Origin of the sequence: Streptomyces sp. NPDC006624, assembly GCF_040611555.1 — a bacterium.
In the GTDB taxonomy this organism is placed as follows: Bacteria; Actinomycetota; Actinomycetes; order Streptomycetales; family Streptomycetaceae; genus Streptomyces.
The window spans coordinates 227,400-339,468 of sequence record NZ_JBEXOM010000007.1 but is presented as its reverse complement, the minus strand read 5'-3'; the positions used below and the strand labels follow the sequence as shown (position 1 = coordinate 339,468).

Annotated in this window: 100 protein-coding genes, 8 tRNA genes, 1 other RNA gene and 3 pseudogenes (1 of these 112 running past the window's edge); 62 read left to right on the top strand and 50 right to left on the bottom strand. The window is 71.9% G+C overall.

The annotated features are described in order from the left end of the window. The 3 genes from hrpA to ABZY20_RS16770 all read left to right on the top strand — a co-directional run. Positions 1 to 1,508: the 3' portion of an ATP-dependent RNA helicase HrpA gene (gene hrpA, locus ABZY20_RS16780; RefSeq protein WP_356442217.1), read on the top strand. Its footprint begins 2,437 nt before the window's first position; only the last 1,508 of its 3,945 coding nucleotides appear in the window; its start codon lies beyond the left edge, outside the window; the stop codon is at positions 1,506 to 1,508. A 93-nt stretch (positions 1,509 to 1,601) separates the two neighbouring features. After that, positions 1,602 to 1,676 (top strand) — tRNA-Asp (locus tag ABZY20_RS16775). Positions 1,677 to 1,883: 207 nt separating this feature from the next. Further along, the gene (locus ABZY20_RS16770) at positions 1,884 to 2,129 is read left to right on the top strand and encodes a DUF6274 family protein (RefSeq protein ID WP_356442216.1); all 246 of its coding nucleotides are present in this window, start codon (positions 1,884 to 1,886) and stop codon (positions 2,127 to 2,129) included. A 462-nt stretch (positions 2,130 to 2,591) separates the two neighbouring features. Here ABZY20_RS16770 and bldC read toward each other — a convergent pair whose 3' ends face one another. Both bldC and ABZY20_RS16760 read right to left on the bottom strand, forming a co-directional pair. Beyond that, positions 2,592 to 2,798, bottom strand: coding sequence for a developmental transcriptional regulator BldC (gene bldC, locus ABZY20_RS16765; RefSeq protein ID WP_003949541.1), 207 nt, complete (start codon positions 2,796 to 2,798; stop codon positions 2,592 to 2,594). A gap of 599 nt (positions 2,799 to 3,397) precedes the next feature. After that, positions 3,398 to 4,243: a hypothetical protein gene (locus ABZY20_RS16760; RefSeq protein WP_356442215.1), complete on the bottom strand. Its 846-nt coding sequence runs from the start codon at positions 4,241 to 4,243 to the stop codon at positions 3,398 to 3,400. Positions 4,244 to 4,465: 222 nt separating this feature from the next. Between ABZY20_RS16760 and ABZY20_RS16755 the strand changes: the two genes are divergently transcribed. After that, a complete protein-coding gene (locus ABZY20_RS16755) occupies positions 4,466 to 5,572 on the top strand; it encodes a Glu/Leu/Phe/Val dehydrogenase dimerization domain-containing protein (RefSeq protein WP_356442213.1) in 1,107 nt (368 codons plus the stop codon). Positions 5,573 to 5,878: 306 nt separating this feature from the next. Continuing rightward, positions 5,879 to 6,130 (top strand): DUF3073 domain-containing protein, encoded by a 252-nt coding sequence (locus tag ABZY20_RS16750; RefSeq protein ID WP_356442211.1) that lies wholly within the window; start codon positions 5,879 to 5,881, stop codon positions 6,128 to 6,130. Positions 6,131 to 6,212: 82 nt separating this feature from the next. Here ABZY20_RS16750 and purM read toward each other — a convergent pair whose 3' ends face one another. From purM to ABZY20_RS16730, 4 genes are all read right to left on the bottom strand, one after another. After that, the gene (purM, locus tag ABZY20_RS16745) at positions 6,213 to 7,292 is read right to left on the bottom strand and encodes a phosphoribosylformylglycinamidine cyclo-ligase (protein WP_356442210.1); all 1,080 of its coding nucleotides are present in this window, start codon (positions 7,290 to 7,292) and stop codon (positions 6,213 to 6,215) included. A 44-nt stretch (positions 7,293 to 7,336) separates the two neighbouring features. Next, positions 7,337 to 8,866 (bottom strand): amidophosphoribosyltransferase, encoded by a 1,530-nt coding sequence (gene purF / locus ABZY20_RS16740; protein ID WP_356442208.1) that lies wholly within the window; start codon positions 8,864 to 8,866, stop codon positions 7,337 to 7,339. Positions 8,867 to 8,929: 63 nt separating this feature from the next. Further along, positions 8,930 to 9,703 (bottom strand): META domain-containing protein, encoded by a 774-nt coding sequence (locus ABZY20_RS16735; RefSeq protein WP_356442206.1) that lies wholly within the window; start codon positions 9,701 to 9,703, stop codon positions 8,930 to 8,932. A 57-nt stretch (positions 9,704 to 9,760) separates the two neighbouring features. Then, entirely contained in the window at positions 9,761 to 10,558 is a 798-nt protein-coding gene (locus tag ABZY20_RS16730; RefSeq protein ID WP_356442204.1) for a sterol carrier family protein, read from the bottom strand. Positions 10,559 to 11,197: 639 nt separating this feature from the next. Here ABZY20_RS16730 and ABZY20_RS16725 point away from each other — a divergent pair. The 8 genes from ABZY20_RS16725 to ABZY20_RS16690 all read left to right on the top strand — a co-directional run bounded on the left by ABZY20_RS16725 (position 11,198) and on the right by ABZY20_RS16690 (position 19,128). After that, the gene (locus ABZY20_RS16725; RefSeq protein ID WP_356442202.1) at positions 11,198 to 11,389 is read left to right on the top strand and encodes a hypothetical protein; all 192 of its coding nucleotides are present in this window, start codon (positions 11,198 to 11,200) and stop codon (positions 11,387 to 11,389) included. A 28-nt stretch (positions 11,390 to 11,417) separates the two neighbouring features. Continuing rightward, a complete protein-coding gene (locus ABZY20_RS16720) occupies positions 11,418 to 11,609 on the top strand; it encodes a hypothetical protein (protein ID WP_356442200.1) in 192 nt (63 codons plus the stop codon). Between the two features lie 388 nt (positions 11,610 to 11,997). Beyond that, on the top strand, positions 11,998 to 13,668 hold the full coding sequence (locus ABZY20_RS16715) for an alpha/beta fold hydrolase (RefSeq protein WP_356442199.1): 1,671 nt from the start codon (positions 11,998 to 12,000) through the stop codon (positions 13,666 to 13,668). A 6-nt stretch (positions 13,669 to 13,674) separates the two neighbouring features. Then, positions 13,675 to 14,253, top strand: a complete 579-nt coding sequence (locus ABZY20_RS16710; RefSeq protein WP_356442198.1) for a hypothetical protein — start codon at positions 13,675 to 13,677, stop codon at positions 14,251 to 14,253. 60 nt (positions 14,254 to 14,313) lie between these two features. Further along, the gene (locus ABZY20_RS16705; RefSeq protein ID WP_356442197.1) at positions 14,314 to 15,069 is read left to right on the top strand and encodes a class I SAM-dependent methyltransferase; all 756 of its coding nucleotides are present in this window, start codon (positions 14,314 to 14,316) and stop codon (positions 15,067 to 15,069) included. After that, positions 15,066 to 16,802 (top strand): ABC transporter ATP-binding protein, encoded by a 1,737-nt coding sequence (locus ABZY20_RS16700; protein ID WP_356442196.1) that lies wholly within the window; start codon positions 15,066 to 15,068, stop codon positions 16,800 to 16,802. The genes ABZY20_RS16705 and ABZY20_RS16700 overlap by 4 nt, the downstream gene beginning before the upstream one ends. Further along, positions 16,799 to 18,286: an NAD(P)/FAD-dependent oxidoreductase gene (locus tag ABZY20_RS16695; RefSeq protein WP_356442195.1), complete on the top strand. Its 1,488-nt coding sequence runs from the start codon at positions 16,799 to 16,801 to the stop codon at positions 18,284 to 18,286. The genes ABZY20_RS16700 and ABZY20_RS16695 overlap by 4 nt, the downstream gene beginning before the upstream one ends. After that, complete coding sequence (locus ABZY20_RS16690) at positions 18,283 to 19,128, top strand: nuclear transport factor 2 family protein (RefSeq protein WP_356442194.1); 846 nt, start codon at positions 18,283 to 18,285, stop codon at positions 19,126 to 19,128. The genes ABZY20_RS16695 and ABZY20_RS16690 overlap by 4 nt, the downstream gene beginning before the upstream one ends. A gap of 250 nt (positions 19,129 to 19,378) precedes the next feature. On the opposite strand, the gene purL is transcribed toward ABZY20_RS16690, so the two are convergent. The 3 genes from purL to purS are packed head-to-tail and all read right to left on the bottom strand — an operon-like array spanning position 19,379 to position 22,574. Then, the gene (gene purL / locus ABZY20_RS16685; RefSeq protein WP_356442192.1) at positions 19,379 to 21,637 is read right to left on the bottom strand and encodes a phosphoribosylformylglycinamidine synthase subunit PurL; all 2,259 of its coding nucleotides are present in this window, start codon (positions 21,635 to 21,637) and stop codon (positions 19,379 to 19,381) included. Next, on the bottom strand, positions 21,634 to 22,314 hold the full coding sequence (purQ, locus tag ABZY20_RS16680; protein WP_356442190.1) for a phosphoribosylformylglycinamidine synthase subunit PurQ: 681 nt from the start codon (positions 22,312 to 22,314) through the stop codon (positions 21,634 to 21,636). The genes purL and purQ overlap by 4 nt, the downstream gene beginning before the upstream one ends. Next, positions 22,311 to 22,574 (bottom strand): phosphoribosylformylglycinamidine synthase subunit PurS, encoded by a 264-nt coding sequence (gene purS / locus ABZY20_RS16675; RefSeq protein WP_030251612.1) that lies wholly within the window; start codon positions 22,572 to 22,574, stop codon positions 22,311 to 22,313. Before purS ends, purQ begins: the two co-directional genes overlap by 4 nt. A 321-nt stretch (positions 22,575 to 22,895) precedes the next feature. Here purS and ABZY20_RS16670 point away from each other — a divergent pair, with 321 nt between their 5' ends. The 8 genes from ABZY20_RS16670 to ABZY20_RS16635 all read left to right on the top strand — a co-directional run bounded on the left by ABZY20_RS16670 (position 22,896) and on the right by ABZY20_RS16635 (position 27,571). Next, positions 22,896 to 23,213 (top strand): Lsr2 family protein, encoded by a 318-nt coding sequence (locus tag ABZY20_RS16670; protein WP_356442188.1) that lies wholly within the window; start codon positions 22,896 to 22,898, stop codon positions 23,211 to 23,213. Positions 23,214 to 23,347: 134 nt separating this feature from the next. After that, positions 23,348 to 23,419: transfer RNA gene (locus ABZY20_RS16665), tRNA-Gly, on the top strand. Positions 23,420 to 23,499: 80 nt separating this feature from the next. Beyond that, a tRNA-Gly gene (locus ABZY20_RS16660) sits at positions 23,500 to 23,572 on the top strand. 135 nt (positions 23,573 to 23,707) lie between these two features. Continuing rightward, positions 23,708 to 24,682 (top strand): ABC transporter ATP-binding protein, encoded by a 975-nt coding sequence (locus ABZY20_RS16655; protein WP_356442186.1) that lies wholly within the window; start codon positions 23,708 to 23,710, stop codon positions 24,680 to 24,682. Continuing rightward, on the top strand, positions 24,679 to 25,458 hold the full coding sequence (locus tag ABZY20_RS16650; protein ID WP_356442184.1) for an ABC transporter permease: 780 nt from the start codon (positions 24,679 to 24,681) through the stop codon (positions 25,456 to 25,458). The genes ABZY20_RS16655 and ABZY20_RS16650 overlap by 4 nt, the downstream gene beginning before the upstream one ends. 18 nt (positions 25,459 to 25,476) lie before the next feature. Next, positions 25,477 to 26,856, top strand: a complete 1,380-nt coding sequence (locus ABZY20_RS16645) for a sensor histidine kinase (RefSeq protein ID WP_356442182.1) — start codon at positions 25,477 to 25,479, stop codon at positions 26,854 to 26,856. Further along, on the top strand, positions 26,853 to 27,473 hold the full coding sequence (locus ABZY20_RS16640) for a response regulator transcription factor (protein ID WP_356442180.1): 621 nt from the start codon (positions 26,853 to 26,855) through the stop codon (positions 27,471 to 27,473). Before ABZY20_RS16645 ends, ABZY20_RS16640 begins: the two co-directional genes overlap by 4 nt. A gap of 22 nt (positions 27,474 to 27,495) precedes the next feature. Beyond that, positions 27,496 to 27,571: transfer RNA gene (locus tag ABZY20_RS16635), tRNA-Gly, on the top strand. A gap of 50 nt (positions 27,572 to 27,621) precedes the next feature. On the opposite strand, the gene ABZY20_RS16630 is transcribed toward ABZY20_RS16635, so the two are convergent. The 6 genes from ABZY20_RS16630 to ffs all read right to left on the bottom strand — a co-directional run bounded on the left by ABZY20_RS16630 (position 27,622) and on the right by ffs (position 36,925). After that, positions 27,622 to 28,521 carry a phosphoribosylaminoimidazolesuccinocarboxamide synthase gene (locus ABZY20_RS16630; protein WP_356442178.1) on the bottom strand — a complete coding sequence of 300 codons (900 nt, stop codon included), beginning with the start codon at positions 28,519 to 28,521 and terminating at the stop codon, positions 27,622 to 27,624. Positions 28,522 to 28,590: 69 nt separating this feature from the next. Then, entirely contained in the window at positions 28,591 to 30,066 is a 1,476-nt protein-coding gene (locus ABZY20_RS16625; RefSeq protein WP_356442176.1) for a N,N-dimethylformamidase beta subunit family domain-containing protein, read from the bottom strand. 349 nt (positions 30,067 to 30,415) lie between these two features. Then, positions 30,416 to 32,299, bottom strand: a complete 1,884-nt coding sequence (locus tag ABZY20_RS16620; protein ID WP_356442174.1) for a hypothetical protein — start codon at positions 32,297 to 32,299, stop codon at positions 30,416 to 30,418. Between the two features lie 423 nt (positions 32,300 to 32,722). Further along, positions 32,723 to 33,976, bottom strand: coding sequence for a phosphoribosylamine--glycine ligase (gene purD / locus ABZY20_RS16615; protein WP_356442172.1), 1,254 nt, complete (start codon positions 33,974 to 33,976; stop codon positions 32,723 to 32,725). Between the two features lie 221 nt (positions 33,977 to 34,197). Then, on the bottom strand, positions 34,198 to 36,723 hold the full coding sequence (locus tag ABZY20_RS16610) for a DNA polymerase III subunit gamma and tau (protein WP_356442171.1): 2,526 nt from the start codon (positions 36,721 to 36,723) through the stop codon (positions 34,198 to 34,200). Between the two features lie 105 nt (positions 36,724 to 36,828). Beyond that, an RNA gene (gene ffs / locus ABZY20_RS16605) (signal recognition particle sRNA small type) lies at positions 36,829 to 36,925 on the bottom strand. Between the two features lie 72 nt (positions 36,926 to 36,997). On the opposite strand from ffs, the gene ABZY20_RS16600 reads away from it, so the two are divergent. After that, positions 36,998 to 37,085 (top strand) — tRNA-Ser (locus tag ABZY20_RS16600). Positions 37,086 to 37,164: 79 nt separating this feature from the next. On the opposite strand, the pseudogene ABZY20_RS16595 reads toward ABZY20_RS16600, so the two are convergent. Then, positions 37,165 to 37,555, bottom strand: a pseudogene (locus tag ABZY20_RS16595) (tyrosine-type recombinase/integrase); the annotation flags it as partial. A 23-nt stretch (positions 37,556 to 37,578) separates the two neighbouring features. Beyond that, a complete protein-coding gene (locus ABZY20_RS16590) occupies positions 37,579 to 38,316 on the bottom strand; it encodes a site-specific integrase (RefSeq protein WP_356442170.1) in 738 nt (245 codons plus the stop codon). 57 nt (positions 38,317 to 38,373) lie between these two features. Here ABZY20_RS16590 and ABZY20_RS16585 point away from each other — a divergent pair, with 57 nt between their 5' ends. Then, the gene (locus ABZY20_RS16585; protein WP_356442168.1) at positions 38,374 to 38,511 is read left to right on the top strand and encodes a hypothetical protein; all 138 of its coding nucleotides are present in this window, start codon (positions 38,374 to 38,376) and stop codon (positions 38,509 to 38,511) included. A gap of 873 nt (positions 38,512 to 39,384) precedes the next feature. Here ABZY20_RS16585 and ABZY20_RS16580 read toward each other — a convergent pair. From ABZY20_RS16580 to ABZY20_RS16570, 3 genes are all read right to left on the bottom strand, one after another. Next, positions 39,385 to 39,765, bottom strand: coding sequence for a hypothetical protein (locus ABZY20_RS16580; RefSeq protein ID WP_356442167.1), 381 nt, complete (start codon positions 39,763 to 39,765; stop codon positions 39,385 to 39,387). A gap of 296 nt (positions 39,766 to 40,061) precedes the next feature. Continuing rightward, complete coding sequence (locus tag ABZY20_RS16575) at positions 40,062 to 40,196, bottom strand: hypothetical protein (protein WP_356442166.1); 135 nt, start codon at positions 40,194 to 40,196, stop codon at positions 40,062 to 40,064. Positions 40,197 to 40,351: 155 nt separating this feature from the next. Beyond that, positions 40,352 to 41,014 carry an SUMF1/EgtB/PvdO family nonheme iron enzyme gene (locus tag ABZY20_RS16570; protein WP_356442164.1) on the bottom strand — a complete coding sequence of 221 codons (663 nt, stop codon included), beginning with the start codon at positions 41,012 to 41,014 and terminating at the stop codon, positions 40,352 to 40,354. A gap of 345 nt (positions 41,015 to 41,359) precedes the next feature. On the opposite strand from ABZY20_RS16570, the gene ABZY20_RS16565 reads away from it, so the two are divergent. Beyond that, entirely contained in the window at positions 41,360 to 41,794 is a 435-nt protein-coding gene (locus ABZY20_RS16565) for a VOC family protein (protein WP_356442162.1), read from the top strand. Between the two features lie 36 nt (positions 41,795 to 41,830). Beyond that, positions 41,831 to 42,013: pseudogene (locus tag ABZY20_RS16560) on the top strand (mini-circle protein); the annotation flags it as partial. A gap of 50 nt (positions 42,014 to 42,063) precedes the next feature. Here ABZY20_RS16560 and ABZY20_RS16555 read toward each other — a convergent pair. After that, complete coding sequence (locus ABZY20_RS16555) at positions 42,064 to 42,483, bottom strand: arsenate reductase ArsC (protein WP_356442160.1); 420 nt, start codon at positions 42,481 to 42,483, stop codon at positions 42,064 to 42,066. Between the two features lie 110 nt (positions 42,484 to 42,593). Here ABZY20_RS16555 and ABZY20_RS16550 point away from each other — a divergent pair, with 110 nt between their 5' ends. From ABZY20_RS16550 to ABZY20_RS16540, 3 genes are all read left to right on the top strand, one after another. After that, entirely contained in the window at positions 42,594 to 42,902 is a 309-nt protein-coding gene (locus tag ABZY20_RS16550; protein WP_356442159.1) for a metalloregulator ArsR/SmtB family transcription factor, read from the top strand. Next, positions 42,899 to 44,014, top strand: coding sequence for an ACR3 family arsenite efflux transporter (arsB, locus tag ABZY20_RS16545; RefSeq protein ID WP_356442157.1), 1,116 nt, complete (start codon positions 42,899 to 42,901; stop codon positions 44,012 to 44,014). Before ABZY20_RS16550 ends, arsB begins: the two co-directional genes overlap by 4 nt. A gap of 184 nt (positions 44,015 to 44,198) precedes the next feature. Beyond that, positions 44,199 to 45,260, top strand: coding sequence for an ArsO family NAD(P)H-dependent flavin-containing monooxygenase (locus tag ABZY20_RS16540; RefSeq protein ID WP_356442155.1), 1,062 nt, complete (start codon positions 44,199 to 44,201; stop codon positions 45,258 to 45,260). Positions 45,261 to 45,461: 201 nt separating this feature from the next. Here ABZY20_RS16540 and ABZY20_RS16535 read toward each other — a convergent pair whose 3' ends face one another. Then, positions 45,462 to 45,842 carry a metalloregulator ArsR/SmtB family transcription factor gene (locus tag ABZY20_RS16535; protein ID WP_356442153.1) on the bottom strand — a complete coding sequence of 127 codons (381 nt, stop codon included), beginning with the start codon at positions 45,840 to 45,842 and terminating at the stop codon, positions 45,462 to 45,464. 133 nt (positions 45,843 to 45,975) lie between these two features. Here ABZY20_RS16535 and ABZY20_RS16530 point away from each other — a divergent pair, with 133 nt between their 5' ends. Continuing rightward, a complete protein-coding gene (locus ABZY20_RS16530; protein WP_356442151.1) occupies positions 45,976 to 47,310 on the top strand; it encodes an NAD(P)-binding domain-containing protein in 1,335 nt (444 codons plus the stop codon). A 34-nt stretch (positions 47,311 to 47,344) separates the two neighbouring features. Continuing rightward, positions 47,345 to 47,818 (top strand): ArsI/CadI family heavy metal resistance metalloenzyme, encoded by a 474-nt coding sequence (locus ABZY20_RS16525; RefSeq protein ID WP_356442149.1) that lies wholly within the window; start codon positions 47,345 to 47,347, stop codon positions 47,816 to 47,818. Positions 47,819 to 47,903: 85 nt separating this feature from the next. On the opposite strand, the gene ABZY20_RS16520 is transcribed toward ABZY20_RS16525, so the two are convergent. From ABZY20_RS16520 to ABZY20_RS16500, 5 genes are all read right to left on the bottom strand, one after another. After that, on the bottom strand, positions 47,904 to 49,526 hold the full coding sequence (locus tag ABZY20_RS16520; RefSeq protein WP_356442147.1) for an ABC transporter substrate-binding protein: 1,623 nt from the start codon (positions 49,524 to 49,526) through the stop codon (positions 47,904 to 47,906). A 5-nt stretch (positions 49,527 to 49,531) separates the two neighbouring features. Further along, positions 49,532 to 51,955, bottom strand: coding sequence for a hypothetical protein (locus ABZY20_RS16515; protein ID WP_356442146.1), 2,424 nt, complete (start codon positions 51,953 to 51,955; stop codon positions 49,532 to 49,534). 122 nt (positions 51,956 to 52,077) lie between these two features. After that, the gene (locus ABZY20_RS16510; RefSeq protein ID WP_356442144.1) at positions 52,078 to 52,545 is read right to left on the bottom strand and encodes an MSMEG_6728 family protein; all 468 of its coding nucleotides are present in this window, start codon (positions 52,543 to 52,545) and stop codon (positions 52,078 to 52,080) included. 34 nt (positions 52,546 to 52,579) lie between these two features. Beyond that, positions 52,580 to 53,032: a DUF4383 domain-containing protein gene (locus ABZY20_RS16505; protein WP_356442143.1), complete on the bottom strand. Its 453-nt coding sequence runs from the start codon at positions 53,030 to 53,032 to the stop codon at positions 52,580 to 52,582. 14 nt (positions 53,033 to 53,046) lie between these two features. Next, a complete protein-coding gene (locus tag ABZY20_RS16500; RefSeq protein ID WP_356442142.1) occupies positions 53,047 to 55,530 on the bottom strand; it encodes a SpoIIE family protein phosphatase in 2,484 nt (827 codons plus the stop codon). A 156-nt stretch (positions 55,531 to 55,686) separates the two neighbouring features. On the opposite strand from ABZY20_RS16500, the gene ABZY20_RS16495 reads away from it, so the two are divergent. Then, positions 55,687 to 56,658, top strand: coding sequence for a DUF72 domain-containing protein (locus ABZY20_RS16495; RefSeq protein WP_356442141.1), 972 nt, complete (start codon positions 55,687 to 55,689; stop codon positions 56,656 to 56,658). On the opposite strand, the gene ABZY20_RS16490 is transcribed toward ABZY20_RS16495, so the two are convergent. The 4 genes from ABZY20_RS16490 to ABZY20_RS16475 all read right to left on the bottom strand — a co-directional run bounded on the left by ABZY20_RS16490 (position 56,558) and on the right by ABZY20_RS16475 (position 61,924). Continuing rightward, positions 56,558 to 58,459, bottom strand: a complete 1,902-nt coding sequence (locus tag ABZY20_RS16490; RefSeq protein WP_356442266.1) for a copper resistance protein CopC — start codon at positions 58,457 to 58,459, stop codon at positions 56,558 to 56,560. The two genes, ABZY20_RS16495 and ABZY20_RS16490, sit on opposite strands and share 101 nt — an antisense overlap. Positions 58,460 to 58,603: 144 nt before the next feature. Beyond that, positions 58,604 to 59,101, bottom strand: a complete 498-nt coding sequence (locus ABZY20_RS16485) for a cupin domain-containing protein (protein ID WP_356442139.1) — start codon at positions 59,099 to 59,101, stop codon at positions 58,604 to 58,606. After that, a complete protein-coding gene (locus tag ABZY20_RS16480) occupies positions 59,098 to 59,706 on the bottom strand; it encodes a GNAT family N-acetyltransferase (protein WP_356442137.1) in 609 nt (202 codons plus the stop codon). The genes ABZY20_RS16485 and ABZY20_RS16480 overlap by 4 nt, the downstream gene beginning before the upstream one ends. Beyond that, the gene (locus tag ABZY20_RS16475; RefSeq protein WP_356442265.1) at positions 59,699 to 61,924 is read right to left on the bottom strand and encodes a penicillin acylase family protein; all 2,226 of its coding nucleotides are present in this window, start codon (positions 61,922 to 61,924) and stop codon (positions 59,699 to 59,701) included. Before ABZY20_RS16475 ends, ABZY20_RS16480 begins: the two co-directional genes overlap by 8 nt. Before the next feature lie 138 nt (positions 61,925 to 62,062). On the opposite strand from ABZY20_RS16475, the gene ABZY20_RS16470 reads away from it, so the two are divergent. The 5 genes from ABZY20_RS16470 (at position 62,063) to ABZY20_RS16450 (ending at position 65,459) form a co-directional block, all read left to right on the top strand. Further along, positions 62,063 to 62,656, top strand: a complete 594-nt coding sequence (locus tag ABZY20_RS16470; RefSeq protein ID WP_356442136.1) for an HhH-GPD-type base excision DNA repair protein — start codon at positions 62,063 to 62,065, stop codon at positions 62,654 to 62,656. Between the two features lie 872 nt (positions 62,657 to 63,528). Next, on the top strand, positions 63,529 to 63,867 hold the full coding sequence (locus tag ABZY20_RS16465; protein WP_356442134.1) for a hypothetical protein: 339 nt from the start codon (positions 63,529 to 63,531) through the stop codon (positions 63,865 to 63,867). Between the two features lie 54 nt (positions 63,868 to 63,921). Next, positions 63,922 to 64,056 (top strand): hypothetical protein, encoded by a 135-nt coding sequence (locus ABZY20_RS16460; RefSeq protein ID WP_356442132.1) that lies wholly within the window; start codon positions 63,922 to 63,924, stop codon positions 64,054 to 64,056. Between the two features lie 370 nt (positions 64,057 to 64,426). Further along, a complete protein-coding gene (locus tag ABZY20_RS16455; protein WP_004943146.1) occupies positions 64,427 to 64,723 on the top strand; it encodes a type II toxin-antitoxin system VapB family antitoxin in 297 nt (98 codons plus the stop codon). Between the two features lie 121 nt (positions 64,724 to 64,844). Then, positions 64,845 to 65,459: a LytR C-terminal domain-containing protein gene (locus ABZY20_RS16450; protein ID WP_356442263.1), complete on the top strand. Its 615-nt coding sequence runs from the start codon at positions 64,845 to 64,847 to the stop codon at positions 65,457 to 65,459. Between the two features lie 116 nt (positions 65,460 to 65,575). On the opposite strand, the gene upp is transcribed toward ABZY20_RS16450, so the two are convergent. After that, the gene (upp, locus tag ABZY20_RS16445) at positions 65,576 to 66,211 is read right to left on the bottom strand and encodes a uracil phosphoribosyltransferase (RefSeq protein WP_356442130.1); all 636 of its coding nucleotides are present in this window, start codon (positions 66,209 to 66,211) and stop codon (positions 65,576 to 65,578) included. Between the two features lie 132 nt (positions 66,212 to 66,343). Between upp and ABZY20_RS16440 the strand changes: the two genes are divergently transcribed. The 8 genes from ABZY20_RS16440 (at position 66,344) to ABZY20_RS16405 (ending at position 70,933) form a co-directional block, all read left to right on the top strand. After that, complete coding sequence (locus tag ABZY20_RS16440; protein WP_356442128.1) at positions 66,344 to 66,634, top strand: hypothetical protein; 291 nt, start codon at positions 66,344 to 66,346, stop codon at positions 66,632 to 66,634. Positions 66,635 to 66,911: 277 nt separating this feature from the next. Continuing rightward, positions 66,912 to 67,451 carry a hypothetical protein gene (locus ABZY20_RS16435; RefSeq protein WP_356442127.1) on the top strand — a complete coding sequence of 180 codons (540 nt, stop codon included), beginning with the start codon at positions 66,912 to 66,914 and terminating at the stop codon, positions 67,449 to 67,451. 56 nt (positions 67,452 to 67,507) lie between these two features. Continuing rightward, positions 67,508 to 67,939 carry a tRNA adenosine(34) deaminase TadA gene (tadA, locus tag ABZY20_RS16430; protein ID WP_356442125.1) on the top strand — a complete coding sequence of 144 codons (432 nt, stop codon included), beginning with the start codon at positions 67,508 to 67,510 and terminating at the stop codon, positions 67,937 to 67,939. Between the two features lie 44 nt (positions 67,940 to 67,983). Next, positions 67,984 to 68,068 (top strand) — tRNA-Ser (locus ABZY20_RS16425). Positions 68,069 to 68,216: 148 nt separating this feature from the next. Next, positions 68,217 to 68,411 (top strand): hypothetical protein, encoded by a 195-nt coding sequence (locus ABZY20_RS16420; protein ID WP_356442276.1) that lies wholly within the window; start codon positions 68,217 to 68,219, stop codon positions 68,409 to 68,411. Beyond that, positions 68,411 to 68,704, top strand: a complete 294-nt coding sequence (locus ABZY20_RS16415) for a Dabb family protein (protein ID WP_356442123.1) — start codon at positions 68,411 to 68,413, stop codon at positions 68,702 to 68,704. The genes ABZY20_RS16420 and ABZY20_RS16415 overlap by 1 nt, the downstream gene beginning before the upstream one ends. Positions 68,705 to 68,904: 200 nt before the next feature. Further along, entirely contained in the window at positions 68,905 to 69,762 is an 858-nt protein-coding gene (locus ABZY20_RS16410) for an RNA polymerase sigma factor SigF (protein WP_356442261.1), read from the top strand. 268 nt (positions 69,763 to 70,030) lie between these two features. Continuing rightward, on the top strand, positions 70,031 to 70,933 hold the full coding sequence (locus ABZY20_RS16405; RefSeq protein ID WP_356442122.1) for an RNA polymerase sigma factor SigF: 903 nt from the start codon (positions 70,031 to 70,033) through the stop codon (positions 70,931 to 70,933). 293 nt (positions 70,934 to 71,226) lie between these two features. Here the strand turns inward: ABZY20_RS16405 and ABZY20_RS16400 are convergent, their stop codons facing one another. After that, the gene (locus ABZY20_RS16400; protein ID WP_356442120.1) at positions 71,227 to 71,424 is read right to left on the bottom strand and encodes a hypothetical protein; all 198 of its coding nucleotides are present in this window, start codon (positions 71,422 to 71,424) and stop codon (positions 71,227 to 71,229) included. 214 nt (positions 71,425 to 71,638) lie between these two features. Between ABZY20_RS16400 and ABZY20_RS16395 the strand changes: the two genes are divergently transcribed. From ABZY20_RS16395 to ABZY20_RS16385, 3 genes are all read left to right on the top strand, one after another. Beyond that, positions 71,639 to 72,127, top strand: a complete 489-nt coding sequence (locus ABZY20_RS16395; RefSeq protein WP_356442118.1) for a MarR family transcriptional regulator — start codon at positions 71,639 to 71,641, stop codon at positions 72,125 to 72,127. A 13-nt stretch (positions 72,128 to 72,140) separates the two neighbouring features. Then, entirely contained in the window at positions 72,141 to 74,660 is a 2,520-nt protein-coding gene (locus ABZY20_RS16390; RefSeq protein ID WP_356442116.1) for an MFS transporter, read from the top strand. Positions 74,661 to 74,748: 88 nt separating this feature from the next. Continuing rightward, the gene (locus ABZY20_RS16385) at positions 74,749 to 75,570 is read left to right on the top strand and encodes a YceI family protein (RefSeq protein ID WP_356442114.1); all 822 of its coding nucleotides are present in this window, start codon (positions 74,749 to 74,751) and stop codon (positions 75,568 to 75,570) included. Here the strand turns inward: ABZY20_RS16385 and ABZY20_RS16380 are convergent. Both ABZY20_RS16380 and ABZY20_RS16375 read right to left on the bottom strand, forming a co-directional pair. After that, on the bottom strand, positions 75,553 to 76,254 hold the full coding sequence (locus ABZY20_RS16380; RefSeq protein ID WP_356442112.1) for a GAF and ANTAR domain-containing protein: 702 nt from the start codon (positions 76,252 to 76,254) through the stop codon (positions 75,553 to 75,555). The genes ABZY20_RS16385 and ABZY20_RS16380 overlap by 18 nt on opposite strands. 57 nt (positions 76,255 to 76,311) lie before the next feature. Continuing rightward, a complete protein-coding gene (locus tag ABZY20_RS16375) occupies positions 76,312 to 77,034 on the bottom strand; it encodes an ANTAR domain-containing protein (RefSeq protein ID WP_356442110.1) in 723 nt (240 codons plus the stop codon). Positions 77,035 to 77,241: 207 nt separating this feature from the next. On the opposite strand from ABZY20_RS16375, the gene ABZY20_RS16370 reads away from it, so the two are divergent. Together ABZY20_RS16370 and ABZY20_RS16365 are read left to right on the top strand one after the other, a co-directional pair. Then, positions 77,242 to 77,601: an STAS domain-containing protein gene (locus ABZY20_RS16370; RefSeq protein ID WP_356442108.1), complete on the top strand. Its 360-nt coding sequence runs from the start codon at positions 77,242 to 77,244 to the stop codon at positions 77,599 to 77,601. Between the two features lie 10 nt (positions 77,602 to 77,611). After that, positions 77,612 to 78,082 (top strand): PPOX class F420-dependent oxidoreductase, encoded by a 471-nt coding sequence (locus ABZY20_RS16365; protein WP_356442106.1) that lies wholly within the window; start codon positions 77,612 to 77,614, stop codon positions 78,080 to 78,082. 20 nt (positions 78,083 to 78,102) lie between these two features. Here the strand turns inward: ABZY20_RS16365 and ABZY20_RS16360 are convergent, their stop codons facing one another. The 8 genes from ABZY20_RS16360 to ABZY20_RS16325 form a co-directional block, all read right to left on the bottom strand. After that, positions 78,103 to 78,858: a TetR/AcrR family transcriptional regulator gene (locus ABZY20_RS16360; protein WP_356442104.1), complete on the bottom strand. Its 756-nt coding sequence runs from the start codon at positions 78,856 to 78,858 to the stop codon at positions 78,103 to 78,105. Between the two features lie 114 nt (positions 78,859 to 78,972). After that, a complete protein-coding gene (locus ABZY20_RS16355; protein WP_356442102.1) occupies positions 78,973 to 80,469 on the bottom strand; it encodes an MFS transporter in 1,497 nt (498 codons plus the stop codon). A gap of 96 nt (positions 80,470 to 80,565) precedes the next feature. Beyond that, positions 80,566 to 82,746 (bottom strand): glycosyltransferase family 39 protein, encoded by a 2,181-nt coding sequence (locus tag ABZY20_RS16350; protein WP_356442100.1) that lies wholly within the window; start codon positions 82,744 to 82,746, stop codon positions 80,566 to 80,568. Continuing rightward, positions 82,743 to 84,122, bottom strand: a complete 1,380-nt coding sequence (locus ABZY20_RS16345) for a bifunctional glycosyltransferase family 2/GtrA family protein (protein ID WP_356442098.1) — start codon at positions 84,120 to 84,122, stop codon at positions 82,743 to 82,745. The genes ABZY20_RS16350 and ABZY20_RS16345 overlap by 4 nt, the downstream gene beginning before the upstream one ends. A gap of 14 nt (positions 84,123 to 84,136) precedes the next feature. Further along, positions 84,137 to 85,771: a HAMP domain-containing sensor histidine kinase gene (locus ABZY20_RS16340; protein WP_356442096.1), complete on the bottom strand. Its 1,635-nt coding sequence runs from the start codon at positions 85,769 to 85,771 to the stop codon at positions 84,137 to 84,139. Next, complete coding sequence (locus ABZY20_RS16335; RefSeq protein WP_356442094.1) at positions 85,768 to 86,508, bottom strand: response regulator transcription factor; 741 nt, start codon at positions 86,506 to 86,508, stop codon at positions 85,768 to 85,770. The genes ABZY20_RS16340 and ABZY20_RS16335 overlap by 4 nt, the downstream gene beginning before the upstream one ends. Positions 86,509 to 86,725: 217 nt before the next feature. Next, positions 86,726 to 87,604, bottom strand: coding sequence for a DUF2797 domain-containing protein (locus tag ABZY20_RS16330; protein ID WP_356442093.1), 879 nt, complete (start codon positions 87,602 to 87,604; stop codon positions 86,726 to 86,728). 289 nt (positions 87,605 to 87,893) lie between these two features. Continuing rightward, complete coding sequence (locus ABZY20_RS16325; RefSeq protein ID WP_356442091.1) at positions 87,894 to 88,160, bottom strand: hypothetical protein; 267 nt, start codon at positions 88,158 to 88,160, stop codon at positions 87,894 to 87,896. 306 nt (positions 88,161 to 88,466) lie between these two features. On the opposite strand from ABZY20_RS16325, the gene ABZY20_RS16320 reads away from it, so the two are divergent. Beyond that, positions 88,467 to 89,549 (top strand): FUSC family protein, encoded by a 1,083-nt coding sequence (locus ABZY20_RS16320; RefSeq protein ID WP_356442090.1) that lies wholly within the window; start codon positions 88,467 to 88,469, stop codon positions 89,547 to 89,549. Between the two features lie 173 nt (positions 89,550 to 89,722). Here ABZY20_RS16320 and ABZY20_RS16315 read toward each other — a convergent pair whose 3' ends face one another. Continuing rightward, positions 89,723 to 90,049: a GYD domain-containing protein gene (locus tag ABZY20_RS16315; RefSeq protein ID WP_356442088.1), complete on the bottom strand. Its 327-nt coding sequence runs from the start codon at positions 90,047 to 90,049 to the stop codon at positions 89,723 to 89,725. A 378-nt stretch (positions 90,050 to 90,427) separates the two neighbouring features. Here ABZY20_RS16315 and ABZY20_RS16310 point away from each other — a divergent pair, with 378 nt between their 5' ends. From ABZY20_RS16310 to ABZY20_RS16295, 4 genes are all read left to right on the top strand, one after another. Further along, on the top strand, positions 90,428 to 90,682 hold the full coding sequence (locus ABZY20_RS16310; RefSeq protein ID WP_356442086.1) for a hypothetical protein: 255 nt from the start codon (positions 90,428 to 90,430) through the stop codon (positions 90,680 to 90,682). After that, positions 90,683 to 90,823, top strand: a complete 141-nt coding sequence (locus ABZY20_RS16305; RefSeq protein ID WP_356442084.1) for a hypothetical protein — start codon at positions 90,683 to 90,685, stop codon at positions 90,821 to 90,823. Between the two features lie 1,768 nt (positions 90,824 to 92,591). Continuing rightward, positions 92,592 to 95,777, top strand: a complete 3,186-nt coding sequence (locus tag ABZY20_RS16300) for a hypothetical protein (RefSeq protein WP_356442082.1) — start codon at positions 92,592 to 92,594, stop codon at positions 95,775 to 95,777. A 721-nt stretch (positions 95,778 to 96,498) separates the two neighbouring features. Continuing rightward, positions 96,499 to 97,032, top strand: coding sequence for an NUDIX hydrolase (locus tag ABZY20_RS16295; protein ID WP_356442081.1), 534 nt, complete (start codon positions 96,499 to 96,501; stop codon positions 97,030 to 97,032). On the opposite strand, the gene ABZY20_RS16290 is transcribed toward ABZY20_RS16295, so the two are convergent. Continuing rightward, positions 97,010 to 98,350, bottom strand: a complete 1,341-nt coding sequence (locus ABZY20_RS16290) for a hypothetical protein (protein WP_356442079.1) — start codon at positions 98,348 to 98,350, stop codon at positions 97,010 to 97,012. The two genes, ABZY20_RS16295 and ABZY20_RS16290, sit on opposite strands and share 23 nt — an antisense overlap. 124 nt (positions 98,351 to 98,474) lie before the next feature. Between ABZY20_RS16290 and ABZY20_RS16285 the strand changes: the two genes are divergently transcribed. The 5 genes and pseudogenes from ABZY20_RS16285 (at position 98,475) to ABZY20_RS16265 (ending at position 100,837) form a co-directional block, all read left to right on the top strand. After that, positions 98,475 to 98,705 (top strand): hypothetical protein, encoded by a 231-nt coding sequence (locus ABZY20_RS16285; protein ID WP_356442077.1) that lies wholly within the window; start codon positions 98,475 to 98,477, stop codon positions 98,703 to 98,705. A gap of 208 nt (positions 98,706 to 98,913) precedes the next feature. After that, a complete protein-coding gene (locus ABZY20_RS16280; protein ID WP_356442075.1) occupies positions 98,914 to 99,357 on the top strand; it encodes a hypothetical protein in 444 nt (147 codons plus the stop codon). Between the two features lie 71 nt (positions 99,358 to 99,428). Further along, on the top strand, positions 99,429 to 100,271 hold the full coding sequence (locus tag ABZY20_RS16275; protein WP_356442074.1) for a protein kinase: 843 nt from the start codon (positions 99,429 to 99,431) through the stop codon (positions 100,269 to 100,271). A 152-nt stretch (positions 100,272 to 100,423) separates the two neighbouring features. After that, a pseudogene (locus ABZY20_RS16270) lies at positions 100,424 to 100,693 on the top strand (tyrosine-type recombinase/integrase); the annotation flags it as partial. Positions 100,694 to 100,708: 15 nt separating this feature from the next. Further along, positions 100,709 to 100,837: a hypothetical protein gene (locus ABZY20_RS16265; protein ID WP_356442274.1), complete on the top strand. Its 129-nt coding sequence runs from the start codon at positions 100,709 to 100,711 to the stop codon at positions 100,835 to 100,837. A gap of 153 nt (positions 100,838 to 100,990) precedes the next feature. Here the strand turns inward: ABZY20_RS16265 and ABZY20_RS16260 are convergent. After that, positions 100,991 to 101,063 (bottom strand) — tRNA-Arg (locus ABZY20_RS16260). A gap of 186 nt (positions 101,064 to 101,249) precedes the next feature. Continuing rightward, a tRNA-Ser gene (locus ABZY20_RS16255) sits at positions 101,250 to 101,340 on the bottom strand. A 177-nt stretch (positions 101,341 to 101,517) separates the two neighbouring features. Here ABZY20_RS16255 and ABZY20_RS16250 point away from each other — a divergent pair. Both ABZY20_RS16250 and ABZY20_RS16245 read left to right on the top strand, forming a co-directional pair. Continuing rightward, positions 101,518 to 102,027 carry an SSI family serine proteinase inhibitor gene (locus tag ABZY20_RS16250; protein ID WP_356442073.1) on the top strand — a complete coding sequence of 170 codons (510 nt, stop codon included), beginning with the start codon at positions 101,518 to 101,520 and terminating at the stop codon, positions 102,025 to 102,027. Positions 102,028 to 102,329: 302 nt separating this feature from the next. Then, entirely contained in the window at positions 102,330 to 107,243 is a 4,914-nt protein-coding gene (locus tag ABZY20_RS16245; RefSeq protein ID WP_356442071.1) for a PAS domain-containing protein, read from the top strand. A gap of 237 nt (positions 107,244 to 107,480) precedes the next feature. Here ABZY20_RS16245 and ABZY20_RS16240 read toward each other — a convergent pair whose 3' ends face one another. After that, a complete protein-coding gene (locus ABZY20_RS16240) occupies positions 107,481 to 108,059 on the bottom strand; it encodes a TetR family transcriptional regulator (protein ID WP_356442070.1) in 579 nt (192 codons plus the stop codon). Between the two features lie 129 nt (positions 108,060 to 108,188). On the opposite strand from ABZY20_RS16240, the gene ABZY20_RS16235 reads away from it, so the two are divergent. After that, positions 108,189 to 109,388, top strand: a complete 1,200-nt coding sequence (locus ABZY20_RS16235; protein WP_356442068.1) for an MFS transporter — start codon at positions 108,189 to 108,191, stop codon at positions 109,386 to 109,388. 271 nt (positions 109,389 to 109,659) lie between these two features. On the opposite strand, the gene ABZY20_RS16230 is transcribed toward ABZY20_RS16235, so the two are convergent. Both ABZY20_RS16230 and ABZY20_RS16225 read right to left on the bottom strand, forming a co-directional pair. Then, entirely contained in the window at positions 109,660 to 111,339 is a 1,680-nt protein-coding gene (locus ABZY20_RS16230; RefSeq protein ID WP_356442066.1) for a long-chain fatty acid--CoA ligase, read from the bottom strand. A gap of 127 nt (positions 111,340 to 111,466) precedes the next feature. Further along, positions 111,467 to 112,027, bottom strand: coding sequence for a SigE family RNA polymerase sigma factor (locus tag ABZY20_RS16225; RefSeq protein WP_356442064.1), 561 nt, complete (start codon positions 112,025 to 112,027; stop codon positions 111,467 to 111,469). Between the last annotated feature and the right edge of the window lie 42 nt (positions 112,028 to 112,069).

The following is a 112,069-nucleotide window of genomic DNA, read 5'->3' as shown; positions in this document are numbered from 1 at the left end:
TGTCCGGCGCCCACTTCGACTCCTGGTGGAAGCACAAGCGGCACGAGCAGCCCGACTTCCTCGACTTCGAGCGCGAGATGCTCATCAACGAGAAGGCGGGCGAGGTCACCAAGGCGGACTATCCCGACTCGTGGCGCCAGGGGAACCTGAAGTTCCGGGTGACGTACCAGTTCGAGCCGGGCGCGGACGCCGACGGTGTGACGGTGCACATCCCGCTGCAGGTCCTCAACCAGGTCACGGACGAGGGTTTCGACTGGCAGATCCCGGGTCTCCGGGAGGAGCTGGTCACGGAGCTGATCCGTTCCCTGCCGAAACCGATCCGGCGCAACTACGTGCCGGCGCCCAACTACGCGAAGGCGTTCCTGGACAGGGCGGTTCCCCTCCAGGAACCGCTCACCGCGACCATGGCCCGTGAGCTGCGGCTGATGGTCGGAGTCCCGTTCGACGCCGAGGACTTCGACTGGTCGAAGGTCCCCGACCATCTGCGGATCACGTTCCGGATCGTCGACGAGCGGCGCCGCAAGCTGGCCGAGGACAAAAACCTGGAGGCGCTGAAGCTCAGGCTGAAGCCGAAGGCGCGCAAGGCGCTGTCGCAGGCGGCGGCCGCGACGGCCGAGCGGCAGGGCGGCGAGTCCCTGGAGCGCAAGGGCCTCACGGACTGGACGATCGGTGCGCTCACCCGCGTCTTCGAGACGCGCCGGGCCGGTCAGCCGGTCAGGGCGTACCCGGCGCTGGTCGACGACGGCGACACGGTCTCCGTCCGTCTCTTCGACACGGAGGCCGAGCAGGCGCAGGCGATGTGGAAGGGCACGCGCCGGCTGATCCTGCGCAACATCCCGGTGAATCCGGCGAAGTTCGCGAGCGACCGGCTGACGAACGCGCAGAAGCTCGCCCTGTCGGCGAACCCGCACGGATCCGTGCAGGCTCTGTTCGACGACTGCGCCATGGCCGCCGCCGACAAGCTGATCGCGGACTTCGGGGGACCGGCGTGGGACGAGGAGTCGTACCGGAAGCTGTACGACAAGGTGCGCGCCGACATCGTCGACACGACGGTGCGTACGGTGGCCCAGGTGCAGCAGGTGCTGGCCGCCTGGCAGGCCTGTGAGCGCCGTCTGAAGGCCGTACGCAGCCCCGCGCTGCTGCCGAACCTCCAGGACGTCCGGGGGCAGCTGGACGCCCTCGTGAGGCCCGGTTTCGTGACGGAGGCGGGGCTGCGCCGGATGCCGGACCTGATGCGCTACCTGGTCGCGGCGAACCGCCGCCTGCAGCAGATGCCGACGAACGTCCAGCGGGACACGACCCGCATGGAGAAGGTCCACGAGATGCAGGACGAGTACGCCTGGCTCCTGGAGCAGATGCCGCAGGGCCGGCCGGTGCCGCAGCAGGTGCTGGACGTCCGCTGGATGATCGAGGAGCTGCGGGTCAGCTACTTCGCCCACGCGCTGGGCACGGCGTACCCGGTCTCCGACAAGCGGATCGTGAAGACGATCGACGCGCTGGCGCCGTGACCGGTCGTGCACGGAGGGTGAGTTCGACCAGTGGCCTGCCCTCCTGTACAGTCTCTTCTCGCAGCGCAACGCAGTAATCGCCCTGCGAAACCTGGTCCTGTGGAGCAGTTTGGAGTGCTCGCCACCCTGTCAAGGTGGAGGCCGCGGGTTCAAATCCCGTCAGGACCGCATCGCAAGAGCCCGGATCTTCGGATCCGGGCTCTTTCTCGTGCGCGCTCCTCGGCGGGGTTCCCGGTTCCCGGTTCCGGGGTCGCGCGGTGCCGCCCGGCCTCCGTGGAAGCCTTCCGGGCGCCCTCACGCCGTCTTGACGGCCTTTCATTCGCTCGGTACCCCAGAACCAGGGCCGTTCCCGGTACGGCCCCGTGGAGGTGGCGTATGGCGGCATCGGCTAGGCACGAGACGCGGGCCCTGCTCCGCGCGCACCTGGCGGCCGCGTCGTCGTACCGGCATCTCACCCGGCACTGCCCGATCTGCCACCGTCTGCTGCTGCTGGCGATGGAGTCGGCGCCCCTGGCTCAGGCCCCGGCGGTGCGCGAGAAGGCACTGGAGGGGGTCGCGGAGAGGTCCGCGGAGGAGGGCGCCGAGGAGGGCGCGGAGGACGGGAGTCCCGCGCCCGCGTGAGCCCCGGCCGGCCTCAACGCCCGCCGCTTCGTGGGGTGCTGGAGGCGGAGGGTCCTCTACCGCACCCCTGGTGGGGCTAACAAGCCGCTTGGTATGTGACGGGTGTCACCGCATGACTTCTGGGGAGTGCGGTACTTACCCGCCTCCTACAAAGGGTCAATTTAATATGTGCAATTGCACTCTGACCCGGGGGCCGCGCACAGGTGATCCGACACCCCTCCCCAGAGTCCGACAAGCCCGCTCACAGCGAGGCCGCGGGCGGGTGGTGCGCACACAAAAAAGATCGCGCTGGACCCGGCGGAGTCCAGCGCGACCGACGACGCACCCTGTTACGTGCCCGGAAAGCTCTTTCTGGCTTGGGCGAGGGGCCTGTTGGGGCAGGACCCCGCGTCGCTTGGAGCTGTGGCACCGGACGTCTCGGCCAGTTGGGGGACGGACCGACATGCCCGGTTATTCAGTTGTTCAGGCCTCGCTGCGCTGCTGCGGGATGCCCGCGAGCAGAGCGCGGACCTCTGCCTCGCGGTAGCGCCGATGCCCGCCGAGCGTGCGGATCGACGTGAGCTTGCCGGCCTTCGCCCACCGCGTGACCGTCTTGGGGTCGACACGGAACATGGTGGCGACCTCAGCCGGGGTCAGCAGCGGCTCGGCATCAGGGGTGCGAGCGGTCATGAGCGGCCTCCTCGGGAGAACCGAACCTTCTCGGTTCTTTCCTCTAAATTCTGCACCTTGACCCGCGTTGCCCGAAATGGCGGACGCGAGTCGAGTCGGTTATAGGACGAACGGCTTGTCCTCGGCACTACAACTACACCATCTGTCCAGCCGCGTCGGCCAAACCGATGGAATTGCCCCTCCAGGTGTCCATCAGCGACGGAAGCCGATGGACCATGCCATAGCGGACAGTCACGCCGCTGTGACGATCAGTCACAGCGGCGATCAGGAGTCACGAGACCCCCCAAAGCGTGCAATGCTGAGATTCCGCCCACAGTGCAGCACTACGGGACGGAAGGAGCCCTCCCCGGACTCCTTGTCCTATTTTGGCATGAGGAGGGGCAAGGGGCGCAAGGGCCGCGTACGTGCGGTCCGTCACGCTTGGCCTACTTGAGAGGTACGCCCGGATCGGGTTCTACGTCCCTTGTTGACGAAGGCTCAGGAAACGCACGGCACGCTTCTGGAACTCGGTGCGAGGACGAAACCCCAAATCGGGCGGTTCGTCAAACGTCAGTTCGTGACCGATCACGAGCGGTACGTACCGATCTCAAGGTCAGGGGTCAGTTGGCCGACCGCAGATCCCGTACGGAACGCCACCGCTCCACGAGACGGGCGTACGCCTCCCCCGCGGCGGCGCCGTCGCCCCGGCGCAGCGCGGCGATGCCCTCGGCCACGTCGGCCGCGGAGTGATCGTCCTCCAGCGCCCCGGAGGGCAGGGCGTGCACCAGACCGCCGTAGTCCAGCTCCACGAGCGAGCGCGGGTGGAACTCCTCCAGCCAGCGGCCGACGTCCACCAGGCCGTCGATCAGCGGCCCCTCGTCCATGGCTTCCTTCAGGGCCCTGAGCCCCCGGGCCACCCGCCGCCGGGCCTGGACCATCGGGGTGCGGTAGCGCAGCACCGGCGGGCTGTCGACGCTGTCGCCCTTGCCGTACTCGCGCTCCTCGTCGGTGAACAGCACGAACCAGTTGATCGGGACCTGCCAGGTGGCCGTGCGGATCCACGGCCGGGCGTCCGGGTTCTCCGCGAGCCAGTCCTCGTAGTCCTGGGCCGCCTGGCGGCGCAGGAAGGGCGGCAGGACCGCGTCCAGGACGGGCGGCGGGAGCTCCTCGGCGAGCTCGTCCAGGGCCTGCCAGCCGCGCAGCCGGGTGCGCCAGGGGCAGACGCAGACGACACCGTCCACCTCCAGCACGAAGGCGTCCTCGCTCTCGTGCACCGGCACCGGCACCGGCGGGGTGGGCGCCAAGTCGGCCAGGGCCCGGCGGAGTTCGTCCTGGTACGAGGGGCGGTCCGTCCTGCGGGCGTAGCGGGCCCAGTGGCCGCGCTCCGGCTCGGGGAAGGCGGCCAGCGGTTCGTACACGCGCAAGTAGGTCGCGTAGGGGACGATCACCGAGGACACCTTGGGCACGCCTGCTCCCTCCCCCGCGCTCCGTCACGGAAACCTGCCGAACCCACTCACAAACGCGCGGGAAACCTATGCAAATCGTCGCACGGGCGTACTCCGGTCGGAGGTGATCCTGTGCACGGTGCGGCCGGCGGGGCCACCAGGCTCTAATCTCATCCTCAACAGCCCCGCCACCCGCACGGGAGCTGGTCTCCACCCGCCGCAACTTACTCAGGAGTCACCACAGTGACCGACGTAACCGGCGCACCTGCTGATGTCCTGCACACCCTGTTCCACTCGGACCAGGGAGGACATGAGCAAGTCGTGCTCTGCCAGGACCGCGCGAGCGGCCTCAAGGCCGTCATCGCCCTGCACTCCACCGCCCTGGGCCCCGCGCTCGGCGGTACGCGCTTCTACCCGTACGCGAGCGAGACCGAGGCCGTCGCCGACGCGCTGAACCTCGCCCGCGGGATGTCGTACAAGAACGCCATGGCCGGTCTCGACCACGGCGGCGGCAAGGCCGTGATCATCGGCGACCCGGAGAAGATCAAGACCGAGGAGCTGCTGCTGGCCTACGGCCGGTTCGTGGCCTCCCTCGGCGGTCGCTACGTCACCGCCTGCGACGTCGGCACGTACGTGGCCGACATGGACGTCGTGGCCCGCGAGTGCCGCTGGACGACCGGCCGCTCCCCGGAGAACGGCGGCGCCGGCGACTCCTCCGTCCTCACCGCCTACGGCGTCTACCAGGGCATGCGGGCCTCCGCCCAGCACCTGTGGGGCGACCCGACCCTGCGCGGCCGCAAGGTCGGCATCGCCGGCGTCGGCAAGGTCGGCCACCACCTGGTGGAGCACCTGCGCGCGGAGGGCGCCGAGGTCGTCATCACCGATGTGCGCGAGGACGCCGTGGGGCGGATCCTCGCCGCGCACCCCGAGGGCGTCACGGCCGTCGCCGACACCGCGACCCTGATCCGCGTCGAGGGCCTGGACATCTACGCCCCGTGCGCGCTCGGCGGCGCCCTGAACGACGACACCGTGCCGGCGCTGACCGCCAAGGTGGTCTGCGGCGCCGCCAACAACCAGCTCGCCCACCCGGGCGTGGAGAAGGACCTCGCCGACCGCGGGATCCTCTACGCGCCGGACTACGTGGTGAACGCGGGCGGCGTCATCCAGGTGGCCGACGAACTGCACGGCTTCGACTTCGAGCGGTGCAGGGCGAAGGCGTCGAAGATCTACGACACCACGCTGTCGATCTTCGCACGTGCGAAGGAGGACGGCATTCCGCCGGCCGCCGCGGCCGACCGGATCGCCGAGCAGCGGATGCACGACGCGGCCGCGGCACGCCGGGCGGGCTGACCCGGGTCCGTGTGCGCGGCTCGCACGTTTGGCCGGTACCCGCCGGTGGGCAGTTAGAGAGAACTCTCACTTCTCCCGGCGGGTCGACCGGCGATAAGTGGTTAAAATCGCGGTTGACCAGCGAGGACGGGGCGCCTCGAAGGTCCTGGGCGCGGGCACGTCATGCGGGCGACGTACCGTATGGGCGCGGGCTCAGGTACCGTGGAAGCCCTACGGACCGGTCTCTCTGCGGAGAGTCCGTGCCGGACCATGAACGCGTGTCAAGACTCTGGGGCCGTCGAGCCCCGTCGTTGAGGGGGTCGAGCCATGGGGCGCGGCCGGGCCAAGGCCAAGCAGACGAAGGTCGCCCGCCAGCTGAAGTACAACAGCGGTGGGACTGATCTCTCACGCCTGGCCGAGGAGCTGGGCGCATCGACGTCGAATCCGCAACCGCCGAACGGCGAGCGGTTCGAGGACGATGAGCATGACGACGACCTGTACGCACGGTACGCCGACCTCTACGAGGACGACGACGAGGACGAGGACGGCCAGTCCTCGCAGCATCGTCGCGGCGCTTGACCCTGCACTGAGCACTCACCCGGTCGGTGGCTGAACGTCACCGACCGGGTTCTGTGCTGCGCGCAGGGTCGTGACCCGTGTCTCAGCTCGCGTAGTCACCGATCAGGGCGGCACCCGTGGGGTGCTCGCCCCGGTCCGTGATCTCGCCTGCCACCCAGGCGTCCACGCCGCGGTCGGCGAGGGTCGCCAGGGCCACGTCCACGGACTCCTGCGGGACGACGGCGATCATGCCGACCCCCATGTTCAGGGTCTTCTCCAGCTCCAGGCGCTCGACCTGACCCGTCCGGCCGACGAGGTCGAAGATCGGGGCCGGGGTCCAGGTGGAGCGGTCGACGATCGCGTGCAGGTCGTCGGGGACCACCCGGGCCAGGTTGGCCGCGAGGCCGCCGCCGGTGATGTGGCTGAAGGCGTGCACCTCGGTGGTGCGCATCAGGGCCAGGCAGTCCAGCGAGTAGATCTTGGTCGGCTCCAGCAGCTCCTCGCCGAGGGTGCGGCCGAGTTCCTCGATGTGCGCGTCCAGCGCCAGGCCGGCCTGGTTCAGCAGGACGTGCCGGACGAGGGAGTACCCGTTCGAGTGAAGTCCGGAGGACGCCATGGCGATCACCGCGTCACCCGTACGGATACGGTCCGCGCCGAGCAGCCGGTCGGCCTCCACCACGCCCGTACCGGCGCCGGCGACGTCGAAGTCGTCCTCGCCCAGCAGGCCGGGGTGCTCGGCCGTCTCGCCGCCGACCAGGGCGCAGCCGGCCAGCACACAGCCCTCGGCGATGCCCTTGACGATCGCGGCGACGCGCTCGGGGTGCACCTTGCCGACGCAGATGTAGTCGGTCATGAACAGCGGCTCGGCGCCGCACACCACGATGTCGTCCATGACCATGGCGACCAGGTCGTGCCCGATGGTGTCGTAGACGCCGAGCTGCCGGGCGATGTCGACCTTGGTGCCGACGCCGTCCGTGGCGGAGGCCAGCAGGGGGCGCTCGTAGTTCTTCAGGGCGGAGGCGTCGAAGAGGCCGGCGAAGCCGCCGAGGCCGCCGAGGACCTCGGGGCGCTGGGCCTTCTTCACCCACTCCTTCATCAGCTCGACGGCGCGGTCGCCCGCCTCGATGTCGACGCCTGCGGCTGCGTAGCTGGCGCCGCCCTCGGCGATGGGTGTCTCGGACATGGCTAGGAGAACCTTCGTGTCGTACGGCAGGTGAAACGGGCCGTCTAGGGGCGGCGGATGGCGTCGGCGGCGGCCGTGGCGGCCGGGCCGGCGGCCAGCTCCGTCTCCAGCAGCTGCTTGCCGAGCAGCTCCGGGTCCGGGAGCTCCATCGGGTACTCGCCGTCGAAGCAGGCACGGCACAGGTTCGGCTTGGCGATGGTGGTCGCCTCGATCATGCCGTCGATGGAGATGTACGCCAGGGAGTCGGCGCCCAGCGAGGTGCCGATCTCCTCGATCGTCATGCCGTTGGCGATGAGCTCGGCGCGGGTGGCGAAGTCGATGCCGAAGAAGCAGGGCCACTTCACGGGCGGCGAGGAGATCCGGATGTGGACCTCGGCGGCGCCCGCCTCGCGGAGCATGCGGACCAGGGCCCGCTGGGTGTTGCCGCGCACGATCGAGTCGTCGACGACGACCAGGCGCTTGCCCTTGATGACTTCCTTCAGCGGGTTCAGCTTCAGGCGGATGCCGAGCTGCCGGATGGTCTGGGAGGGCTGGATGAACGTACGGCCGACGTAGGCGTTCTTCACCAGGCCCGCGCCGAAGGGGATGCCGGAGGCCTCCGCGTAGCCGATGGCGGCGGGCGTGCCGGACTCCGGGGTCGCTATGACCAGGTCGGCCTCGACCGGGGACTCCTTGGCCAGGCGGCGGCCCATCTCCACACGGGAGAGGTAGACGTTCCGCCCCGCGATGTCGGTGTCCGGGCGGGCCAGGTACACGTACTCGAAGACGCAGCCCTTGGGCTTCGCTTCCGCGAACCGGGAGGTGCGCAGGCCGTTCTCGTCGATGGCGACGAACTCGCCCGGCTCGATCTCGCGGACGTAGGAGGCGCCGCAGATGTCGAGCGCGGCGGACTCGGAGGCGACGACCCAGCCGCGCTCCAGCCGGCCGAGGACCAGCGGGCGGATGCCCTGCGGGTCGCGGGCCGCGTACAGGGTGTGCTCGTCCATGAAGACGAGGGAGAAGGCGCCCCGGACCTGCGGGAGGATGCTGTGCGCGGCCTCCTCGATGGTCAGCGGCTTGCCGTCCTCGTCGACCTGGGCCGCGAGGAGCGCGGTGAGCAGGTCGGTGTCGTTGGTCGCCGCGACGCGCGGGGTGCGGCCGCCTTCCTGCTTGGGCAGGTCGGCGACCATCTCCGCGAGCTGGGCGGTGTTGACGAGGTTGCCGTTGTGGCCGAGCGCGATGGATCCGTGCCCGGTGGCGCGGAACGTCGGCTGGGCGTTCTCCCAGACCGACGCGCCGGTGGTCGAGTAGCGGGCGTGTCCGACCGCGATGTGTCCCTGGAGCGAGCCGAGGGACGTCTCGTCGAAGACCTGGGAGACCAGGCCCATGTCCTTGAAGACGAGGATCTGCGAGCCGTTGCTGACCGCGATTCCCGCGGATTCCTGGCCTCGATGCTGGAGGGCGTAGAGCCCGAAGTACGTGAGCTTGGCGACCTCTTCGCCCGGAGCCCAGACACCGAAGACGCCACAAGCGTCCTGGGGGCCCTTCTCACCGGGGAGCAGGTCGTGGTTGAGTCGTCCGTCACCACGTGGCACGCCACCGAGTGTAGGCGAGGTCGACCACTGGTCCGAATTGGGGATACCGGACTTTCCGGTGGATCACCGCGCGGCGACCGCTCGCACGCTCGTGCCGTTTTCGCTGGTCAGCGTCAGCGTCCGGTGATCGACTCCGTAGGTCAGCTTCCCGTCGAAAAGCCGCAGCAGCTTCTTCTCGCCGGTCATGAGTGAGTCTTCGCACATCATTCGGGTCGTGGCCGGGGGGCCGAGGGTGATATGTCCGTCGCGGACCGTGGCCCTGGCGTTGACCTTGTTGCAGCCGAGGCTTCCGGAGACGGTGCCCTTGTCCGTGTCGAAGGTGAGGTGGGCGCGGCTGCGGGTGTCCGGGGTGGTGACGGTCCACCGGGTGCCGTCGAGCTTGACGTCCTGGGCCTTGGTCAGGCGGACGGTGTCGCCCCGGCCGGTGGTGAGGGTGAGCCGGTCGCCGTGCGTCCGCGCCGTGAGCTGCTGGCCGGAGAGGGCGCGTGCGAGCGACTTCTCGAAGGCCATGGGCTGGTTCTCGCAGGCCATCTCGGTGGCCATGGTGGTGCCGAGGCGGATGCGGTCGCCCTCCACCTCCGCGTCGGCGCTGAAGGTGTTGCAGCCGAGGCTGCCCTCGGCGCGGCCGTCCTCGAGGGTGACGTGGGCGCCGGTGGGTGCCTGCTGCGTCCTGCCGTCCGCGGTGACGCTGTCCACGCTCCACCGCACGCCGGTCACGGGCTTGCCGGCACCGACCGAGCCGCTGCCGCTGTCCGCCTTCTCGCTGCCGCAGGCCGCCATGAGCGGGACGAGCACGGCGGCGGCCGTCAGGGTCATGCGCTGCTTCTGCCTGTCCATGTCACTCCGACGGGGCACCCGGGGGGATCGGTTCCCCTTGTCGCCGCCGGGTCCGCGCTATGCCATGAGGGGCAGATAGGGGGACAGGTCGGCCCGCTCCCCGCCGGCGGTGACCTCGGCGTCCCGCAGGGCGTCGGACCAGGACCGGCGCCCGGTCGCCAGCCGGATCCAGGTCAGCGGGTCCGTCTCGACGACGTTGGGCGGGGTGCCCCGGGTGTGCCGGGGTCCCGCCACGCACTGCACCACCGCGTACGGCGGCACCCGCACCTCCGTCGAGCCGCCCGGCGCCTTCGCGGCGAGCGCGTCGGCCAGCAGCCGGGTGCAGGCGGCCAGGGCCTGGCGGTCCTGGGGGACGTCCAGGCCGGGGACGGCGGCGTTGAGGTCGTCGGTGTGGACGACGAGTTCGACGGTGCGGGTGACCAGGTAGTCGGCCAGCGGCAGGGCGCCGGCGCTGGTGGGCAGCAGCCGGGTGCCGGGGTGGGCGGCGAGGTCGGCGGTGAGGCGTTCCTCGACGGCGGCGAGGTGGGCGGCCGGATCGGGGTGGTGTTCCGCCAGTTCGCGGGCGTGCGCGGCGATGCCGGGTGCGTCGGCGGCGATGGCGAGGGGCCAGTCGGGCAGCGTGCCGTCCTGTGCGGCCGGTTCCGGCAGGGCGATCAGCCGGGAGACGGCTTCGAGGCCGGCCCCGATGTGCGCGAGCAGTTCCCGGACCGTCCAGTCGCCCAGCCGGGTGGGCAGTGCGAGCCGGTCCGGGGTGAGTCCGGCGGCGGCCGACCGTACGTTGCCGAACTGGGCGAGGACGGCCGCCCGGATCTTGGCGGGGTCGTAGCTGCGGGTGCGTTTCCTGGCCGGGGGCATGGCGGCAGCGTAGGGGACGGGGGCGGCGCCGCGATCGGAATATTTGGCTCCATTTCATGGGTCCGACCCCGGGAATGACTCATTCCGGGGCCGAGATAGCGCCATTGGCCCAAACCGGCCGCATCGGGGGCAACGCGCGGAAGTCCGGCCGATATGACGGTTTCGCCCCGTTGTGATGATCGCGGCTTCGTGTTAGCGGAGCGCCCTTCGTCCGGCCCTTTCGCGAGTTGATCGCGCCCCAAATGACGGGCAAGAAAGAGTAAAATCCAGACAAAGGCACTCAAGGGCTCGTTGTCCGTCATGCTTGACACAGCCTCGCCGCCGGCATGGCCGGAACATTGTGTAAACGAAAATCTTCGTCCGGATCGGCCTTGCTCAGCAGTTCTTCCTGGCCAAGGATTGCCTTACGGCTTGGACGCGCCGAGCCCATTCCCATTCACGCTGCTTTTTCAGCGCCGCGGACATCCGCGACCGCGGCCCGGCCGTTTCCCCCACCCCCTGGCCCGTGACCGGCTGATCACCCATGACGGGCCCTTCACAGACTTGCCTGGCGATGTACGTCAGGCAGGCCCGGGTGCCTTTCTCGATCCGGGGCGCAGCACCACACAAGGAGCAAGAAAGCAGACAGGAGAAAAGCGAGTGGAGCAGAAGATCTCTGCCTTCATGAACGAGCTGGACCTCGGTTCGCTCGAGGGCGGCTACCAGGACGAGTCGGGCCTGCAGGTCCTGGCCACTCCGGCCGCCGTGGCGACCTGCTGGTACGTCGCCGGTGGCGTCGCCGGTGCCGGTGCCGTGGTCGGCGCCTACGTCGCCGGCCGCAACGAAGGCTGAAGCACCACACCCCCCACAAGGAGATGGAATGAGCAAGATCATCGAGAGCGTCGCCGCCGTCACGCCGGCCGAGCTGACGGACGAGACGCATGGTGAGTTCGGCGCGATGATGCCCGTGCAGGCCACCCCGGGCCTGGTCGCTTTCGGCGTCGGCTTCGCCGGTGGCGCCGGTGTCGCCTGGGTCACCGTCCAGGCGTACGAAGCGGGCGCCAACGACTGAGCGGACGCCCCGACTGAGCTCCACCTGCTGATCGGTACCGCGGGCTTGTGAAAGCTCCGCAGCAGGGGGCGCCGGAAAGCTGTCGGGCCGCGCCGGAATCGCGGCCCGACAGCCTTCCCACCCTACCGGCGGCAGGTTCAACACCAAGGAAAAGCCGGGTATGATGCGAATAAAGAAGATGGCTTCCGCGCTGTTCTCACCGGTGCCTGTGTCCCGGGACCGCGCGATCGGAATTTCCGAACGACTTGCCGCTCTTTCCAGCCTCTCTTCCTCCCTGGAATATCTCCACCAGCACCGGAATCTGGGTCCGGGCGGTCTCAATGACTGGGAGATCATGAAGCAGACGCCGGAAAGCAAGATTCCGGCCGTGCAGAAAATCACCCATGCCGTGAGCGGCAGAAGAACCACCCTGGCCCTGCACGCCACCCGGGTCGCCTGCAGCGCGGCCATGCTGCTGCCCGGGAACGGCAAGTGGCGGGCGGCGGGCAACCTCTACCTCGCCACCACCACCACCCTGCTGCAGGCCCGCCACCGGTACGGCACGGACGGCTCGGACCAGGTCGCCACGCAGGTCCAGGCGGTCAACGGCCTCGCGCGGCTCGCGCCCGCCCCGCAGGTCAAGGACGCCCTGATGTGGTACCTCGCCCTGCAGGCCAACATGTCGTACGCGGCGTCCGGCTGGGCCAAGATGGCGGGCACGAAATGGCGGGACGGCTCCGCCCTGCCCGGCGTCATGCGGACCCGCACCTACGGCTTCGAGCCCGCCTACCGGCTGACGCAGCGCTACCCGCGGGCCAGCAAGGTCGTGCAGCACTCCGTGCTCGCCATGGAGTGCCTCTTCCCGGTCGTCTACCTGGCCGGCGGCCGGCTGACCCGGCCGATGATCGCCTCGGCCGCCGGGTTCCACGTGGCCAACGCCTTCGTCATGGGGCTGGGGCGGTTCATGACCGCGTTCCCGGCCATGCACCCCATGATCGCGTACACGACCGCGCCGCGGACCATTCCCGAGGTCGCCGGCCGCGACGACCGGATGGTGAAGACCGCCCTCGTCCTGCTGGCCGGGGGCGTCACGGCCGCCGGCGTGCTGGCCACCCAGCGGCGCGCCCGGGCCGTGGCCGGCTGGCCGAAGTCCCGTACCGTCACCACGCGGTGCGGCAACGTCCTGACGTACGACGTCGGGGGCCGGGACCACCCCGACCGCCCCGTGCTGGTCTTCAACCACGGCCTCGCCTCCACCCCGGAGCACTTCGCGTGGATCATCGAGCGGCTCGCCTTCGACTCCAAGCAGCCGGTGGTGAGTTACGCCCGCGCCGGGTACGGGCCGAGCCGCCGGGTGCGCACCGCTCCGTACACGCTGCAGGAGTCCGTCGACGACCTGGTGGACCTCGTCCGGCAGGCCCTTCCCGACGACCGCAAGGTGGTGCTCGTCGGGCACTCCCTGGGCGCCGAGTTCAACCGGCGGGCCGTCGCACAGCTCGGCGACCGGGTGGCGGGCGTCGTCTATCTGGACCCCTCGCACCCCGCCCAGCTCGTGCGTTCGGACAAGCAGCGCAAGGGCATGGAGCTCTTCACCGACTCCACCCACGAGATGGTGCGGTGGACGAAGGCCGGCTTCGGCGCGCTGATGACACGGCCGCGCTGGGTGGACGAGCTGCCGTACCCCTACCGGGACAAGGTCTTCTCCCTCTACACCGACGCCCGGCTGTGGGCGGCGGCGGCCCGGGAGTGGGACGTGGTCCGCGAGGAGTTCGAGCACTTCGAGGGAGACCTGGAACCGGTGCCGGCCCCCGGTCTGGTCATCGCTGCGCAGCTGACCGTGGACCTGGACCCCGAGCAGCTGCTGATGTACCACGACCTGGTCCGCGCCCATCAGGCGGCGGGCAGCGCCGGGGACGTCACCGTCGTGGAGCAAGCGGGCCACGACACGATCCTGACCAGCGCCCGTTTCGCGCGGACCGCCGCGGACCGGCTGGCCGCGTTCGTCGAGCAGCACTGCATGCCGTCCGCCCCGCAGACCGCCGCGGCCCCGGAGCGGGAAGCCGCCGGGAAAGGCGAGTGAGCCACCGTGAACCCCACCGCACTCCTGAAGGACGCCTTCACCGGCCCCGGCGCGGTCACCCGGCTGGCGGGCGCGGCACTGCTCGTGACGACGCTGGCCGCGCAGCATCCGCACCCGGCGTTCGAACGCGCGCGGGCGAAGGACCTGTTCTCCCTGATCCCGAACTGGAAGTTCTTCGCGCCCAACCCCGCGACGCACGACTACCACTACCTGTACCGCACCCTCGACGACAGCCGCAGGACCTCCGAGTGGGTGGAGCTCGACCTGATCGAGCACCGCAGGATGAGCCAGGCCTTCTGGTTCGCCTCCCGCCGGTCGGAGAAGGCCGTGTTCGACATCTGCACGGCCATCATCAAGAGCATCGCCAAGGGTGAGGACCCGACGGACTCCCCGGGCTTCCGCGTCCTGGCCGAGTTCGTGCGGCGGCAGATCCGGGACTCCGCGCAGGTGTCCCAGGTACGCGGCTTCCAGTTCGCCGTGGTGCGCGCCGCCGGCCACGACGACGCCGAGGACCCCGAGGTGCTCTACGTCTCCACCTACCAGGCGATGAACCCGGTCTCCCCCGGCTTCCTGAAGGCGGCCTGACAGCCACCGCCCGACGGACGCCACACCGGCACCGGACCCCAGCAACGAAACGGAGAACCAGTGACGATCGCGGACATCGGCTACGGCAAGCAGTTCGAGGGCTGGTACGACCGCGTCTTCCGGGACGACGCGTCCACCGGCACCGCCGTCGAGGCACTGACCCGATTCCACCCCGATCCGTCCTGGGGCACGCTGGAGTTCGGTGTCGGCACCGGCCGGATCGCGCTGCCGCTGTCGCACCGCGTGGGTCCGGTGCACGGCGTGGACTCCTCGCCGGAGATGCTCGCCTCCCTGGAGAAGAAGGCGGACGAAGGCGAGGTCACGGCCGAACTCGGCGACATCCGCACCTACACGGGGGACCGGCAGTACGGCCTGGTCTACTGCGTGTGCTCCACACTGGCGCTGGTGCTCGACCCGGAGGAGCAGCGCGCGGTCGTCGCCCGGGCCGCCCGGCTGCTGCGTCCCGGTGGCCGGCTGGTGATCGAGACGCACAACCGGCCCGGCATCGTCGCCCAGCACGAGGGCCTGTCCCGTACGACGTTCTTCGCGCCCTACCCGGAGCCCAACACCGGCATCCAGATGCACGCCACACTCCTGATGGACCAGCGGATCTGGCAGGTCTCCACGGTGTGGTTCGAGGCCGACGGCACGCACCGCATCGGCTCCGAGACCGCGCGCCTGCTGACGCCCGACGAGGTCGAGGGCTACGCGCGGGACGCCGGGCTGGAGCCCGAGGGGCACCACAGCGACTGGCAGGGCACCCCGTACTCCCCCGCGGCCGGTCTGTTCGTCACCACCTGCACCAAGCCGGCATGAACCTCCGGGACATCGTCCGCCGCCACCGGACCCTGCTGATCACCGGCATCGTCCTGGGCCTGGCCGGAGCGGCGGCCACGCTCGCACAGCCCTGGATGCTGGGCCGGCTGATCAAGGCCGTGTCCCAGGACGAGCCGATCGCCTGGCCCATCACGCTCATCGCGCTGTTCTTCCTCGCCGACGCCGCGCTGAGCGCCGGACACGCCTACGCGATCGGCCGCGCCGGCGAGAACATCGTGTACGACACCCGGCGCCTCCTCGGGGGCCGTCTGCTGCGCAGCCGGATACCGGACTTCTCCCGTCTGCAACTCGGCGACGTCTTCGCCCGCACCGTGTCGGACACCTCCATCGCCTGCCTGGTCATCGCCCAGGCGCTGGCGCAGATGGTGACCTCCGTGTTCATGGTGGCCGGCAGCCTGCTGCTGATGGCCAGGCTGGACTGGAAACTGCTGCTGACGACCGTCGGCTGTCTCGGCGCGGCCAGCGCCGGCGCGCTCCTGCTGGCCCGCCAGGTGCGCAAGGCCGCCCTGCAGAACCGGGAGAACGTCGGCGCGTTCGGCTCCGGGCTGCAGCGGGTGCTCGGTGCCCTCACCACGGTCAAGGCGTCCCGCGCCGAGGAACGGGAGACCGAGGAACTGGCCGCCCTGGCCGACCGGGCCCGGCGCACGGGCATCCGCGTCACGGCGTACGGGTCGCTGCTCAACCCGATGATGAACGTGGGCACGCAGCTCTCGCTCGCCGTCGTCATCTCCTGGGGCATGGCCCGGGTCGCCACCGGCTCGCTGTCGCCCGCCGACCTGACCTCGTTCGTCATGTACCTCTTCTATCTGGTGTCGCCGCTGGTCCTGCTGTTCATCTCGATCAGCCAGATCCAGCAGGGCCGCGCCGCCGTCCAGCGAGTCACCGAGCTGGGGGCGATCCGCCAGGAGGAGGAGGCGGAGGAGGCGGCGGCGCCGGGTGAACCGGGCGTGTCCGGCACCCCGGCCGACGCGCCGGCGGTCCGCTTCGAGGAGGTGGGCTTCGCCTACCGGGAGGGCGCCCCGGTGCTCCAGGACGTCTCGTTCACGATCCCGAGGCGCGGCCTGACCGCCATCGTCGGCCCGTCGGGTGCGGGCAAAACAACGGCGTTCCAGCTCATCGAGCGTTTCCTCACCGCGGACTCGGGCACGATCCGGGTCGCGGGCCGGGACGTGACGCGGCTGCCGCTGGCCGAACTGCGGTCGCTGGTCGGGTACGTGGAGCAGGACGCACCGCTGCTGCGTGGGACGATCCGGGAGAATCTGACCTATGCCCATCCGGGTGCCGATGCCGCCGGCATCGCCCGCGCGCTGCGCCTCGCCCATCTGGAGGACTTCGTGGACGCGCTGCCCGACGGGCTCGACACCGCACTCGGTGAGCGCGGCGCGGGGCTGTCCGGCGGGCAGCGCCAGCGGCTGGCCATCGCCCGGACGCTGCTGCAGCGGCCGGCGGTGATCCTGCTGGACGAGGTCACCGCGCACCTGGACAGCGACACCGAGGCGGCGCTGCGGGACGCGATCACCGAGGCGGCCCGTGAGTGCGCGGTCCTGGCCATCGCGCACCGGCTGTCCACCATCGTGCAGGCGGACCGCATCATCGTGATGGAGGAGGGCCGGGTGCGCGCGGTCGGCACGCACCGTCAGCTGCTCCAGGACGACGAGGTGTACCGGCGGCTCGCGCTCCAGCAGTTCGCGGCCGAAGAGGCGGTTGCATGACCCGTGTCGACGTCGCCGTGGTGGGCAGCGGGCCGAACGGTCTGGCCGCCGCCGTCACCATGGCCCGCGCCGGGCTGACGGTGCACGTGCACGAGCAGGCCCCGACGCCGGGCGGCGGCCTGCGCGGCGAGGCGCTCTTCGACTCCCGGGTACGGCACGACCTGTGCGCCGCCGTGCACCCGATGGCCGCCGCGTCCGCGTTCTTCCGGGAGTTCGACCTTCCCGCCCGCGGGGTCGCGCTGCTGCGGCCCCCGATCGCCTACGCCCATCCGCTGGACGGCGGCAGCGCGGCGCTCGCCCACCACGACCTCGCGACGACGTGCGACCGGCTCGGCCCGGACGGGCGGCACTGGCACCGGCTGATGGCACCGCTGGTACGGCACAGCCGGAGCGTGACCGACCTGCTGCTCTCCGGACAGCGCTCCCTGCCCCGCGACCCGGCGGCGCCCCTGCTGCTCGGCACCCGGGTCCTCGGCCACCTCCTGCGCGGCAACGGGCTGCGCACCCCGGCGGCGCGCGCGCTGCTCACCGGGGTGGCCGCGCACGCGGTGGGCCGGCTGCCGAGCCTGCCCTCCGGTGCCATCGCCCTGCTGCTCGGGCATCTGGCGCACGCCACCGGCTGGCCCCTGCCGGAAGGCGGCAGCATCCGCATCGCCGAGGCACTGGCCGACGACCTGACCGCGCACGGCGGAGTCGTGCACGTCGGCCACCGGATCGGCGACCTGGCGGAACTCGACGCCCGGGTGATCATGCTGGACACCGCTCCCACCGGCCTGCTCGCCCTGGCGGGCGACCGGCTGCCGTCCCGCTACGCGCGAGCGCTGCGCCGCTTCCGCTACGGTCCGGGCGCGGCGAAGGCCGACTTCCTGGTGAGCGAGCCGATCCCCTGGGCCGACCCGGAGGTGGGACGGGCGGGGACCGTCCACCTGGGCGGCACCCGCGCCGAGACGGTCGCGGCGGAGAACGCCGCCGTCCGCGGCGAACCCACCGACGAGCCGTTCGTGCTGGTCGTCGACCCCGCCGTGACCGATCCCACCCGCGCGGTGGACGGCCGTCGCCCCGTGTGGGCCTACGCCCACGTACCGAACGGGGACACCCGGGACCCGGTCCCCCTCATCACGCGCCGCATCGAGCGCTACGCTCCCGGCTTCGCCGACACGGTCGTCGCCGCGCGCGGTGTGCCGGCCGCCGCGTACGAGTCGTACAACCCGAACTACCCGGGCGGCGACATCGGCGCGGGCGCCCTCACCCTCAAGCAGTCCCTGTTCCGGCCGCTGCCCGCCTGGAATCCCCACCGCACCCCCCTGCCCGGCGTGTACCTGTGTTCCGCGTCGACGCCGCCCGGCCCCAGCGTCCACGGCATGTGCGGGTACCTGGCGGCCCGGGCGGCCCTCCGCGACGAGTTCCACATCACGACGGCGCCGTCCCTGCGTCCGAAGGACGGCGTTCCCCCCACCGAGACGACACCCAGGAGAGCGTCATGAGCACCACCGACCGCCCCACCGCCGCCGAGGACTTCGCCGGGTACCTCCGCGCGTACTACGCCGACGCCTTCGACGGAACCGATCCGGTCGAGGAGGTCTGGGACCGCTACCACCTGCCCGAGGGCACCCTGCGGGTCAACGGCGGTGTCTGGGACCGCAAGAAGATCCTCGGCGAGGTCCGCTCCCGGCGTTCCCTGCGGGCACCGCACGAGCTGCACGTGCACGAGGTGATCACCGAGGGGCGCCGGGCGGCCGCCCGGTACACGGTGAGCACGCCGATGGTGTGGAAGGTGCAGAGCGTCACCGAGGCCGCGGTCCTCGCCGAGATGGGCGAGGACGGGCGGGTGGCCCGGATGACCGCCTTCTTCTCCAGCGGGCTCGGCTGGTCGAGCGGCGGGGCGCCCTACGACAGCGGCGCCCGCCCCGCCCCGGGGACCGCCCCGGCTCCCCCGCCCGCTCCCGGGACGCAGCCCACACCCGCCCAGGACCCGGCCCACTACCTGCGGGCGTACTACGCCGCCGGCTACGACCCCGCGGTCCCGGTCGCCGAGGCCCACGACCGGTTCCACACCCCCGACGCGGTGCACCAGGTCGGGGGGAAGGTGCTGCAGCGCAGCGGCGTGCTGAAGTCCCTGGAGGACGGGCGGAAGCGGGGGCACCGCTATCCGGTGGACGTCCGCGAGACCCTGCGGGAGGGCAACCGCTTCGCGGCGCACTACCTCACCAGCCGGGACGGGAACCCGGACCGGCTCCAGGAGGTGCTGGCCTTCGGCGAGTTCGCCGAGGACGGCCGCGTCCGCGTGGTCCGCTTCGCCCTCCAGCCGGGCCACGGAGCGGCGTAGCCTCCCGGCCGCCGCCGGGACGGAACCCCGGACGGATACGCGGGAACGCCCGGCCACCCCTCCCCGGCCGGGCACTCCACCCCGTCACGAGCGGTCGCACCCCGCGGAACGGCCCAGCCTCCCGGCGCGACGGACCCCGGACAGGCACCGCGACGGGCCCCGGACAGGCACACGGAAACGCCCGGCCGGTTTCCCCGGCCGGGCGTTTCGCCGTGTCACACGCGGTCGCGCACCCGGCGCGACCGCACCCTCAGGCCAGCAGCGCCGGGATCGTCTCCTCGTGGGCCGTGCGCAGCTCCTCCAGGGTGAGCGCGAACTCGCCCTGCACCTCGACCGCGTCGCCGTCGACGACACCGATACGGGTGGCCGGCAGGCCCCGCGCACCGCACATGTCGGTGAAGCGGAGCTCCTCGGAGCGCGGCACGGCCACGACCGCGCGGCCCGCCGACTCGGAGAACAGGAAGGTGAACGCGTCCAGCCCGTCCGGGACGATCAGGCGCGCGCCCTTCTCCCCGAGCAGCGCCGACTCGACCACGGCCTGGATCAGACCGCCGTCGGACAGGTCGTGCGCGGAGTCGATCATGCCGTCGCGGGAGGCGGAGATCAGGATCTCGGCGAGCAGCCGCTCCCGCTCCAGGTCGACCTTGGGCGGCAGGCCGCCGAGGTGGTCGTGCACGACCTGCGACCAGGCCGAGCCGCCGAACTCCTCGTGGGTGTCGCCGAGGAGGTAGAGCAGCTGCCCCTCCTCCTGGAAGGCGACCGGGGTGCGGCGGGCGACGTCGTCGATGACGCCCAGGACCGCGACGACCGGGGTCGGGTGGATGGCCGCCTCGCCCGTCTGGTTGTACAGGGAGACGTTGCCGCCGGTCACGGGCGTGCCGAGCTGCTGGCAGGCGTCCGCCAGACCGCGCACGGCCTCCGCGAACTGCCACATCACCGCCGGGTCCTCGGGCGAGCCGAAGTTCAGGCAGTCGGAGACGGCCAGCGGCTTGGCGCCGGTGGTGGCGACGTTGCGGTACGCCTCCGCCAGGGCCAGCTGCGCGCCGTGGTACGGGTCGAGCTTGGCGTACCGGCCGTTGCCGTCGGTGGCGATGGCCACGCCGAGGCCGGTCTCCTCGTCGATGCGGATCATGCCGGAGTCCTCGGGCTGGGCGAGGACGGTGTTGCCCTGCACGAAGTGGTCGTACTGGCTGGTGATCCAGGACTTGGAGGCCTGGTTCGGGGAGCCGACCAGCTTCAGGACCTGGTCCTTCAGCTCCTCGGACGTCTGCGGGCGGGGCAGCTTGTTCGCGTCGTCGGCCTGCAGCTCGTCCTGCCAGGACGGGCGGGCGTAGGGGCGCTCGTAGACCGGGCCCTCGTGGGCGACCGTGCGCGGGTCGACATCGACGATCTTGCCGCCGTGCCAGTAGATCTCCAGGCGGTCGCCGTCGGTCACCTCACCGATGACGGTGGCGATGACGTCCCACTTCTCGCAGATCTCCAGGAAGCGGTCGACCTTCTCCGGCTCGACGACCGCGCACATGCGCTCCTGCGACTCGCTCATGAGGATCTCCTCGGGCGAGAGCGTGGAGTCGCGCAGCGGGACGTCGTCCAGGGTGACGCGCATGCCGCCGGAGCCGTTCGAGGCCAGTTCGCTGGTCGCGCAGGACAGGCCCGCGGCTCCCAGGTCCTGGATGCCGACGACCAGCTTCTCCCTGAAGGCCTCCAGGGTGCACTCGATGAGGAGCTTCTCCTGGAAGGGGTCGCCGACCTGGACGGCCGGGCGCTTCGAGGGCTTGGCGTCGTCGAAGGTCTCGGAGGCCAGGATCGAGGCGCCGCCGATGCCGTCGCCGCCGGTGCGGGCCCCGTACAGGATGACCTTGTTGCCGGCGCCGGAGGCCTTCGCGAGGTGGATGTCCTCGTGCCGCATGACGCCGATGGCACCGGCGTTGACCAGCGGGTTGCCCTGGTAGCAGGCGTCGAAGACGACCTCGCCGCCGATGTTGGGCAGGCCCAGGCAGTTGCCGTAGCCGCCGATGCCCGCGACGACGCCCGGCAGCACGCGCTTGGTGTCGGGGTGGTCGGCGGCGCCGAAGCGCAGCGGGTCGACGACCGCGACCGGGCGGGCGCCCATGGCGATGATGTCGCGGACGATGCCGCCGACACCGGTGGCCGCGCCCTGGTAGGGCTCGACGTACGACGGGTGGTTGTGCGACTCGACCTTGAAGGTGACCGCGTAGCCCTGGCCGACGTCCACGACACCGGCGTTCTCGCCGATGCCGACGAGCATGGCGTCGGACTCGGGTGCCTTCTCGCCGAACTGGCGCAGGTGCACCTTGCTGCTCTTGTACGAGCAGTGCTCCGACCACATCACCGAGTACATGGCGAGTTCGGCCCCGGTGGGCCGGCGGCCGAGGATCTCGACCACGCGCTCGTACTCGTCCTTCTTCAGGCCCAGTTCGGCCCAGGGCAGCTCGACGTCGGGGGTCGCGGCCGCGTGCTCGACCGTGTCCAGAGGCGTCCGGCTCATGCGTTGACCAGCTTCTTGAGGATCGAGGTGAAGAACGGGAGGCCGTCGGTGCGGCCGGTGCCGATCAGCGGCTCGACGGCGTGCTCGGGGTGCGGCATGAGGCCGACCACGTTCCCGGCCTCGTTGGTGACGCCGGCGATGTCCCGCTGCGAGCCGTTCGGGTTGAAGTCGAGGTACCGGAAGGCGACCCGGCCCTCGGCCTCCAGCTGGTCGAGCGTGTACGCGTCGGCGACGTACTGCCCGTCGTTGTTCTTCAGCGGGATGTGGATCTCCTGGCCGGCCGTGTAGTCGGTGGTCCAGGCGGTCTCGGCGTTCTCCACGCGCAGCTTCTGGTCACGGCAGATGAAGTGCAGGTGGTCGTTGCGCAGCATCGTGCCGGGGAGCAGGTGCGCCTCGGTGAGGATCTGGAAGCCGTTGCAGATGCCGAGCACCGGCAGACCGGCCTTCGCCTGCTCCAGCAGGGGCTCCATCACCGGCGAGAAACGGGCGATGGCCCCGGCGCGCAGATAGTCGCCGTAGGAGAAACCACCGCACAGCACCACGGCGTCGACCTGCTTGAGGTCCTTGTCCTTGTGCCACAGGGCGACCGGCTCGGCACCCGCGACACGGATCGCGCGCTGGGTGTCACGGTCGTCCAGACTCCCCGGAAAAGTGACGACGCCAATACGAGCGGTCACTTCACGGCCTCCGCGACTTCCTCGACGCGGACGGTGAAGTCCTCGATCACGGTGTTCGCGAGGAAGGACTCCGCAAGATCGTGAATGCGGGCGAGGGCGGCCTCGTCGACCGGCCCGTCAACTTCCAGTTCGAAACGCTTTCCCTGGCGGACGTCCGAGATCCCGTCGAAACCCAGCCGCGGCAGTGCGCGCTGCACCGCCTGGCCCTGGGGGTCGAGGATCTCCGGCTTGAGCATGACGTCGACTACGACGCGTGCCACTGGCACTCCCGGTGTGTGGTGCTGAGCAGGTTCCTTCAGACTACCCGCACAAAATTTCTACGCGCGTCGACTTGTAGGAAGCTACGTGACCGCCATCACGATCCGGCATCGGTGAGCACGCGCATGAAAATTTCCGGGAAAGATTCCCGATCGACACCCGGAACCTATTGCGCCCGCCCGTCTCCCGGTACCACCCTCAATCGAAGTCGCCGCGCTCCCCCTTGATTTTTGACACGCCAAAGGATTTAGTCGGGCTTCACCAAGCATTGTCAGGCACTGTAGAAATGAATTGGCAAGTGCCGCAAGAAGGGACCGATATTCGTGGCGCAGAAGGTCGTGGTCACCCTCTTTGACGACATCGACGGCTCGGAAGCGACGGAAACGATCGCCTTCGGACTGGACGGCAAGTCGTACGAGATCGACCTGAGCGAGGTCAACGCCGGCGAACTGCGGAAGGCGCTCGCGCCCTACGTGGAGGCCGGCCGCAAGCGGTCCCGCTCGGGCAAGGCGTACCGGCAGACGGAGGTCGCCCCCGACCCGTCGGCGGTACGGGCCTGGGCCCAGGCCAACAAGCTGGAGGTCCCCGCGCGCGGGCGCATCCCCAAGAAGGTCTACGAGGCGTTCACCGCCGCCCAGTGACGGACCGTCGGGCCCGGTCCGACGTCCGGTCACCCGCCCCTCGCGGCAGCCGACTTGCGCAGCACCCCGGCTGATCAGCTAGAGTCTGGAGCACGCCGAGGGGCGAGGCCGAAAGGCCCGGCCCACTCAGACGTGCGGGTGTAGTTCAGTAGTAGAACATCCCCCTTCCAGGGGGAAGGCGCAGTGTGCGATTCCTGTCACCCGCTCTGCATCGCCGTACCGGCCACTGTTGTGGATCAGGTAGGCTGGTGCCCGCACCGGTCAGTGAGAGCTGGTCGGGAGCAATGCGGACGTAGCTCAGTTGGTAGAGCGCAACCTTGCCAAGGTTGAGGTCGCGAGTTCGAGCCTCGTCGTCCGCTCGGGAAATGAGACCCCGGTCCATCAGGACCGGGGTCTTCTTCATGCCCCGGGCGCGCGGTCCCCCTGACATTTGTCATGCCGAGTGATGACAGCGCGCACTGCTCCCGGTGCCGTGCGCACGGGAGGCTTGGGGCATGGAATCCAACGGACACGAACACGTGATTGAGGTCACTGACCTGCAGCGTGTGTACGGGGGCGGGTTCGAGGCGGTCCGCGGCATCAGCTTCTCCGTCCGGCGCGGGGAGATCTTCGCCCTGCTGGGCACCAACGGCGCGGGCAAGACGTCGACCGTCGAGCTGCTGGAGGGACTCGCGGCGCCGGCCGGCGGCCGGGTGCGCGTCCTCGGGCACGACCCGTCCACCGAGCGGGCCGCCGTACGGCCCCGCACCGGCGTGATGCTGCAGGAAGGGGGCTTCCCGTCCGAGCTGACCGTCGCGGAGACCGCACGCATGTGGGGCGGCTGCGTCAGCGGGGCCCGGCCGCCGGCCGAGGTGCTCGCGCTGGTCGGACTGACCCAGAAGGCCGACGTACGGGTCAAGCAGCTGTCCGGCGGTGAGCGGCGCCGCCTCGACCTGGCCCTGGCGCTGCTCGGCGACCCCGAGGTGCTGTTCCTGGACGAGCCGACGACCGGACTCGACGCCGAAGGCCGCCGCGACACCTGGGACCTGGTGCGCGCCCTGCGCCGCGGCGGGACGACGGTCCTGCTGACCACGCACTACCTGGAGGAGGCCGAGTCGCTCGCGGACCGGCTGGCGATCCTGCACGAGGGACGCATCGCCGCGACCGGCACCCCGGCCGAGGTGACCGCCACCCAGCCGTCACGGATCTCCTTCGAGCTGCCCGAGGACTACCACCTCGGCGACCTGCCGCCGCTCGCCGAGCTCGGCGTGAGCGGGCACGAGGTGGAGGGCCGCGTGGTCCGGCTCCGTACGCGGGAGCTGCAGAAGGCGGCGACGAGACTGCTCACCTGGGCCGAGCGGGCGGGCGTCGAGCTACGGCGGCTGGACGTGCGGTCGGCGTCACTGGAGGAGGCGTTCCTGGGCATCGCCCGCGAGGCGGCCGCCGGGACGGCCCCGGCTTCGGCGGAAGTGAAGGAGTACGCGGCATGAGCCACGCCGTCACCACCACCAGCAGGAGCCGGTTGTCGGCTCTGGCCCGGGCCGAGATGACGCTGCTCGGCCGCAGCAAGGGCACCCTCTTCGCCGCGCTGTTCGTGCCGCTGATGCTGCCGTTCACGGTGCTGTCGGCGGTCGGGAAGTCGGACCTGGAGAAGGCCGGGCTCACGGTGGGCACCGTCGTGCTGCCCGCCGCCGTCGGCTTCTCCCTGCTCTTCGCCGTCTACAGCGCCCTCGTGGGCATCTTCGTCACCCGGCGCGAGGAACTGGTCCTCAAGCGGCTGCGCACCGGTGAGGTGCGGGACGCGGAGATCCTGGCCGGGGCCTCGCTCCCCGCCGTCACCATCGGCTTCGTGCAGTGCCTGGTCCTCGCCGTCGGCTGCGCCGTCCTGCTCGACGTGTCGGTGCCCGACGCGCCCCATCTCGTCCTGCTGGGACTGCTGTCGGGCCTGGTGATGTGCGCCGCGCTGGCCGCCGTCACCGCGAGCGTCACCCGGACCGTGGAGAGTGCCCAGGTCACCTCGCTCCCCGTGCTGCTGGTCTCGATGCTCGGCTCCGGTATCGCCGTCCCGCTGGAGATGCTGCCGGACCGGCTGGCCTCGGTCTGCGAACTGCTGCCGCTGAGCCCTGTCATCCTGCTGGTCCGCGACGGCTGGACCGGCGGCCTGACGGCCTACGAGACACTGGGCGCCGTGGTGACGGCGGTGGCATGGACCGCTCTGGCCCTGTTCGGTGTACGGCGCTGGTTCCGGTGGGACCCGCGGCGTTGAGGTAGAGGAGCCGAGAAGATGCGGGAGCCCGGTCGCTGGTGGCGGCACAAGAGCACGCCGGCGAAGATGGAGACGTACACACGGTGTTCGTTCCACTCCTTCGGCGTGGTCGAGGTCCTGCTGGTGGGACCGCCGCTCATCGGCTCGCCGGAACCACGGCTCAGCAGCCTGCTGCTGGCGATGGTGTGCGTGCACGCCGCGGTGTGCACGGTGACCGTGTCGCGCGCGCTGGACTGGAAGCGGGGCCGCCGCAAGCAGCCCGTCCACCTGCTGTGGGTGCTCGGCGCGCTCAGCGCCGTGATCGCCGTCGCCGCCCTCGCGGCCGTCGGGCACGGTCCGGACCGCTCGGACGACATGGGCACCGCGGTCGGTGCGGTGTTCGGCACCGTGCTGATACTCGGGGCGGGCATCATCGCCCTCGGTCTGGGCGACCGGCGGCATGTGTTCTTCCTGGTGACCGGGTTCGCCGCGGGTGCGGGACTGGTGTCGCTGACGCTGGGCGCCCCCCTGACCGCCGCCGCGGTCACCACACTGGTCGTGCTGCTGGGCGCCGGGTTCGTCGCGTTCACGGCCGTCCTGTCGGTCTGGCTGCTCAACGCCGTCTACGAACTCGACGAGGCCCGCGAGACCCGGGCCCGGCTCGCCGTCGCCGAGGAGCGGCTGCGGTTCGGGCGGGACCTGCACGACGTCATGGGCCGCAACCTCGCGGTCATCGCGCTGAAGAGCGAACTCGCCGTGCAGCTCGCCCAGCGGGGTCGGCCGGAGGCCGTGACGCAGATGGTCGAGGTGCAGCGGCTCGCGCACGAGGCGCAGCGGGAGGTGCGGGAGGTCGTCCGCGGCTACCGGGAGGCCGACCTCGCGTCGGAACTGGCCGGGGCGCGGGGGGTGCTGGCGGCGGCCGGCATCGAGTGCACGGTGAGCGGGGCGGCGGTGGCCGGACTGCCGGCGGCGGTGCGGTCGGCCCTGGGGTGGGTCGTACGGGAGGCGGCGACGAACGTGCTGCGGCACGGGGACGCACGCCGGTGTGCGGTGGGACTGCGGGTGTCGGAGGGACGTGTGGTGCTGTCCGTGGAGAACGACGGGGTCACCGAGGACGCGGACGGGACGCCGGGAGCACCGGCCTCGTCCGGTTCCGGGCTCGCCGGGCTGCGGGAGCGGCTGGCGCAGCTCGACGGGACGCTGGAGGCCGGGCCCGCGGGCAAGGGCATGTTCCGGCTGACGGCGGAGATTCCGCTGCCGTCGATACCGGCCCAGGCCGGCCCCGACCGCGGCCCGTCCACCGAGGCCTCGGGCTCGGGGAGTGCCATGAGGTCAGGGAGTTCTGGCAGTTCAGGTAGTTCTGGGAGTTCTGGAAGTTCTGAGAACTCCGCCAGTGCTGTGAGTGAGGTCACGTCATGACGGCCGCGGAGCCCGTGCGGCTGCTGCTCGCCGACGACGAGCACCTCATCCGCGGCGCGCTCGCCGCACTGCTGTCGCTGGAGGACGACCTCATGGTCGTCGCCGAGGCGGCCACCGGACCGGAGGCGCTCGCGATGGCCCGGGCGCACAAGCCCGACGTCGCCGTCCTGGACCTCCAGATGCCCGGCGCCGACGGTGTGAAGGTCGCCACATCACTGCGGACCGAACTGCCCGGCTGCAAGGTGCTCATCGTCACCAGCCACGGACGCCCCGGGCATCTGAAGCGGGCGCTGGAGGCGGGGGTGCGCGGGTTCGTGCCGAAGACGGTCAGCGCGCAGCGGCTCGCGGAGCTCATCCGGACCGTGCACGCCGGGAACCGCTACGTCGACCCGGAGTTGGCCGCCGACGCGATCGCCGCCGGGGACTCGCCGCTGACCGCGCGGGAGGCCGAGGTGCTGGAACTCGCGGCCGACGGGGCGCCGGTCGCGGAGATCGCCGAGCGGGCCGCGCTGTCGCAGGGGACCGTGCGGAACTACCTCTCGTCGGCCGTGTCGAAGCTCGGGGCGGAGAACCGGCATGCCGCGGTGCGGCTCGCGCGGGAGCGAGGTTGGGTATAGTGGTTCCCGCGCCACGGCGCATGCGAACGTAGCTCAGTTGGTAGAGCGCAACCTTGCCAAGGTTGAGGTCGCGAGTTCGAACCTCGTCGTTCGCTCCAGTGAGAAGCCCCCCGGTTCCGCCGGGGGGCTTCTTCGTGTCCGCGCCCGCCTACGACCAGCTCGTGCCGGTGAGACGCTCGTACGCCTCGACGTACTTGGCGCGGGTGGCCTCGACGACCTGCTGCGGCAGGGCGGGCGGCGGCTGCTCGCCCGCGCGGTCCCAGCCGGACTCAGGCGAGGTCAGCCAGTCGCGCACGAACTGCTTGTCGAACGACGGCTGCGCGCGGCCCGGCTCCCACTGGTCGGCCGGCCAGAACCGGGAGGAGTCCGCGGTGAGGACCTCGTCCGCGAGGACCAGGCTGTCGCCGTCGAAGCCGAACTCGAACTTGGTGTCCGCGAGGATGATGCCCCGCTCACGGGCGATGTCCCGGCCCCGGGAGTAGACCGCGAGGGTCGCCTGGCGCAGTCGGGCCGCGGTGTCCGCGCCGACCTGGCGGGCGACTTCCTCGTAGGAGACGTTCTCGTCGTGCTCGCCGACCTCGGCCTTGGTGGCCGGGGTGAAGATCGGGGCCGGCAGTTCGCTGCCGTCCGTCAGGCCCTCGGGCAGGGCGAGGCCGCAGACCGTGCGGGTCTCGCGGTACTCGGCCAGGCCCGAGCCGGTGAGGTAGCCGCGGGCCACGCACTCCACGGGCACCATCCGCAGCGACTTGCAGACCAGCGTGCGGCCCTCCCAGTCGGCCGGAGCGCCCGCGGGCAGTTCCGTGCTCAGGACGTGGTTGGGGATCAGGTCGGCGAGCCGGTCGAACCACCACAGGGAGAGCTGCGTGAGGACCCGGCCCTTGTCGGGGATCTCGGTCGGCAGCACCCAGTCGTACGCGGAGATGCGGTCACTGGCGACCATCACGAGGTCGCCCGCCTCGTTCCGGTACAGCTCGCGCACCTTGCCGGTGTGCAGGTGCACCAGGCCCGGAACCTGGATCGGCTCGGGCTTTTCGACGAATCCGGACACGGTTCCTCCCCGTGGTTCTGTACAAGTGGCTCGATTCTCCCGTATGCGAGCTTGATCACCGACAGCGGGTCAGTCGCGTTTGCAGATGCGGTCCAGGAGATTGGCCGTGGCGCGCTGGATGCGCGGGTCGACGTGTCCGGGGCGGTCCAGTGCCGGGGACCAGGCGAACGTTCCTGCTGCGAAGACCCAGGCGCCGGACGGGGCGCGGTAGAGGGACGTCTCCTGGTGGCGGAGGACGCCCCGCTTGTCGGTGTACGGCGAGTGGGCGAGCAGCACGCGCTCCTCGTGGTCGGGCAGCGCGGTGCGCGGGAAGTAGCGGTCGGCCTCCCCCGCCACCAGGTTCTCGATCTCGTCGCCCTCGTGCGCCCCGGTCGCCTCCCACAGCCAGTGCCGGGCGTTGCGCACGATCAGCGGGTGCGGCTCGGGCACCTGGCCCGCGTACTGGATGCCGAGGAGCTGCTGCTCCGCCCGGTCGATCTCCCGCCACAGCACCGGCCTGCCCGGGCCCTTGCGTTTGCGGCAGGTCAGCAGCCGGTGCGGGACGCCGGACGGGGACGGGCCCAGCTCCACCTGCCAGTACACGGAGTTCGCGGAGAGGAAGACGAGCGAGGTGCCGGCGTCGCGGGCGACCTCCACGGTCCGGCGCATGTCGGCCGACCAGTACTCGTCGTGGCCCGGGAAGACCAGGCCGCGGTAGCGGGTGGGGTCGACGCGGCCGGCGTGCAGGTCACCGGCGTCGGCGTAGGCGAGGTCGTAGCCGTAGCGCTCGGCCCAGCGGATGAAGTCGTAGGCGTGGCCCACGTGCAGCGGGAGGCCGGCGCCGGCGTAGGGGCGGTCGAACGACACCGTGGTGGCGGCGTCCGCCTCGCCCAGCAGCCGCCCCTCCTCATCCCAGGCGTGGTAGAGGCTCGCGCCCGTGCGGCCGTCCTCCGGGTAGAGGTTGTACGCCTGCCAGGTGATGTCGGGCAGGACGAGCAGCAGGTCGGCGGGCTGGTCGTGGCGGACGGTGAACGGGACGTGGGAGCGGTAGCCGTCGGCGGTGGTGAGGACGGCGACGTACGCGCCGATGTTCCAGTACGTCGGGATCTGCAGGCGCCACGACAGCCACCAGTGGTGGCAGGAGACCGTGCGGTCCGCGGTGAGCGGCGGGGGCTGGACGATGCCGGACAGACGCGGGCTGGTGGTGATCTTCGCGGCGCCGTCACCGCCGTAGTGGCCGATGCGGTAGATGTCGACGGCGAACTGCTGCGGCGGGTCGACCGTGACGCGGAAGTCGATGGCCTCGCCGGGGGCGACCGCGCCGGTCGAGGTGAAGCCCTTGACCTGGCGGTGGACGTCGTCGGCGGCGCGGGGGCCTCCGGAGCGGCCGTCCCCCTTCGACGCGTGCGGCCCGTCCTGCTCCGCGTACCAGGGGACGATCTGGCCGGTGTCGTCGAAGTACGTCACGTTGCCGCGCAGCCACGGAACGGGGCCCTGGCCGAAGGGATCCGTCACGGCGTGCGCGAGCGCTCCCGACTCCCAGCGCCGGATCTGCTCCGAACCCATGCTGCTTCCCCTCCCCTTGCCCCCGTGGTGGTGCGTGCCGGTGTGGTGTGTGGTGTACGTGGTTCGCGTGCTGTGCGTGGTTCGCGTGCTGTGCGGTGGTTCACGGCTGTGCGGTGATGCGCGTCCGTGCGGTGGTGCACGGCTGTGCGGTCACGCTGTGCGGTGAGACGCGGTGTGCCGCCTGGGGCGGCTTCGGGCTTATGTGTCTGTCGTATGTCGTACGCCCATGCCCTGCATGCGAACGGTCCCAGCACATCACATAACGCGCGCACTCCGTCACTGTTCGTCTCGAATTGGCCAGAAGCGGAAGTCGGTCCTCCGAGGCCCGCGCGGGCGGGCCGGGCGCGGATCAGGCGAGCCGGACCGGCTTCTCGGGCCGTATCCCCAGCTCGGCGAGCCAGGCGCGCAGCGGGGTGGCGTCGCCGTCCTCGATCAGGGCGAGGACCTTGGGCGCCAGGTCCGCGGCGCGTTCGCCGGCGACGAGAAGCGTCGGGCCGTCCAGCCAGTCCAGGCCGGGCGTCGCGCCGGCGCTGTCCATCGCGGCGCAGCAGAGCATCGCGGTGAGGTGGTCGGCGAGCAGCTCCCGGCCCGTGCGCGGGGGCTGGAGCGGGAAGAGGGGGAGCACCCGGTCGTCCCAGAGGGCCACCGCCGGGTCGGGGGCGGCGGGGGCGGGTGAGGCCGGGAGGGAGGCCGGGGCGGCCGGGGAGGGGGCTGCCTGCTCGCGGGCCAGTTCGGCGCTGAGGCGGGCGGCGAGGGCGGCGCTGCGGGCCGTCGTGCCGGAGAGGTCCTCGTCGTCGGCGGTGTCGTCCGGCCCGCTCGCGCCGGTGGTCCGGCCGGGGTGCGGGCCGGCCGGAGCGGCGCGGCCCGCTGCGGGGCCGGCGGCTCCGGTGCGACCGGCCGGCCAGGCGGCGGACGGGTCCGTCAGCGGGGACCCGCCGGGCAGGGCGGCCGTCTCCGTCAGGTGGTCCAGGACGCGGGACAGGGTCGGGGCGCCGGTGGCCGGGGCCGCGGGGCCGGTGGCGGGGCGCACGCCCATCGTGTCCAGGACGCGGTGGAGGCGGGCCGCGTCGAGGCGCCACTTGCGGTCCACGACCTCCTCCGGATACTCGCTCCAGTCCACCGGCGCCCAGTCGGGCCCGGCCCCGGAGGGGCCGCCGTGGAAGAGGCGGGCGGCGAGCAGGGAGGCGGCCTCGTCGACCGCGCCCGGCTCCTCCAGCAGGTCGCAGGCGGGCCGCTCACCGAGACGGGACGCGAAGCCCTCCGCCAGGCGGTCGCGCCGGGACAGCTCGGTGAGCGCCGCCACCACACCCGCGTCCAGCCGGGACGGCCAGCGGCCCATCCGCCAGGCGGGCAGGGCGACCCGGGTCAGCAGCCGGTCCCAGCCCGCGTAGGCCAGGCCGACCTGCTCCTGGGCGACGATCCGCAGCCCGTAATCCACAGCCTGTGCACGCTCCGCCGCGGCGGCGGCCACACCCCGCTCCATCTCGGCGGCGTGGTGGCGGCAGCTGCGCAGCAGCAGCCGGGCGACCTGGCCGACACCGGCGAGCACGATCCGCGACACCGGGTCGCGGCGGGGCGCCGAGGCCACGGCCACCGCCGCGTCCAGACCGCGTACGAAGCGCCGGGCGGCGGCTATGTCCGGGTGGGCCGAGGGGCCCGTACCGGCGACGACCGGGGCGAGGACCGCGCGCAGCTCGCCGACCCGCATCCACCACAGGAACGGGGAGCCGATGACCAGGATCGGCGCGACGGGGTGCCTGCGGTGCCCGTTCCCGCCGCCGCCCGCTATGTCGTCGTGGACGTCGGGCGGGGGCGGGCCGTGGGCGCGGTGGGTGCGGTCCTCCAGCCAGCTGTCGCAGTCCGGGGTGAGCGCTATCGCGGAGGGCGCGGGGACGTCGAGGCGGTCGGCGAGGTCGCGCACCATCCGGTACAGATCGGGGGCCGCCTCCTCCGCGATCGGGACCGTCGGGCTCATCGCCGGGCGGGCCCGGGCCACGACCAGGGCGACCCCGGCGGCGGCCAGCAGTACCAGGACGGCGACCGGCGTCACGGCCCAGCGGGCGGCGTCCCAGCCGGGGCCTTCGAGGTGGTCCCCGGCGGCGCCCGCGAGCAGGATCACGGCGACGGCGGCGGGCAGCAGGGCGACGGCCAGCGCGCGGCTGCGCGTGCGCAACACGAACAGCGCCCGGGCCCGCGCGGCCTGTGCGCCTGCCTCCACACCCGTTCCGGTCACGACCGTCCTCACCCCCTCCCCGTTGACCTGACGCTTTCCTTGCTCACTCCCCCACTGTGGCACCCGCCACCGACATCGCAATGCCGGTGGGCCAAGTGCCGGAACGCTTGCGCGGCACCATAGTTGGGGCTCCGCCCCCCGTCAGCCGGATAGGGCATCGGTCACTCGATGGAATGGCTCTGGGGAGAGGTGGATGACGCGAGCGGGGATCCGCCCCCGCCTTCCGCCCCTGCCCGGCGGCCGCCAAAGCCGACTGCCGACGACCGGCCGTACTGACCACCGGCGTACTGGCTACCGGCCGTACTGATCACCGGCCACCGAAATGTGCGGAGCGGAGGTCCGGCCCAAAGACCGGGCCCCGGATCCTGAGACGGATCCGGGGCCCGGGGGGTTCATCGGTGCGGGGCGGTTCTCCCCGGTCGGCTATGCGCCCGCGGCCGCCTTCGCTGCGATGTCCGTGCGGTGGTGGGAACCGTCGAGGTGGATACGGGCGACGGCCGTGTACGCGCGGTCCCGGGCCTCGGTGAGGTTCTTGCCGGTGGCCGTGACGGACAGGACGCGGCCGCCCGCGCTGACGACGGCGTCGCCCTCGCGCCTGGTGCCGGCGTGCAGCACGTAGGCGTGCGGGGCGTCCTGGACGGCGACCTCGTCGAGACCGGTGATGGGGTCGCCGGTGCGCGGGGTGCCGGGGTAGTTGTGCGAGGCGACGACGACGGTCACGGCCGCCTCGTCGCTCCAGCGCAGCGGCTCCAGGTGGGCGAGGTTGCCGGTGGCGGCGGCCATCAGGAGACCGGCCAGCGGCGTCTTGAGGCGGGCCAGGACGACCTGGGTCTCCGGGTCGCCGAAGCGGGCGTTGAACTCGATCACGCGGACCCCGCGGGAGGTGATCGCGAGCCCGGCGTAGAGCAGACCGGAGAACGGCGTGCCGCGGCGGCTCATCTCGTCCACGGTCGGCTGCAGCACGGTCTGCAGCACCTCGTCGACCAGCTTCGGGTCGGCCCACGGCAGCGGCGAGTACGCGCCCATGCCGCCGGTGTTCGGGCCCTCGTCGCCGTTCAGCGCGCGCTTGAAGTCCTGGGCGGGCTGCAGCGGCACGACCGTCTCGCCGTCGGTCACGGCGAACAGGGAGACCTCGGGGCCGTCCAGGAACTCCTCGATCACCACGCGCTCGCAGGCCGCGGCGTGGGCCCGGGCCGTCTCCAGGTCGTCGGTGACGACGACGCCCTTGCCGGCGGCGAGCCCGTCGTCCTTCACGACGTAGGGAGCGCCGAAGGCGTCCAGGGCCGCGTCGACCTCTTCCGCCGTCGTGCAGACGTACGAGCGGGCGGTGGGCACCTCGGCCGCGGCCATGACGTCCTTGGCGAAGGCCTTGGAGCCCTCGAGCCGGGCGGCCTGGCCGGACGGGCCGAAGACCGGGATGCCGGCCTCGCGCACGGCGTCGGCGACACCGGCGACCAGCGGGGCCTCCGGGCCGACGACCACGAGCTCCGCGCCGAGCCGCGTGGCCAGCGCGGTGACCGCCGCGCCGTCCAGGGCGTCGACCTGGTGCAGCTCGGCGACCTCGGCGATACCGGCGTTGCCGGGGGCGCAGTGCAGCGCGGTGACATCGGGGTCGAGGGACAGGCTGTGGCACAGGGCGTGTTCGCGGGCGCCGCTGCCGATGACGAGGACCTTCACGGGGTCAGCCTAACGGGAAGGGCGGGGCTTTCCTTGTGCGGGATGCCGAAGGGGGCGGGATGAGGGGGTTGGAGGTTCCTACGAGAGGGGGAGGGAAAGGGGTGAGGAGACGAGCCCGGACCGGGGGGACGAGGCGGGACGGGGGGCGAGGCGGGACGCGGGGGATGAGGCAGGACGGGACGCGGCGGTGATGCGTATGACCGTCCCGGCCCTGCAGCCGGCTAGGGCTCGTTCGAGAACTCCTCCACCACCGTCGCGCCCAGTTCCCTGACGATCAGCTCCTGACCGGAGAGGGCCGACTCGTCGAGGTCGGGGTCGTCGTCCTCGGGGATGTCGTCCTCGACGGAGACATGGCGGGGCGCCGGGGTGGAGGGCTGGGGGACGGGGGCGGAGGGTGCGGGGGCGGAGTGGGAAGCGGGGCCGCTCGACTGCTGAGCCGGAGTGGTCGGGGCCGCCGACTGGGCCGGGGCGGAGCGCTGGGCGGTCGCCGTGCCACCGCCAGAGGGGAATCCGCCGGTGCTGTGACCGCCACCGCCGCCACTGCCGTAGCCGCCACTGCCGTAGCCGCCGCCACCGAAGCCGGAGGGGCCGCCGGGCGCCGGGGGCGCGGATCCGCCCGACGGGTCGACGATCGCCTCGATCTTCCACTGCACGTTGAACTGCTCGCCCAGCGCCTGCCGCAGCACGTCCTCGCTGCCGCTGCTCAGGAAGTTGTCCCGCGCTCCGGCGTTGACGAATCCGAGCTGCAGGGTCGTGCCGTCGAAGCCGGTCACCTGGGCGTTCTGGCTGAGCAGGATCCAGGTGAAGCGGCGCCGGTTCTTGACCGCCTCCAGGATGTTCGGCCAGAGCATGCGGGGGTCCAGACCGCCCGGTGCGGGGGCCGTCTGGGCCGGAGCCTGGGACGGGGCCGGGGCGGGGGGTGCGGCGGACGCGGTGGGCGGCGGAGCGCTGGGGGTGGGGGCGGGGGCGCTCGGTGCGGGGGTGGCTGCCGCCGGGGGGCTCGACGCGGGAGAGCCGGGAGCGGCCGTGGGCCAGCCACCGGGGCGGCGGCCGCCGCTGCCCGCGGAGGCGGCGGTGGGCCAGGCACCCGGGGCCGGGGCCTGGGCCTGGGCCTGGGCCTGGGCCTGGGCCTGGGCCTGGGGGACGGGCTGAGGCGGCTGGGGTGCCTGGGCGGGAGTTTCAGGGGCCGCCGGGGCGACGGGGGCCGGGACATGGCCTGAGGGCGTGCCCGGCCCGGAGGACGGGGCACCCTGGCCCGCCGCGGGGGTCGGACCGGCCGCGGCAGCCGTACCGCCGTTGCCCGGGCCACTGCCGGGCACTCCGGCGCCACCGGGACCGCCATGGCCACCGGGACCGCCATGGCCGCCGGGACCGGCATGGCCGCCACCGTTTCCGGCGCCGGGTGCTCCGCTTGGCGCTCCGGTGGGTGCTCCGGTCGCCCGGACTGCCGCCCGGGCCGCGGCCGGGCCGCCGCCGGGCGGAACCGGCGGGGCGGCGGGAGCCGCTCCCGCGTGCACCTCGTGGTGGCCCTCCGGCCCGGGCACGTACCCCATGGGGGGCATGCCGGCCGGAGCACCCGCACTGAAGTTCACGCCGCGCTCGACGCGGTCCAGGCGGGCCATGACCGACCGCTCGTCGCCGTAGGCGGCCGGGAGCAGGACGCGGGCGCAGATCAGTTCGAGCTGGAGGCGGGGCGAGTTGGCGCCGCGCATCTCCGTCAGACCCTCGTTGACGAGGTCGGCGGCCCGGCTCAGCTCGGCGGGGCCGAAGGTGCCGGCCTGGGCCTGCATGCGCTCCAGGACGTCGGCGGGAGCGTCGATGAGCCCCTTCTCCGCCGCGTCCGGGACAGCGGCGAGGATCACCAGGTCCCGCAGCCGCTCCAGCAGGTCGGCGACGAAGCGGCGGGGGTCGTTCCCGCCTTCGATCACGCGGTCGACGACCTCGAAGGCGGCGGCTCCGTCACCCGTGGCGAAGGCCTCCACGACGGAGTCGAGCAGGGAGCCGTCGGTGTAGCCGAGCAGGGAGGTGGCCATGGCGTACGTCACACCGTCGGAGGCAGCGCCGGCGAGCAGCTGGTCCATGACGGACATCGAGTCACGCACGGAACCGCCGCCGGCGCGCACGACGAGCGGGAGCACCCCGTCCTCGACCGGGATCTTCTCGCTCTGGCACACCTCGGCCAGGTACTCCCGGAGGGTGCCGGGCGGGACGAGCCGGAAGGGGTAGTGGTGGGTCCGCGACCGGATGGTTCCGATGACCTTCTCGGGCTCGGTGGTCGCGAAGATGAACTTGAGGTGCTCCGGGGGCTCCTCGACGACCTTCAGCAGCGCGTTGAAACCGGCCGACGTGACCATGTGGGCCTCGTCGATGATGTAGATCTTGTACCGGCTGCGCGCGGGGCCGAAGAACGCCTTTTCTCGCAGGTCACGGGCGTCGTCCACACCGCCGTGCGACGCGGCGTCGATCTCGATGACGTCGATCGAACCCGGTCCGTTCCGGGCGAGGTCGCGGCACGACTCGCACTCCCCGCAGGGGGTGGGCGTGGGTCCCTGCTCGCAGTTCAGGCACCGGGCGAGGATGCGTGCGCTGGTCGTCTTGCCGCAGCCGCGCGGCCCGCTGAACAGGTACGCGTGGTTCACCCGGTTGTTGCGCAGCGCCTGCTGCAACGGGGCGGTGACATGCTCCTGCCCGATGACCTCGGCGAAGGTCTCCGGGCGGTAGCGGCGGTACAGAGCGAGAGACGACACGCATACGAGGTTATAGGCGCCCACTGACATCGGGCCCCGCCGATCGTGCCCGGCTCGACGCCCGGCCCGGTAGGACGCCCCCGGGATCGCGGCCCCGCCCGGGAACGCAGACGCCCCCCACGCACCCGCCAGAGCCAACCTACCCTTGCTGCCTTCCGGCCCTGGGGGAGTTCAGTCAGATAGCGCCGCGTGAGGGGCTGCGCCAAGGCTACCTGATGTCTGGGGCGGGGAACGAGTTCGCGAGCACCCTTCTCGGTCATGTAATGTTTCCGGCGGAGGATTCGCCTAGAGGCCTAGGGCGCACGCTTGGAAAGCGTGTTGGGGGCAACCCCTCACGAGTTCGAATCTCGTATCCTCCGCCAGTGCCTCACCGGGCACGATGTCGAAGGGCCCCACCGCTTGCGGTGGGGCCCTTCGGCGTTGTCCGTCTCAGTTTCCGTCTCAGTCGAATTTTCCGGCCGTGCCCGGCGGCTCCCAGACCGCGTCTCCGACTTGCTGCGCGACCCTGCGGAGCATGGTCCCCGTCACATGCATGTAGCGGGCTCGCATCCGGGCCGCCCCCAGGCTCCCAACCCATGATCGAGTCGATCACGACTTCCGGGACGCCGAGGATCAGGAGCACGGTCGCTGCGGTGTGGCGAGCGTCGTGGAGACGGCCGTCCCGTACCCCTGCGTCCCGCAGGAGCCGCTTCCAGACGTGGAAGTCGGTAGCGGGGCTCAGCGGCCCGCCGGTCGGCGAGGCGAACACGTAGCCCTTGCCCTCCCAGTCGGCCCCGGCCGTGACCCGCTCCTGCTCCTGCGCTTCCTGGTGCTGACGGAGAATCTTGATCAGCCAGATACCCTTGTTCGCGGCGGTCAGCCGCAGGTTCCACCTCGTCGGGCCAGCCCTTCCAGCCGCTTCGCGGCCCGTTCCACCCCGGCGACCCAGGCGTCCTCGACCCGGGTCTGCTGCACGTGGATATACCGCATCGTGGTGGCGATCCAGGAATGTCCCAAGACCCCCTGAATTGCGAGCAGGTCCGGCTCGTTCCCATAGAGTTGGGACGCGCAGAGATGCCGCAGGACATGCGGCGTCAACTTGCCTGTCCGGCCCGGCAGATGAGCCTCGACGGCGTTGTCGAGACCGTTGCGCAGGGCGTCGTCGCCGACCCGGCGTGCGGAGCCGTCGGTGTTCTTCCGCTCGCTCGGGAACAGCGGGGCACCGGGCCGGGTGTGGTCGTCGTCGAACTGGCCCCACACGTCCTCGATGAACCACCGCAGTGTCCGGTCGGCGCCGTTGATCAGCGGCACCATCCGCTCGCGCGGCCCCGAGCCGCGGGCGCCTTTGCCGTGCCGGACGTGGAGCTTGCCGAAGCGGCCCAGGTCCCACTTGATGTCGTCCAGGTCGAGGCCGCATGCCTCGCTCACCCTCAGGCCGACCTGGGACATCAGCTTCGCCGCGGTGTAGTTCCGGGCGGCTGGGGCGAACTTGCGGCAGGCCGCCAGCTCGCCGCCCCGGCCCGTGAACAGCGCCCTGACCTCCGGCTCGCTCGGCGGGATCCGCAGCTGTGCGTCCTTGGCCCACGCGGCCGGTTCATTTCGTCGATCGGGCACTCGACCACCCGGCCGGTCATCCGGTGCAGTTCGACCTTGTGCCGCAGCTCCAGGAACATGAAGTACGTGCTCAGCGCCTGTGACCGGCCCAGCCGGGTGCCGCTGGGCGAGTGCCGCAGCACCTTCCCGAAGTACACGTCCGCGTCGGCGGGCTCCATGTCCCACAGCGGCCGGCCGAACCAGGACCTGATCTGATCCAGGTGACCGACGTCCCCGCGGATGGTGCCGTCCGCCAGCCCTGCCGAGGCCCGCGCAAGGACGAAACCGGACAGTACGTGGGTCTCGAACCGCTCCAGGTCCTCCGCCGACGCGGGCCCTCAGTGCTCACGCAGGTCCCGTACGACTGTCAGCGCCGCCAACCCGAGCCGCCTCGCCTTTGACCCGACTGCGGATCGGTCGGACGAGATGAGAACGCTTCAGGAATTCCGAAGTCACGTCACCGGCCAGCAGAGCACACGAAGGAGGAAGAACCCCCCGGCCACGGGCCCAGGGACTCGGCGGGGCTCAGGAGAACTCACGGGATGTCGCACAAGAAGCCGCTCTCCAGCCATACTGCGCTCCCTGCCCGGACCCGTCGGCGCAGCTCGTCGAACTCCACATCAAATAGGGCTTCTCAACCCGCCGCGCCCTCGGGCAGCCGGGAGGATCCGAGCCCTTGAAAGCAGATCCACACACTCACGCCCCGCAAACTACCTGGCACCACCGACACCAACGCCGTGGTGACAGCACACCGCATGCGCAGCGGTACAGCGAGGAAACACTCAAACTGTGATCAGCGACCAGCTCTCGGTCCTGCCCGGCCGACGCACAGCTGGACAACCAGGAGGCGGCTGACCTCAGGGGGCGAGGCCTACGGCGGCCACCGAGGCTGCGGGCCGCGCCGGAAGAACGCCGGGTCGACTACGTGCCGGCCTGCAATACAGTGTGGCCCGCCAGGCTCTCCTAGCGGGCCACACTGAAGGAACAATGCGGTCGTGAAGCTCGACAAGGCACCATTTCACCCCGGCACATCCACAAAAGGGAGGGCTACCTTATCGCCTGCCTCAGCCTCTTTGTTCGTAAGCCGACTCAGACCCAACGCGTGCAAGAGTACAGAAGCGTGTCGCCCTCGAAAGTGGCGACCTGGACACCGACACTGTAGATCTGGGCGCCCGACGGGATATAGGTGTCGATGGTCCTGTAGGTGCCCCAACCGTCGGTGTTCTTGTGCCAGGAGTAGTAGGTCTTCGTGTCAGCATGCGAGGCAATGGCCCGAATCCGGACATGGTGACCGTCGGGCTTGTCGTCATAAATCTTCATAACGAGGCTGGGGACGCTCCTACCCCCCGCTGACCAGCCACTGGTGGCAATGGAACCGCTTGCTCCGTTGGTGGCACACGATTCGTAATAGTCAGCCGCCTGCGCCGGCCCCGCGGCCATCCCCATGAGCAGCAGCGCTGCGGCCGACATCAGACCGAACTTCGCTTTGCTTTGCACAAATACCCCCAAAAGGCGATAACAGCTTCGGAGTTTGCAGCTTACATTGATTCGCCGTCACGGCGCCAAGGGGCACCCTTCGACCTCAGCAGACCTGCCCCACGCGATGAGGGCATCACTGCGGACGGGAGATTGCGGAGTCATTCATTCCGCCACCCCGGGCACTATCCGAGGCAGGAAAAACGGACAAACAGATAGCCCACCTCGCAGAGGGGGCAAGCCGGGCACCGAAGGTGCACATTTCACGCCGCCCAAGCGACTGAATTCGGTCATACCGATTGCGCGTGCAGCACCGTCGAAGCCGACGATGTCACCTCCGCCCCGGCAATCGCCCCCGCGCGCCGCGAACGGCTGTCGGACTGAAGGTCGGCATTGCGCTGCACGACCTGCTCCGTGAACTGCACGCGTCTCCTCATCGGGGCAGGATCCTACGGACAGTTCGCAGGATCCTGCGGGGAATTTTTGACGCCCTACCGGGAGCGGCAGGCACGTCCTCACGAGTCACGGAGGGGCGTGACATGCGTTGTGCCTTCGCATGGCCTCGGCGCTCGGCTTGTCCCTAACTCGTCGGCACGGGTGCGACCGGGCGGACCGCGGTGAAGTCGTGGAAGGCGTCGCGGGTGGCGGAGAGCAACAGCAGCCACTCGTCACAGCCCTGCCACGGAGAGAGGTCGCCGCCGCCTCCGCGCACCACCCGCGGTCCGTCCCCGGTGCGGGGGCGTGCGTCCACCGGCGCGTCCGTGAAATGCGGAATCCACGCGTCGGCGCAGATCTCGTTCGCCGACCCCATCGCCGCCAGCCCGAAGGCGTTCTCAGCCGCGGCCGTGCGCTCCTCCTCGGCGAAGTCGTCGAGCGCCTGGTCCTCGTCCGGCCTCTCGTCTCCGCGGAAGGTCAGCGTGGTCGTACCCGCCCGGGCCGCGTACTCCCACTCCGCCTCGCTGGGCAGCCGGAAGGGCAACGCCCCGAGCAGGTCGTCCAGGTCGTCCTCGAATCGGGCCGTGCTCGTATCCGATTCGGCGAAGCTGTCCTCGTAGTCGGGCAGCCAGTGCCGTGCCTGCGCCACCGTGAGCGGATGCCGGGCGATCAGGAACGGCTCGACGCGTACTTCTCGCACCGGCCGGGCTCGGTCGGCGCCCGCGAAGAACGTCCCGAGGTCGTCGTCGGCGCCGTCGGCCCGATCGATGGCACGCACCGCGTCCAGTTCTTCGTCGGACAAGCCCATCCGGAACGTCCCCCCGGGGACAGCCCGGAAGACCACACTGGAAGGGATGTGTCGCCAAGCCGGTCGTCCGGCCACGAGTTCTTGATCCCACATGGCCCCGGACGCTAGCAGCGGGGCATCCCGTGCAGAGGGCCGCTTCCTCGGGCCATCCGACCTGTTCCGTCTCGGTCGGCTTCGAAGACCGGGGCATGGTTTCAGTCACGCGCACGGCCCGAGCGACGTCCGGGACACCGAGGATCAGGAGGACGGTCGCTGCGGGGCCGCCCCGCGCGGCGGCCTCCCGGGGAGCCACTTCCGGACATGGCGCCCCGACTGTCTGTCAGAGGCGCGCAGTACGGTCCTTTCATGGCAGCCAGAATCGACCTGACCCTCGACTGTGCGGACGCGCCGGCCCTCGCCGCCTTCTGGAAGACGGCCCTGGGGTATGTCGACGAGCCACCGCCTGCTCCCTTCAGGACACGCGAGGAGTGGCTCGCACAGCTCGACCTGCCAGAGGACGACTCCGTGGACGACGCCGCGTGGCTCTGTGATCCCGACGGCGTCGGCCCTCGCCTCAGCATCCTCAAGGTCCCCGAACCCAAGACCGCGAAGAACCGACTCCACATCGACATCCGAGTGCCGGGACACGGCAGTGTCGACGAGCGATGGGCGCGGATCAGGTCGGAGTCCGAACGCCTGGTGCGGGCAGGCGGGACCATCCTGGAGGAATGCGACGGGCACCATGTCGTGATGGCCGACCCGGAGGGCAACGAGTTCTGCGTCGCCGCGGCCTCCGCGTAGGCGTCGACAAGGGCCTCGCCGCCGGTCAACCAAGTCGATGCCGAGATGCGGACGGCGGTCGACGTCCCGCTGCCCCGGCTTCTCGCCCAGTACGAGGAGCAAAGCGCCCGTTACCGTCGCCTGGTGGCCGGCCACGACCTGAACGCGACGGCCGAGCGCCCCCTCAGCGACCACCTCGACGTCGTCCGCGAACTCGTCGACGGGCGGACCGGCGCCTGAGACCGCGTCAGTTCAGGGAGCAGCCAGGCCTCGACGGTTTGCCCGGTGGGTCACGCCCCCCGCTCCGCCTCGATCTCGGCGATCAGGGCCTCGATGCGGGACCTGATCTCGTCGCGGATCGGGCGGACGGCCTCGACGCCCTTGCCGGCCGGGTCCGTCAGGGCCCAGTCCAGGTACTTCTTGCCGGGGAAGATCGGGCAGGCGTCGCCGCAGCCCATGGTGATGACGTAGTCGGACGCCTGGACGGCCTCGGGGGTGAGGACCTTGGGCCTCTGGTCGGCGATGTCGATGCCGGCCTCCCGCATGGCCTCGACCGCGGCCGGGTTGACCTGGTCGGCGGGCAGGGAGCCGGCGGAGCGGACCTCGATCCTGTCGCCCGCGAGGTGGGTGAGGAATCCGGCGGCCATCTGCGAGCGGCCCGCGTTGTGGACGCAGACGAACAGCACCGAGGCGAGCGGGGTGGAGGTCATGGGTGGTGTTCTTCCTTCATCTGGGGTGCGCGCGGACGGCGGCGGGGCTCCTGCCTCGCGCGATCCGCTCCGGGTGGTATCAGTCCAGGCTGATGTGACAGTATCAGCCCATGATGACGTCAGTCGACACTGACCTGATCCGGGTGCTGGCCGACCCGCTCAGGCTGCGGATCGTGACCCTGCTCGCCGCGGAGACGCTGTGCACCACCCACCTGGTGGAGGAGACCGGCGCGAAGCAGACCAACCTCTCCAACCATCTGCGCGTGCTGCGCGAGGCCGGGGTCGTCGAGACGGAGCCGTGCGGCCGGTACACGTACTACCGGCTGCGCCCCGACGTCATCGCCTCGCTCGCCGGGCAGTTCGCCGACCTGGCCGAGTCCGCCCGCCACGCCGCCGACAACAAGAGGTCCTGCCCGTGACCCACACCCAAGCGCCCGCGTCCGCCGAGGAGTCCTCGGTCGTCGCCCGGCTGTCGACGCTCGACCGCTTCCTCGCCGTCTGGATCCTGCTCGCCATGGCCCTGGGGCTGGGTCTGGGCCGTGTGGTCCCGGGTCTGGACGACGCCCTGGCGAAGGTGGAGATCGGCGGAATCTCGCTGCCGATCGCCGTCGGTCTGCTGGTCATGATGTACCCGGTGCTGGCCAAGGTCCGTTACGACCGGCTGGACGCCGTCACCGGCGACCGGAAGCTGATGGTGTCGTCGCTGGTCGTCAACTGGCTGATCGGTCCGGCGGTGATGTTCGCGCTGGCCTGGATCTTCCTGCCGGACCTGCCCGAGTACCGCACCGGCCTGATCATCGTCGGTCTGGCCCGCTGCATCGCCATGGTCATCATCTGGAACGACCTCGCGTGCGGCGACCGCGAGGCCGCCGCCGTACTGGTGGCGCTGAACTCGGTCTTCCAGGTCCTGGCGTTCGGTCTGCTCGGCTGGTTCTACCTCGACCTGCTGCCCGGCTGGCTGAACCTGGGCGGCGGTGAGCAGCTCGACATCTCCCTGGGGAAGATCGCCGTGAACGTCGTCGTCTTCCTCGGCGTCCCGCTGCTGGCCGGGTTCCTCACCCGCCGCATCGGGGAGCGGAAGCTGGGCCGCTCCGCGTACGAGGCGCGGTTCCTGCCGAGGATCGGGCCGTGGGCGCTGTACGGGCTGCTGTTCACGATCGTCCTGCTGTTCGCCCTGCAGGGGAGGACGATCACCTCGCAGCCGCTGGACGTGGCCCGGATCGCGGTGCCGCTGCTGGTCTACTTCGCGGTGATGTGGTTCGGCACCTTCGCCCTGGGCAAGGCCATCGGCCTGGCCTACGACCGCACCGCCACGCTCGCCTTCACGGCGGCCGGCAACAACTTCGAGCTGGCCATCGCCGTCGCCATCGCCACCTTCGGCGTCACCTCCGGCCAGGCCCTGTCCGGGGTCGTCGGGCCGCTGATCGAGGTGCCGGTGCTGGTCGCGCTCGTCTACGTCTCGCTCGCCTGGCGGCGGAGGTTCACGACCGCCCGGCAGGCGACTGCGGCGGCGGCGGTGCGGGAGGGCTGATGGTCGGCGCAGGGGGGTTGGTGGGCCGCGCAGGAGGGCCGGCAGGCCGCGCCAGCGGGCTGACGGGCCGCGCCGCAGAGCCGAGGACGGGCCGCCCGGACGGGCACGGGGCGGCGCCGGCCGGTCCTCGTGCGTTTCCCGCGCTCGCCCGCCCCGCGCGGCCGACGCCCCGGACGGTGCGTTCATGACGGTCCGGCAGCGCACGGGTGTGGTGGTGATCGGCGGCGGCCAGGCCGGGCTCGCCGCCGGGTACCACCTGCGCCGGCTCGGCCTGGACTTCGTGATCCTCGACGCCCAGGGGGAACCGGGCGGCGCCTGGCGGCACGTCTGGGACTCCCTCCACCTGTTCTCCCCGGCCGCCTTCTCGTCCCTCCCCGGGCGCCTCATGCCGCCGCAGCCGGGGCAGGAATACCCGGACGCCGGGCATGTGGTGGCGTATCTGCGCGCCTACGAGGAGCGGTACGCACTCGACGTCCGGCGGCCGGTCCGGGTGCTCGGTGTGCACCGGGACGGCGCGCTCCTGCGGGTGGAGACCGACTCGGGCACCTGGTACGCACAGGCGGTGATCAGCGCCACCGGCACCTGGTGGCGCCCCTTCCTGCCCGCCGTCCCGGGCCGCGCGGTCTTCGGCGGTCGGCAACTGCACACCGTCGGGTACCGGCGGCCGCAGGACTTCGCCGGGCGCCGCGTGATCGTGGTGGGCGGCGGCAACTCCGGTGCCCAGATAGCGGCCGACCTGGCCGCCGACACGGAGCTGACCTGGGCCACCCGGCGCCCGCCCCGCTTCCTGGCCGACGACATCGACGGCCGCGTCCTGTTCGACGTGGCCACCGCGCGCCGTCGCGCCCTCGACGCGGGCCGCACCGACACCGGCGGTGTCGCCTCGCTCGGCGACATCGTCGCCGTCCCGCCCGTCCGTGCGGCCCGGGACCGCGGACTGCTCAAGGCCGGCCCGATGTTCAGCCGCCTCGTCCCCGGGGGCGTGGAATGGGCCGACGGCACCCGCGCCGAGGCCGACGCGGTCATCTGGTGCACCGGCTTCCGGCCCGCCCTCTCCCATCTCGCGCCGCTGGGGCTGCGCGGCCGGCGGGGGCGTATCGCCACCGAGGGCACGCGGGCGGTCGGCGAGCCGCGCCTGCACCTCCTCGGCTACGGCGACTGGACCGGGCCCGCCTCGGCCACGCTCATCGGCGTCGGCAGGCCGGCCCGGGACACGGCCCGGGAGATCGCCGCGCTGCTGTCCTGACCCGTCGCGCGGTCCGCCTCCGGGCGGGCCGCCTCCGAGCGGGCCGCCTCCGGGGGTCCGGGCCGCGACCGCCCGTCCGGCGACCGCCCGTCGCGCGACCGCCCGTCCCTTCGGCCGTGCCGGTCCATACGCCACCCCGGCCGTGCCGGTCAGCGCGCCACCCCGGCCGTGCCGGTCAGTACGCCACCCCGGCCGTGCCGGTCAGCGCGCCGCCGCGGGCGCGACCGTCAGCAGCTTGCCCATGGCGGCCAGTACCGACGGCTCGACCCGGTAGTACACCCAGGTGCCGCGCCGCTCGGAGGCCAGCAGGCCGGCTTCCTTGAGCTTCTTCAGGTGGTGCGAGACGGTCGGCTGCGACACGCCGACGTCGGAGATGTCGCACACGCAGGCCTCGCCGCCCTCGTGCGAGGCGACCGCGCTGAACAGCCGCAGCCGGACCGGGTCGCCCAGGGCCTTGAACATCCGCGCGGCGTTCTCGGCCTCCTCGGCGGTGAAGGGGCGCTCGGTGAGCGGCGGGCAGCACGGCACGACGGTCTCGGAGCCCTCGGCCTCGATCAGGGGAAGCGCCCTCGTATTCGACATGCGTCTATGTTGACATACGTCGAACCAGACGAACAGATTCGACGCTTGTCTATGTTGACGTTTATCGAAACAGGTGGGAGGCTGACCGCACAAGCCATCGACGAACGTCGAAACAAAGGGGAATCTCGTGGCCGTGCCCATCAGCAGCGTGTCCGCCGGCGGACAGCCGCCCGTCGTCGTCATCGGTGCCGGTCCCGTGGGGCTGGCCGCCGCCGCCCAGCTCGTGGCGCGCGGCATCGAGCCGCTGGTCCTCGAGGCCGGCCCCGCCGCCGGTACGGCCGTCCGCGCCTGGGCGCACGTGCGGCTGTTCTCGCCGTGGTCCGAGGTCGTCGACCCGGCCGCCGAGAAGCTCCTCGCCCCGACCGGCTGGGTCCGCCCGGACGGCACGGCCTGTCCGACCGGCGGCGACTGGGCCGAGCGCTACCTCCAGCCCCTCGCCGACGTCCTCGGCGACCGGGTCCGCTACGGCACCTCCGTGACCGGCGTAGCCCGCGCCGGCCGGGACCGTGTCGTCGACGCCGGGCGCGAGGAGCGGCCGTTCACCGTCCACACCCTGGGGACGGACGGACGCGAGGAGCGGATCACCGCCCGCGCGGTCATCGACGCCTCCGGCACCTGGTCCACACCCGGCCCGCTGGGCGCCGACGGGCTGCCCGCCCTCGGCGAGAAGGCCGCCGCCGACCGGATCTCCTACCGCGTCCCCGACCTGGCGGACCCGGCGGTCCGCGCCCGGTACGCGGGCCGGCGCACCGCGGTCGTCGGCTCCGGCGCCTCCGCCTTCACCGCCCTGGCGGGCCTCGCGGACCTGGCCGCCGGGGAACCGGGCACGCACGCCCTGTGGATCCTGCGCCGCGGCCTCGGCGCGCACACCTTCGGCGGCGGCGAGGCCGACCAGCTCCCCGCCCGGGGCGCGCTCGGCCTGCGGGCCAGGGCCGCCGTCGAGGAGGGCCGCGCGAGCGCGGTCACCGGCTTCCGCACCCGGGCCGTGGAGCGCGACGGCGACCGGCTGGTCCTGGTCGCCGAGGACGGGCGCCGTCTGGAGCCGGTCGACGAGGTGATCGTGCTGACCGGCTTCCGCCCGGACCTGTCCTTCCTCTCCGAGGTCCGCCTCGGCCTCGACGAGCGCCTCCAGGCCCCCGTCGCCCTGGCCCCGCTCATCGACCCGAACGTGCACTCCTGCGGCACCGTCTACCCGCACGGCGTGACCGAACTGACCCACCCCGAGCAGGGCCTGTACCTGGCGGGCATGAAGTCCTACGGCCGTGCCCCCACCTTCCTCGCCATGACCGGGTACGAGCAGGTCCGCTCCCTCGCGGCGGCGATCGCCGGCGACCGCGAGGCCGCCGAGCGCGTCGAACTGACCCTGCCGGAGACGGGCGTCTGCGGCGGATCGGGCCTGTACGACGCCCCCGCCCCGAGCGACGAGGGCGCCGGCTGCTGCGGCGCCCCGGCAGCCGAAGCCCGCTGACCGGCCACCCCCTCCCACCGACAGGAGCCACGTCATGTCCCGTGCCCAACTCGCCCTGCGCGTCCCCGACCTCGCCGCGTCCGTCGCCTTCTACAGCAAGCTGTTCGGCACCGAGCCCGCCAAACTCCGCGACGGCTACGCCAACTTCGCCCTCACCGAGCCCTCGCTGAAGCTGGTCCTGATCGAGGGCGCGCCCGGCGAGGAGACCCGGCTCGACCACCTCGGCGTCGAGGTCGAGTCCACCGCACAGGTCGACGCCGCCACCGCCCGCCTCAAGCAGGCCGGCCTGGCCACCTTCGAGGAGAACGACACCTCCTGCTGCTACGCCGTCCAGGACAAGGTCTGGGTCCACGGCCCGGGCAGGGAACCGTGGGAGGTGTACGTCGTGAAGGCCGACGCCGCCACCCTCGGCAGGAGCGCCGGCCCGGACACGGCCGGGGACGGCTGCTGCGTCGGGCAGAGCACGCCGGAGACCCCGGCGGCCACCGGCTGCTCCTGCGGCGACTGAGGCGGCTGCGGCGGCTGCGGCGACTGGCGGCTGACACCGCTGAGACAGCTCAGGCCGACGGCCGGGCGGCCGAGCCGGCGGGCGCTCACGGCGTGCTGCTCGGGATCACGCAGTTCTTCGGCTGTTCCCTGCCCGTCGGCCAGCCCAGGCCGACGAACTTCAGCGTGCCCCGGCCCTCGCGGCCGGGGTCGAGTTCGACGATCGCGGCCGGCTTGTCGTAGGGGTTGCCGCCGGTGGTGAGGCAGATGAGGCCGCTGGTGCCCTGGACCCGGTGGCGGGAGTGGAGCAGGGACCACTGCCGGCCCACGTCCTCGCGGGTGGGGACCGTGCTGTCCGGGGCGCCCTGCTGGGCCTGGTGGAGGGCCTTGCCGATGGTGAGGAGGCCGTCGTAGACCAGCATCGTGCGGGAGTCCTCCAGGTTCGGCACGGAGCCCAGGTCGATGCCCTCGCGCCGGGTCGCGGTGATCTGGCCGCGCAGCACGTCCAGGGCCGCCTTGGGTTCGGTGAGGTACTGGGGGAGGTCCCGGGGCCGGGGGCTGCCGCCGTGCGTCTTCGCCCACCGCGCCGTCCAGGACCGCAGTTCCGTCGTCCAGGCGTCGGGGTGGGCCGGGGCCGCGTACTGGACGGTGACCTTCGGACGGCCGTCGTCGCCGCGCAGCCGCTCCCAGTCCCGCTCCGTCATGGCCTGGCGCAGCGAGGCCGCGTCGGAGCCGCTGATGATCGTGTAGTGGCGGTCGTCGCAGCCCACCTGGGCGAGCTTCAGCGCGAAGAGGCGCAGGTGGAGGGTGCGGCCCGCGAAGTAGACCGTGTCGGCCTCGGAGTCGCAGATGTTGTTGGCGGTCTGGGTGAACTGGTTGCCGGTGGAGCCCGCCTCGTCGATGGCCGGGGACTCGAAGGACATCGCGGCGGGACCGGCCGGGCCCTTCTCCTCGACCCGGCTGAACGCCCGGGCCAGCGACTCGTTGTAGCCGTCGGGGCGCTTGTCGTAGACGAGGACCGTCTTGAGGTTCTGGCGTCCCCGCTCGCCGTTGAAGTCGGCGAGGGCCCGGGCCGCGTCGTTGTTGGTGGGCAGGATGCGGGCCAGCCCGGGGAAGCGGAGCCGGGCCATGCCGTCCGCCCGGTCCTGGTTCGCGATCCGGTCCCCGCTGATCCGGGCGGCGAGCACCGGGACCTTGTGCTCGGTGAGGCGCCGGACGGCCGCCTCGGTGGCCGCGAGGCTGAGGTTGAAGCCGGTGACGGCGCGCAGGCGGTCCTCGGGCGAGTCGGCCATCCGCAGCAGGGTGTCGACGACCTTCTCCTGACGGCCGTAGTCCCGGCCGGGGTTGGCCAGGACCAGCCGGATCTTCGGGGGTTCGCCCTCGCCCGCGTTGGCCTGCCGCTGGCCCAGGTAGGCGCCCTGGAGATCACTGCGCATCTGCCGGCGCAGCGCCTCGCGGTCCGACTGCAGCGGCAGCATCATCGCCACCGTGACGTGCGGCTGCTTCTCGATCCTGCGGTTCTCGCGGGCGATGGCCCGGGCCACCCCGGCGATCTCCGGGGTGCCGAAGTCGTAGCCCTCGCCGTTGACGCCGACGCACTCGCCCTCGATCCGTTCGACGCCGTCGGCGCAGGTGTCCGGCCTGTGGATCAGGGAGGTGGTGAGCGCGACGCCCGCGACCAGCACCACCGCGCCCAGCAGCGCGTAGAGGATCTTCTTCCATCTCGGCATGCCCGTCATCTCCTTCTGCGGAGCTGTTCGGTGCAGGTGCAGCGCAGCAGGGGCTGCTCGTTCTCGGCCAGGGCGCTCCAGTCCGTCGCCGTCCTGCTGAGCCGGCCGGCGCCCTCGAAGTCCATGATCGACAGCAGGTCCAGGAGCTTGGCCAGCGTGCGGGCGGTCTCCTTGCCGGTCGGTCTGGTCCGCTCCTCGCAGAGCCACACCGCGTGCAGCAGCTGGTCGACCGTGCGGCGCAGCGGCGGGCCGTCCAGCGGGACCAGGCCCTGGGCCCGTTCGCGCCGGGCGTCCGCCCCGCCCGGGTAGGGGGCCTGGGCGATCTCCAGCAGTTCCGCGCACCAGGCGCCGGGGCGGCCGGGGAGGGTGGCCGCGAGGTGGGAGACGACGTCGTCGGCGCCGCCGGAGACCAGGTGGTGGTTCATGCGGTGGGTGGTCAGCGACCGGAAGGCCCCGCCGGCCCGCACGCCGTCACCGCCGACCCCGGTGCCCTCACCCGGTGGTCCCTCGCCCCGACCGTCCGGACCCGGCGCACCCCGGTGGCCCTCGCCCCGACCGTCCGGACCCGGCACGCCCTGGTGGCCGCCCCGTACGCCCGCGCCCGCGCCCCGGTGGCCCTCGCCCCGTACGCCGCCGCCCGCGCCCGCGCGCCGGGCGCCCTCGCCGGCCACGCCGTCGCCCCGCGCGCCCCCGGTCCGTACGCCGTCGTCCCCCGCCCTCTCCTGCTCGGCCGCCGCCCGGCGCGCGTAGTGGTCGCGCAGCAGATGATGGTCGGCGTACCAGGCCGCGCCGCCGGGCCGCAGGCCGTACAGCCGGTGCACCAGGAGCTGCCGGAGCCCGAAGTCGCCGATGAAGTGGCGTTCGCAGGCGGGCCACCCGGTGTCGGTGAGGAGCCGCGAGACGTGGTGCGCGGTCAGCCGGTGGACGTGGCCCGCCTGGTGGTGGCGGAGCAGGACGTCGGCGCACTCGCTGTCGTGCGCCACCGACAGGTGCGTGAGGAGGTCGAGCCAGTGGGCGTGGTGCTCGTCCGGGAGCCGGACGGGCAGCTGGTCGAGGATCAGTTCCCGTAACAGCACCTCGGCCACGGGGCGTTCGGGGCTGTCGTCGCCGGTCAGGCGCAGGGGCGCGTCCAGGAGGGCCCGGTCGTTGGCGTCGGCCGGCATGCGGAAGGCGGACGCGGCGGCGGCCAGGCGGATCACCGTGTGCGGGCGGCCGCCGCTCAGCCGGGCCACGGCGGCGTCGATCCGGCGCCGGTTCGTGCCGCCCTCGGGCTCGGCGCGCTGCTGTCTTCGCACGGTCTCCCGGCGGAGCTGGTCGCCGGTGAGCGGCGGCATCCGCAGCAGGAGCACGCCGTCGGCCAGGGGCGCCCGGTCGGCGGCCTCGTCGGCGCGGCGGGACCAGGCGGGCGGGGCGCCGTCCGCGGGCCGGTACTCGGCCGGGGGTGCGGCCTCCTCGGGCGGCAGGCCGCCGTGCAGGAACGCGCCGCCGTCGAAGCGGCGGGCGGTGCCGACGATCACCACGCGGTCGCGCTGCCCGGCCCGGCGGTCGGTGAGGACGGCGCGCAGCAGCCGCTCGCCCAGGGGCGACTCGGCGTGGTCCAGCAGCAGGCCGGGGCGGCCGACCCTGCGGAGCCAGCCGGAGGGCGAGGCGTAGGCCGTCTCCAGGTCCTCGCGCAGGGCCCGGAAGAGGAAGCTCTCCGCGACCTCGCGTGCCTCGCCGCCGGCCCGGAAGTCGGCGGCGAGGATGCGCAGGCCGATCCGGGGCTGGCCGCCCGCGCCGGGATAGGCGCCGTAGAGCCGTTCCAGTTCCGCCCTGCCCCGTGGGGCCGCGCGCTCGAAGAGGGCGTCCAGGAGGGCGTTGCCGAGGGCCGCCGAGTACGGGTCGAGGGCCTGCCCGGACAGGGTCGTCAGCAGGTTGCGGATGGCGCCGCGCAGCACGCCCCGCCAGAAGTCGCCGCCGCCCAGGCCGCGCACCCGGTGCTTCTGGGGCAGGTCCTCGTAGCGTTCGGCCTCCGTGGCGACCGCCGCGGGCGTGCCCGGCGCGACACCGGTCGCGATCATGGCGAGGCCGGTGAAGAGGCGGGGGAAGGCGAACGCGCCGCCCGTGCCCTGCCAGGTGCGCAGCCGCCGGGCCGCCTCGACCAGGGCCTCGGTCGCGGCGGAGCGGGCGCCGGGTTCCGGGTCCGCGCGGTCGGCGTACACCGGGGAGGCGCAGTCCAGGTGGATCACCGGCACCTTGGCGGCGAACCGGTCCCGCACGGCGCGCAGCAGCCGGCCCTTGCCCATGCCCGGGCCGCCGGTGAGCAGCACGACCGGGAGGTCGGGACCGTACAGCGGCTCCCGCCCGGCTCCCGACGGCGCCCGCCCGAACAGCCGTGCGAAGAAACCCTCGTCGTCGAGGAGTCTGTCGAACCCCAGTTCCTCACACACTCTTCCCCCATGGAGTGTCCGCCCGCCCGAACCGGTGACCGATGTGCCGGAAAAGATCCAGTGGAACACGGAACGGCCCGGTCGACAACGGGTGCTGCGCGGGCGGGAGTTGGGGGAGGTGACTAGGCGGTCCGGTCCGAGGCCGGCCAGACGTAGGGCAGGTCGTCCGGCACCCCGGGGAACCGCTCCCCGTAGGTGTCCGGGTCCTTGCGGACGAGGGCCGAGCGGTGGCTGCGGTGGAAGGGGGCGTCGCCCAGCCAGGGCGGGAGCTCGCCCTCGGCGGCGAGGTCCGCCTGGTCGCGGACCGGGGCGTGGGGCCGGGTGGCGGCCAGGTCGGCGACGAGGGTGGCCGCGCAGCTGTCCTGGTGGCCCTGTTCCCGCCAGACCCGGCAGATCTCCAGGCCGTAGCGGACGAGTGCCTCCTCGTAGCCGGTCCACATCCGTACGGCCGGGTGCCGCCGCCAGCCGTAGCCGGGCACGATCAGCCCCCGCAGGACCTGCAGCGTCTCGACCCGCTGTTTGCCGAGGCGGCGGCGGTCCAGGGCCAGGGCGGACTCCCGGAAGTCGGAGTAGGGGAGGAAGGTCTGCATGCGGTGTCTGTGCCCCTTCGGCGTGCGCCCGCGCTCAGCGTGCGCCCGTGCGGGTGGAACTCCGGCCGAGGACGAGGGCGAGACCGATCATGGTGACGCCCAGCACGAGGTGCAGCCAGTCGTCCGCGGCGTCGACGGGGACGAAGTTGGCGTCGCTGTCCTGGCCGACGGACAGCCCGTAGGACCACAGCACCAGGTAGCCGGCGCCGCCGACCAGCAGGTAGGTGTACGCGGCGGACGGTGTGCGGGCCAGGGCCACACCCGCCAGGCCGTAGGCCAGGTGCAGCAGGTTGTGCAGGACCGACACCTGGAACACGCCCAGCAGCTCGGCGCCCGACTCGTGGGAGGCGAACTCCATCGCGCCGTAGCCGGTGGTGACGCCGGGCACGAAGCCCAGCACACCGAGCACCGACAGGACGGCTCCCACCAGCAGCGCCGCCCGCTGGACGGGGGCGCGGACGGGCGGCTCGGTGGCGAGGAGGGGCATGACCGGTGCCGCCCTCACGCCGGGGGCAGCGGCTGTTCCGCCCAGATGGTCTTGCCCGTGGCGGTCTGGCGGGTGCCCCAGCGCGCGGTCAGCTGCGCCACCAGGAGCAGGCCGCGGCCGCCCTCGTCGAAACTGCGGGCCCGGCGCAGGTGGGGGGCGGTGCTGCCGCCGTCGGAGACCTCGCAGATGAGGGTGGTGTCGTGGATCAGGCGCAGCTGAATCGGCGGCCGGGCGTGCCGGATGGCGTTGGTGACCAGCTCACTGACGACCAGCTCCGTGACGAACACCGCCTCGGACAGCCCCCACCGCTGCAGCTGCGCCACCACGTCCTTGCGGGCCTGCGCGACCACGGAGGGGTCGGCGGGCATCGACCAGGTGGCGACCCGGTCGGCGCCGAGGGCGCGGGTGCGGGCGATGAGCAGGGCCACGTCGTCGGCCGGGCGCTGCGGCAGCAGCTCGGTGAGCACCCGGTCGCACAGGGCGTCCAGCGAGGGCGCCGGGCGGGCGAGGGCCTCCCGCAGCCTGCTGACACCGGCGTCCAGGTCGTGGTCGGGGGTCTCGATCAGGCCGTTGGTGTAGAGGGCGAGCAGGCTGCCCTCGGGCAGTTCGATCTCGGTGGCCTCGTAGGGCAGGCCGCCGACGCCGAGGGGCGGCGCGGACGGGACGCCGACCAGCTCGGCGGTGCCGCCGGGGCGCACCACGGCAGGCACGGGATGCCCGGCCCTGGAGAAGCTGCAGCGCCGGGAGACCGGGTCGTAGACGGCGTAGAGGCAGGTGGCGCCGACGTCGCCGGACCCCTCCACGGCCGCCGGTGCCGCCCCGGTCTCGTCGTCCTCCGTGTTCAGCCGGGCCACCATGTCGTCCAGGTGCGTCAGCAGCTCGTCGGACGGCAGATCGATGTCGGCGAGGGTGCGCACGGCCGTGCGCAGCCGGCCCATGGTCGCCGAGGCGTGCAGGCCGTGGCCGACGACGTCGCCGACGACCAGCGCCACCCTGGCCCCGGAGAGGGGGATGACGTCGAACCAGTCCCCGCCGACGCCGGCGTGCCCGCCGGCCGGGAGGTAGCGGGACGCCACCTCGACCGCCGCCTGCCGCGGCAGCCGCTGCGGCAGCAGGCTGCGCTGGAGGGTCACCGCGGTGGCGCGCTCGCGGGTGTAGCGGCGGGCGTTGTCGATGCTGACGGCCGCCCGGGCGGCCAGCTCCCTGGCGAGGATCAGGTCGTCGTGGCGGAACGGCGCGGGGTTGCGGTGCCGGAACAGGAAGACGACGCCCAGGGTCGTGCCGCGCGCGGCCAGCGGCACGGACATCACCGAGTGGATGTCGTACGCCCGGAAGCGGGCGGCGCGGGCGGGGTCGCGGGCCAGCCACGCGGTGAGCATCGGGTCGTTCGACTCGTACACGGTCGGCTGCCCGGTGCGCAGGCTCTCGAAAGGCGCCGAGCCCGCCGGGTAGGAGTCCAGCCGGCCCGCCTCAACGGCCGACTCCGGCGCACCCGGGATGACGGACCGCAGGGCGACCCGGCGCAGCGGCACCGGCCCCTCGGCCGGTACGGCCTGGGCGGCAGCGGGCGGTTCGGGTCCGTCCTCCAGCGCGGCCAGCAGGTCGACGCTGACGAAGTCGGCCAGGGCCGGGACGGTCACGTCGGCCAGCTCCTGGGCGGTGCGCGTGACGTCGAGCGTGCTGCCGATGCGCCGGCCGGCCTCCGCGATCAGCTGCAGCCGCTTGCGGGCCCAGAACTGCTCCGTCATGTCGTGCGCGGTCAGGCAGACGCCGCGGACGGTGTGCTCCTGGTCGCGCAGGGCCCACATGAAGACCGACCAGGCGTGCTCGTGCTCCTCGCCCGGGGCGCGCAGGTAGTTCTCCTGGTACTGCGGTTCGCCGGTCCGCAGCACCCGGGCCATGCCGCGTTCCGCCTGGCGCCCGGAGTCGTCGTCCATGATCTCCGACACGCGCAGGCCCTGCATCTCCTCCTCGGTGAGCGCGGTGGCGCGTTCCATGTCGGCGTTGGCCAGCAGCAGCCGGAGCCGGGTGTCGTAGATCGCGAGGGCACAGCACGGGGACTGGGCGAAGCTCCAGCTCACCAGGGACTCGTCGAGGTCGGTGGGGGGCCGCCGTCCGGTCAGGGCGGAGAGGACGAGCCAGGCGTCGGCGCCGGTGCCGGGTGCGCGGTGGTGGGCGAGCAGGGGGACCGTCAGCTTGCGGCCGTCGCGGTGCCGGAGCGCGACGTCGCCGCTCCACCGGGGCAGCCCGGCCAGGGCGGGCATACCGCCGCGCACGGGGATCGGCTCGGCCAGCAGATCCGCGGCGGGGCGGCCGGTCATCTCCTCGGCCGTGTACCCGAGAAGCCGCTCGGCGCCCGCGTTCCAGCCGCTCACCGTGCCGTGCTCGTCGAGGGTGACGCGGGCGGTGAGCGCTTCGCCGACGAGAGCGTCGAGTTCGGCTTCGGGGGCTGCTCCGTGCGACCGGCCGGCCCGGCCGACGGTGACGGGCTGGTCCATGTGCGGTCATCTCGCTCTCGCAGGGTTTTCGCCCCTGTGCCCCGGAATGGTCGACTAACACCTGCTTACCCTGATTCGAACCGGTATTACCGCCCTCTGGCCGCCCCGTCGAGAAGCGAGGCCTGCCGCCGCCGGGCCCGGGGCACCCGCTTCCCCATGGGCGAGATCCTCGTGGGCACGTGTTCCTGGACCGACCGGGCGCTGGTCGCCGCCGGCTGGTATCCGCCGGGGCGGCGGGACGCCGAGGGGCGCTTACGGCACTACGCCGAGCGGTTCCCGGTCGTCGAGGTCGACGCCTCGTACTACGCGCTGCCGAGCGAGCGGAACAGCCGGCTGTGGGCCGAGCGGACACCGGACGGGTTCGTGTTCGACGTGAAGGCGTTCTCCCTGCTGACCGGGCACCCGACCCGGGAGGCGGCGCTGCCGGACGGGCTGCCGCCCGACCACCGGGCCCCGGCCGTGCTGGACGAGGTGTGGGCCCGGTTCGCCGCGGGCGTCGAGCCGCTGCGGCGGGCCGGGCGGCTCGGGAGAGTGCTGTTCCAGTTCCCGCCGTGGTTCCGGCCCGGGCAGCGGGCGGAGGAGTTCCTGCACGCGTGCGCCGAGCGCACCCGCGGCTGGGCCCTCGCCGTGGAGTTCCGCCACCGGTCGTGGTGGGAGCCGGAGCGCTCCGAGGCGACCCGCGCGCTGCTCGCCCGGTACGGCATGGCCGCAGTCGCCGTCGACATGCACCCGGACCTGCCGTCCTCCCTGCCGCCGGTGACGCCCGTGACCTCGCCCCGGCTGTCCGTCGTCCGGTTCCACGGCCGCAGCGCCGCCTGGGGCGCCGGCAGCAAGGAGGACCGCTTCCGGCACGTGTACGGCGAGGACGAACTCGCCGAGTGGCTGCCCCGGGTGCGCGCGCTGGCCGAGCGGACGGACCAGGTGCACGTCCTGTTCAACAACTGCTGCGGCGACGCGGCCGTGAGCGCCGCCGAGCGCATGACCCGGCTCCTGGGCGCCGACGCCGCACCGGCGGCCGCGAAGCTGCCTAGGGCGCGATCCGCACCCGCTTCGCCACCGTCACCTGGTCCACGTCCGACACCCGCACGGTCGTCTTCATCGTCCAGGTCCCGGCCAGCGGCAGGTTGACGGAGTTGGCACCCCAGTAGCCGCCCACGTCCTCGAGCCGGGCGTCGACCGGGCCGATCCCGCGGGAGGGCAGGCTGAAGGTGACGCGCACCTCGGGGACGACGATCAGACCCGTGTCGGCGCCGTAGACCACCGCCTGGACGCCGTTGAGGCCGACCCGGGCCGGGTCCACGGTGACCTGCACCCTGCCGCGGCCGGCGAGGGTGTCCGCGCCCGTGTCGAAGGGGACCATGACCTGCGTGACGGGCGGCAGCGTGCCCGCCGGGGCCTGCCGGGCCGCCTCGGCCTGCGCGCGGCCGGGCAGGGTGCCGGTGAGGACGGTCGTGATCAGCAGCACGACGGCGGCGACGGCGACCTCGACGAGGACGGAGCGGCGCAGCGAGCGACGCCGCGCGTCCGCGCCGCCCGTGTCGACCGCACCGGCCGTGTCATCCGCACCGGCCGCGGTATCCGCACCTCCCGGCTCGGACGCGCCTCCGGGCTCGGACGCGCCTCCGGGCTCGGACGCGCCGCCTGTGTCGGACACGCCGTCCGGGGCGGTGGCCTCGTCCGCGGGCGCGCCGGGGCCCTCCGGCTTCACCAGGGGTGCGCCGACCGGCTGCGGGACCCGTTCCGGCACGGCGGTGCGGACGGCCGCCGCCGGTGCCGCGATCCGCGCCGTCCAGCGGCGGGAGTACCCGGCCGCCATCAGCAGCGCGGTCACCGTGGCGAGTTTGCCGAGCAGCAGCCTGCCGTACGAGGTGCCGGTCAGGGCGTCGAGGGAGCCGAGCCCGCGCCAGGACTGGTAGAGGCCGGTGACGGCCAGGACGGTCACCGCCGTGAAGGCGATCCGCGAGAAGCGCGGCACGACCTCCGTCAGGGAGTCCGCGGACGCGCCGCGCAGCGTCGCCAGCAGCGCCACCAGCCCGCCCAGCCAGACGCCCGTCGCCAGCAGGTGCGCCACGGACGACGTCATCGCCAGCGGCACCTGGATCCCGGCGGAGGCGTGCTCGGCCGCCGCCCAGGTCAGCGCGAGGGCGACGGCCAGGCCGGTGCCGGTCGCGAGCACGGCGGGCCGCCTCGGGACGCCGCGCTTCGCCAGCCGTACCAGGAAGAAGGCGGCCGGCACCAGGAGCACCAGCCGTGCCAGCAGGGCCCAGCCCGGGCGGCTGTCCAGGGTGCGGGCCAGGGCGGCGGTGTCGAAGGCCGCGCCCGGTCCGGCGCCCGCCTCGTAGGGGGCCCGCAGCAGGAGCAGGGCGGCCGTGGAGCCGAGCAGCGCCCACCAGGCCCACACCAGGGGCCTGCGCAGGGCGGAGGTGTCCGCCGGCCGGCACAGCAGGGCGAACGCCGCCGCGCCGACCAGCAGCGCGTAGGCGAGGTAGGCCAGGTAGCGGGCCGCGTCGTTCAGGCCGTCGGTCAGCGGGTCCTCGGCGGGGCCGGTGTCGACCTGGGCGGTGGTCGCGGACCGCTTCCCCACGGAGAAGGTGAAGACCCCGGAGACGGGGTGGCTGTCGGCCGACACCACCCGCCAGGCCACGGTGTACGTGCCCCGGGCGAGCTTGCCGGGCAGGGCGGCCCTGGCCGTGTCGGCGCGGCCGTCCGCGTGCGCGGCCTCGCCGGTGCGGACCCGGCGCTGGTCCGGCCCGAAGACCCGGAAGGAGTCGTCGAGCAGGCCCACCGACTCCGTGAAGGTCAGGGTGAGGTGGCGGGGGGCCCGCTGGACGAGGGATCCGTCGCCGGGGTCGGTGGAGCGGAGGGCGGCGTGGGCCGAGGCGGGCGCGGCTTGGCCGAGGAGCAGTACCAGCACGGCGCCGAGCAGCACCAGGGCCTGGAAGCGCCGGGGGTGTCCGACATCGCGATCCTCGTTCCGCCGTGGGTCCACGTGGTTCTCCGGTGTCTGGCTGTGCGGCTCCGGGTTATGTACGGACGGGATCCGCGCGGTGCTCAGCGGGGACGCGTACGGCGCTCAGCGGTCGGCGGGGGGCGGCTCGACGGGCCGGGACAGCACGGCGATCCGGTCCGCCTCCGCCGGGTAGCGGGCCGTCAGGGCGGCCGCGTCGCCGTGCTCGTAGCCCTCGAACGTGAAGCCGGGGGCCATCGTGCAGCCGAACAGGGTCCAGGAGCCGCCCGCGCTCACCCGGCCGCCCATCCACGTGCCCGCCGGGACCGTGAACTGGACGTGCTCGCCCCGCATCACGCCCGGCCCCAGCACCACCGTCCGCGCGCTTCCGTCCAGGGCGAGCAGGAGCAGCTCCAGCGGGTCGCCCAGGTAGAAGTGCCAGATCTCGTCCGTGGGCAGGCGGTGCAGGGCCGAGAAGTCGTCCGCCGTGAGCAGGGCGACGATCGCCGTGCCCTCCGGTCGGCCGTCCGGGCGTCCGGGCCCGGCCCAGGTCTGGCGGAACAGTCCGCCCTCGTGGGGAATGGGCTCCAGGCCGTAGTGCGCGATGAGGTCCTCGGGCGTCACGCGGGGAAGGGTATCCCCCGTTCCAGGAAGGCGAGCTGGGCCCGCTTCCGCGGGAGGTACACGTCCGGCAGGTCGATCTCCGGCAGGACGACCACCGGCCCGGCCGTGAAGCCGAGCCCGAGGAAGCGGTCGACCGCCTTCTCGTTGCGGACGTCCGGGTCGACCACGACCCGGCGGCGCCCCAGGGCCCCCAGGACGTACTCGGCGACGACCGCCATCAGACCGGCCGTCCAGCCGTGCCGCGGGCCGTCCGGGCCGGCGGGGGCGAGCAGCAGGTGGATGCCGATGTCGCCGGGGCGGACCGCGTAGCACTCGCTCACGCGGTCCGCCTCCGGCTCGTAGGTCTGCAGCAGGCCGGCCGGCTCGCCGTCCCGGACGAGGAGGAAGGCGTGGTGGGTGGTGAGCGTGTCCATGTGGGCGTAGACCTCGGCGACCTGCCGCTCGGTCAGGCCGGTCATGCCCCAGAACACGGCCCGCTCCTCCCTCACCCAGCGGTGCACCACCCCGGCGTCGGCCTCCGGGTCGAGCGGCAGGACGCGGACGGTGCCGAAGGGGCCGGTCACCCGCTCGTGGACGGCGGTGCGGGAGGCGTACGGGTCAGACATCGGTCTCCTTCGTCAGCAGGGCCCAGTCGGTGACGACCGGGACGAGGTCTCCCCCGAGCCACAGGGGGAGCTGGTCGCGGTGGTGGGGCGTGCCCGGGACGCCCGAGGCGCCGAACGGGACGACCCAGCGGCTGTCCTCACGCCGGGCCAGGTCCCAGACGTAGCGGGCGGCGGGACCGCGGGCGGCCAGGTCGGTGAGGCCGGGCACGCCCGAGGTGCACAGCACGCAGTCGTGGTCGCCGGCCAGGGCCGGCTCGCCGTCCGGGCCCTCCGGCTCCAGCGCCCGCCAGGGGGCGAGCCGGTGCGTGTCGCCCCAGACCCCGGCGGGGGGCCGCAGCGCCACCTCCTCGAGCGCCGCGCGGACCGCCGCCGGGCGGTCGACGCCGTACAGCTCCTCGGCTCGCAGCAGGTGTTCGAGGGCGAAGCCCACGCGTGGGAGCAGGGCGAGCCAGGGCCGGAACACCTCGGGGCACGGCGGCGGGGTGCGGAGCGCGGCGAACGCCGGGTGCGCCGCGAGCTCCCGTACGACCGCGCCGCGCACCGCCGCGTAGAGGGCCGCGTCGGCGCTGTCGGCGTCCATGCGGCGGTCCCAGGCGAGGAGCCGGTCCCTGATCGCCGTCGCCTCGGGGCTGAGGCCGCCGAGGCCGCGCAGCCGGTCCAGGAGGGCGGACGCGGAGGCGAGGTGGGTGTCCGTGTGGACGGCCGGCATCCCGGCGGCGGACCAGCGCTCCCGGCCGGCGAGCAGCGCGGCGATGCGGTCGTGGCGGTGGGGCGGGGCGAACTCGACGCCGAGCGGCCCGGCCGGGCCGCGCTGGTTGGCCATGACGGCGACGCCGTCGGTCAGCCCGGCGCGCGGGGTCTCGTCCCAGCCGTGCCAGTCGTGCCCGGGCTCCCACGCGGGCACCAGCCGCAGCCGGTTGTCCCGGGCCCGCGACGGCACCCGCCCGGCCACGCGGTGCAGGACTCCGCCCTCGGTGTCGGCGGCCAGCACGACGTTCACCGGCTCGGCCCAGCGCTCGAACGCCCGGTCCACGTCCTCGACCCGCCGGGCCCGCAGCAACGGCAGCAGGGCACCGAAGCCGAGGTCGGCGGTGACGCGGGGCGGGTAGCGGAGGGCGATGGCGTCCAACGGGCCCATCGGGTCCACCGGATCCAACGGGACCACCGGATCCACCTGGTCCCCCCGGTCCACCGGATCCACCGGATCCACCGGATCCATCAGATCCACCAGATCCACCAGATCCACCGGATCCACCGGATCCACCGAACAGCCTGGATCACCGTCGAGCCCGGTCCCCTCGGGCCCCCCGATGACCACCGGCCCCCTGGCGGTCTCGATCACCTCGATCTCGACCGGGTCCCGGCCCGCCACCTCCACGACCTCCGTGTGCCGGGCGGCCGGGCGCCACACCCCGTCCGGGTCCAGCGCCTCCACCCCGGCCCCGGTGCGCCGCAGCCGCTCCCGGTACAGGTCCTGGTAGTCCGCCATGGCGTTGGTGATGGCCCAGGCGACCGTGCCGGTGTGCCCGAAGTGGGCGATGCCGGGGACGCCGGGTACGGCGAGGCCGACGACGTCGAACTCCGGGCAGGACAGGTGGATCTGCTGGTAGACGCCTGGGTCCTCGATGAAGCGGTGCGGGTCGCCGGCGATGACGGCCTGCCCGGTGACGGTCCGCTCGCCGCTCACCAGCCAGCCGTTGCTGCCGGAGGTGCCGGGGCCGTCGGCGGCGAACAGGCCGATCGCGTCCGCGCCGAGGTGGGCGGCGACCTGCTCGCGCCAGAGCTTGGCCGGGAACCCGGCGAAGAGGATGTGCGTGGCGAGCCAGACGCCGAGCGGGGTCCAGGGCTGCCACCGCCCGGGCGTGAGCCGGGTGCGGGCGAACTCGGGCGCGGTGGCGGCCGCTTCCGCCAGCCCGGCGCCGACCCCGTCGGCGTACGCCCGCACCCACCGCGCCGTCTCGGGGTCCTGTCTCTCCAGGTGCGCGAAGCACCGTCTCGCCGTGTCGTCGAGCCGGGCCCGTCTCGCGAACGCGTCCCAGGCCAGGGCGCTCTCACCGAGGAAGGACGCCGAGGTGCCCTGCGCCCGGTGGCGCTCGACCTCCAGCTGCCAGGCCCGGTCGCGGGCGGTGACGAGGCCCTGCGCGTGGGCGAGTTCCGTCGCGCTGCCCGCGCGCAGATGCGGAATGCCCCAGGCGTCACGGTAGATCTCGGTGGCCACGCTGCGCCCCATTTCTTTTAGGTTAGCCTTGCCTAAGCCAATCGGGCGAAATCGTACGTGAGGGAGGAGCGCGCGGGGAGGCTGGGGGCGGGGCCTGCTCCAGGCGCGGCCCCGACCGCCGCGAGGGATGATCGGGGCATGGACGTCACCCTGCACCTCGCCCAGGACCCCGAGGCCGACGCGCTGCTCGGCCGCAGCCCGCTCGCCGCGCTGGTCGGCATGCTGCTGGACCAGCAGATCCCGATGGAGTGGGCGTTCAAGGGCCCGGCCACGATCGCCGGGCGCCTGGGCACCGACGACCTGGACGCGCACGAGATCGCCGCGCACGAGCCGGAGGCCTTCGCCGCGCTGCTCGCACAGAAGCCGGCCGTGCACCGCTACCCGGGCTCCATGGCCAAGCGGATCCAGCAGCTGTGCCAGTACCTCGTCGAGCACTACGACGGTGACGCCGAGGCCGTCTGGAGGGACGCCGAGACCGGCAAGGAGCTGCTGAAGCGCCTGGCCGAGCTGCCGGGCTTCGGCAAGCAGAAGGCGCAGATCTTCCTCGCCCTCCTCGGCAAGCAGCTCGGCGTGCAGCCGGCCGGCTGGCGCGAGGCGGCGGGCTCCTACGGCGAGCCGCGGTCCTTCCGCTCGGTCGCCGACATCACCGGCCCCGACTCCCTGGCCAAGGTCCGCGCCCACAAGCAGGAGATGAAGGCAGCGGCGAAGGCGGCGAAGGCGAGTGACCGGTAGCCCTGGGGGTCCCGGGGCGGGGTGAACCGGGGGTGTGGACGCGGCCGGGGCGTTGGCCCGTCCGTGGCTGTCCATGGCGCAGCACATCCCTGACGTAGCCGCGCGTCCCTGCCGCAGGGGGCCCGTGGCTCAGCGAACGCATCACAAAGGCAGGGACCCTTGAGGCCGCAGGCCCACATCACAGCCGGCCCGCCGCGTTGCAGCCCTCCCGGTGACACCCCTCGGCCACCTCGCCGCCCTCCCCAACGCCCCCCAGCCGTCAGTCTCCTGGCCCGCCCCGAATGGCGGATCCCTCCGGCTCGTTCCCAGCATGGACCATGACCGAGCCACCGAGCGGCTCCCCCCGGGACCATGAGCACGACACCGACCGCGAGCGCGAGCCCTTGGGTCTGGAACCTCCCGTCCGCCAGGGCCCGGGACCGGACGGTCCGCGCACCCACGAACGGCACGGTCACCCACCCCCGGTCCCTCCGGAGCCCTCCGGAGCCCCCGAACGCTGGCCGCGCGACCCGCAGGCGCCCCAGGGCCCGGGCCAGGGTTCGGGCCAGGGGGACCGGCGCGACCGCACACCACCGCCCGGCCCCCGGGAGACCTGGCCCCGGGACCCGCAAAGCCCGTCCCCGTCCTCGTCCCCGTGGCCGCCCCCGCCCCCCTCCGCGCGCCGCAAGCCGCACTCCACGAGCCGGCCCCCGGCGAGCCACCCGCCGGATCCCTCGCCCTGGCCGGACCCCAGCGACCCCAGCGACCCCCGCGCGCCCCGCGCCTCCCGCGCCTCCCGCGCCTCCCGCGCCTCCCGCGGCGCCGTACGCCGAGCGGGCGGATCTCCGCGCGAACGGGATGAACGGCGCGCCGACGGCGGGGAGTGACCTCCCGTGATCCCCGCACCGCAGCCGGTCCCCCGCGCCCCGCGCCGGAAGACCTGGCTGCGGGTGCTCGTCCTGCTGCTCGCCCTCCTCGTGCCCGGCGCGCACGCCGCGGCGTACACGGGTCCGACGGCCGCCGTCTCCGGTGAGAGCACGGCCGTCGAGTACGACGTCTTCGACACCGCCCTGCGCCCGCAGGCCCGGGGCGCCCGCCGCGCGGCCGTCCCGCTGCGCCCCGTCCCGAACCGCGGGCCGGCGTCCACCACGCGGCTCCCCGCGCCCGTGTCCGTGCCGACGGGCCCGCCGCGCGACCCCCGCCCCCTGCGTTCCGAGGTCCTGCGCTGCTGAGCGGACCCCCACCGGTCCCCCAGTCCCGTACGGAACAGAAGGAACGACACCGCCATGCTCGAAGACCCGTACGCGGTCCTGCGCGCCCTGCTGCGCGCCGAGGCCGCCCGCAACGCCCCCAAGCAGCCGTCCCGGCCCGAGCCGGACAGGCGCGAACAGCAGCCCGTCAGGAATCGCGCCCGCGAGTGACCCGCCCGCGGCGGAGGTGACCGGACAGCGCCTCCGCCGCCCCGGACGCGGACGCCGCGCCGAGCCGCGTCTCGCGCGCCGCACCGCGCAGCGACCGGCGTCCACAACGGCACCTCATCCTTTCGGGCGAATCAGAGGCACGGTCCTGCCGACCGGCTCCCGGGACGCCGCGCAGGCGATCCCCCGGGCCTCCCGGGACCCGGCGGCGACGAGGGCCGACACGTCGGACACGGGGAGCGACGGGACGGTCGCACGGTCCGGGACATTCACGCCCCTGTTCCCGGTTCGTACCACCTTGCGGGGTTTTTTTCGGCGTCGTACTGCGCCGCCATGGCTGCGCCCGGAACGTCTTGACCGGTAGGCTTTCCGTGTGATCTTCAAGCGCATCGGAAACGGCCGGCCGTACCCCGACCACGGCCGGGAAAGCACCCGGCAGTGGGCGGACGTCGCGCCGCGCCCGGTCCGCCTCGATCAGCTCGTGACGACGAAGCAGCAGCTCGACCTGGAGACGCTCCTCGCCGAGGACTCGACGTTCTACGGCGACCTCTTCGCGCACGTCGTGAAGTGGCAGGGCGACCTCTACCTGGAGGACGGCCTGCACCGCGCGGTACGGGCGGCGCTCCAGCAGCGTCAGGTGCTGCACGCGCGCGTACTCGAGCTCGACTGATCCCCACACGTCACGGGTTGACCCTTTCGGGTTCCACTGGGCGACGTCGAATGATCATCTAGTAGGCATCATCGCTCAGGCGCACTACGCTGCGTTCATGAGCATGCTGACTCCCCCCGGCATGGGCGGTAAATACCGCATCACGGGCAACAGGTATCCCCGGATGCGCCGGCCCAGGCGGCGCGGCAGGCTCGTCGTCCTGGCCACCGCCGCGGTCGTGGCGCTGGGCGTGGCCGGCTGGGGCACGCTGCAGCTCGTCGACGTCTTCACCGGCGGCGAGAGCGAGGCCTCCGCGGCCGGCGGCAAGGACTGCGCGCCCCGGACGAAGGCGAGCCCCTCGCCCCGCGCCCAGCCCCTGCCCGAGCCGCGCACCATCACGGTCAACGTCCTCAACGCCACCACGCGCAGCGGACTGGCGAAGAAGACCGCCGACGAGCTGAAGAAGCGCGGCTTCAAGATCGGCGACGTGGGCAACGCGACCGAGGAGTACGACAAGAAGGTCAAGGGCCCCGGCGTACTGCTCGGCCCCGCCGCCGCCCTCGACACCACGCTGCCCGTGCTCGGCACGCAGCTCCCGGGCGCAGAGCGGCGCACCGAGGCGGCCCGCAAGGGCGCCACCGTGGACCTCGTCATCGGGGACGGCTTCAAGGACCTGGCGAAGAAGCCGGACGCCGACCGGGCCCTGACCCGGCTGACCAAGCCCGAGCCGGCGCCGACCACCAAGAAGAGCTGCTGACCCGGTCCCCCGCGAACAGGACCGCGAACAGGGGGACCCGGACGTCGTCGAGCCCTGGGGGGTCGTGGAACCCCACGACCCCGGAGGACGGGGAACAGGGAACGGGGAACGGGAACCTACTCGGCCGCCCCGTACATGCGGTCCCCCGCGTCGCCCAGGCCCGGGACGATGTAGCCGTGCTCGTTCAGACGCTCGTCGACGGAAGCCGTCACGACCGTCACCGGTGTGCCCGCCAGCTCGCGCTCCATGATCTCGACGCCCTCCGGCGCGGCCAGCAGCACCACGGCGGTCACGTCGTCGGCGCCGCGCCGGATCAGCTCCTGGATCGCCGCGACCAGCGTGCCGCCCGTGGCGAGCATCGGGTCGAGCACGTACACCTGACGGCCCGACAGGTCCTCCGGCATGCGCGTGGCGTACGTGGACGCCTGCAGCGTCTCCTCGTTGCGGATCATGCCGAGGAAGCCCACCTCGGCGGTCGGCAGCAGCCGGACCATGCCGTCCAGCATGCCGAGGCCGGCCCGCAGGATCGGCACCACCAGCGGACGCGGGTGGGACAGCTTCACACCCGTGGTCGCGGCCACCGGCGTCTGGATGTCGACCTGTTCGGTGCGCACGTCACGCGTGGCCTCGTAGGCGAGCAGGGTGACCAGCTCGTCGGCGAGACGGCGGAAGGTCGCGGAGTCGGTGCGCTGGTCGCGCAGCGTGGTGAGCTTGTGGGCGACCAGGGGGTGGTCGACGACGTGGAGACGCATGTCCACAACAGTAACCGGGCCCGATGACCCCGGCCGCACGGCAAGCCCTTCTCCCCCTCGCCCCCCGTTCGCAGGCGTCAAACGGCCCGTCCGGGGGAAGGTGGGAGAGACGGACTGGGGGTGGTGAACCTGATGCCCGACCGGGAGACCCGAGACGATCCGTCACCGCGCGTACGGCCGGGGGCGGACCCGGAGAGTGACCAGACGGCCCGGACGGCCGCGCGCGACCGGACGGCCCCGCCGGCCGGGCTGGCCGGCGGCCCCGCCGGCGCGGACGAGTCCGACGCCGAGCGCCGCAGGCGCCGCGCCCGCTTCCTGCGCGACCTGGCCGAGGCCCGCGAGCTGCGCGACCGCGTCCAGCCGCGCCGTGCCAAGACGGCCCGGCTGCGCCACGCGATGCGCATGCGCACCTTCCGCTGGTAGGAAACAGGTGGGGAAACGCCCGGGGAAGATCACGAACTGCGGAGGATCTCTTCGCGGGTGACCGTGCGTGGAGCAGGGCAAAGCCGCGTACGATCCGCAGGTGGCGGCAACGAGCGTGCCAGCACGCGTGCAGACACAGGGAGCCGAAGACGTCCCCTGAACGCCTTGTTTCTGCCACGATTCCGAGTGGGCGGGGCTCGGAGGAGCAGTCCCCGTCCGCAACCTCCGCCGGGGGGACCCCCCGACCGGCACGCCTCAGACCAGTGGGAGAGTCACGGTGTACTTCGCCGCACTGCTCGCGCGCACCGAAGACGGGTGGGAAGCGAGCGATACAGAGCTCGACGATGTGGAAACCCTGTCGGATCTGGCCGACCTGGCCCGTGAAGCCTCCCCCGACGAGGACACGGTGCTCGTGCTGATCGAGCAGGAGGACGCCTGGTTCGGCGTCGTCCGCGTGGACGGCGAGGACGACCCTCGTATCTACGTCTCGGACGCCGCCGCCGCTGCCCGCAGCAGCTACGGCGAGATCCTGCTCACCGACGAACTGCTCGGCCGGGATCCGGACGACGGGGACGACCTGGACGCCCTCGACCTCGACGGCACCGAGGACGGCGAGTCCGACGACGACGAGAGCGACGACGACGGGGACGGGCCCGCGGCCTCGGCCGAGGCCGTGCCGCACGGCCCGGTCGGGGACGCCCTGATCCTCGACGACCTCGGCGTGAGCGAGAAGGAACTGCTCTCCATGTCGACGGACGCCGTCACCGAGATCGCCGAGTCGCTCGGCGCCTCGGAGACCCTGGAGACCGTCCGCTGACCGCTCGCTCCGTCCCAGGACCGCCGGACCCGGTACGGGACCCCTGGCGGCCCGCGATGCGACTCGCCCTGGACGAGGCCGCCGAGGCCGTCCGGGGCGGGGACGTCCCCGTGGGCGCCGTGGTCCTGGCGCAGGACGGCACGACGGTGCTCGCCTCCGGGCACAACGAACGCGAGGCCGGCGGCGATCCGACGGCCCACGCGGAGGTCCTGGCCCTCCGCCGGGCCGCGGCGGCGCTCGGGCAGTGGCGGCTCGCCGGCTGCACGCTCGTGGTCACCCTGGAGCCCTGCACGATGTGCGCGGGCGCGATCCAGCAGTCCCGCGTCGACCGGCTGGTCTACGGCGCCCGCGACGAGAAGGCCGGCGCGGCCGGATCCCTCTGGGACCTCGTCCGCGACCGCCGCCTCAACCACCGGCCCGAGGTGATCGAGGGCGTGCTCGCCGAGGAGTGCGCCCTGCAGCTCACCGAGTTCTTCCGGGGTCGCTGAATCCGATTTCAAAGCATGCGGCTCCTTGCTGTAAGGTCTCCCTCGGTAGCGTGTCCGAGCGGCCGAAGGAGCTCGCCTCGAAAGCGAGTGTGGCGCAAGTCACCGAGGGTTCAAATCCCTCCGCTACCGCTTGAGAAGGGCCCCGTCGCAAGACGGGGCCCTTCGTGCGTCCGGCGTGCGTCCCGCGTGCGCCTTTCGTGCGGTCGGGTCCTTCGTGCGGTCGGCCCCTTCGGGTGATCGGCGCTTCGTGCGATCATGTGCGCTGCATGGGACACCAGTGACTGGGGAGGCCGCGATGGCGGTGCAGGCGAAGAAGGTCGCCGTCTACGTCCTTGTCGTCTTCGTGGCGTACGTGATCATTACCGATCCCGACAAGGCCACCGGCTACGTGCAGATAGGCTTCCAGGGCATTTCGGACGCCGCGCAGGCGCTCGGCGACTTCGCCACCTGGGTCGCCAACGGAGGAGAGTGATGATCCGCCACCTGGTCCTCTTCAAGCTCGCCGAGGGCGTCGAACGCGACGACCCCCGGGTCGTGCGGGGCGTCGAGGCCTTCCGCGCCCTCGAAGGCACGATCCCCGAGCTGCGCCACTGGGAGCTCGGCTGGAACATCAGCGACCGTCCCATCGCCTACGACTTCGCCATCAACTCGGCCTTCGACGACGTCCAGGCGCTGCGGCGGTACGTGGAGCACCCCGACCACCAGGCCGGCGTCGCGCTGTGGCGGGAGTTCGCCACCTGGGTGATCGCGGACTACGAGTTCTGAGACCGGCCGCCCGGGCCGGCGCGGGCCCCCTGTCACTGCGACAGGGGGCTCTTCTGATGCCCGGGGTGATTTGTGGGCCATTCATTCCTCAACACGTAGTTATGGGGTGCTTGCACACAGTGCACATGTCTTGTGATGCTATGACCGCTTTTGATGGAAGAGGCGGTCGTTGAGTTGACGATGACGAGGTGGAGTTGACCGTGCTGGCGAGTACCCCACCTCAGGCACCGTCCCCACAGGCGCCCACCCCGGAAGCCACCCAGAAAGCCACCCCGGAAGCCACTCCGCAGCGGAGCCGCGGCGCGGACACGCGCGCCCTCACTCAGGTGCTGTTCGCCCAGCTCAAGGAACTGCAGCCGGGCACGCCGGAGCACGACCGCGTGCGCGGGGCGCTCATCGAGGCGAACCTCCCGCTCGTGCGCTACGCGGCCGCCCGCTTCCGCTCCCGCAACGAGCCGATGGAGGACGTCGTCCAGGTCGGCACCATCGGGCTGATCAACGCCATCGACCGCTTCGACCCGGACCGGGGCGTGCAGTTCCCGACGTTCGCGATGCCGACCGTCGTCGGTGAGATCAAGCGGTACTTCCGCGACAACGTCCGGACGGTCCACGTGCCGCGCCGGCTGCACGAGCTGTGGGTCCAGGTCAACAGCGCCACCGAGGACCTGATGACCTCCCTCGGCCGTACCCCGACCACCGCGGAGATCGCCGAGCGGCTGCGCATCACCGAGGACGAGGTGCTGTCCTGCATCGAGGCCGGGCGCTCGTACCACGCGACCTCCCTGGAGGCCGCGCAGGAGGGCGACGGACTGCCCGGACTCCTGGACCGGCTCGGCTACGAGGATCCCGCGCTGGACGGCGTGGAGCACCGGGACCTCGTCCGGCACCTGCTCGTACAGCTGCCCGAGCGGGAGCAGCGGATCCTGCTGCTGCGCTACTACAGCAACCTCACGCAGTCCCAGATCAGTGCGGAGCTCGGCGTCTCGCAGATGCACGTGTCGCGGCTACTCGCGCGTAGTTTCCAGCGATTGCGGTCTGCGAACCGCATCGACGCGTAACCGCAAACGCGAGCGAGAGGTCACCGGCGGGAGGGAATCGCTCATCAGGGCGGTTGCCGACAGTTCGGGGCCGACAACCCGTCAGACCCCTTGTTTGCAGGGCTGATTCGCGTCTCAGATGTCGACATGTCACTACAGCGTGTTGCCGACATGTGACATTCTGCGTGAAGCGCGTTTGCCGGGGCTTCGGCTCCGGTATTCAGGTGAAGGCTGCGTTCCTCAGACGGGGGCGTTCGCCGCGACCGTCCCGCGACCCAAAGGGGGTGGCATGTCCGCAGAACAGGGCAGCTCGAAGGTGCTCACGCTCGCGGAGAGCGAGACAGCTCCCCATGCTCTCGACTCACTCGGCCCCATCGATGACGTCCCGGCCCTGGCGGCCGAGCCCGTCCCGGTTCTTCCGACCGCGGGCGCCATCGACACCCGCACCCTGTCCCGCTCCCTGTTCCTGCGCCTGGCCGCGCTCGACGAGGACAGCCCCGAACGTGCCTACGTCCGGGACACACTGATCGAGCTGAACCTGCCGTTGGTGCGGTACGCCGCGGCGCGGTTCCGCTCCCGGAACGAGCCGATGGAGGACATCGTCCAGGTCGGCACGATCGGGCTGATCAAGGCGATCGACCGGTTCGACTGCGAACGGGGCGTGGAGTTCCCGACGTTCGCGATGCCGACGGTGGTCGGGGAGATCAAGCGGTTCTTCCGCGACACGTCCTGGTCGGTGCGGGTGCCGCGGCGCCTCCAGGAGCTGCGGCTGGCGCTGACCAAGGCCAGCGACGAGCTCTCGCAGAAGCTGGACCGCTCGCCCACGGTCACCGAACTCGCCACCGTGCTCGGGGTGTCCGAGGAGGACGTGGTGGACGGCCTGGCCGTCGGGAACGCCTACACGGCGTCCTCGCTGGACTCGCCGGCGCCGGAGGACGACGGCGGCGAGGGGTCACTGGCGGACCGTCTGGGGTACGAGGACACGGCCCTGGAGGGCGTGGAGTACCGCGAGTCCCTGAAGCCGCTGCTGGCCAAACTGCCGCCCCGCGAGCGGCGGATCATCATGCTGCGGTTCTTCGCGAACATGACGCAGTCGCAGATCGGCGAGGAGGTCGGCATCTCGCAGATGCACGTCTCACGGCTGCTGACGCGGACGCTGGCGCAGCTGCGGGAAGGTCTGATCTCGGACTGACCGCTGCCGCAGGCCGTTGGCCGTTGCAGGCCGTCGCGGGTCGGGTGCCTGCGGCGGCCTGTGCCGTGTGGGTGGGGGTGCGCGTCGCGCCTTTCGGCGGGGTGTGGGTCGGGGCCGCGCCGGGGGGTGTCCGTCCTCGGATCGGCGCGATGGGGTTGCCCAGCAGCTGACTCGCGTTGACGCGCCGACCGCTGCGGGCGGACACCCCCCGGCACGTCCCCTTCCGTGCGTGCGCGGGTGCGGGTCCGCCCCCGCTGCGGGCAATGCGTGCCGCCAGGCACGCCGCGCGCCTGTTACGCCAGCGCCAGCCACGCCACCGCCGCGACGATCGCGACGGCGACGACGACGCCGAGGATGAGGCCGACACGGGGGCCGCTGCTGCCGGTCGCCGCGGCCTGGCGTCCCTGCGGCGCCTCGTCGACGAACGCGCGGAACATCTGGGTGCTGCCGGCGGGGTCGTGATTGCCCTGCGGGGCCTGGTTGTTAGCCATGGCCCGAGACCCTAGCGAAAACGCCGGGGCTCCCCAAGTGGGGGTTGGTATTCCGCATGGCCTCCTCCGGGTCGTATCAGTGCGCTCGCGACCTGCGCGTTTACTGTCGCAATACTTGCCTTTGCCAAGTTTTGGCGCCGCACCCCGCCTTTTTATTTGCCTGCAGCAACCAACGGCTTCTATGGTTGCCCTAAGCAACAAAGCGGGAGGTGTCGTGGCCGGGAGGGCGCAGTACGAGGAGCTGGTCCGCCAGTTCAGTGCCTTCGGCGCCGTCAAGCGGGAGCTCGGGCGGACCATGCCCGCCGACTGCCCCGGCGGATCGGCGGCCGTTCTGACGCTGCTGGACCGCCACGGCGCCATGCGCATGAGCAAGCTCGCCGAGCTGCTCGCGGTGGACATGTCGGTCACCAGCCGCCATGTCGCGCACGTCGTCGACCGGGGCTGGATCGAACGCTCCCCCGACCCCGCGGACAAGCGCTCCCGCATCCTGCGCCTCACCCCCGCGGGCCACGCACAGCTCGACGAGCTGTCCCGGCGGACCACCGAGGTCCTCGCCGAGCGCCTGAGCGACTGGACCGACGAGGAGGTCGGCCAGCTCACCCGCCTGATGGCGCGGCTGCGGGAGAGCTTCGACTGCCGGCCCGCGGCCCGGGCGGCACCGGTTGCTGCCGAACAGACCACCCGTACACCCGCAAGCACGTAAGAAAAGGAAGCCCATGGCAACGACCACACCAGCCGGTGTGCGGGCTCATGCCAAGCACGGGGGAGGCTCCTCCGGCGGCGGCGCTCCGATGACGCACCGGCAGATCATGGAGGCCCTCACCGGCCTGCTGCTCGGCATGTTCGTCGCGATCCTGTCGTCGACGATCGTCTCCAACGCCCTGCCCCGCATCATCGGCGACCTCGGCGGCGGCCAGAGCGCCTACACCTGGGTCGTCACCGCGTCCCTGCTGACGATGACCGCGTCCACGCCGCTGTGGGGCAAGCTCGCCGACCTGTTCTCCAAGAAGCTGCTGATCCAGCTCGCTCTGGTGATCTTCGTGCTGGGCTCGGCGGCCGCCGGCATGTCGCAGAACCCCGGCACGCTCATCGCCTTCCGCGCGGTCCAGGGCATCGGCATGGGCGGTCTGTCCGCGCTGGCCCAGATCATCATGGCGGCGATGATCTCGCCGCGTGAGCGCGGGCGGTACAACGGCTACCTGGGCGCCGTCTTCGCCACGGCCATGGTCGGCGGTCCGCTGGTCGGCGGTGTCATCACCGACACCGACTGGCTCGGCTGGCGCTGGTGCTTCTACGTCGGCGTGCCCTTCGCCGTGATCGCCCTGATCGTGCTGCAGAAGACCCTGCACCTGCCCGTGGTCAAGCGGAAGGTCAAGGTCGACTGGGCCGGCGCCTTCTTCATCACCGCGGCCGTCTGCCTGCTGCTCATCTGGGTCACCTTCGCCGGTGACAAGTACGACTGGGTCTCCTGGCAGACGTACGCCATGGTCGGCGGTTCCGTGGTGCTGCTGGCGCTGTTCGTGCTGGTCGAGGCGAAGGCCGACGAGCCGATCATCCCGCTGCGGCTGTTCCGCAACCGCACCATCACGCTGGCCTCGCTGGCCTCGCTGTTCGTCGGTGTCGCGATGTTCGCCGGGACCGTCTTCTTCAGCCAGTACTTCCAGCTGGCCCGCGACAAGTCGCCGACGATGTCCGGCGTCATGACGATCCCGATGATCGCCGGCCTGTTCGTCTCCTCCACCGTCTCCGGGCAGGTCATCACCCGGACCGGGCGCTGGAAGGGCTGGCTGCTCGGCGGCGGCGTGCTGGTGACCGCGGGCCTGGGGCTGCTCGGCACGATCCGGTACGACACCGAGTACTGGCACATCGCGCTGTTCATGGCGCTGCTGGGTCTCGGCATCGGCATGATGATGCAGAACCTGGTGCTCTGCACGCAGAACCAGGTGGAGCCGGGCGACCTGGGTGCCGCCAGCTCCACGGTGACCTTCTTCCGGTCCCTGGGCGGTGCCGTGGGCGTCTCGGCGCTGGGCGCGGTCCTGGGCAACAAGATCACCGACTACGTCCAGGACGGCCTCGCCGGGCTCGGCGCCCAGGGCGCGGCCCTCGGCCACGCCGGCACGGGTGGGGGCGGCATCCCCGACCTCGACACGATGCCCGCGCCGATCCGCACGGTCGTCGAGAGCGCCTACGGCCACGGTGTCGCGGACGTGTTCCTCTACTCGGCCCCGCTGGCGCTGCTGGCCCTGCTGGTCTCGCTGTTCATCAAGGAGGTCCCGTTGCGGACGAAGGGCGGTCTGGCGCAGGCGGCGGACACCGCCGCCACCGCTGAGGCTCCGGCCGAGGCCCCCGCCTCCGAGAAGGCGGCACCGAGCTGGGCCGTCGCGGAGACCGCGACCGCCGACGGGACCGGGCCCGAGGGGACGCGGCGGCTCGCCGCCGTCGCGACCGTGGCCCGGGCCGGGGAGCCCGGCGGGGGCGGGGTGCCGGTGCGCGGCTTCGTGCGCGGCGCCGAGTCCGCGCCCGTGCCGCAGGCCGCCGTCACGCTGATCTCGCCGGCCGGGCGGCAGCTGGGCCGGTCCGTGGCGCAGGCCGACGGCTCCTACGCGGTGGACGCCCCGGGCACCGGCTCGTACGTCCTGATCGCCTCCGCCGACGGCTACCAGCCGCAGGCCTCCACGGTCGTGGTGAACGGCGAGCCGCTCGCCTACGACATCCTGCTCAGCGGCACCAGCGGGCTGACCGGGCTCGTGCGGGCCGCGGAGAGCGGGCAGCCGGTCGAGGGCGCGATGGTCATCGTGACCGATGTGCGCGGGGACCTGCTGGCCACCCAGGCCACCGGCGAGCAGGGCGAGTTCTCCTTCGCCGAGCTGGTGCCCGGGGCGGTGACCGTCGCGGTGAACGCCGCCGGGTACCGGCCGCGCGCCCTGCCCGTCGAGGTGGGCGGCACCGGGGTCAACCGGATCGAGATCGACCTCGACGCGGGCGCCCGCGTCCAGGGCGTCGTCCGGGCCCCGCACGGGCCGCTGGCCGACGCGCGGGTGACGCTGGTCGACCAGGCGGGCAACGTCGTCGGCTCGGCCACCACCGGCGCGGACGGGGCGTACGCCTTCACCGACCTGGACGGCGGCGAGTACACCGTCATCGCCACGGGCTACCCGCCCGTGGCCACCGCCCTGACGGTGACCGGCGCCGGCACCGACGCCCACGACATCGAACTCGCCCACCCCGGCGAGTAGTCCGGCCCCGGCCCGTGGCGGCGGGCGCGCTCCGAGCGGAGGCGCGCCCCTGCCGCGGGCCGGTCCTTTCCTGAGGAGTTACGAAGCGATGGGACTGACCGCGAGGATCCGTACCCGGGACGGATGGGCCGTGTCGCACGCGGTCGTCACGGTGGCGGACACCACCGGTGCGCAGGTGCTGCGCGCCGAGGCCGACGCGGAGGGCGCCGTACAGGACGCCACGCCGCTGCCGCCGGGGGCGTACACCGTCATCGTCACCGCCGTCGGGTACGCGCCCGCGGCCTCCAGTGTGATCGTCACGGCGAGCCGGCGGGCCGAGGTCGGTCAGGTGACGCTGGCCCGGCAGGGCGGTACCGAGCTGCCGCCGCCGGGGCCGTGGACCGTCGACCCGGCGCACTCCGGCGTGGCCGCCGTGGCGCAGCACCTGGGCATCTCCAGCGTGCGCGGCCGGTTCACGGAGTTCTCCGGCGCGATCGAGATCGCCCCGGACGACGTCACCACGTCGCGGGTGGAGGCGGTGATCCGGGCCGCGTCCATCGACACCGGCAACGGCACGCGCGACAAGCACCTGAAGTCGGCGGACTTCCTGGACGTCGAGCGGTTCCCCGAGATCACCTACCGGTCGACGGGGCTCACGGCGGCCGGGTCCGACCGGTGGACCGTCCACGGCGAGCTGGGCATGCACGGGGTCGTACGGCCCGTGGACCTCGACCTGGCCTACCTCGGCACGGGGCCCGACCCCTGGGGCGGCACCCGGGCGGCGTTCCGCGCGACGGCCGAACTGCGCCGCGCGGACTTCGCGATGAACTACAACCAGGTCCTCCAGGCGGGCATCGCCGCCATCGGCACCACCCTCAGGGTGGAGCTGGACATCCAGGCCGTGCGGGGCGCGTCACTGCCGGCGGCGTGAGTCCGGGCCGGACACCTTCGCCACCAACTGGCCGCACAGGTCCCGGAGCTTGACGTTGCGGTCCTGCGAGACCCGGCGCAGCCGCTCCAGCGCGTCGCGGGCGTCGATCCGCTCGCGGGCCATGAGGATGCCGATCGCCTGGTCGATGACGCTGCGGGAGAGCAGCGCGGTGCGCACGTCGGCCGCCGACTCGCGCCGCCGCTCGATGCGCAGCGCCACGCTGATCGCGTCCGCGGCCCGCGCCGCGAAGGCACGGGCCGCCTCCCGGCCCGTGCCCAGTGCCTCCGCCCGCACCCCGTAGAAGTTGATCGCGGCGCCCCGCTCGCCCTCCACGGCGATCGGCACCGCCAGCACGCAGCGGACGCCCACGGACAGCGCGTACGCCGTGTACGAGGGCCAGCGCGTCTCCGCGCCCGTGTCGGGCACGTACTGCTCGGTGTCGGTCTCGGCGGCCTCCACGCAGGGCCCCGAGCCGTTCTCGTACTGCCGCAGGTCCAGGCCGCTGGGCATGCCGTCGCTGCCGGCCAGGGTGAGCAGCCGGCCGGAGCGGCGCACCGTGATGCTGCACGCGGTCGCGCCGGGGACCTCCCGCACCGCGCGGTCGGTCAGATCGCGCAGCAGGGTGTCGAGACCGCTGCTGCGCACCATCGCCTGGTCCAGCGTGTCGGACGTCTCGGGATTCATGCCCGTACGTGTATCCCGTCGTGTCCCGAACACGCCCTCGGGGTAACGCGGCTCACCTCAGGCGGTGTTGTGCGCCCCGACGATCCGGCGGGCCAGCTCGCGCAGTTTCACGTTCTCCCGCTGGGAGGCGCGCACCAGGCTCTCGAACGCCGCTGCCGCGTCGATGCCCTGGCGCTCCATGAGGATGCCGGTGGCCTGGCCGATCAGGTCCCGGGTGTGCATGGCCTCGGTGAGCTGCTCGCGCACGGTCGCGGAGTCCAGGGCGATGCTGACGTGCTCGGTGAACAGCCGGCCGATGCGGGTGGCGTCCTCGTCGAAGACGCCGGGCTTGCGCGCGTAGGCCGTGAGCACGGTCAGCCGGCGGCGGTCGGCGCGCAGCCGCAGCGACAGCGCCGAGCGCAGTCCCACGGCGGCCAGCACGTCCCAGCCGTCGTCGGCCTCGCTGTCCGCTATCAGCGCCACCGGGTCGTTCCACAGCTGGTCCCACAGCCGGTGCTGCTCGCGGCCGTTGTGCCGGGCCTCGGCCGAGCGGACGACCTCGTCGGTCCAGGCGAGGGTGCGGAGCTTGGTGCCGCGCTCGATCACGGAGATGCCGGCGTGCTCGGCCCCCGGCATCAGGTGCACGGCCAGCCGGACCGCGGTGTGCAGCGTGCTGTGCGGGGTGCCCGTCTCGTGCAGTTGCTGAGAAGCCACCGTCAGCGCTTCGGCCAGCTCGAAGCCAGCCGTAAATCGGGGCAAATCAGGAAACTCGGACGCAGCCACCACGAACCTCTTCGGCATGCACGGCCATGGCCGTGCGCAGGAGAGCTCCGCAGCACATTCCCGACTGCGAGCACAGGACGGACAGCACTCTAACTGTTCGGTTGCCTGGAGGTGACGCCTGGCCGATGGCCGCGCCCGCGGGTTCCGTGGCGGCCCGCCGCCGTGGTCTACTGGGCCTCTGGGTCAGGAAGCGGCCTTACCGGAATCCGGACGATCGTCTGCCAGGTGAGCGCCGTGACCTTCTTCACGAATCCCACAGAACCGCACGACCTGCCCGGCCGCGTCCATCTCGCCATGCCCGCCGAGATCGACTTCTGCAACGCCGCGGACCTCCTCCCCCGCATCGTGTCCGCGCTCGAGGAACGGCGTGACCGGATGGAGGTCCTCGTCCTCGACCTCACCCGCACCTCGTTCATGGACTCCCAGGGCGTCCGCCTCATCAACGACATCCGCCAGCGGGTCCCCGAGGCCCGGGTGCACCTGGTGGCCCGGCCGGACGGGGTCGCGAGCCGCGTCCTGGGGCTGACCGGACTGCGCCGCGACGTGCCCGTGTACGACAACCTGCCCGAGGCCCTGGCGTCGTAGGCTGCCCGGCATGGCACCGAACATCGCGACGAACACCCGTGTGTCCCTGGACGAGTTGCTCGACTTCGTACGGCCCCGGCACCGCGCGATCCTGCTGACCCGCCGGTCCGGCGGCGGCCCCCAGGGCTCCCCGCTGACCTGCGGGGTCGACGACTCCGGCCGGATCGTGGTGTCGACCTACCCGGAGCGCGCCAAGACCCGCAACGCCCGGCGCGACCCGCGCGTGAGCGTCATCGTGCTCAGCGACGACTGGAACGGCCCCTGGGTGCAGATCGACGGCACGGCCGAGGTCATCGACTCACCCGACTCCGTCGAGCCGCTCGTGGAGTACTACCGCAACATCGCCGGGGAGCACCCGGACTGGGACGAGTACCGCGCGGCCATGGTCAAGCAGGGCAAGTCGATCATCCGGATCACCCCCGAACGGTGGGGCCCGGTGGCGACGGGCGGCTTCCCGGCGCGGCTGGCCGAAGGGGAGTAGCGCCGGCCGTCCGGACCGGGTCAGGCCCGGGCGACCATCGCCTCGATCCCGGCGATCAGCAGTTCCAGGGCGAACTCGAAGTCGCGCTCCAGCATCTCCGCGACCGTGTCGCCGCCGCGGGCCGCCATGATCTCCTGCGACTCCCGGATCACGTCCGCGGCCTGCGGGGCGGCGGTGACGGTGCTCAGGGCCTCCTGGAAGTACTCGTCCACGGTCATGCCGGTGGCGGCGGCCCGCGTGGCGAGGTGTCCCTCCAGGGTTCCGTAGCCGTAGACGAACTGGAAGACGGCCGAGATCGTGCTCGTCAGGCGCTGTGCGGGCATCCCGGTCCGGCGGACGACGCGCTGGACCACCCGGGAGAAGGCCAGGTTGTGCGGGCCGATGTTGAGGTAGGCGCCGACCAGCGGCGACACCCAGGGGTGCCGCACCAGCAGCGTCCGGTACTCCCGCGCGAGCGACCGCACCTGGTCGCGCCAGTCCTCGTCGGCGTCCGGGTCGGGCAGCCGCATCTCGCCCATGACCTCGTCCAGGGCGAGTTCGAGGAGGTCGTCCTTGGTGTCGACGTACCAGTAGACGGACATCGCGGTGACGTTCAGCTCACCGGCCAGGCGCCGCATCGAGAACCGGGCCAGTCCTTCGGCGTCCAGCAGCCGTACGGAGGCCTCGACGATCCGGCCCCGGTCCAGGCCGGAGGGCTGCCCGCCGCCGCGCCGCCGGTGCGCCTTGCCCTCCAGCCAGACACTGCTCCGCGCGCCTTTGGGGGCCGCTTTCGCCATGGCGCACCTTCCTCGATCTTCCGACGCCGCTCATGCTAGACGCGCCGCACGGGGGGCGCGGTGGCCCTCACCCCCCGTCCGTACGGCCGAGCGGCCGCCGGGCAGCCCGGGCTCCTAGGCGGACTCTGCCCGCTCGGCCCGCCGCAGCAACCCGGCCGCGACCAGCCCGCCGGCCAGCACGGCGGCCGCGCCGACCAGCTGGCTGGTCTCCAGGCCGGAGGCGAACGCGTCGGAGATGCGTGCCCGCTCCTCGGCGCTGCCGGCCGCGGCCAGTGCCGCCGGCAGCGAGGTCGCGGAGACGGCGACGAGGGAGGCGAACCGGGAGTTGAGCACGGCCCCGAGGACGGCGACGCCCAGTCCGTTGCCGAACTCCGCGAGCGTTCCGTTGATCCCCGCTCCCACGCCCGCCTTCTCCGGCGGGATCGCGCTCATGATCGCGTTGGCCATCGCGGGCATGGACAGGGCCACACCCGCGCCCATCACGACCAGCCCGAGCAGCATGCCTCCGTACCCGTGCCCGCCGAGCAGCGCGATCGCCGCGAGCCCGGCGGAGACGAGGGTCATCCCGAGCGCGATCGCCGCCGGCGTGCCCGCCTTCAGCACCAGCTTCGCCCCGATCCCGGTGAAGTTCAGCGCCACGACGGTCAGCGCCAGGGGAGCCGTCCGCAGGCCCGCGTCCAGCGGCTCGTAACCGAGGACGAACTGCAGGTGCTGGGTGAGCAGGAACAGCGACCCCGTCATGCCGAACGCCACGAGGATCGCGCCCGCGACGGCGCCCACGAACTTCTGGTTGCGGAAGAAGTGCATGTCGAGCATGGGGTGTTCGGTCCGCAGCTCCCACAGCACGAACAGGCCCAGCACGGCGGCGCCGAGCAGTGCGGAGACCAGCACCTGCCCGGAGGTCCAGCCGTGCTCCGGCCCGGTGATGATGGCGTACACCGCGGCCGTCATGCCGAGGGTCGACAGCACCGCGCCGGGCAGGTCGGGCCGGTCACCGGCCTTGTGCTTCGACTCGGGCACCAGCGCGGCGACGGCGACCAGGCCGAGCAGGGCGACCGGGATGTTGATCAGGAAGATCGCGCCCCACCAGAAATGGTTCAGCATCACACCGCCGATCAGCGGCCCGGCCGCGAAGCCGAGCGAACTGACCGTCGACCAGAGCGCGATGGCCTTCACCCGCTCGGTGTCGTCGAAGATCTGCACGACGACCGCGAGGGTCGTGGTCATCAGCAGCGCGCCGCCGACGCCCATGCCGGCGCGGGCCGCGATCAGCTGGGCCGGGCTCTGGGACAGCCCCGCCGCGAGCGATCCCACGCCGAAGACCGCCAGGCCCGACATCAGCATCAGCTTGCGGCCGTAGCGGTCGGCCGAGTTGCCCGCGGTGAGCAGCAGGCCGGACTGCACCAGCGAGTAGGCGTTGATCATCCACTGGACGTCGGCCGTCGAGGCGTCCATCTCGCGGGTGAGCGAGGGGATCGCCACGTTCAGGATCGTGTTGTCGAGCAGCACGGTGAGCTGCGCCAGGCAGATGACACCGAGGATCAGCCAGCGTTGGGGGTGCCCGCCGCGCACCGTCTGCGGCGGGGCCGTTTCCTGGGGGGACGTCGTCATGTTGTACACCGTAGAACGCCTCCCTTACGGTGTACAACGGAATTGCGGAGGGGGCGGTGGCTCCCGGCCACCGCCCCCTCCTCGATCGGTCGTGTGTCAGGCGCTCGCCTTCCGGGTGAGGTCGTAGAAGGTGGCCGAGCCGACCGTGACCTTCTCGAAGGTGGCCTCCACCCAGGCCGTGATCCGGGAGGACGTGCCGTCACCTCCGCCCATGCCGCCGCCCGCGCCGGAGGCGATGAAGTAGTGGATCTCGCCCTCCGCCACGTACTTCTTGAACTGCGCGAGCGTCGGGGACGGGTCGGTTCCGTTGAACCCGCCGACGGCCATCACCGGCACGCCGGTGGACAGCTGGTAACTCGCCGCGTTCTGGGCGCCGATGGCCGCCGCGGCCCAGGTGTACTGCCCGGCGTCGGTCTCCAGCAGCTTCCTGGCCTCGGAGTCGACGCTGGCGCCGTTGAGCAGACCGCCCATGCCGCCGCCCCCGCCCATGCCGCCCGTCCGGCCGCCGTCACCGTTCTGCTGGTTCTGGTTCTGGTTCGGGTTCTGGCCGGGCATGCCGCCGCCGGGGAGGCCGCCCCCTTGCGGGGGCTGGCCCTGCTGGTTCTGCTGGCCCTGCTGGCCCTGCTGGCCCTGCTGGTTCTGGCCCGCGCCCGGGAAACCGCCGCCGGGTCCGCCGTCACCGGGGGCGCCCCCGCCGCCCGGGCCGCCGCGGCCGCCCGCGACCGCCGGGCCCGCGGTGACGATCGAACCGGTGTGGCCCTCGTTCAGCGTGGTGAGCGTGTACGCCGCCGGACCGGCCAGCGCGGTGACCAGGCCCAGCCCGGCCGCGCCCAGGGCCAGCCGGCGCCCGAGCCGCCCGGCGAAGACCAGCCCGAGGGCCGCCGTCAGACCGCCGGCCAGGACCAGCCACTTCAGCCAGGGCAGGTAGTCGGAGGACCGGTTGAGCAGGACGTACCCCCAGGCCGCGGTCGCCGTGGTCGCGGCGGCCAGGGCCAGGGACGCCCACGCCTCGGACCGCTTCTGCCACAGCAGCGCCGCGCCCATGCCGATCAGCGGGGCGATGTAGGGAGCGAGGGCGACCGTGTAGTACTCGTGGAAGATGCCCTGCATGTAGCTGAAGACCAGCATGGTCGTGAGCAGCGCGCCACCCCACACGAGGAACGAACCCCGTGTCACGGAGGTCCGCTCCGCCTTCCGCGTGGCCACCAGACCGGCGACGAGCAGGATCAGCGCGGCCGGGATCAGCCAGGAGATCTGGCCGCCGATCGAGGAGCCGAACAGCCGGTCCCAGCCGGTCTCGCCCCAGTTGCCACCGCCGCCTCCGCCGCCGCCCCCGCCGCCTCCGACGCTGCCGGTCTCGTCGCCGTTCAGGCGGCCGAGGCCGTTGTAGCCGAAGGTCAGCTCGAGGAAGCTGTTGTTCTGCGAGCCGCCGATGTACGGGCGGGAGGACGCGGGCCAGAGCTCGACGACCGCGACCCACCAGCCGCCGGAGACGACGATCGCGGCCAGCGCGGCGGCGAGCTGCCCGAGCCGCTTGCGCACCGTGACCGGGGCGCAGACGCCGTAGACGAGGGCGAGCGGCGGGAGGATCAGGAAGGCCTGGAGGGTCTTGGCGAGGAACGCGAGTCCGATCGCGGCCCCGGCCCACAGCAGCCACCTGGTGCGGCCGTCCTCCAGGGCGCGGATGACGAGGTAACAGGCCGCCGCCATGAGCAGGGCCAGCATCGCGTCCGGGTTGTTGAAGCGGAACATCAGCGCCGCGACGGGGGTGAGCGCCAGCACCGCGCCCGCGATCAGGCCGGCCGCGGGGCCGAACCGGCGGCGGACGGCGGCGTACACGACGGCGACCGTGCCGACGCCCATGAGGACCTCGGGGACCAGGATCGCCCAGGAGCTGAGCCCGAACAGCCGCACGGACAGGGCCATCGGCCACAGCGCGGCCGGGGGCTTGTCGACGGTGATGGCGTTGGCCGCGTCCAGCGAGCCGAAGAAGAACGCCTTCCAGGACTGGCTGCCCGCCTGGACGGCCGCCGAGTAGAAGGAGTTGGCGTAGCCGGAGGCACTCAGGTTCCAGAGGTAGAGGGCGGTCGTGACGAGCAGCAGGGCGAGGAGGGCCGGGCGGGCCCAACGGGGGTCCTCGGGGCGGCCGCGCCACAGCCGCCGCGGCAGGGGCCGCGCGGGTTCGGCGGCCTCGGGGGAGGACGGTGCGGAAGGGCGTGCCCAGGTCTCGGGCCGCGTGGCCCTGCCCTCGGCCCGCTCGTCGTGGTGGACGGTCATCGGAAGTCCCTCGCATCGGTGGTGTCGTGCGGGCGCACCGGCATTAGCTGCACGGTGGCGTCCCGCCAGGGGTCGGCGGCGTCACCGGCGTGGAACGCGGGAGTGGTGTACGGGACGGCCGGCGCCGGTCCGTCCTCGCGCCGGTCGGGAAACACCCACGCCCGGAAGAGCAGGAAGCGCAGCACGGTGGCCGCGAGGTTGGCGGCGACGAGGACCGCCAGTTCGGTGGAGTGCGCGGGCTCGGAGCTGGCCGCGCCCAGCGCGGCGAGCGAGCCGCTGGTCAGGGCGAGCCCGATGCCGAACACGACCAGCCCCTGCGCCTGGTGCCGTACGGCCCCGCCGCGTCCGCGCACTCCGAAGGTGAGCCGCCGGTTGGCCGCGGTGTTGGCGACCGCGGAGACCAGCAGGGCCAGCGCGTTGGCGACCTGCGAGCCGGTGAAGGCCCGGAAGCCGCTGTAGAGGAGCAGGTAGAAGAGGGTGGACAGACCGCCGACCACGCAGAACCCGACCAACTGGCGGGCCAGCCCGTTCGGTACGTCCTTGATCTCGCGGTCGCGCGGGTCGTCGCCGAACGGCCGGGTCAGGCGGTCCAGCGGCAGCGAGCCGGTGGCCAGGGCCCTGCCGACCCGCCACACGCCCTTGAGGTCGTCGGTCGCGGTCCTGACGATGTGCACGGTCGAGTCGGGGTCGTCGACCCAGTCGACCGGCACCTCGTGGATCCGCAGCCCGGCCCGCTCGGCGAGCACCAGCATCTCCGTGTCGAAGAACCAGCCGGTGTCCTCGATCAGGGGCAGCAGCACCTGCGCCACCTCGCGGCGGATCGCCTTGAAGCCGCACTGGGCGTCCGAGAAGCGGGCCTGGAGCGAGCCGCGCAGGATGAGGTTGTAGGCCCGGCTGATGAACTCCCGCTTCGGGCCGCGCACCACGCGCGAGCTGCGGGCCAGCCGGGAGCCGATCGCGAGGTCCGAGTGGCCGGAGATCAGCGGCGCCACCAGCGGGAGCAGCGCGTTGAGGTCGGTGGACAGGTCCACGTCCATGTAGGCGAGGACCGGGGCGTCCGAGGCGGACCAGACGGCCCGCAGGGCCCGGCCCCGGCCCTTCTGCTCCAGCCGGACGACCGTCACCTCGGGGATCTGTGCCGCCAGCCGCGCCGCCACCTGCGGGGTGGTGTCCGTGGAGGCGTTGTCCGCGATGGTGATGCGGAACGCGTACGGGAAGGTGCGGGCCAGGTGCTCGTGCAGTCTGCGCACGCACGGCTGGAGGTCCTTCTCCTCGTTGAGGACGGGGACCACTACGTCCAGGACAGGCGTACCGGCTGAGGCGGCCGGGAGGTGCTCCCGCGCCGGCAGGGTGCCGGGAGAAGAGTCGGTTCGCATGGAACCGACCTTCGTCAGGCGCCCTGTTGTGCCCGTGTGGTGACGCTGTGGCGTGCCTGTGAGTGCTGCCGCCGGCTCATGTCCGGCTGCGGCCGGGGCGGCAGCGCGGGCAGGTGCACGGTGAACACGGTCCGCCCGGGCACGCTGTCGACGGTCACGGCACCGCCGTGCGCGCTCGCCACGGCCTGCACGATGGCCAGCCCGAGCCCGGTCGAGCCGGTGGCACGGGAGCGCGCGGAGTCGCCCCGCGCGAAGCGTTCGAAGACGTGCGGCAGCAACGCGGCCGGTATGCCCGGTCCGTCGTCCTGCACGTCCACGCACAGCCAGGGGCCGCGCCGCTGGACGCGGGCGGTGACGGTGGTGCCGGGCGGGGTGTGGTTGCGGGCGTTGCCGAGCAGGTTGACGAGGACCTGTTGCAGCCGGGCGGCGTCCGCCGACACCAGCGCGGGTTCGTCGGGCAGGTCGAGCCGCCAGACGTGGTCCTGGCCGGCCGCGCGGGCGTCGCTGACGGTGTCGACGACGAGCGGTACGAGGTCGGTGTGCTCGAACCGCAGCGGCCGCCCGGCGTCCAGCCGCGCGAGCAGCAGCAGGTCCTCCACGAGCAGCGTCATCCGCCCGGCCTCGGACTCGATGCGCCCCAGGGCGTGCCGGGTGTCGGGGCCGACCTGTTCGCGTCCGCGCCGGGTGAGTTCGGCGTACCCGCGGATGGAGGAGAGCGGGGTGCGCAGCTCGTGACTGGCGTCGGCGACGAACTGTCTGACCCGCGTCTCGCTCTGCTGCCGCGCGTGCAGCGCCCCGTGGACGTGGTCGAGCATCCGGTTGAGCGCGGCACCGACCTGGCCGACCTCGGTGTGCGGGTCGGTCTCGGAGTCGGGCACGCGCTCGCTGAGGTTCACCTCGCCGGTGTGCAGCGGGAGTTCGGAGACGCGGGTGGCGGTGGCGGCGACGCGGCGGAGGGGGCGGGTGGCGACGCCGATGAGGACGGAACCGGCGATGGCGGCGGCGACCAGCCCGGCGCCGGTGACGCTCACCTCGACCAGGATGAGGGTGCTGATGGTGGTGGTGACCGACTCGGTGGGCAGGGCGACGTAGTAGGAGTCCCCGTCGCCCGCGGTCACGTACTGCACGCGGTACTCGCCGAGACCGGGGAGGTCGACGGTGTAGAACTTCTCCGTGGCCGGCACCTCGGCTAGGGCGGCCTTCTGCTCCCCGGTGAGGCCGAGGGCGACGTTCTGCTGGAGCGGGCCGACCTCCTCGGAGGTCTCCTCGGCGAGGAACGCCCGGGAGACCGTGCCGTCGGCGCGGACCTCGGCGGCGACGGTGCCCGGCTGGGCCGGTCCCATGACGAAGCCCCTGATCCGCTCCCTCTCCGCGAGGTCCTCCTCGTCGGTGTCCTTCTCGTCGGTGTCCTTCTCGTCGCCCGGTTTCATCGGCCCCGACAGGCGCTTGCCCGCGTCGAAGACCTGGTCGTCGAGCTGTTCGTACAGATGCGACCGCAGGGCGAGGGTCGTCACCGTCCCGATCACCGCGCACACGACGGCGATCAGCACCACGGACGCGACGACGAGCCGGGTGCGCAGCGTGCGCGGCCTGCCTGCGCGCCACCCGCCCGGCGTCCGCTGCGTACGCGACCGTCGTCGCCCGCTCATGACGCAGCGGGCTTGATCAGGTAGCCGGCACCGCGCCGCGTGTGGATCATCGGCTCCCGCCCGGCGTCGATCTTCCGCCGCAGGTACGAGATGTACAGCTCGACGACGTTGGCCTGCCCGCCGAAGTCGTACGACCACACGCGGTCGAGGATCTGCGCCTTGCTGAGCACGCGCCGCGGGTTGCGCATCAGGAACCGCAGCAGCTCGAACTCGGTCGCGGTGAGGTGGATGTTCTCCCCGGCCCGGGTCACCTCGTGGCTGTCCTCGTCGAGGGTGAGGTCCCCGACGACCAGCATGGAGTCGGACCGCCGGTCGGCGGCACCGGACCGCCGTATCAGCCCGCGCAGCCGGGCGACGACCTCTTCGAGACTGAACGGCTTGGTGACGTAGTCGTCCCCGCCCGCCGTCAGCCCGGCGATCCGGTCCTCGACGGCGTCCTTGGCGGTGAGGAAGAGCACCGGCACGTCCGGCAGTTCGCGCCGCAGCCGTCCGAGCACGGACAGCCCGTCCATGTCCGGCAGCATCATGTCGAGGACGACGGCGTCGGGCCGGAAGTCGCGGGCGGTCCGCAGGGCCCCGTGGCCGTCCCCCGCGCTCCTGATCTGCCATCCCTCGTAGCGCAGGGCCATGGACAGCAGCTCGGTGATCGACAGCTCGTCGTCCACCACCAGCACGCGGACGGGGCTCCCGTCCGGCCTCAGCAGTTCGGTGCGCCCCTGGGGCGAGGTCGTGGTCATGCCGGACACGATGTCGGGGCCCTCTGAGAGCGCCCTTTCGCCGACCTGTGAATTACCTGAGAAACGCACAGGGGGTTCTCAGGGGACACCTGGGAAGGGCGTGGGACGGATATGGGGAGGGCGTGGGACGGATACGGGAAGGGCGTGGGGGTGTGAGAAGGGCGTGGGAAGGGCGGGCGCAGGGGAACGGCCCGGGAACGGCCCGGGAACGGCCGCCTCAGAACAGCCCGTCCTGCACCCCCGGCACCCCCTTGAACCGCCGCATGGGCACCGTCAGTTCGCCGCCGCCGGCGGCAGGCACCAGCCCCCACCCCGCCATCAGCCGCGTGTCGATCACGACCACCCCGCGCTCGGTCGCCAGATGCAGATCGGGCCCGGCGGCGGCGACCAGCTCACCACCGACCGCACACCCGGCAGCGAGCTCGCTCACCTCCCCGACGGCGCCGGGCACGCCCGCGAGCCCGAACACACCGACGTGGTCGACGACCCGCAGCGGCAGCCGCGCGAGCGACTCGGGCCACGCGGCGAGCGCCACGGCCCGTCCGTGCACCTCGGTGATCTCCGCCGCCCGCTCCGCCTCGCCGCCGGGCAGCGCGGACCGCACCGCCCGCTTCTCGGCGTACGGGATCCGGTCGGGCACCCCCAGGGCGGCCCGCAGCAGCTCCTCGGCCCGCCGCGCGGCCATCAGCGGCCCGACGCCGAGCCAGCTGAAACAGACCGCACCCTGCTCGAGCAGCCGCGCGGACCCCCGCTCCCGCGCCGTGATCCCGACCTTGAGCATGCCGGGTCCGAACCACGCGAGATAGACGTGGTACGGCCGCGGATCGTCCGCGATCGTGTCTGCGGCCACCGAGTGCGCCCGGTCCAGCCGCGCACACTCCTCACACCGCGCCCCCGTACTGCGGCCCGGCACGGCCGCCCTCACCGGACAGGCATGCCCGCGAGCCCCCACACACGTCCGCACACCCCCTTCGGCGACCCCGAAGGCCACCCGTTTCCCCCAGGTCAGCGCACTGCGCCGCCCCCCGTCCCACACCAGCACGGGACCGTCCTCCGCCGACCACCGCAGCCCTGAGCATCTCCACGCGTGTGCCATCGCTGCCGAGAGTAAGGGGGGACACTGACAACGCCGCCCGGACCTGTGGCCTGGCGAACGACCGCGGACAACCGGACGCCCGGACGCCCGGACGATCGGACGGCCGGACGACCGACGGGGCGCGGCCGAAGGCCCCGGGCAGCGGTCGGCGGTCGGCGGTCGGCGGTCGGCGGCCAGCGGCCAGCGGTCGGCGGCCAGCGGGCACCCGAGGGGCACCGCCGGACCGACCAACCGGCCGGCTGCCCGGCACGGACGGTCGCCTGGAGAATCGCCTGTGGACGCCGCGGCGCTACCCGGACCGCCGCGAGTGCCGGCTCGACCGCCGGCGCACCGTGAAGAAGCCGGCGAGCAAGCCGAGCCCCCAGGCGATCAGGAGGGCTCCCCACAGCGGCATGCTCACCAGGGGGATGAGCAGGCGGATCTCGACGGTCGAGCGGTTCTCGAAGATGAACACGAGCGCGACCGCGGTGATCACCACGAACGGTACGAAGCGGCGGACGCCGGGGCGGGAGAAGAAGGGCGTGTGCGCCTTGTGGTCCGAGCCGGTCCGGGACATGGAGTACCTCGCCATCACGTTGCCCCCGGATCCAGCGTCCCTTTCCCCGCCCCGGCCCGCCACCGGCAGCAGGCCGGGGCAGCGGCAGCAGGCCAGGGCAGGGCAGGGCAGGGCAACGGCAACGGTCCCGGATTGCCACGGCACCGACCCGGCGCGCCTTCACCCCCCTGTGCACCGCGGAACAAGAATGGCGACCGACAGCGCAGACCGACCCGACGACCGGGATGACCGGATGACCGGATGACCGAGGGGGCCATGGCGGGTGTGAACCGACGACAAGGACCGCCGGCCCGCCGGGGCAGGGTCATGAGCGGACTGCGGAACGTCTTCGTGCTCGTCCCCTCGGGGCTCAACTGGCCCCGGGCGGTGGCGTTCCTGGATGTCGCGCTGGTGCCGCTCATCGTGTTCTGGGCCATCGGGCACGAGCAGTACCTGCTCAGCGCACTGTTCGGACTGCTGTTCGCGGCGCTGGACGACCCGGGGGGCGGTTACGGGCACCGGGCCTCGCGCATCGCCGTCTTCGCCCTGATCGGCGCGGGACTGACCGCGCTGGGGTTCGGCATCGGCGCGCAGGCCTGGGGCTGGCTGGTGCTCGCGGCGTTCGCCGTCACGCTGGTGGCCGGCCTGATGGCCACGTTCGGAGCGCGCGGATTCGCCACCGCCCTGCTCCTCAACACCTGGTTCCTCGTCGCCGTGGCCCTCGCCTCCGGCCTCCACGGCACCCGGGTCACCAGCCACACCTGGGCCCAGGTGCTGGCCTGGGCGTCAGGCGCTGCGCTGTGGATCGTGGTCACGTTCATCGAGTGGCTGATCCGCGGCCGACGTGACCGGCCGCAGCCGATCGCGGAGTTCCCCGGTGACACGTCCCGGCACAAGCTGACCCCACCGTTGATCACGTTCGCCGTGATCCGCGCCGTGGCCGTCGCCGGGACCGTCGCCCTGGCGTTCGGGGGAGATCTGCCGCACGGCTTCTGGATGGTGATCGCGACGATGGTCGCGATGAAGCCGAGCGTGGAACAGACCGCCCTCATCGCCGTGCAGCGCGTCGTCGGCGCACTCATCGGCGCCGTCGCGGCCGCGGTCGTCCTGCTCCTGCCCACCGCGGTCCACGGACTCCGGTTGTTCGCGGTCGAACGCGGACTCGAGGTGGTCGCACTGGTCCTGCTGACCCACGCGGCAGCCATGCGCTTCTGGAACTACGCCCTCTACTGCGCCGCCATCGCCGCCGGTGTCCTCATCCTGCTCGACCTGCCACGCCCCTCGGACTACAGCACCGAGGGCTACCGCGTGCTGTGGACACTGTGCGGCGTGGGAATCGGCCTGCTCGTCATGCTGCTCGCGGACCAGCTCGGCCAACGGGCCAAGCGATCGCGAGCGAGGTCGGCATGAGTGTGCACTCGGCAGGATGGGAACCCGCCACCTTCTGATCCGCGGCTCCCCACAGATCAGCCGATGGCGGTCATGCACCACTGGACGCGCAGAGCCGGCGTGGCTGCCCTACCGCTGCCGCTGCCCGCTACCTGAGCCTGGCCGCTGCAAGCCACCTGGACCGCACTGGACCGCTACGTGCCGGGAGCCCGGTACTGGACCTGCCCGGCTTTGCGCAGGGCCTCCATCGTCTCCTCGACGGTCAGGAGGACGGTCGTCTCGAACGAGCTGAGTGCGCCGCCTCCGCTGATTGCCAGTGAGACCGCGGCCATGGACACGTTGTCGGGGGCCTCCCACAGGTTGTAGCCGTCGCGGGTGCCGAAGGCGTACCAGAAGCCGTGGAGCTTGCCGCCGACGGACTCGATGTAGGACTGAGCGGCCTTCGCGCGGTCCTCGGGGTGGCCGATCAGTCTCGCCCAGGTCTCCGGCGTGTAGCTGAACCTCGATAGATAGAGCGGCATCATGTCTCCCTTTCGTCCCAGCAAGGGATGCCCCCGCGGGGTGGGACACGTCCCCGAAGCCGCCCGCGCGTCCCCCGAACGGCCGGGATGATGACTCCGGCTGATCACCGGCCGTCGCGGTACTTCACCACCACACACCTCGGAAACGCCGAAGGCCCCGGATCTCTCCGGGGCCTTCGACCTGTGTGCACTCGGCAGGATTCGAACCTGCAACCTTCTGATCCGTAGGGTTGGGCAGGGCGTCGTGCCCGCTGCCGACAGCCTCGGATCCCCGATCGCCCAGGTTGGCGATCGTGTGCGAGCGTGTGCCGTCGTTGCCGTCAGAGCTGCCGTCAAATGGAAGCGTCGCGCCATCGCCGAGTGTCCGCCCCCGTCTCGGTGCCGGCAAAGCCACTCGACCATCCGCCGTCGGCGCTCGATCCCGGGGCCATCGAACTCGTGCGGCGTGCCCTCGGCGACGCCCGCCGGGTCGAGGACGTACCGCAGCCGTGCGGCGGCCAGCTGGTCGACGAAGGCGGAGACGGGGCACCGCCGATCGTGCGCTGCACGAGTCCGGGCTGCGGTCGCACGGGACAGAAGCTGCGCCCGAAGTCGCCTGAGGTCGTGGCACTGCACGAGCACATCAAGGGCTAGATGTTCATCAAGGTCTACCGTGTTCTGAACTACGTCGACGAGTTCATCAACTGCAAGGTGAACGAGATGCCGGAGATGGGATACGCCGTCGACGACGAGGTCGACGAAGTGCTGCCTGAGATCGTCCCGTTCACCGAGTAGGGCATGTGCGTCGAGACCTCGTGAAGTTCGACTCCTTCCAAAACGACCTGCAGCTCGCCGGTCAGCTCTACGTTTCACGTGGAACTTGCGTGCGAGCGCGGCGGAGTTGATCAACATGGCCGGGGTTCGCACAGTCTCGTACACGGCACAGCGGCTCGACTTGCTGCACCGTGCTGCCACTTCAGACTCAGCGCACGATCCAGCTACCCGGGCTGGACCTCAACTGCTGTGCGACAGGCGACCGTTTGCCTTGACCTCGAGAAGCACCTGGTGTCAGTGCCGTGCGTCAGAATAGGGCGCGCGGTCACAGCCGTCGCCGGAAACGGCGGCGGCCCCCTGGGTGAGAGCAGGAGGCCGCCAACAGAGTCAGGAAGATCAACCCACAAGGAGGTCGAAATTCCCAGCAACCGGAAGTGTAGGCGCTGCCAGTGTCAGCGGCCTACACCCAAGATCGCCCGCGCAGCGCGTGCACGCCGTCGGATAGCCACCAGCCGTGCGGCAGCCCGCACGGCCCGTATGCACCGCCGGGTGAACAGGGCCCTCGCGGAATGCGGGGCGCGACACCACTTCCGGCGCCTCCTCAGCACCGCTGAGGACGAGCTGGTCCGCATCGGCGTGAAGGCAAGCCTCAGTGGGGTCGGAGCGCTCGCGCTCTACTGGTGGCATCACCACAGCTGAGCCCCACTTCGGTGCCGCGCTCTCAGCGGGCGCGGCACCGGTTCAGCCCATCACCCGATGCGTAACACGTCAATGCCGTCCAAGTAGGCCGCGAACGTAATCCACGAGCGCGATCCGAGCAGCATGGCTGCGTCCCAGCCACCGGAAGCCGGCCACTCCTACCGACGGACTAAGGCCGTCGCGGTCAGTTCCATGACCTCGCGGCGGCCCTCCTCGGGAAGCTCGGCCAGCGCTTCCTCACACCTGTGGCACGGCTCGCTAAAGAATTCGGCCCCCTGCCGCCAGGCTGTTCGGAATCTTTGGCATCCGGGAAGTACGAACACGGAGCGACTACTCCAAAAGTCCGCCCGAGTTGGTCGGCACTGCGGGCAGGCCCTTACTGCGTGACGTTGCTGACCAAGCTGTCCCACAGATCGACTTACAAACTCGTCACAAGAATGTGGCGAGGATGATATCGCTGCGGGCGCGGCTATCCGTCGCTTGGAAGCAGCGACGCGGGATCCGCTCAGTCAGCACGTCGTTAGCGGTGCCGACGCCCAGCGTCAGACCGACCTCTTGGTGGCGCGCGGCTGGTCACGCCTCTGAGACCGGAACCCGTTGTTGTTGACCTGGGAAAGTACGGTTGCCAGCAAACCAGTTGGATGAAAACCTTGAGGTAGGTCTCCTTGCGCGTGTGAGACATGAGGTATGAGGGCGGGGTGTGGTTGCGTTGAGCAGAGCGGGCCAGGCTGGCGAGGTTGGAAGCGTTTTCCGGTGCGAACTGGCTACGCACTTGGCTGTTCATGGCCTCCGGAGTCGTCAGATTTCAGCGCTGCATCTCCCGGACGGAGTGGATCCCATTCGGCTGGATTTCGAGACCAGTGATCCTACTGACGATATCCGAGTCACCTTTTCTGATGGACGTCGAGCGTACGTGTCCGCGAAGCGGAAAATTGACCGTGGGCGACCACTTGAGGAGACAGTGGCCGGCTGGGTGGGGCAGGTTCCAATGATGGGCCCTGATGACCTTCTAGTCATCGCCGGCGAGGAACTCGTCGGCCCGATAAAGAACCTTGAGCGAGCTTTGCGACGCCACCGTGCGAGCCTACGCATGGAGACTCGCGAAGAGAGGGAAGCGTTCGATCTTCTTTCCGACCTACTCCCCGGGAATGTGCGCGAGCTGGTGCTCGATCGGGCGCGCGTCCTGCATCTACCCAACTCAACGGCACCGTCATCGCACCGAGATCTCCTGGCGGCCTTGATGGACTTTGTAGTTGTCGGCCTGCAGGGGCAGCGTGCTGTGAGTGCCCTAGCTGATTACTTTCATGGGCAAGCAGGCGAAGCGCTCGGGAGCACGATCGACGACTGGGTCGTTACGCTAAACAGTGTAGGCTTGACTGTTATTTCGGACCCGGGAGGTCCAGCTGCCATGCGCGTGACCTCCCGCTTGAATGCGGTCAATAGCTACCTCGCCCAACTCACGGAAGATGCTGGACGGATCGACCTCAGCCTGCTTGCTGAGGATCTACCGCCTATTGTGGTCGACGATCTCATCGGCGGCCTCCAGATTGACATTGAAGGTGAGCGCACGTCGCACTTTCTCCTTCAATATCTAAGGCGTTGGCGACGCATGCTCATTGTTGGTCAGCCGGGATCAGGCAAGTCAGTGGCGATGCGTGAGATTGCGGCCCACTGCGCAAGCCACCCTGCCGCCCCCACCCCGATTCTCGTGCCGCTGCCGCGTTTGTTGAAACACCAGTCAGAACGACTGACTATCGACGGTATAATCGATTGCGCCGCATCGGGTGCCGTATCGAGCCTGGAGCATACGCCGCTTGCTGAATATCTGACTGATGAAATCGCGAAAGGGAACGCGATCATCCTATGCGACGGACTCGATGAATGCGGCGCTCGTGCCTCATGGGTCGCGCAACAGCTCGCTAGGATCGTTACTTCTCTGCATCCGAATTGCGGCTTCGTCTTGACAACACGAGCGAATGCTCAGAACCCAGCTACTCGCCTTGGGCTGCCGCGAGTAGAACTCACGTGCCCGAAGGACCTTAGCGAGACGGTCGACAGCGTCCTCATTGCATGTGCTGACATTCGGCTCTCTGAGTCCAATCGAGCTACATGGTTGGCGACGCGACGCGCCTGGATTAAGGACGCTAAGGAACAGCACGAACACCTTCTCACGGTGCCACTGCTGGCTATCTTGTTGGCGCTTATTTGCGCGAACGCATCAGATGCGGATCTTCCCAAAGGGCGCGCGGCATTGCTGCATCGAGCGGTAGAGCAGTCCGTTGCAAGGTGGGAACAACTGCGGGAGACCCTTAACCCAGCTCGGCCCTGGTCACCCGAGCTGACAACGAGTATGTTGCTCCGCGGGTTCGTTACGCTCGGACGACTCCTGGACGGCGGAGCAACTCCTACACGTGAAGAGGCGCTTGATTCCCTGAGCGAGATGCTGAGGGACCCCGATCACTGGGCGCTGTCGCCTGCTGCCGCGTCGGAGGTAGCAGAGCACGTGCTCCGCTTCTGGGACGAGCATGTTGCTGTATTCGTTGTGAACGCCGCAGGCGAACTTACCACTCGAAGCAAGGTGTTTGCCGAGATTGCTACGGCCATGTGGGCAAGGGATTCCGACCGGAATGAATTGCTTGACTGGCTGCGCCAAGCCCTCGACTACACGGACTCTGATGGTGCGATTGCGCTCGCTTCCGGACTTGATCCCCGGATGACTGAGGCGCTCCTCGAAGTGGGAGCCTCTCCTCGGCCAGAGGCCATTCTCATGGTGGCTGATTTCGCAGTCCGAGGAGTCGTGACGCTTTCCAGCAACGAAATTGAACGCACACTGGGTGAACTTGAGAATGGAGTCGTCACGTCTCTCGAGGGCGAACCGCCCGCCAAGCGTGGCCCTAGCAATCCCCCGGAATGGTTCCCGACCATCTGGGATAAAACGCGCGATGCAGGTCCGTGGCCTTTTGTGGAATCTGCTTGCCTACTCGCGCTGCCGCCAGCATTGAGAGAGCGGCGGGCTGACCTGATAAGAAGTGCCGAGCTCGATGATAGTGCCGAAGTAGTGGCAATCGCGCTCTGCGAGTTGGCGGACGCACGAACGGACACATCTCCGTTGAGTGCGGCAGGTATCGCTGCGGTCGAGAAACTTCTTGCCGCCCCTCTTCCGGAAAAGTCAGAGGTTGTCCAGAAAGGTCGGCGGAGGTTTCAAATGGTCAGTGGTGGCCGCCTCACGCCCGGCCTGGCACAGGTCGCTTTGGCTGCAGTTGAACATCTCAGCGAGCTTCCAGATAACTCAGGTGAGCGCGTGTTCGAGATTGCGATGCACGCGCCTGGGCGCATCGCTGAGCGAATCTTCACTGCACTCGCACGTGCAGGTGTTGACACAAGTCGACGCTGGAAAGGATTTACTGCAGGAATGCGGGGCTGGTTTTCCAGCATCAGGGAAGGCAGGGCGGCACTGCTATCTGATCTGATTTCGCTTGGAGAACCGCCCGCGGAAACGACGAGCGAGGGCCTGTGGTCCCTCACCGATATCGGCGACCTGCTCGCTGCGACTGGATACTCAGATTCCCCGGTGACCGCGATTGATCGGGCCTTGATCCATGACACCTCAGAGCTTCGCCGCGCCTGGCTCAATGCAACAGCGGAAGCGTACGGTATCGACAAGCCTGCAGTAGTCAACCAAGCACTTCATCTTCAGCAGACGATCGAATCTTCCTCTACCCTTGATGATTGGCTTGTCGCCAGCACAACGCCACTGGTGAAGCCCTCCTTGCTGCCCGATTTGGAGAAAGTTCTCACTACCGATCAGAAGTCGATTTTGCTGGCATGCCTCGAAGCCGATTCCTCCTGGTTGGCATGGGCGTCAGCGGATGTGCTAATAAATTTGAAGGGAGAAGATGTTCCGTGGGATAGCCGTGAGCTATTCAATAGGGAGATGTCGAGTTGGTCGCGATTTAGGGCGGGCTTGTTTTATACGGTGGCCATCATGACTGCGGGCGATCAACGCATGTCGTTGCTGGCCGAGGCGGCGTCCTCGGATTCAGCAGATTACCGATACGCAGCCAAGATGGTCGTCTCAGTAGCACCGGAACTTGACGCCGATGGGTCGATCTTGGGAGCGCTGGGCCGAGACGTTGATCTGTCGGTCCGACCGGAGGAAGCGGAACAGGTCTTGCCTGCGCCGACACATTGGAGCTGCAATGACTGCAGGACGGTAAATGCCATGGATATCGAAGATTGTCAGGGGTGCGACGATGGCGTGCGCCCCAAGTCCTGATGTGGACCCGTCCCCGCCGTGAGGCTGATGGGGCCACCGATGAAATTCGACGGCTTCGTCCTCGCCAAGCGGAAAAACAATGGCCGGCGAACCTACCTGGCGCTGTTGCTGTCAGCATGCTTGGTGGCGCTGGGCCGACCGGCTGGTGGATCCCGCGGGGGCCTGCCCGATGTCCCGAGCTGTTCCGCTGACATCAGCGTCCCCGGACGGCGTGCGGCACACGGCAGCCACGTACTGCGCCCGTTTCACGAGGCCAGCCCCCGACCAGGCCTAGGGAAGATCGAACTCCTACAGCGGGTGTCGCAGATTCGCTGCCGGGGCCCCACGCACTTTCCCGCTCCAGCCGTGCCACCACTTCCTCACGACCGTCGGCGGGCAGGGGGCGCTGCTCACCATCACCGGCTCTCCATAGGGCGAGGCCTGCTTCCAGCGCGCCTGCCCGCGGAGCCGCAAGACATCCCGCCTGCGACGCGGAGATCACAGGTGACCCCACCACAAGCGCACCAGATCGAGCGGGCTACAGGGGGTGAACGACGGTGAAAGCAGCTGAGCCCGCAGAGGCCGCGAACCGGCCGCGCGGATCGTCCGCCTGCCGATCAGTCCTGACCGGGATCGGGTCCTGGGCGGCACATCTCGTCAAGGTGACGCGAAAAGAGGAGAACATGCATCTGGCCCTCGATCGATCTGAGATCCTGGAGACCGATCGAGAGGGGCTGCAGGTATGGAGTGGAAGACCCACGGTGAGCGTCAGGTCTACACCAACCCTTGGGTGAATCTGTGTCTGGTCGACGTCCAGCAGCCTGACGGACGTAGGTGGGAGTACCACGTCGTCCGCCTCCGGCACCTGGCCGTTGCCGCCGTGGTCAATGACCGCCAAGAGGTCCTGATGATGTGGCGGCACCGCTTCATCACGGACTCGTGGGCTTGGGAACTGCCCATGGGCCTGGTCGACGACGGCGAGACCCCGGAAGAAGCGGCTGCCCGCGAAGTCTTGGAAGAGACCGGCTGGCGCCCCGGGCCCATCAAGCCCCTGATCTATGCCGAGCCGGCGAACGGGATCACCGACTCGCAGCACCACGTCTTCCGCATCGACGGCGCCACGTACTCCGGTCCTCCCACGGAGAAGAACGAGTCCGACCGCATCGAGTGGATCCCCCTCTCAGAGGTGCGCGGGATGATAGACCGCCGCGAGATCGTGAGCAGCGGCTCACTCGTGGGTCTGCTCTACCTGCTCATGGATGAAGTGATCCGCTGACTGGCGGGAGGAGTTCCCGTAGCCGCGCCTCGAAAGCAAGGGCTACGGGCTCCTGCCTGTGTGGGGCCAACTGGTCGTAGAACTCCCTGAGGTGTCCTAACACTCGCTCTGAAGCCACCGCCGATGCGGGCTCAAGGGCTTGCGTGGCGGTGTGGCACGCCTCGTCAAGCTTGCCCTGGTCCAGCTGCGTGCGAGCCAGCCAGAACGAGTGGAACGCGCGGCCTCGCTGGTTGGTGTGGTGCTCCCGCCGCAGGGCATCGGCGATCAAGGGTTCGGCGGTCGACGCTTCGCCCAGACGGCCGTGGGCGATGCCCGTGTCCACAATGAGCTTCGGCTCGTCGAAGTAGGTCACCCATGAGGGGTCCGGATCGCTCGCCCCGATCTGCTCGAATTGGCTGTGCGCTTCCCCAATCGCCCGGTGCGTGTCATCACGGTTGCCGAGGGTGGCGTGGGCGAATGCTTCCCGCATAGCCAGCATTGACATAACGCGCGGCGTGCTGCCGAGTGCTGACCGAGCCTGATCCTGGGCTGCGGTCACAAGTGCCAACGAGTCCGCGGGCTTGTCCTGGTAGGTCGCCTGCAAGCTCATGCAGGCGAGGACGTTGGCCATGAACTGCCGGTCGCCGATCTCCTTCGCCAGCTGCAGGGCCTCGGTGAAGTAGGCGCGGGCCTGGTTGTACTGGCGGGCGTCGAAGTAGGTCCAACCCGTAAGGCGTGCCAGCTCGGCCGCGATGCCGTACAGACCATCCTGGATGGACGGTGGTCGGCTCTCCTTCAAGAGTCCGACGACATGACGGAGCTGGCCGACAATGGCTGGCCGCAGTGCCTCGCCGCCGTGCTGGTCGTCTCGTCGCCAGTAGTCCTCGATGGAGGAACGGAAGGCGTCAAGCGTGGCCTTATTCAGGCTGGTTCGCGTGGCCAGGGCCAAGATGCTGTCGACATCGGGACCTGGAAGAGATGCGGCGGCTTGCTGCTCCGGCTCCGGTACCTGAGGCGCCTCGCGCTCGTCGACCACGAGTGCCTGGGGCGTCTCCCACGCTCGGCGGGCAAGCCCGAGCATGTCTCCTGGGATGCGCAAACCGTCTGAGATGCGCTCGATGACATCCATGTGCTGCAACTGACGTCGACCAGCGATGACTTCGCCCACGCGGCTCGGCGTCAGGTCACAACGCCGGGCGATCATCGACGGATAGATCCCCGCCCTGACCTTCACCAGTCGGAAGACTCTGGCGAAGTCCCGGACCCGACACGCATCGATCATCTCGGGATCGGTGAGCAGCCTGGCCGGCAGTTCCTGCGGCCGGTCCGGCTCTGGCATCGGCAAGCTCCCACACTGCGAGGGCTACGCAACGTCGCTGGTTCTCTACTTCCGGCGATATTACCCAAGTTGGGTAATCAGCCTGACCTTTCGGCGGCGGCCCTCTGATCGCGATGCTCCTTTCATGGCGAGCAAGGAGCAGACCAGACCAGGCATCGGTGAACTGGCGAAGGACACCGCCAAGGGACGTATCGGCATCGTCATGGGTGAGCTCGGCGGCCGAGTGCAGATACGGCCCATCGGCGGCGGTCGGGAGTGGGACGCCATGCCGGACAAGGTGGTGCGGCCCAGTGCACGGGAGGAACTGAGCGCACGCCTGGCCATCAGGAACGGCAACAGCAGGGACGGCCTGTGATGCGCGCCATCGGCCGATACGCGGGAGTCCTCTTCATCATCATGATCAGCGGGTCGTGTGGCCTGGTGATCGGCATGGCCCTCGCTGTCGGCCAGTAGACCGGTCGCCCCGGACGGGGTGTTCATACCCCGGTTCCCCCACCCCCGTTCGGGGCGGCCTCCCAACCCCGTAAGTGCCACGCTCCACCACCCAAAGAGGGAGTACTCGCATGACGGCAACGGCGAACGACCAGAGGACCGGCCGCGCGGTGGCCGGTGAGGAGCTGTTCCGAAGCCTCGCCCACTTCGTGGTCGTCCACAACGGCCAGCCACCCGAGCGAGCCGAGCGCATCGCGGACCAGGCAGTGGCCTTCTTGGTCACCGCGGCCACCGCCACCGTCCCCATGGTCCCGTCGGACGACGTGGACCTGGGCCTTCACGCGCTCATCCTGCACACGAAGGAGTACACCGAGCTGTGCGACCGGTACGCGGGCCGCTTCCTGCACCACAACCCCAAGCCCGGTGGTGGGGCCCGTGATCCGGAGCAGGTCGCCGCTTCGGCGCGCGCCATGAAGACTGCGGGCTTCATGGTCTTCGACGACCTGTGGACCGTGGACGGCACGAACCTGGCCCAGTGCGACGCCGACTGCGGCCGCCCGTACGGCCAGGCGTAGCAACACGACAGCAGCGGCGCGGCCGGCCTCGACTCGTGGTCGGCCGCGTTCGCCCGGAAGGAGAACTGACGTTGTCCGGCTCACCCTCTGAACTGCCGATCGTGGTGCTCGACGCCCTGATGCCCACGTCTCAGCGCTTGGTCCTGAACCGCCGGGGCTCCATGGTCTGGGAGGTGCAGAGCCATCGAGGTCACTACGCCGTCAAGGTCGGCTATCCGATCGAGGCTACGGCCGACTGGCCCGCCCAGCCCTGGACCGCCCTCGCGCCCGCACGTGAGGGTGCCGTACTGCATCGCCTCGGCTTCGACGACTTCGCGTACGGAGAATGGGAGCGCGGGACGTGGAACTTCCAGCCATGGCACGAAGGGCCGGACCTGTACCGGCTGTGGGATCCCTGCCGTGCCGAAGGCTCGTCCGTCGCTCCACACGCCAGCGTGGCACTGGGTTGTGTGGAGGTGCTGGCCGAGCTGCACGCCAAAGGTTGGGCCCACGGCGATGTGCAGCCCGCCCACTTCATCATCGGGCCGGAGCGGACGCATCTGATCGATCTGGCTCTAGCCCGGGGCGGACACGTCCCCGACGGGTACGACTTCCCGTTCCGCGGTTGCCTCGTCCACTACGAGGCCCCGGAGATCGCACGCAGTGTGCTCGCCACTGGGGAAGCCGAGCCCACCCCGGAGGCAGACGTCTATGCCCTTGGAGCATCCCTGCTCATCTCGGCCACCGGCTGGCGGGCTGTGGAGTACCCGGACGACGCTCCACGCCCCGTGCAGAGACAAGCTGTGGCCGACGGCAGACGGCGCCCCGTCATGGTGCCCGGCGTGCTGGGCGAGTTGATCGAGGCGATGCTCAGCCATGCTCCCGAGGACCGGCCGACCATCTACGAGGTGGGCCAGGCCCTTAGCGGCCTCTAGAACTCGGTTCGCCCGGCGGCGCTCACTCAACGGGCGAACCGAACAAGCACCCGCCACGTGTGCTTCCAGCAACCTCCCGCCGGGCTCAAACACGCTGCTTCCAGACGACACGGCCTGCACTGGGTACGAGATGAGCGTTGCCGCCATGACCTGTGATTCCGACGGCCGAGCGTGGGTGCGCTTCGGGCGGTCTGGTGGTACGGCGCACTGGTGGTACGGCGCCTGATGCGTTCCGTCCTGGTGCTGGTGATCGACGTGGAAGGGACGGCTCAGGGGACCTTGTCTTCACCACGAAGAACGGCACCCCCATCAAACCGCGCCACCTGAACCGCTCCTTTGAAGGGCTGTGCGTCCGTGTCGGCGTCCACAGGGTCCGCTTCCACGACCTGCGCCACACCTGCGTCTCGCTGCTCCACGAGCAGGGCGCCGACGCCCGCATGATCATGGAGGTCCTCGGCCACAGCTCCATCCGCGTGACCATGGACATCTGCACGTTCGTACGGCTCGACTCCCAGCGGTCCGTCGTCGACCGCAGTCCGTCTTCGACCGCGCTGCGGACGCACTGAGGGATGACGGCAACGATCCGGACGATGACGGCGGCCCCGAAGGTGTGCTCGTAGCCCTCTGATCGGCCCGCGACAGCGGTTGCCGTCAAACACTGCCGTCAAGACAAAAGCCAGAGGCCCTGTGGATCACTCCACAGGGCCTCTGACGTGCTGTGCACTCGGCAGGATTCGAACCTGCAACCTTCTGATCCGTAGTCAGATGCTCTATCCGTTAAGCTACGAGTGCTTGTTCTGTTTTATCGCCGCTCTCGGGCCTTCCGGCTCGCTCGCGGCGACAGGAAGAACATTACATGACTGCCGCCGCCATGTGAAATCCATTGGCCGCACCCCTTGTGACCTGGGCAAACGGCCGGATCGAGGGGGGAACGACAGCGAAGCCCCGGTCGGGTGACCGGGGCTTCGTGATCGAGTGCGGAGGCGGAGGGATTTGAACCCTCGATGGGCTTTAAGGCCCAAACCGCATTAGCAGTGCGGCGCCATAGACCGGACTAGGCGACGCCTCCAGGCACATCCTCACGCGCGAGCGCGAGTCGGTGCGTGCCGATGATGACACAGTCGAGCGTGCTGTCACCAATCGACCCCCACGGTACTAGGCGGGAAGGGCGCAGGGCAAAGCCCTTGTCGCCGGGGGTGTGAGCGGGCCCGCGCAACGTCTGGGGGCCGCCGGCGTTAGTCAGGGCATGTCGTATGCCACCCCCCGGGCCACCACCCGCCCCGCCCTGCGGCGCCTCCTCCTCGGCGCCGCCGCCTCCTTCGCCGCCGTCGGGTCCCTGGCCGGCGTGACCCCCGCCGCGCACGCCCAGGCCGACGGCGTGGGCCTGCCGTCGCCGGCCCGGATCGGTGACGGCCCGCAGCGGGACCACCTCACCGTCACCGTGAAGAACGCCGGCGGCGCCGACGGGACCTTCGAGCTGTACTGCGACCCCGAGGGCGGCAGCCACCCCGACCCGCGCGGCGCCTGCGCGGCGCTGGAGCGGGACACGCGGTGGGGCAGGGACCTCTTCGCACCCGCGCCCCGGGACGGCTTCTGCACGATGCAGTACGGCGGCCCCGCCACCGCGCACGTCACCGGCACCTGGTCCGGCCGCCGGGTCGACGCGACCTACGACCGCCGCGACGGCTGCCAGATCGCCCGCTGGGACCGCCTCGTCCCGCTGCTGCCCGACCTGAACGCCGGGGACGGGGCCTGAGAGGGCGGGACGGGGCGCCCTTTGCGCCACATCCCGCCCCCATTCCGCCGGCCCGGCCGAAAGGTACAGAAACGCCGCCCTCGTAAAGGTCTCGCGAAGGTCCCGCGACGTCGTCGCAGGAGGGCGGGCGTTTCGGGTTACCCGGTCGTCAGTTCGGGGTCACTTCCTCGTGCGACCTCGCTCTCATCCGGCGTCGCGAGCGCAACCCCAGCCCTTAGACTCCCTCGCGTGACACGCTGCGGGACGGTTGGCAAGATGGCCCGAGCGGTCGGCAAGGTGCGGTAACAGGGAGGAAGCGTCTCGTGAGCAGCAGGCCATCCCGAGGCGCTGCTCGCCTCGCAGCCATACTGGACGCCCTTCCCGACGCCTTGGTGCTGGTCAACGCCAACGGGACGGTCGTCAACGCCAACACCATCGCCCTGGAGGCCTTCGAGACCCCGGGGACCGCCCTGGTGGGGCGCGGGCTGCTCGATCTGCTGCCGCAGTTCGACTCCAAGCTCATCCCCGGCTCCATGCGCCGCCCCGAGCACCTCGACCCCCGCGCCCGGACCAAGCCGACCCGGATGGTCGCCCGCCGGACCGACGGCAGCGAGTTCCCCGTCGAGGTCACCAGTGCGAATCTGGAGAACGGGCAGCAGGCGTACGACGGTTACGGCTACACCGGCGACGAGCTGCTCATGCTCGTCGTGCGCGACCTGTCCGGGACCGTGGACACCGAGGCGGAACTCGCGCGGTCGCAGCGGCAGACCGAGATGATCCTGCGGGCCGCGTCCGAGGGCGTGGTCGGCACCGACACCGACGGACGGATCGTCCTCGTCAACCCGGCCGCCGCCCAGATACTGGGCTACCGCGCCAGTGACCTCGGCGGCCGTGAGCTGCACACGCTCGTACTGCACTCACGGGCCGACGGCTCGCCCTTCCCGTACGACGAGTCCCCGCTCGCCGACACCCTGCGCTCCGGGCGCAAGCACCGGGTGCGCGGGCAGGTGCTGTACGCCAAGGACGGCGGGAAGGTGCCGGTCGACCTGACGACCGCGCCCGTGCGGGACGGCGACCAGCTCGTGGGCGCCGTCATGACCTTCTCCGACCGGCGGCCGTTCGACGCCGTGGTCGAGGAGAAGGAGGCGGCCGACAAGGCCCACGCCGAGGAGCTGGAGCGGATCGCCGAGGAGCACGCCTCCGAGCTGACCGCCCTGCGCCAGCGGCACGTCACCGAGCTGGAGGAGCTGCGCGAGCGGCACGCCGAGGAGCTCGCCGCGAACGAGGAGCGGTACGCCGCGCTCGGGGAGCGGGAGAAGGACCGCTACGAGGCGCTCGCCGCCCGGCACGACCAGCTGCTGACCCTGCTCGGCCGGTCCCTGCGCGGGCCACTGGAGGAGCTGCGCCGCGAGCTGGCCGCGCTCGCCGCCGACGACGCCGGTCAGCTGTGGCCCGAGGCCAACCAGGTGCTGCACCACCTGTCGGCCGGCTACTCGCGCATCACGACCCTGATCGACAACGTCCTCGGCTACCAGCGGCTCGACGCCGGCAGCGAGAGCGTCTCCCGTACGAAGGTGATGCTGGACGCCGTCGTCGCCGCCGGTGTCGACGGGGCCGTCGAGCTCATCGGACCCGGGCGGGTGCAGTTCGCCGTGCACGCGCCGCCCATCGAGGCCGAGGTCGACCCCCGGCTGCTCGCGACCGCCCTCGCGCATCTCGTCGCGGACGTGGCGGGCGTCGACGCGACCGGCAACACGCCCGTGTCGGCGGGCGGTTACCTGGACAACACCGTCGTGGTGGCGGCGGCGCAGCGCGGCGAGGGCGTACGCATCGAGGTGCGCGGGCCGTACGCCGGCGGCGACACCGTGCACGAGCCGATCGTGCGCGGGATCGTCCGGGCCCACGGCGGCGTGCTGCAGACGCACGAAGTGCCCGGGATGAGCGGCAGCGCCTACGTCCTGGAGGTGCCCATCGGCGGCGGGGCCGGGGCGGTCGCCGCGCAGCCCGTGCACGAGGCCGCGGTCGCCGTTCCCGACGAGCAGACCTCCGGTGGGGGGCGGCGCCGGGCGCGCCGGGCCTCCACCGACGCCTTCCTGGACGGCGATGTGCCGGGCGGCGAGGGCGAGGAGACCGGTCCTTCCGGCGCCGAGGGCCCCGCGCCCACCGGGCGGCGCAGGCGCCGGGCCGCCGGGGAGCCGGCCGCTCTGCCGGCCCAGGCATCCGGTGAGCAGCCCACGTCCGGCGGCACCGGGCGGCGGCGCGGGCGTGCCGCCGAGGACGCCGCTGCTGCCGCCGCCGCGGCGGGGGCTCTCGGGAGTGCCGTCCAGGGTGTCTCCGAGGGAGCCGTCGTCACGGCCGCCGAGCACGCGGCCGGGGCCGCCGCTTCGAACACGGCGCTGGGCGGGACCGTGCCGCCGCAGGGCGTGCCCGCGCCGTCCGGGCGGCGGGCCCGGCGTGAGCCCGGTGAGCAGCACGCGCTGCCGCCCGCGCTGCCCGCTCCGTCGTCCGGTGAGGGCGCGGACGCGGCGGGCGCGGCGGGTGACGCGGGCGACGCGGTGGCGGCCCAGGGGCAGGCGCCTCAGCCGACCGGACGCCGGCGGCGGGCGCTCGCCGCGGCCAACGAGCGTGCCGCGGCCGCGCAGGAGGCGGCGGGGCCGCGTCAGGTGTTCGCGCTGCCGCCGGCCGAGGCAGATCAGACGAGCCCGGCCGGACCGGCCGAACAGGCGGGACCGGCCGGACCGGCCAGGCAGTCCGGACCGGCCGGGCAGCAGGGGCGGGAGGTGCCGCAGGCGGCACAGGAGCAGGGGGCCGTGGCGGCTCCCGGTTCCGCTGGTGCGGGCGCGGACGCCGCGGGGGCGGTCGAGGAGGGGCGGCACGACGCCGTTCCGCACGACCAGTCCGCCGATCACACTCCGCCGCAGCCGCATCCGACGAGCGCGCCGACCGGACGCCGGCGGCGTGCCGTGGCGGCGCCGCAGCCCGCGGTGCCGCAGCCCGCGGAGGCGGAAGCGGCCGGGGCGCAGGGGGCTGTGCCCGGCGCACCCGCGGTTCCTCACGCCCCCGCGGCCGCGCCCGGGGCCGGTCAGCCGGTTCCCGTGCCGGGTGGTGTTCAGCAGGCGGGTGCGGCGGTGGCCGGTCCGGCGGGTCCCGTGCCGGGGGCCGGGGCGGGTGCCGTGGCGCCGGGTGCCGTACCGGCGGGGGGCGTACCGGCGGGGGGCGTACCGGTGAATGCTGTGCCGCCGGGGGCTCTGCCTGCGGGGGCCATGCCCACGGGTTCGGTGCCTACGGCTGGTGAGCAGGGCGCGCCCGTGCAGGCCGCCGGGCAGAACGCGCCGGGTTCGGCCGCCGTGCCTCCGCAGGCGAACGCGCCTCATGGAAACGTCCGGCAGGGCGACACCCCCCAGCCGCACGGCGCCGCAGTCCCGCCGAACGGTGTCGCCGTACCGCCGCAGGGCGCGGCCCTGCCCCCGCAAGGTGCGGCCGTGCCCCCGCAGGGCACCGCGGTCCCCCCGCAGGGCGCCGCGGTCCCGCCGCAGGGTCTCGCCGTACCGCCCCAGGGCACCGCCGTACCTCCGCAAGGAACCGCGGTCCCGCCCCAGGGCGTCGCCGTACCCCCGCAGGGCATCCCCGCTCCGGCCCCGGGCGGGTCCGTCCCCGCTCAAGGCGGGCTCGGGCACAGTGTGCAGGCGGCGCTTCCCGGGCAGGTGCTGCAGGTGCCGGCGCAGGGGCAGGCCGCTCAGCCGCTGCCGCAGCAGGGCGTGCCCGTGCCGGAGCAGCACACCTCCGCCGGGCAGCCGCTCCCCGCCGAGGCGGTTCCGGGACAGCAAGCGGTCCCTGGGCAGGCGACCCCTGGTCCGTCCGCCCCCGTCGCGCAGGCCTGGCCCGCCGCCGACGCCTCGGGAGGGGGTGCCGCGCAGCAGCCGGCGCCGCAGCAGAACACCCCGGCGCCGGGTACGCCGCTGCCCCTCGAGGGCGCCGCGCGGGCCGCTCAGCCGCTGCCCGCCGAGACCGCGGTGCCCGTCGACCCGAACTCGACCCAGGGCCGGGCGATCAGCGTGCGGACGCTGGGGCAGGGCGTGCCGTTCAACCGGCAGGCGGCCCAGGTCCAGCAGCCGTCGGCGACGCCTCCCCCGCACCAGCCGGGCGGCTCGGGCCGGCGCCGCAAGCTCGGTACGCCGCCGGACCCGGCGACGCGCACGGAGCAGACGGGGCGGGGCGAGGCCGCACCCCGGCCGGAGCAGGCGGGGCGTGCGGAGCAGTCCGCGCGACCGCACCCGAAGGCGGAGCCGACGCCCCCGCCGGTTGCCGCCCCGGCCCCGGTGCCCGCGCCCGTCCCGGCACAGCCGTCCCTCGCGGGGCAGTCGCGGCTCGCGCCGATGACGGAGGGCGGCGGACGGTCGTACGCCATAGGCGCGCCGGACGAGAACGCCGCCGAGGGCCCCGAGCCGCTGGACGGGCCGGGCGGTGCCGTCGAGGTGGCCGATCCGCCGCGGCCGCAGCCGATGGACGACGAACTGCCGCCGGAGCCGCTGGACAACCCGCGGCGGCTGCTGGTGTGGCCGGCCCCGGACGTCAGTACGCAGCAGGCGCTGAGCGACCGCGGCTACCGGCCGGTGATCGTGCACTCGCGCGAGGAGGTCGACGCGCAGATCGCGGCCTTCCCCGCCGCGCTGTTCGTCGACCCGCTGACCGGGCCGATCACGCGGACGGCACTGCAGTCGCTGCGGCAGGCCGCCGTGGCCGCCGAGGTGCCGGTGATGGTGACGGCCGGGCTCGGGCAGGCCTCGCGGGACGCGGCGTACGGCGCGGACCCGGCGGTGCTGCTGAAGGCGCTGGCACCCCGCGACACCGAGCAGCATCCGCCGCGCGTCCTGCTCATCGAGGAGCACGCGGAGATCGCGCTGGCGCTGACGGCGACGCTGGAGCGGCGCGGAATGCAGGTCGCGCGGGCGGCGAGCGACGCGGACGCGGTGACGCTGGCGGGGCAGTTCCGGCCCAACCTGGTCGTGATGGACCTGCTGCAGGTGCACCGGCGGCAGGCCGGGATCGTGGACTGGCTGCGGGCGAACGGGCAGCTCAACCGCACGCCGCTCGTCGTCTACACCGCCGCCGTCGACCAGGCCGACCTGCCGCGGCTGGCGTCCGGGGAGACGGTGCTGTTCCTCGCGGAGCGGTCGACGAGCGACGAGGTGCAGTCCCGGATCGTCGAACTGCTCAGCCGGATCGGGACCAACTAGTTCCGGACAGGCCGGAAGATCATGAATGCCCGGAAGGACCGGACGGCCCGGAGGACCAGACGGCCCGGGTGTCCGGGGGAGGCGTCCTGGCCCGACGGGCCTGATCGGTGATCGGTCTTCTCGGTGCCGCGCCCGGCCGTGGGACGCCCGTCACCGGATGTCGAGCGCGGTGGGCGGGTCGTCCGCCGTGCTCCCGGTGCCCGTGCTCCCGGCGCCCGTACTCCCGGCGCCCGTGCGCTACCGCGCCGTGAGCCGGCGGGCCGCCTCCTTCACCGAGGCGCGCAGGCGGTTGCGGTCGGGGTCCGCGCCGCCGACCAGGATGCGCCGCATCTGCGGCACGACGGCGGTCCAGTTGGCGAGGGCGGTCAGCAGGAAGAGCAGGTCGGACGCCGGGATGGCGTCGGTGACGACGCCCCGTTCCTGGCCGTCGCGCAGGGCGGCGACCTTGCGGGCGTAGTGCTCCTGGCGGTCGGACTCGTGGGGCAGTTCCGTGCTGCCGTACTCCAGGCCCTCCCAGAAGAGCAGGCGCAGCAGCTCCGGGTGGTCGGCGTGGTAGTCCATCAGGCGGTCGACCCAGCCCTCGATGTCGTCCGGGTCGACGGGGACGGCCTCGGCGAGGTGGAGCATCTTCTTCTCGAGGACGATCGCGAACAGCTCCGCCTTGTTGCCGAAGTAGGCGTAGATCAGCTGCTTGTTGGCCTTCGCCTCGGAGGCGATGCGGTCGATGCGGGCGCCGGCGATGCCGTGCCGGGCGAACTCGGCGACCGCCGCCTCGAAGATCCGGGCCCTGGTCGCCTCGGGGTCCCTTGGTGCCATGGGGAGAGGGTAGCGCGCCAGGTAACCAACTGTTTGGTTGACACGGAATGAGAGGGCGGCCCAGACTGTTGCACCGTCGTCCAACCAACCAGTTAGTTGCTAGAGCCGACTCCAAGGAGTCCTCCCCTCATGCCGTCAGCGACCACGACCTCCGCCCGGGACAGGGCCACCGCGCCGCACACCCGTACGCCCGCCCCCGGTCTCTTCCTCACCCTGCTCGCGGTGTGCAGCGCGGTCACCGCCGCCAACATCTACCTCGCCGCGCCGCTGCTCTCGCTCATGGCCCGCGACTTCGGCTCGGCGCCCTCCGCGGTCGCCTGGATCGCCTCGGTCGCCCAGCTCGGCTACGCCGTCGGCCTGCTGTTCTTCGCCCCGCTCGGCGACAGCGTGAACCGGCGCCGGCTGGTCGCCTCCCTGACAGTCGTCACCACGCTCGCGCTGGCCGCCAGTGCGGTCGCGCCCGGTGCCGGGGTGCTCGCGGTCGCCGTGTTCGTGGCCTCGGCCGCGACGGTCATACCGCAGCTGCTGGTGCCGCTGGTCGCCGAACGCGCTCCCGCGGACCGGCGGGCCCGTCATGTCGCGGCCGTCATCGCCGGGCTGTTCACCGGGATCGTCGGGGCGCGGGTGCTGGGCGGACTCGCCGGGCAGGCCTTCGGCTGGCGCTGGGTGTTCGCCGGCGCGGCCGTGCTCACGCTGGCCCTGGGGCTCGCGACCGCGGCCGTGCTGCCGTCGCGGCGGCGCGCCGGGGGTTCACTGTTCTCGGGTCTGGCCGCGCTGCCGTCGGTGCTGCGGGGTTCGCCGGAGCTGTGGCGGGCGTGTGTGCGGCAGGCCGGGATGTTCGGTGCGTGGAGCGCGCTGTGGACCTCGCTCGCCCTGCTGCTGACCGGGCCGGCGTACGGGCTGTCCACCGCTGCCGCCGGGTTGTTCGGGCTGTTCGGGCTGACGGCGAGTGCGGTGGCCCCGCTGGCCGGAGGGCTCGTGGACCGGTTCGGGGCGGCACGGGTGGTGCGGTCCGCGTATCTGCTGGCCGCCGTGTCGGTGCCGCTGTTCCTGCTGGGCGGGCAGGTGCTGTGGGCGTTGTCGGCCGCCGCGGTCCTGGTCCACGCGGCGCTGGTCGCGTCCCACGTGGCCAACCAGACCCTCGCCCTGACGGCGACGTCCGCCCCCGCGACCGCCAACACGGCCTACGTCGTCGCCGGTTTCGCGGGCGGCGCCGCCGCTTCCGCCCTCGCGGGCGCCGCCTACAGCCACTTCGGGTGGAGCGGGGTGTGCGGGGTGGCCGGGGTGTGGCTGGTGCTCGGGTGGGGGACGACCTGGTCGCGGCGGTGAGGCGCGGTGCGGCCGGGACCGGGCCGGTGGGATGAGTTCCGGGCGGGGGCGGGGTCTGTAACGGTGACCGTCTGTTCCGGTGACCGCGCCTTCCTCCCCTGCTCCACGACCGGCCGCTGCTCCACGACCGGCCGCTGGTTCACGATCGGCCGCTGCTCCACGACCGACCGCTACTCCGCGACCGGCCACGGCAACGAGCCGGCCGACGACCCCTCCCGGCATGACCGGAGCCCCCGGCTCCGGCCGAGGGCTCCGTGCGGGTCGTGGGCGGTCAGCCGAGGGACGTGACGTCCAGGTCCCCCTCCGCGTAGCGGCGGCGCAGCACCTTCTTGTCGAACTTGCCGACGCTGGTCTTCGGGACCGCCTCGACGATCGACCAGCGCTCCGGGAGCTGCCACTTGGCGATGCCGCCGTCCTCCGCGAGGAAGGAGCGCAGGGTCTCGAAGGTGGCGGTGGCGCCCCCCTTGAGGACGACCGTGGCCAGGGGCCGTTCGCCCCACTTCTCGTCGGGGACGGCGACGACCGCCGCCTCGGCGACCTCCGGGTGGGACATCAGGGCGTTCTCCAGCTCCACGGAGGAGATCCACTCGCCGCCGGACTTGATGACGTCCTTGGCCCGGTCGGTGAGGGTGAGGAAGCCGTCGGGGGAGATGGTGCCGACGTCGCCCGTCTTGAGCCAGCCGTCCTCGCTGAACTTGTCGGCGGGGCGCAGGGGTTCGCCGTCGGGGCCGTTGTAGTAGGCGCCCGCGATCCAGGGGCCGCGCACCTCCAGCTCGCCCGCGGACTCGCCGTCCCAGGGGAGGCGTTCACCGTCGGGCCCGGTCAGGCGGCCCTCGACGCCGGCCGGGAAACGGCCCTGGGTGATGCGGTAGGCGAACTCCTCGTCCGTGCCGATCACGGCGGCCGGCGGGCGGGCGATGGTGCCGAGCGGGGACGTCTCCGTCATGCCCCAGGCGTGGCAGACGCGCATGCCGAGCTCGTCGAAGGCCTTCATCAGCGAGGGCGGGCAGGCCGCGCCGCCGATCGTGACCTGGCCGAGGGAGGAGACGTCGCGCGGGTGCGCGGTCAGCTCGGCGAGCAGGCCCTGCCAGATGGTGGGGACGGCGGCGGCGTGGGTCGGCTTCTCGCTCTCGATCATCGCGGCGAGCGGCGCCGGCTGGAGGAAACGATCCGGCATCAGCATGTTGACGCCGGTCATGAAGGTGGCGTGCGGCAGGCCCCAGGCGTTGACGTGGAACTGCGGCACCACGACGAGGGAGGTGTCCTGGTCGGTCAGGCCCATCGACTGGGCCATGTTGACCTGCATGGAGTGCAGGTAGATCGAGCGGTGGCTGTAGACCACGCCCTTGGGGTCGCCGGTGGTGCCGGAGGTGTAGCACATGGCGGCGGCCTGGCGTTCGTCCAGCTCGGGCCAGTCGTACGAGGTCGGCTTGCCGGCGATCAGGTCCTCGTACTCGTGCACCCGGGCGTTCGCGCCGTCGAGCAGGGAGCGGTCCCCGGGCCCGGTGACGACGACGTGCTCGACCGTCTTCAGGTGTGGCAGCAGCGGGGCGAGCAGCGGGAGCAGGGAGCCGTTGGCGATGACCACGCGGTCGGCGGCGTGGTTGACGATCCAGACGAGCTGCTCGGCCGGCAGGCGCAGGTTCAGGGTGTGCAGCACGGCGCCCATGGACGGGATCGCGAAGTAGGCCTCGACGTGCTCCGCGTTGTTCCAGGCCAGGGTCGCGACGCGCTCGTCGGCGGCGACGTCCAGGTCGTCGCGGAGCGCGTGGGCCAGCTGGGCCGCGCGGGCGCCGATCTCGGCGAAGGAGCGGCGGTGCGGTTCGCCCTCACCGGTCCAGGTGGTCACCTGTGATGTCCCGTGGATCGTCGACCCGTGGGTCAGGATCCTCGAGATCAGCAGCGGTACGTCCTGCATGGTGCTCAGCACGGCGTCCTCCCGGGGCGGCATTGCCAACGAGGCGGTAAGAGTTGCGCTGATTCTGCGCACATACCACGCGGTATGTCACTAGCACCGGGGGATCGAACACATCACGCCATGCGGACCGGGGCGTTCCGCCGACGGGCGGCGCGGCGCCTCAGCGGCGGACAAGCCCCAGCTCAGCGTCCTCGCGGAGCTTGCCGAGCGCGCGGGAGACGGCCGATTTCACCGTGCCCACGGAGACGCCGAGCACCTCGGCCGTCTGGACCTCGCTGAGGTCCTCGTAGTACCGCAGGACCACCATCGCCCGCTGCCGGGCGGGCAGCCGCATGATCGCCCGCCACATCGCGTCCCGCAGGGCCTGCCGCTCGGCCGGGTCGTCGGCGCCGGGCACCGGGTCCGGCTCGGGCAGCTCCTCGCAGGCGAACTCGTCGACCCTGCGCTTGCGCCACTGCGAGGTCCGCGTGTTCAGCAGCGCCCGGCGCACGTACCCGTCGAGGGCGCGGTGGTCCTCGATGCGCTCCCAGGCGACGTACGTCTTGGCGAGGGCGGTCTGCAGCAGGTCCTCGGCGTCGCTCGGATTGCCGGTGAGCGAGCGGGCGGTCCGCAGCAGCACCGGCTGACGGGCCCTGACGTACGACGAGAACGAGGGGTACGGAAGGGTCTGCGCCGCTGGTGCGGCCGCCTTCGAAGCGGTGGTGCAGACGAGTGTGGTCATGGCTCAACGCTATGAGCGCGGCCGCGCCCGCGGATCGGCCGC

What these genes read in the sequence shown, in the direction of transcription:
- ABZY20_RS16770 (WP_356442216.1), top strand. Translation starts at nt 1,884, where the DNA reads ATGGCGGCATCGGCTAGGCACGAGACGCGGGCCCTGCTCCGCGCGCAC.
- bldC (WP_003949541.1), bottom strand. Translation starts at nt 2,798, where the DNA reads ATGACCGCTCGCACCCCTGATGCCGAGCCGCTGCTGACCCCGGCTGAG.
- ABZY20_RS16750 (WP_356442211.1), top strand. Translation starts at nt 5,879, where the DNA reads ATGGGGCGCGGCCGGGCCAAGGCCAAGCAGACGAAGGTCGCCCGCCAG.
- purM (WP_356442210.1), bottom strand. Translation starts at nt 7,292, where the DNA reads ATGTCCGAGACACCCATCGCCGAGGGCGGCGCCAGCTACGCAGCCGCA.
- ABZY20_RS16735 (WP_356442206.1), bottom strand. Translation starts at nt 9,703, where the DNA reads ATGGACAGGCAGAAGCAGCGCATGACCCTGACGGCCGCCGCCGTGCTC.
- ABZY20_RS16730 (WP_356442204.1), bottom strand. Translation starts at nt 10,558, where the DNA reads ATGCCCCCGGCCAGGAAACGCACCCGCAGCTACGACCCCGCCAAGATC.
- ABZY20_RS16720 (WP_356442200.1), top strand. Translation starts at nt 11,418, where the DNA reads ATGAGCAAGATCATCGAGAGCGTCGCCGCCGTCACGCCGGCCGAGCTG.
- ABZY20_RS16700 (WP_356442196.1), top strand. Translation starts at nt 15,066, where the DNA reads ATGAACCTCCGGGACATCGTCCGCCGCCACCGGACCCTGCTGATCACC.
- ABZY20_RS16695 (WP_356442195.1), top strand. Translation starts at nt 16,799, where the DNA reads ATGACCCGTGTCGACGTCGCCGTGGTGGGCAGCGGGCCGAACGGTCTG.
- ABZY20_RS16690 (WP_356442194.1), top strand. Translation starts at nt 18,283, where the DNA reads ATGAGCACCACCGACCGCCCCACCGCCGCCGAGGACTTCGCCGGGTAC.
- purL (WP_356442192.1), bottom strand. Translation starts at nt 21,637, where the DNA reads ATGAGCCGGACGCCTCTGGACACGGTCGAGCACGCGGCCGCGACCCCC.
- ABZY20_RS16655 (WP_356442186.1), top strand. Translation starts at nt 23,708, where the DNA reads ATGGAATCCAACGGACACGAACACGTGATTGAGGTCACTGACCTGCAG.
- ABZY20_RS16650 (WP_356442184.1), top strand. Translation starts at nt 24,679, where the DNA reads ATGAGCCACGCCGTCACCACCACCAGCAGGAGCCGGTTGTCGGCTCTG.
- ABZY20_RS16645 (WP_356442182.1), top strand. Translation starts at nt 25,477, where the DNA reads ATGCGGGAGCCCGGTCGCTGGTGGCGGCACAAGAGCACGCCGGCGAAG.
- ABZY20_RS16640 (WP_356442180.1), top strand. Translation starts at nt 26,853, where the DNA reads ATGACGGCCGCGGAGCCCGTGCGGCTGCTGCTCGCCGACGACGAGCAC.
- ABZY20_RS16625 (WP_356442176.1), bottom strand. Translation starts at nt 30,066, where the DNA reads ATGGGTTCGGAGCAGATCCGGCGCTGGGAGTCGGGAGCGCTCGCGCAC.
- ABZY20_RS16585 (WP_356442168.1), top strand. Translation starts at nt 38,374, where the DNA reads ATGAAGTACGTGCTCAGCGCCTGTGACCGGCCCAGCCGGGTGCCGCTG.
- ABZY20_RS16580 (WP_356442167.1), bottom strand. Translation starts at nt 39,765, where the DNA reads ATGTCGGCCGCAGCGCTGCTGCTCATGGGGATGGCCGCGGGGCCGGCG.
- ABZY20_RS16570 (WP_356442164.1), bottom strand. Translation starts at nt 41,014, where the DNA reads ATGGGCTTGTCCGACGAAGAACTGGACGCGGTGCGTGCCATCGATCGG.
- ABZY20_RS16565 (WP_356442162.1), top strand. Translation starts at nt 41,360, where the DNA reads ATGGCAGCCAGAATCGACCTGACCCTCGACTGTGCGGACGCGCCGGCC.
- ABZY20_RS16555 (WP_356442160.1), bottom strand. Translation starts at nt 42,483, where the DNA reads ATGACCTCCACCCCGCTCGCCTCGGTGCTGTTCGTCTGCGTCCACAAC.
- ABZY20_RS16550 (WP_356442159.1), top strand. Translation starts at nt 42,594, where the DNA reads ATGATGACGTCAGTCGACACTGACCTGATCCGGGTGCTGGCCGACCCG.
- ABZY20_RS16540 (WP_356442155.1), top strand. Translation starts at nt 44,199, where the DNA reads ATGACGGTCCGGCAGCGCACGGGTGTGGTGGTGATCGGCGGCGGCCAG.
- ABZY20_RS16535 (WP_356442153.1), bottom strand. Translation starts at nt 45,842, where the DNA reads ATGTCGAATACGAGGGCGCTTCCCCTGATCGAGGCCGAGGGCTCCGAG.
- ABZY20_RS16525 (WP_356442149.1), top strand. Translation starts at nt 47,345, where the DNA reads ATGTCCCGTGCCCAACTCGCCCTGCGCGTCCCCGACCTCGCCGCGTCC.
- ABZY20_RS16520 (WP_356442147.1), bottom strand. Translation starts at nt 49,526, where the DNA reads ATGCCGAGATGGAAGAAGATCCTCTACGCGCTGCTGGGCGCGGTGGTG.
- ABZY20_RS16510 (WP_356442144.1), bottom strand. Translation starts at nt 52,545, where the DNA reads ATGCAGACCTTCCTCCCCTACTCCGACTTCCGGGAGTCCGCCCTGGCC.
- ABZY20_RS16505 (WP_356442143.1), bottom strand. Translation starts at nt 53,032, where the DNA reads ATGCCCCTCCTCGCCACCGAGCCGCCCGTCCGCGCCCCCGTCCAGCGG.
- ABZY20_RS16500 (WP_356442142.1), bottom strand. Translation starts at nt 55,530, where the DNA reads ATGGACCAGCCCGTCACCGTCGGCCGGGCCGGCCGGTCGCACGGAGCA.
- ABZY20_RS16495 (WP_356442141.1), top strand. Translation starts at nt 55,687, where the DNA reads ATGGGCGAGATCCTCGTGGGCACGTGTTCCTGGACCGACCGGGCGCTG.
- ABZY20_RS16480 (WP_356442137.1), bottom strand. Translation starts at nt 59,706, where the DNA reads ATGTCTGACCCGTACGCCTCCCGCACCGCCGTCCACGAGCGGGTGACC.
- ABZY20_RS16470 (WP_356442136.1), top strand. Translation starts at nt 62,063, where the DNA reads ATGGACGTCACCCTGCACCTCGCCCAGGACCCCGAGGCCGACGCGCTG.
- ABZY20_RS16460 (WP_356442132.1), top strand. Translation starts at nt 63,922, where the DNA reads ATGCTCGAAGACCCGTACGCGGTCCTGCGCGCCCTGCTGCGCGCCGAG.
- ABZY20_RS16450 (WP_356442263.1), top strand. Translation starts at nt 64,845, where the DNA reads ATGGGCGGTAAATACCGCATCACGGGCAACAGGTATCCCCGGATGCGC.
- upp (WP_356442130.1), bottom strand. Translation starts at nt 66,211, where the DNA reads ATGCGTCTCCACGTCGTCGACCACCCCCTGGTCGCCCACAAGCTCACC.
- ABZY20_RS16440 (WP_356442128.1), top strand. Translation starts at nt 66,344, where the DNA reads ATGCCCGACCGGGAGACCCGAGACGATCCGTCACCGCGCGTACGGCCG.
- tadA (WP_356442125.1), top strand. Translation starts at nt 67,508, where the DNA reads ATGCGACTCGCCCTGGACGAGGCCGCCGAGGCCGTCCGGGGCGGGGAC.
- ABZY20_RS16415 (WP_356442123.1), top strand. Translation starts at nt 68,411, where the DNA reads ATGATCCGCCACCTGGTCCTCTTCAAGCTCGCCGAGGGCGTCGAACGC.
- ABZY20_RS16405 (WP_356442122.1), top strand. Translation starts at nt 70,031, where the DNA reads ATGTCCGCAGAACAGGGCAGCTCGAAGGTGCTCACGCTCGCGGAGAGC.
- ABZY20_RS16400 (WP_356442120.1), bottom strand. Translation starts at nt 71,424, where the DNA reads ATGGCTAACAACCAGGCCCCGCAGGGCAATCACGACCCCGCCGGCAGC.
- ABZY20_RS16390 (WP_356442116.1), top strand. Translation starts at nt 72,141, where the DNA reads ATGGCAACGACCACACCAGCCGGTGTGCGGGCTCATGCCAAGCACGGG.
- ABZY20_RS16385 (WP_356442114.1), top strand. Translation starts at nt 74,749, where the DNA reads ATGGGACTGACCGCGAGGATCCGTACCCGGGACGGATGGGCCGTGTCG.
- ABZY20_RS16380 (WP_356442112.1), bottom strand. Translation starts at nt 76,254, where the DNA reads ATGAATCCCGAGACGTCCGACACGCTGGACCAGGCGATGGTGCGCAGC.
- ABZY20_RS16375 (WP_356442110.1), bottom strand. Translation starts at nt 77,034, where the DNA reads ATGCCGAAGAGGTTCGTGGTGGCTGCGTCCGAGTTTCCTGATTTGCCC.
- ABZY20_RS16365 (WP_356442106.1), top strand. Translation starts at nt 77,612, where the DNA reads ATGGCACCGAACATCGCGACGAACACCCGTGTGTCCCTGGACGAGTTG.
- ABZY20_RS16360 (WP_356442104.1), bottom strand. Translation starts at nt 78,858, where the DNA reads ATGGCGAAAGCGGCCCCCAAAGGCGCGCGGAGCAGTGTCTGGCTGGAG.
- ABZY20_RS16355 (WP_356442102.1), bottom strand. Translation starts at nt 80,469, where the DNA reads ATGACGACGTCCCCCCAGGAAACGGCCCCGCCGCAGACGGTGCGCGGC.
- ABZY20_RS16350 (WP_356442100.1), bottom strand. Translation starts at nt 82,746, where the DNA reads ATGACCGTCCACCACGACGAGCGGGCCGAGGGCAGGGCCACGCGGCCC.
- ABZY20_RS16345 (WP_356442098.1), bottom strand. Translation starts at nt 84,122, where the DNA reads ATGCGAACCGACTCTTCTCCCGGCACCCTGCCGGCGCGGGAGCACCTC.
- ABZY20_RS16340 (WP_356442096.1), bottom strand. Translation starts at nt 85,771, where the DNA reads ATGAGCGGGCGACGACGGTCGCGTACGCAGCGGACGCCGGGCGGGTGG.
- ABZY20_RS16335 (WP_356442094.1), bottom strand. Translation starts at nt 86,508, where the DNA reads ATGACCACGACCTCGCCCCAGGGGCGCACCGAACTGCTGAGGCCGGAC.
- ABZY20_RS16330 (WP_356442093.1), bottom strand. Translation starts at nt 87,604, where the DNA reads ATGGCACACGCGTGGAGATGCTCAGGGCTGCGGTGGTCGGCGGAGGAC.
- ABZY20_RS16325 (WP_356442091.1), bottom strand. Translation starts at nt 88,160, where the DNA reads ATGTCCCGGACCGGCTCGGACCACAAGGCGCACACGCCCTTCTTCTCC.
- ABZY20_RS16320 (WP_356442090.1), top strand. Translation starts at nt 88,467, where the DNA reads ATGAGCGGACTGCGGAACGTCTTCGTGCTCGTCCCCTCGGGGCTCAAC.
- ABZY20_RS16315 (WP_356442088.1), bottom strand. Translation starts at nt 90,049, where the DNA reads ATGCCGCTCTATCTATCGAGGTTCAGCTACACGCCGGAGACCTGGGCG.
- ABZY20_RS16305 (WP_356442084.1), top strand. Translation starts at nt 90,683, where the DNA reads ATGTTCATCAAGGTCTACCGTGTTCTGAACTACGTCGACGAGTTCATC.
- ABZY20_RS16300 (WP_356442082.1), top strand. Translation starts at nt 92,592, where the DNA reads ATGGAGACTCGCGAAGAGAGGGAAGCGTTCGATCTTCTTTCCGACCTA.
- ABZY20_RS16295 (WP_356442081.1), top strand. Translation starts at nt 96,499, where the DNA reads ATGGAGTGGAAGACCCACGGTGAGCGTCAGGTCTACACCAACCCTTGG.
- ABZY20_RS16290 (WP_356442079.1), bottom strand. Translation starts at nt 98,350, where the DNA reads ATGCCAGAGCCGGACCGGCCGCAGGAACTGCCGGCCAGGCTGCTCACC.
- ABZY20_RS16285 (WP_356442077.1), top strand. Translation starts at nt 98,475, where the DNA reads ATGGCGAGCAAGGAGCAGACCAGACCAGGCATCGGTGAACTGGCGAAG.
- ABZY20_RS16280 (WP_356442075.1), top strand. Translation starts at nt 98,914, where the DNA reads ATGACGGCAACGGCGAACGACCAGAGGACCGGCCGCGCGGTGGCCGGT.
- ABZY20_RS16265 (WP_356442274.1), top strand. Translation starts at nt 100,709, where the DNA reads ATGATCATGGAGGTCCTCGGCCACAGCTCCATCCGCGTGACCATGGAC.
- ABZY20_RS16250 (WP_356442073.1), top strand. Translation starts at nt 101,518, where the DNA reads ATGTCGTATGCCACCCCCCGGGCCACCACCCGCCCCGCCCTGCGGCGC.
- ABZY20_RS16240 (WP_356442070.1), bottom strand. Translation starts at nt 108,059, where the DNA reads ATGGCACCAAGGGACCCCGAGGCGACCAGGGCCCGGATCTTCGAGGCG.
- ABZY20_RS16235 (WP_356442068.1), top strand. Translation starts at nt 108,189, where the DNA reads ATGCCGTCAGCGACCACGACCTCCGCCCGGGACAGGGCCACCGCGCCG.
- ABZY20_RS16230 (WP_356442066.1), bottom strand. Translation starts at nt 111,339, where the DNA reads ATGCCGCCCCGGGAGGACGCCGTGCTGAGCACCATGCAGGACGTACCG.
- ABZY20_RS16225 (WP_356442064.1), bottom strand. Translation starts at nt 112,027, where the DNA reads ATGACCACACTCGTCTGCACCACCGCTTCGAAGGCGGCCGCACCAGCG.